127 protein-coding genes, 1 pseudogene and 1 riboswitch (2 of these 129 cut by a window edge) are annotated in these 114,532 nt (G+C 44.6%); of the genes and pseudogenes, 47 read left to right on the top strand and 81 right to left on the bottom strand.

Annotated features, from left to right (window positions below):
• Positions 1–252, top strand: the 3' portion of a protein-coding gene (locus OCV44_RS01920) for a DUF2061 domain-containing protein (RefSeq protein WP_139685417.1). 153 nt of this gene lie to the left of the window's left edge; only the last 252 of its 405 coding nucleotides appear in the window; its start codon lies beyond the left edge, outside the window; it ends in the stop codon at positions 250–252.
• Between the two features lie 48 nt (positions 253–300).
• Complete coding sequence (locus tag OCV44_RS01915) at positions 301–795, top strand: GNAT family N-acetyltransferase (protein ID WP_139685418.1); 495 nt, start codon at positions 301–303, stop codon at positions 793–795.
• A gap of 94 nt (positions 796–889) precedes the next feature.
• On the opposite strand, the gene OCV44_RS01910 is transcribed toward OCV44_RS01915, so the two are convergent.
• Together OCV44_RS01910 and rraB are read right to left on the bottom strand one after the other, a co-directional pair.
• Positions 890–1,687, bottom strand: a complete 798-nt coding sequence (locus tag OCV44_RS01910; RefSeq protein WP_139685419.1) for a glycosyl hydrolase 2 galactose-binding domain-containing protein — start codon at positions 1,685–1,687, stop codon at positions 890–892.
• 124 nt (positions 1,688–1,811) lie between these two features.
• On the bottom strand, positions 1,812–2,228 hold the full coding sequence (gene rraB / locus OCV44_RS01905) for a ribonuclease E inhibitor RraB (protein ID WP_004735324.1): 417 nt from the start codon (positions 2,226–2,228) through the stop codon (positions 1,812–1,814).
• 577 nt (positions 2,229–2,805) lie between these two features.
• Between rraB and arcA the strand changes: the two genes are divergently transcribed.
• The 5 genes from arcA to OCV44_RS01880 all read left to right on the top strand — a co-directional run bounded on the left by arcA (position 2,806) and on the right by OCV44_RS01880 (position 7,383).
• Positions 2,806–4,026 (top strand): arginine deiminase, encoded by a 1,221-nt coding sequence (gene arcA / locus OCV44_RS01900; protein ID WP_139685420.1) that lies wholly within the window; start codon positions 2,806–2,808, stop codon positions 4,024–4,026.
• A 156-nt stretch (positions 4,027–4,182) separates the two neighbouring features.
• Entirely contained in the window at positions 4,183–5,187 is a 1,005-nt protein-coding gene (locus tag OCV44_RS01895; protein ID WP_139685421.1) for an ornithine carbamoyltransferase, read from the top strand.
• A 266-nt stretch (positions 5,188–5,453) separates the two neighbouring features.
• Positions 5,454–6,383, top strand: coding sequence for an aspartate carbamoyltransferase (pyrB, locus tag OCV44_RS01890; protein WP_139685422.1), 930 nt, complete (start codon positions 5,454–5,456; stop codon positions 6,381–6,383).
• A 12-nt stretch (positions 6,384–6,395) separates the two neighbouring features.
• Positions 6,396–6,857, top strand: coding sequence for an aspartate carbamoyltransferase regulatory subunit (gene pyrI / locus OCV44_RS01885; protein ID WP_102438168.1), 462 nt, complete (start codon positions 6,396–6,398; stop codon positions 6,855–6,857).
• A gap of 136 nt (positions 6,858–6,993) precedes the next feature.
• Positions 6,994–7,383, top strand: coding sequence for a RidA family protein (locus OCV44_RS01880; protein WP_004735319.1), 390 nt, complete (start codon positions 6,994–6,996; stop codon positions 7,381–7,383).
• A 127-nt stretch (positions 7,384–7,510) separates the two neighbouring features.
• On the opposite strand, the gene OCV44_RS01875 is transcribed toward OCV44_RS01880, so the two are convergent.
• From OCV44_RS01875 to mlaF, 8 genes are all read right to left on the bottom strand, one after another.
• On the bottom strand, positions 7,511–8,236 hold the full coding sequence (locus OCV44_RS01875) for a 1-acylglycerol-3-phosphate O-acyltransferase (RefSeq protein ID WP_139685423.1): 726 nt from the start codon (positions 8,234–8,236) through the stop codon (positions 7,511–7,513).
• A gap of 150 nt (positions 8,237–8,386) precedes the next feature.
• On the bottom strand, positions 8,387–9,652 hold the full coding sequence (gene murA, locus OCV44_RS01870; RefSeq protein WP_139685424.1) for a UDP-N-acetylglucosamine 1-carboxyvinyltransferase: 1,266 nt from the start codon (positions 9,650–9,652) through the stop codon (positions 8,387–8,389).
• A gap of 8 nt (positions 9,653–9,660) precedes the next feature.
• Entirely contained in the window at positions 9,661–9,915 is a 255-nt protein-coding gene (gene ibaG, locus OCV44_RS01865; RefSeq protein WP_004738686.1) for a BolA family iron metabolism protein IbaG, read from the bottom strand.
• A gap of 13 nt (positions 9,916–9,928) precedes the next feature.
• Positions 9,929–10,237 (bottom strand): STAS domain-containing protein, encoded by a 309-nt coding sequence (locus OCV44_RS01860; protein ID WP_004735315.1) that lies wholly within the window; start codon positions 10,235–10,237, stop codon positions 9,929–9,931.
• The gene (locus OCV44_RS01855; RefSeq protein WP_211349766.1) at positions 10,237–10,914 is read right to left on the bottom strand and encodes an MlaC/ttg2D family ABC transporter substrate-binding protein; all 678 of its coding nucleotides are present in this window, start codon (positions 10,912–10,914) and stop codon (positions 10,237–10,239) included. The genes OCV44_RS01860 and OCV44_RS01855 overlap by 1 nt, the downstream gene beginning before the upstream one ends.
• 4 nt (positions 10,915–10,918) lie before the next feature.
• Positions 10,919–11,410 (bottom strand): outer membrane lipid asymmetry maintenance protein MlaD, encoded by a 492-nt coding sequence (gene mlaD, locus OCV44_RS01850; protein ID WP_009847732.1) that lies wholly within the window; start codon positions 11,408–11,410, stop codon positions 10,919–10,921.
• Positions 11,411–11,412: 2 nt separating this feature from the next.
• On the bottom strand, positions 11,413–12,192 hold the full coding sequence (mlaE, locus tag OCV44_RS01845) for a lipid asymmetry maintenance ABC transporter permease subunit MlaE (RefSeq protein WP_009847733.1): 780 nt from the start codon (positions 12,190–12,192) through the stop codon (positions 11,413–11,415).
• Positions 12,182–12,988, bottom strand: a complete 807-nt coding sequence (gene mlaF, locus OCV44_RS01840) for a phospholipid ABC transporter ATP-binding protein MlaF (protein ID WP_009847734.1) — start codon at positions 12,986–12,988, stop codon at positions 12,182–12,184. Before mlaF ends, mlaE begins: the two co-directional genes overlap by 11 nt.
• 264 nt (positions 12,989–13,252) lie before the next feature.
• On the opposite strand from mlaF, the gene OCV44_RS01835 reads away from it, so the two are divergent.
• The 9 genes and pseudogenes from OCV44_RS01835 (at position 13,253) to mgtE (ending at position 20,953) form a co-directional block, all read left to right on the top strand.
• Positions 13,253–14,218, top strand: coding sequence for a calcium/sodium antiporter (locus OCV44_RS01835; protein WP_009847735.1), 966 nt, complete (start codon positions 13,253–13,255; stop codon positions 14,216–14,218).
• A 34-nt stretch (positions 14,219–14,252) separates the two neighbouring features.
• Positions 14,253–15,224: an arabinose-5-phosphate isomerase KdsD gene (gene kdsD / locus OCV44_RS01830; RefSeq protein WP_139685425.1), complete on the top strand. Its 972-nt coding sequence runs from the start codon at positions 14,253–14,255 to the stop codon at positions 15,222–15,224.
• Positions 15,224–15,781, top strand: coding sequence for a 3-deoxy-manno-octulosonate-8-phosphatase KdsC (kdsC, locus tag OCV44_RS01825; protein ID WP_139685426.1), 558 nt, complete (start codon positions 15,224–15,226; stop codon positions 15,779–15,781). Before kdsD ends, kdsC begins: the two co-directional genes overlap by 1 nt.
• Positions 15,778–16,341 (top strand): LPS export ABC transporter periplasmic protein LptC, encoded by a 564-nt coding sequence (gene lptC / locus OCV44_RS01820; protein ID WP_139685427.1) that lies wholly within the window; start codon positions 15,778–15,780, stop codon positions 16,339–16,341. The genes kdsC and lptC overlap by 4 nt, the downstream gene beginning before the upstream one ends.
• Entirely contained in the window at positions 16,322–16,816 is a 495-nt protein-coding gene (lptA, locus tag OCV44_RS01815; RefSeq protein ID WP_139685428.1) for a lipopolysaccharide transport periplasmic protein LptA, read from the top strand. The genes lptC and lptA overlap by 20 nt, the downstream gene beginning before the upstream one ends.
• Positions 16,817–16,818: 2 nt before the next feature.
• Complete coding sequence (gene lptB / locus OCV44_RS01810; RefSeq protein ID WP_009847740.1) at positions 16,819–17,544, top strand: LPS export ABC transporter ATP-binding protein; 726 nt, start codon at positions 16,819–16,821, stop codon at positions 17,542–17,544.
• A 54-nt stretch (positions 17,545–17,598) separates the two neighbouring features.
• Entirely contained in the window at positions 17,599–19,059 is a 1,461-nt protein-coding gene (locus OCV44_RS01805) for an RNA polymerase factor sigma-54 (protein ID WP_086048679.1), read from the top strand.
• A gap of 76 nt (positions 19,060–19,135) precedes the next feature.
• A pseudogene (hpf, locus tag OCV44_RS01800) lies at positions 19,136–19,399 on the top strand (ribosome hibernation promoting factor); the annotation flags it as partial.
• 198 nt (positions 19,400–19,597) lie between these two features.
• Positions 19,598–20,953, top strand: a complete 1,356-nt coding sequence (gene mgtE / locus OCV44_RS01795; RefSeq protein WP_086048675.1) for a magnesium transporter — start codon at positions 19,598–19,600, stop codon at positions 20,951–20,953.
• Positions 20,954–21,088: 135 nt separating this feature from the next.
• On the opposite strand, the gene pmbA is transcribed toward mgtE, so the two are convergent.
• The gene (pmbA, locus tag OCV44_RS01790) at positions 21,089–22,432 is read right to left on the bottom strand and encodes a metalloprotease PmbA (protein WP_099165089.1); all 1,344 of its coding nucleotides are present in this window, start codon (positions 22,430–22,432) and stop codon (positions 21,089–21,091) included.
• Between the two features lie 118 nt (positions 22,433–22,550).
• Here pmbA and yjgA point away from each other — a divergent pair, with 118 nt between their 5' ends.
• Positions 22,551–23,075 (top strand): ribosome biogenesis factor YjgA, encoded by a 525-nt coding sequence (gene yjgA, locus OCV44_RS01785; RefSeq protein WP_009847748.1) that lies wholly within the window; start codon positions 22,551–22,553, stop codon positions 23,073–23,075.
• A 161-nt stretch (positions 23,076–23,236) separates the two neighbouring features.
• Here the strand turns inward: yjgA and thiQ are convergent, their stop codons facing one another.
• The 5 genes from thiQ to mpl form a co-directional block, all read right to left on the bottom strand.
• Entirely contained in the window at positions 23,237–23,941 is a 705-nt protein-coding gene (gene thiQ, locus OCV44_RS01780; protein ID WP_139685429.1) for a thiamine ABC transporter ATP-binding protein, read from the bottom strand.
• Positions 23,941–25,554, bottom strand: a complete 1,614-nt coding sequence (gene thiP, locus OCV44_RS01775) for a thiamine/thiamine pyrophosphate ABC transporter permease ThiP (RefSeq protein WP_170213737.1) — start codon at positions 25,552–25,554, stop codon at positions 23,941–23,943. Before thiP ends, thiQ begins: the two co-directional genes overlap by 1 nt.
• A 126-nt stretch (positions 25,555–25,680) precedes the next feature.
• Complete coding sequence (gene thiB / locus OCV44_RS01770; protein WP_139685430.1) at positions 25,681–26,673, bottom strand: thiamine ABC transporter substrate binding subunit; 993 nt, start codon at positions 26,671–26,673, stop codon at positions 25,681–25,683.
• 53 nt (positions 26,674–26,726) lie between these two features.
• Positions 26,727–26,846, bottom strand: a riboswitch (TPP riboswitch).
• 43 nt (positions 26,847–26,889) lie between these two features.
• The gene (locus OCV44_RS01765; protein WP_105057620.1) at positions 26,890–27,513 is read right to left on the bottom strand and encodes a flavin prenyltransferase UbiX; all 624 of its coding nucleotides are present in this window, start codon (positions 27,511–27,513) and stop codon (positions 26,890–26,892) included.
• A gap of 38 nt (positions 27,514–27,551) precedes the next feature.
• Positions 27,552–28,910 (bottom strand): UDP-N-acetylmuramate:L-alanyl-gamma-D-glutamyl-meso-diaminopimelate ligase, encoded by a 1,359-nt coding sequence (gene mpl, locus OCV44_RS01760; RefSeq protein WP_139685431.1) that lies wholly within the window; start codon positions 28,908–28,910, stop codon positions 27,552–27,554.
• Between the two features lie 269 nt (positions 28,911–29,179).
• Between mpl and fbp the strand changes: the two genes are divergently transcribed.
• Entirely contained in the window at positions 29,180–30,190 is a 1,011-nt protein-coding gene (gene fbp, locus OCV44_RS01755) for a class 1 fructose-bisphosphatase (RefSeq protein ID WP_139685432.1), read from the top strand.
• A 105-nt stretch (positions 30,191–30,295) separates the two neighbouring features.
• Here the strand turns inward: fbp and OCV44_RS01750 are convergent, their stop codons facing one another.
• The 3 genes from OCV44_RS01750 to tamA all read right to left on the bottom strand — a co-directional run bounded on the left by OCV44_RS01750 (position 30,296) and on the right by tamA (position 36,190).
• Positions 30,296–30,649 carry a gamma-glutamylcyclotransferase family protein gene (locus OCV44_RS01750; protein WP_139685433.1) on the bottom strand — a complete coding sequence of 118 codons (354 nt, stop codon included), beginning with the start codon at positions 30,647–30,649 and terminating at the stop codon, positions 30,296–30,298.
• 73 nt (positions 30,650–30,722) lie between these two features.
• Entirely contained in the window at positions 30,723–34,481 is a 3,759-nt protein-coding gene (gene tamB / locus OCV44_RS01745) for an autotransporter assembly complex protein TamB (RefSeq protein WP_139685434.1), read from the bottom strand.
• A complete protein-coding gene (gene tamA / locus OCV44_RS01740; RefSeq protein WP_139685435.1) occupies positions 34,478–36,190 on the bottom strand; it encodes an autotransporter assembly complex protein TamA in 1,713 nt (570 codons plus the stop codon). Before tamA ends, tamB begins: the two co-directional genes overlap by 4 nt.
• 211 nt (positions 36,191–36,401) lie before the next feature.
• Between tamA and msrA the strand changes: the two genes are divergently transcribed.
• Positions 36,402–37,031, top strand: a complete 630-nt coding sequence (msrA, locus tag OCV44_RS01735; protein WP_139685436.1) for a peptide-methionine (S)-S-oxide reductase MsrA — start codon at positions 36,402–36,404, stop codon at positions 37,029–37,031.
• A gap of 107 nt (positions 37,032–37,138) precedes the next feature.
• On the opposite strand, the gene OCV44_RS01730 is transcribed toward msrA, so the two are convergent.
• Positions 37,139–37,339: a DUF1107 family protein gene (locus OCV44_RS01730; protein WP_139685437.1), complete on the bottom strand. Its 201-nt coding sequence runs from the start codon at positions 37,337–37,339 to the stop codon at positions 37,139–37,141.
• A 251-nt stretch (positions 37,340–37,590) separates the two neighbouring features.
• Between OCV44_RS01730 and OCV44_RS01725 the strand changes: the two genes are divergently transcribed.
• The 7 genes from OCV44_RS01725 (at position 37,591) to OCV44_RS01695 (ending at position 43,419) form a co-directional block, all read left to right on the top strand.
• A complete protein-coding gene (locus tag OCV44_RS01725; RefSeq protein WP_139685438.1) occupies positions 37,591–38,142 on the top strand; it encodes a YtfJ family protein in 552 nt (183 codons plus the stop codon).
• A 90-nt stretch (positions 38,143–38,232) separates the two neighbouring features.
• Positions 38,233–38,523 (top strand): DUF2607 domain-containing protein, encoded by a 291-nt coding sequence (locus tag OCV44_RS01720; protein WP_012604884.1) that lies wholly within the window; start codon positions 38,233–38,235, stop codon positions 38,521–38,523.
• Positions 38,524–38,564: 41 nt separating this feature from the next.
• The gene (zrgA, locus tag OCV44_RS01715) at positions 38,565–39,341 is read left to right on the top strand and encodes a zinc uptake protein ZrgA (RefSeq protein WP_139685439.1); all 777 of its coding nucleotides are present in this window, start codon (positions 38,565–38,567) and stop codon (positions 39,339–39,341) included.
• 139 nt (positions 39,342–39,480) lie between these two features.
• Positions 39,481–40,197, top strand: coding sequence for an ABC transporter ATP-binding protein (locus OCV44_RS01710; RefSeq protein ID WP_004735279.1), 717 nt, complete (start codon positions 39,481–39,483; stop codon positions 40,195–40,197).
• On the top strand, positions 40,194–41,453 hold the full coding sequence (locus OCV44_RS01705; protein WP_139685440.1) for an ABC transporter permease: 1,260 nt from the start codon (positions 40,194–40,196) through the stop codon (positions 41,451–41,453). Before OCV44_RS01710 ends, OCV44_RS01705 begins: the two co-directional genes overlap by 4 nt.
• Before the next feature lie 14 nt (positions 41,454–41,467).
• Positions 41,468–41,983, top strand: a complete 516-nt coding sequence (locus OCV44_RS01700) for a DUF3299 domain-containing protein (RefSeq protein ID WP_139685441.1) — start codon at positions 41,468–41,470, stop codon at positions 41,981–41,983.
• Between the two features lie 527 nt (positions 41,984–42,510).
• Positions 42,511–43,419, top strand: a complete 909-nt coding sequence (locus tag OCV44_RS01695; protein WP_139685442.1) for a TIGR03899 family protein — start codon at positions 42,511–42,513, stop codon at positions 43,417–43,419.
• 158 nt (positions 43,420–43,577) lie between these two features.
• Here the strand turns inward: OCV44_RS01695 and cysC are convergent, their stop codons facing one another.
• From cysC to cysD, 4 genes are all read right to left on the bottom strand, one after another.
• The gene (gene cysC, locus OCV44_RS01690; protein WP_086048657.1) at positions 43,578–44,198 is read right to left on the bottom strand and encodes an adenylyl-sulfate kinase; all 621 of its coding nucleotides are present in this window, start codon (positions 44,196–44,198) and stop codon (positions 43,578–43,580) included.
• A 24-nt stretch (positions 44,199–44,222) separates the two neighbouring features.
• Entirely contained in the window at positions 44,223–45,947 is a 1,725-nt protein-coding gene (locus OCV44_RS01685) for an SLC13 family permease (RefSeq protein WP_054542377.1), read from the bottom strand.
• Between the two features lie 65 nt (positions 45,948–46,012).
• A complete protein-coding gene (gene cysN, locus OCV44_RS01680) occupies positions 46,013–47,443 on the bottom strand; it encodes a sulfate adenylyltransferase subunit CysN (protein ID WP_004735272.1) in 1,431 nt (476 codons plus the stop codon).
• A gap of 18 nt (positions 47,444–47,461) precedes the next feature.
• Positions 47,462–48,370, bottom strand: coding sequence for a sulfate adenylyltransferase subunit CysD (cysD, locus tag OCV44_RS01675; protein WP_004735271.1), 909 nt, complete (start codon positions 48,368–48,370; stop codon positions 47,462–47,464).
• 451 nt (positions 48,371–48,821) lie between these two features.
• Between cysD and OCV44_RS01670 the strand changes: the two genes are divergently transcribed.
• The 10 genes from OCV44_RS01670 (at position 48,822) to OCV44_RS01625 (ending at position 58,359) form a co-directional block, all read left to right on the top strand.
• Positions 48,822–50,798: a bifunctional 2',3'-cyclic-nucleotide 2'-phosphodiesterase/3'-nucleotidase gene (locus OCV44_RS01670; protein WP_139685443.1), complete on the top strand. Its 1,977-nt coding sequence runs from the start codon at positions 48,822–48,824 to the stop codon at positions 50,796–50,798.
• A 317-nt stretch (positions 50,799–51,115) separates the two neighbouring features.
• The gene (locus OCV44_RS01665) at positions 51,116–51,703 is read left to right on the top strand and encodes a DedA family protein (RefSeq protein ID WP_139685444.1); all 588 of its coding nucleotides are present in this window, start codon (positions 51,116–51,118) and stop codon (positions 51,701–51,703) included.
• Complete coding sequence (locus tag OCV44_RS01660) at positions 51,700–52,833, top strand: ATP-grasp domain-containing protein (protein WP_139685445.1); 1,134 nt, start codon at positions 51,700–51,702, stop codon at positions 52,831–52,833. The genes OCV44_RS01665 and OCV44_RS01660 overlap by 4 nt, the downstream gene beginning before the upstream one ends.
• Before the next feature lie 19 nt (positions 52,834–52,852).
• Entirely contained in the window at positions 52,853–53,395 is a 543-nt protein-coding gene (locus OCV44_RS01655) for a DinB family protein (protein ID WP_139685446.1), read from the top strand.
• Position 53,396: 1 nt separating this feature from the next.
• The gene (locus OCV44_RS01650) at positions 53,397–54,146 is read left to right on the top strand and encodes an NRDE family protein (protein WP_139685447.1); all 750 of its coding nucleotides are present in this window, start codon (positions 53,397–53,399) and stop codon (positions 54,144–54,146) included.
• A 12-nt stretch (positions 54,147–54,158) separates the two neighbouring features.
• Positions 54,159–54,596 (top strand): YHS domain-containing (seleno)protein, encoded by a 438-nt coding sequence (locus OCV44_RS01645; protein ID WP_086048650.1) that lies wholly within the window; start codon positions 54,159–54,161, stop codon positions 54,594–54,596.
• Positions 54,597–54,608: 12 nt separating this feature from the next.
• Complete coding sequence (locus tag OCV44_RS01640; RefSeq protein WP_139685448.1) at positions 54,609–56,363, top strand: lysophospholipid acyltransferase family protein; 1,755 nt, start codon at positions 54,609–54,611, stop codon at positions 56,361–56,363.
• 71 nt (positions 56,364–56,434) lie between these two features.
• A complete protein-coding gene (locus tag OCV44_RS01635; RefSeq protein WP_061039609.1) occupies positions 56,435–57,001 on the top strand; it encodes a Crp/Fnr family transcriptional regulator in 567 nt (188 codons plus the stop codon).
• A gap of 57 nt (positions 57,002–57,058) precedes the next feature.
• Positions 57,059–57,511 carry a GNAT family N-acetyltransferase gene (locus tag OCV44_RS01630; protein WP_139685449.1) on the top strand — a complete coding sequence of 151 codons (453 nt, stop codon included), beginning with the start codon at positions 57,059–57,061 and terminating at the stop codon, positions 57,509–57,511.
• Positions 57,511–58,359, top strand: coding sequence for a DMT family transporter (locus OCV44_RS01625; protein WP_139685450.1), 849 nt, complete (start codon positions 57,511–57,513; stop codon positions 58,357–58,359). The genes OCV44_RS01630 and OCV44_RS01625 overlap by 1 nt, the downstream gene beginning before the upstream one ends.
• A gap of 60 nt (positions 58,360–58,419) precedes the next feature.
• On the opposite strand, the gene OCV44_RS01620 is transcribed toward OCV44_RS01625, so the two are convergent.
• A complete protein-coding gene (locus OCV44_RS01620; RefSeq protein WP_139685451.1) occupies positions 58,420–58,998 on the bottom strand; it encodes a LysM-like peptidoglycan-binding domain-containing protein in 579 nt (192 codons plus the stop codon).
• A gap of 213 nt (positions 58,999–59,211) precedes the next feature.
• Here OCV44_RS01620 and OCV44_RS01615 point away from each other — a divergent pair, with 213 nt between their 5' ends.
• Both OCV44_RS01615 and OCV44_RS01610 read left to right on the top strand, forming a co-directional pair.
• Positions 59,212–59,832, top strand: coding sequence for an FKBP-type peptidyl-prolyl cis-trans isomerase (locus tag OCV44_RS01615; protein WP_017107729.1), 621 nt, complete (start codon positions 59,212–59,214; stop codon positions 59,830–59,832).
• Positions 59,833–59,966: 134 nt separating this feature from the next.
• Positions 59,967–60,461: a DUF2780 domain-containing protein gene (locus OCV44_RS01610; RefSeq protein ID WP_139685452.1), complete on the top strand. Its 495-nt coding sequence runs from the start codon at positions 59,967–59,969 to the stop codon at positions 60,459–60,461.
• A gap of 310 nt (positions 60,462–60,771) precedes the next feature.
• Here the strand turns inward: OCV44_RS01610 and rplQ are convergent, their stop codons facing one another.
• From rplQ to fkpA, 37 genes are all read right to left on the bottom strand, one after another.
• Positions 60,772–61,152, bottom strand: coding sequence for a 50S ribosomal protein L17 (rplQ, locus tag OCV44_RS01605; RefSeq protein ID WP_004729812.1), 381 nt, complete (start codon positions 61,150–61,152; stop codon positions 60,772–60,774).
• Between the two features lie 24 nt (positions 61,153–61,176).
• Complete coding sequence (locus OCV44_RS01600; RefSeq protein ID WP_004729813.1) at positions 61,177–62,169, bottom strand: DNA-directed RNA polymerase subunit alpha; 993 nt, start codon at positions 62,167–62,169, stop codon at positions 61,177–61,179.
• Between the two features lie 22 nt (positions 62,170–62,191).
• A complete protein-coding gene (rpsD, locus tag OCV44_RS01595) occupies positions 62,192–62,812 on the bottom strand; it encodes a 30S ribosomal protein S4 (RefSeq protein ID WP_004738777.1) in 621 nt (206 codons plus the stop codon).
• Between the two features lie 31 nt (positions 62,813–62,843).
• Positions 62,844–63,233, bottom strand: coding sequence for a 30S ribosomal protein S11 (gene rpsK / locus OCV44_RS01590; RefSeq protein ID WP_004738778.1), 390 nt, complete (start codon positions 63,231–63,233; stop codon positions 62,844–62,846).
• A 19-nt stretch (positions 63,234–63,252) separates the two neighbouring features.
• The gene (gene rpsM / locus OCV44_RS01585; protein WP_004738779.1) at positions 63,253–63,609 is read right to left on the bottom strand and encodes a 30S ribosomal protein S13; all 357 of its coding nucleotides are present in this window, start codon (positions 63,607–63,609) and stop codon (positions 63,253–63,255) included.
• Between the two features lie 149 nt (positions 63,610–63,758).
• Entirely contained in the window at positions 63,759–63,872 is a 114-nt protein-coding gene (rpmJ, locus tag OCV44_RS01580; RefSeq protein ID WP_000868186.1) for a 50S ribosomal protein L36, read from the bottom strand.
• Between the two features lie 41 nt (positions 63,873–63,913).
• On the bottom strand, positions 63,914–65,248 hold the full coding sequence (gene secY, locus OCV44_RS01575) for a preprotein translocase subunit SecY (protein WP_004736759.1): 1,335 nt from the start codon (positions 65,246–65,248) through the stop codon (positions 63,914–63,916).
• 20 nt (positions 65,249–65,268) lie between these two features.
• Positions 65,269–65,703, bottom strand: a complete 435-nt coding sequence (gene rplO / locus OCV44_RS01570; protein ID WP_004736758.1) for a 50S ribosomal protein L15 — start codon at positions 65,701–65,703, stop codon at positions 65,269–65,271.
• Between the two features lie 5 nt (positions 65,704–65,708).
• A complete protein-coding gene (gene rpmD, locus OCV44_RS01565) occupies positions 65,709–65,885 on the bottom strand; it encodes a 50S ribosomal protein L30 (protein ID WP_004736756.1) in 177 nt (58 codons plus the stop codon).
• Positions 65,886–65,892: 7 nt separating this feature from the next.
• Positions 65,893–66,393, bottom strand: a complete 501-nt coding sequence (gene rpsE / locus OCV44_RS01560; RefSeq protein WP_004736754.1) for a 30S ribosomal protein S5 — start codon at positions 66,391–66,393, stop codon at positions 65,893–65,895.
• A 14-nt stretch (positions 66,394–66,407) separates the two neighbouring features.
• Positions 66,408–66,761, bottom strand: coding sequence for a 50S ribosomal protein L18 (rplR, locus tag OCV44_RS01555; protein ID WP_009847783.1), 354 nt, complete (start codon positions 66,759–66,761; stop codon positions 66,408–66,410).
• Positions 66,762–66,770: 9 nt separating this feature from the next.
• The gene (gene rplF / locus OCV44_RS01550; RefSeq protein WP_139686122.1) at positions 66,771–67,304 is read right to left on the bottom strand and encodes a 50S ribosomal protein L6; all 534 of its coding nucleotides are present in this window, start codon (positions 67,302–67,304) and stop codon (positions 66,771–66,773) included.
• A 10-nt stretch (positions 67,305–67,314) separates the two neighbouring features.
• Entirely contained in the window at positions 67,315–67,707 is a 393-nt protein-coding gene (gene rpsH, locus OCV44_RS01545; RefSeq protein ID WP_009847785.1) for a 30S ribosomal protein S8, read from the bottom strand.
• A 29-nt stretch (positions 67,708–67,736) separates the two neighbouring features.
• Positions 67,737–68,042 (bottom strand): 30S ribosomal protein S14, encoded by a 306-nt coding sequence (rpsN, locus tag OCV44_RS01540; protein ID WP_004736747.1) that lies wholly within the window; start codon positions 68,040–68,042, stop codon positions 67,737–67,739.
• 16 nt (positions 68,043–68,058) lie between these two features.
• Positions 68,059–68,598 carry a 50S ribosomal protein L5 gene (rplE, locus tag OCV44_RS01535; protein WP_004736744.1) on the bottom strand — a complete coding sequence of 180 codons (540 nt, stop codon included), beginning with the start codon at positions 68,596–68,598 and terminating at the stop codon, positions 68,059–68,061.
• A 24-nt stretch (positions 68,599–68,622) separates the two neighbouring features.
• Positions 68,623–68,940, bottom strand: a complete 318-nt coding sequence (gene rplX / locus OCV44_RS01530; protein ID WP_004736742.1) for a 50S ribosomal protein L24 — start codon at positions 68,938–68,940, stop codon at positions 68,623–68,625.
• Between the two features lie 11 nt (positions 68,941–68,951).
• Entirely contained in the window at positions 68,952–69,323 is a 372-nt protein-coding gene (rplN, locus tag OCV44_RS01525; protein WP_004736740.1) for a 50S ribosomal protein L14, read from the bottom strand.
• Positions 69,324–69,485: 162 nt separating this feature from the next.
• Entirely contained in the window at positions 69,486–69,740 is a 255-nt protein-coding gene (gene rpsQ, locus OCV44_RS01520) for a 30S ribosomal protein S17 (RefSeq protein WP_004736739.1), read from the bottom strand.
• Positions 69,740–69,931 (bottom strand): 50S ribosomal protein L29, encoded by a 192-nt coding sequence (gene rpmC, locus OCV44_RS01515; protein WP_004736737.1) that lies wholly within the window; start codon positions 69,929–69,931, stop codon positions 69,740–69,742. The genes rpsQ and rpmC overlap by 1 nt, the downstream gene beginning before the upstream one ends.
• A complete protein-coding gene (gene rplP, locus OCV44_RS01510) occupies positions 69,931–70,341 on the bottom strand; it encodes a 50S ribosomal protein L16 (RefSeq protein ID WP_004736736.1) in 411 nt (136 codons plus the stop codon). The genes rpmC and rplP overlap by 1 nt, the downstream gene beginning before the upstream one ends.
• Before the next feature lie 11 nt (positions 70,342–70,352).
• Entirely contained in the window at positions 70,353–71,051 is a 699-nt protein-coding gene (rpsC, locus tag OCV44_RS01505) for a 30S ribosomal protein S3 (RefSeq protein WP_004736734.1), read from the bottom strand.
• Positions 71,052–71,069: 18 nt separating this feature from the next.
• Entirely contained in the window at positions 71,070–71,402 is a 333-nt protein-coding gene (rplV, locus tag OCV44_RS01500) for a 50S ribosomal protein L22 (RefSeq protein WP_004736732.1), read from the bottom strand.
• 10 nt (positions 71,403–71,412) lie between these two features.
• Complete coding sequence (rpsS, locus tag OCV44_RS01495) at positions 71,413–71,691, bottom strand: 30S ribosomal protein S19 (protein ID WP_004736729.1); 279 nt, start codon at positions 71,689–71,691, stop codon at positions 71,413–71,415.
• Between the two features lie 19 nt (positions 71,692–71,710).
• Positions 71,711–72,535, bottom strand: a complete 825-nt coding sequence (gene rplB / locus OCV44_RS01490) for a 50S ribosomal protein L2 (RefSeq protein WP_012604912.1) — start codon at positions 72,533–72,535, stop codon at positions 71,711–71,713.
• Positions 72,536–72,549: 14 nt separating this feature from the next.
• Entirely contained in the window at positions 72,550–72,852 is a 303-nt protein-coding gene (gene rplW, locus OCV44_RS01485; RefSeq protein WP_004736765.1) for a 50S ribosomal protein L23, read from the bottom strand.
• Positions 72,849–73,451, bottom strand: coding sequence for a 50S ribosomal protein L4 (rplD, locus tag OCV44_RS01480; protein ID WP_004736764.1), 603 nt, complete (start codon positions 73,449–73,451; stop codon positions 72,849–72,851). The genes rplW and rplD overlap by 4 nt, the downstream gene beginning before the upstream one ends.
• 16 nt (positions 73,452–73,467) lie before the next feature.
• Positions 73,468–74,097 (bottom strand): 50S ribosomal protein L3, encoded by a 630-nt coding sequence (gene rplC, locus OCV44_RS01475; protein ID WP_004736763.1) that lies wholly within the window; start codon positions 74,095–74,097, stop codon positions 73,468–73,470.
• 14 nt (positions 74,098–74,111) lie between these two features.
• Entirely contained in the window at positions 74,112–74,423 is a 312-nt protein-coding gene (gene rpsJ / locus OCV44_RS01470) for a 30S ribosomal protein S10 (RefSeq protein ID WP_004736761.1), read from the bottom strand.
• 487 nt (positions 74,424–74,910) lie between these two features.
• Complete coding sequence (gene tuf / locus OCV44_RS01465; RefSeq protein ID WP_012604914.1) at positions 74,911–76,095, bottom strand: elongation factor Tu; 1,185 nt, start codon at positions 76,093–76,095, stop codon at positions 74,911–74,913.
• A gap of 146 nt (positions 76,096–76,241) precedes the next feature.
• Positions 76,242–78,338, bottom strand: coding sequence for an elongation factor G (gene fusA / locus OCV44_RS01460; RefSeq protein WP_017104672.1), 2,097 nt, complete (start codon positions 78,336–78,338; stop codon positions 76,242–76,244).
• A 166-nt stretch (positions 78,339–78,504) separates the two neighbouring features.
• Positions 78,505–78,975: a 30S ribosomal protein S7 gene (gene rpsG, locus OCV44_RS01455; RefSeq protein ID WP_012604916.1), complete on the bottom strand. Its 471-nt coding sequence runs from the start codon at positions 78,973–78,975 to the stop codon at positions 78,505–78,507.
• Positions 78,976–79,078: 103 nt separating this feature from the next.
• Positions 79,079–79,453: a 30S ribosomal protein S12 gene (gene rpsL / locus OCV44_RS01450; protein ID WP_012604917.1), complete on the bottom strand. Its 375-nt coding sequence runs from the start codon at positions 79,451–79,453 to the stop codon at positions 79,079–79,081.
• A 181-nt stretch (positions 79,454–79,634) separates the two neighbouring features.
• Positions 79,635–79,910: a sulfurtransferase complex subunit TusB gene (tusB, locus tag OCV44_RS01445; RefSeq protein ID WP_139685175.1), complete on the bottom strand. Its 276-nt coding sequence runs from the start codon at positions 79,908–79,910 to the stop codon at positions 79,635–79,637.
• An 8-nt stretch (positions 79,911–79,918) separates the two neighbouring features.
• A complete protein-coding gene (tusC, locus tag OCV44_RS01440) occupies positions 79,919–80,275 on the bottom strand; it encodes a sulfurtransferase complex subunit TusC (protein ID WP_086048642.1) in 357 nt (118 codons plus the stop codon).
• Complete coding sequence (gene tusD, locus OCV44_RS01435; RefSeq protein WP_139685174.1) at positions 80,272–80,661, bottom strand: sulfurtransferase complex subunit TusD; 390 nt, start codon at positions 80,659–80,661, stop codon at positions 80,272–80,274. Before tusD ends, tusC begins: the two co-directional genes overlap by 4 nt.
• The gene (locus tag OCV44_RS01430) at positions 80,655–81,380 is read right to left on the bottom strand and encodes a helix-turn-helix transcriptional regulator (protein WP_012604921.1); all 726 of its coding nucleotides are present in this window, start codon (positions 81,378–81,380) and stop codon (positions 80,655–80,657) included. The genes tusD and OCV44_RS01430 overlap by 7 nt, the downstream gene beginning before the upstream one ends.
• A 204-nt stretch (positions 81,381–81,584) precedes the next feature.
• Complete coding sequence (gene fkpA / locus OCV44_RS01425; protein WP_009848932.1) at positions 81,585–82,361, bottom strand: FKBP-type peptidyl-prolyl cis-trans isomerase; 777 nt, start codon at positions 82,359–82,361, stop codon at positions 81,585–81,587.
• Between the two features lie 131 nt (positions 82,362–82,492).
• On the opposite strand from fkpA, the gene OCV44_RS01420 reads away from it, so the two are divergent.
• Together OCV44_RS01420 and OCV44_RS01415 are read left to right on the top strand one after the other, a co-directional pair.
• Positions 82,493–83,470, top strand: a complete 978-nt coding sequence (locus tag OCV44_RS01420) for a WD40 repeat domain-containing protein (protein WP_139685178.1) — start codon at positions 82,493–82,495, stop codon at positions 83,468–83,470.
• Positions 83,471–83,475: 5 nt separating this feature from the next.
• Positions 83,476–83,703 carry a SlyX family protein gene (locus OCV44_RS01415; protein WP_009848930.1) on the top strand — a complete coding sequence of 76 codons (228 nt, stop codon included), beginning with the start codon at positions 83,476–83,478 and terminating at the stop codon, positions 83,701–83,703.
• 182 nt (positions 83,704–83,885) lie between these two features.
• On the opposite strand, the gene OCV44_RS01410 is transcribed toward OCV44_RS01415, so the two are convergent.
• The 5 genes from OCV44_RS01410 to kefG form a co-directional block, all read right to left on the bottom strand.
• Positions 83,886–84,851 (bottom strand): isoaspartyl peptidase/L-asparaginase family protein, encoded by a 966-nt coding sequence (locus tag OCV44_RS01410; RefSeq protein ID WP_139685173.1) that lies wholly within the window; start codon positions 84,849–84,851, stop codon positions 83,886–83,888.
• Positions 84,852–85,087: 236 nt separating this feature from the next.
• Entirely contained in the window at positions 85,088–85,678 is a 591-nt protein-coding gene (gene slyD, locus OCV44_RS01405; RefSeq protein ID WP_009848928.1) for a peptidylprolyl isomerase, read from the bottom strand.
• A gap of 94 nt (positions 85,679–85,772) precedes the next feature.
• Complete coding sequence (locus OCV44_RS01400) at positions 85,773–85,973, bottom strand: YheV family putative zinc ribbon protein (RefSeq protein WP_086048637.1); 201 nt, start codon at positions 85,971–85,973, stop codon at positions 85,773–85,775.
• Between the two features lie 157 nt (positions 85,974–86,130).
• Positions 86,131–87,927, bottom strand: a complete 1,797-nt coding sequence (kefB, locus tag OCV44_RS01395) for a glutathione-regulated potassium-efflux system protein KefB (protein ID WP_086048636.1) — start codon at positions 87,925–87,927, stop codon at positions 86,131–86,133.
• Positions 87,914–88,498 (bottom strand): glutathione-regulated potassium-efflux system ancillary protein KefG, encoded by a 585-nt coding sequence (kefG, locus tag OCV44_RS01390; RefSeq protein WP_139685172.1) that lies wholly within the window; start codon positions 88,496–88,498, stop codon positions 87,914–87,916. Before kefG ends, kefB begins: the two co-directional genes overlap by 14 nt.
• A 174-nt stretch (positions 88,499–88,672) precedes the next feature.
• Between kefG and OCV44_RS01385 the strand changes: the two genes are divergently transcribed.
• From OCV44_RS01385 to crp, 6 genes are all read left to right on the top strand, one after another.
• Positions 88,673–90,595 (top strand): ABC transporter ATP-binding protein, encoded by a 1,923-nt coding sequence (locus OCV44_RS01385; protein WP_139685171.1) that lies wholly within the window; start codon positions 88,673–88,675, stop codon positions 90,593–90,595.
• On the top strand, positions 90,592–91,062 hold the full coding sequence (locus tag OCV44_RS01380; protein WP_086048633.1) for a TIGR02444 family protein: 471 nt from the start codon (positions 90,592–90,594) through the stop codon (positions 91,060–91,062). Before OCV44_RS01385 ends, OCV44_RS01380 begins: the two co-directional genes overlap by 4 nt.
• A gap of 271 nt (positions 91,063–91,333) precedes the next feature.
• Positions 91,334–92,341 carry a hydrolase gene (locus tag OCV44_RS01375; RefSeq protein WP_139685170.1) on the top strand — a complete coding sequence of 336 codons (1,008 nt, stop codon included), beginning with the start codon at positions 91,334–91,336 and terminating at the stop codon, positions 92,339–92,341.
• A 96-nt stretch (positions 92,342–92,437) separates the two neighbouring features.
• Entirely contained in the window at positions 92,438–92,650 is a 213-nt protein-coding gene (locus OCV44_RS01370; RefSeq protein WP_086048631.1) for a YheU family protein, read from the top strand.
• A 77-nt stretch (positions 92,651–92,727) separates the two neighbouring features.
• On the top strand, positions 92,728–93,597 hold the full coding sequence (locus tag OCV44_RS01365; RefSeq protein WP_004729650.1) for a phosphoribulokinase: 870 nt from the start codon (positions 92,728–92,730) through the stop codon (positions 93,595–93,597).
• A gap of 241 nt (positions 93,598–93,838) precedes the next feature.
• Positions 93,839–94,471, top strand: a complete 633-nt coding sequence (crp, locus tag OCV44_RS01360; protein ID WP_004729651.1) for a cAMP-activated global transcriptional regulator CRP — start codon at positions 93,839–93,841, stop codon at positions 94,469–94,471.
• A 177-nt stretch (positions 94,472–94,648) separates the two neighbouring features.
• Here the strand turns inward: crp and OCV44_RS01355 are convergent, their stop codons facing one another.
• The 5 genes from OCV44_RS01355 to OCV44_RS01335 all read right to left on the bottom strand — a co-directional run bounded on the left by OCV44_RS01355 (position 94,649) and on the right by OCV44_RS01335 (position 100,576).
• Positions 94,649–95,440, bottom strand: coding sequence for a DUF1338 domain-containing protein (locus tag OCV44_RS01355; protein ID WP_139685169.1), 792 nt, complete (start codon positions 95,438–95,440; stop codon positions 94,649–94,651).
• A 256-nt stretch (positions 95,441–95,696) separates the two neighbouring features.
• A complete protein-coding gene (gene astD / locus OCV44_RS01350) occupies positions 95,697–97,154 on the bottom strand; it encodes a succinylglutamate-semialdehyde dehydrogenase (RefSeq protein WP_139685168.1) in 1,458 nt (485 codons plus the stop codon).
• A gap of 39 nt (positions 97,155–97,193) precedes the next feature.
• Positions 97,194–98,213: an arginine N-succinyltransferase gene (astA, locus tag OCV44_RS01345; protein ID WP_139685167.1), complete on the bottom strand. Its 1,020-nt coding sequence runs from the start codon at positions 98,211–98,213 to the stop codon at positions 97,194–97,196.
• A gap of 107 nt (positions 98,214–98,320) precedes the next feature.
• The gene (locus OCV44_RS01340) at positions 98,321–99,532 is read right to left on the bottom strand and encodes an aspartate aminotransferase family protein (RefSeq protein ID WP_139685166.1); all 1,212 of its coding nucleotides are present in this window, start codon (positions 99,530–99,532) and stop codon (positions 98,321–98,323) included.
• A gap of 465 nt (positions 99,533–99,997) precedes the next feature.
• Positions 99,998–100,576 (bottom strand): aminodeoxychorismate/anthranilate synthase component II, encoded by a 579-nt coding sequence (locus tag OCV44_RS01335; protein WP_139685165.1) that lies wholly within the window; start codon positions 100,574–100,576, stop codon positions 99,998–100,000.
• Positions 100,577–100,927: 351 nt separating this feature from the next.
• On the opposite strand from OCV44_RS01335, the gene OCV44_RS01330 reads away from it, so the two are divergent.
• Complete coding sequence (locus OCV44_RS01330) at positions 100,928–103,411, top strand: bifunctional diguanylate cyclase/phosphodiesterase (protein WP_139685164.1); 2,484 nt, start codon at positions 100,928–100,930, stop codon at positions 103,409–103,411.
• 52 nt (positions 103,412–103,463) lie between these two features.
• Here the strand turns inward: OCV44_RS01330 and OCV44_RS01325 are convergent, their stop codons facing one another.
• From OCV44_RS01325 to OCV44_RS01285, 9 genes are all read right to left on the bottom strand, one after another.
• A complete protein-coding gene (locus OCV44_RS01325; protein ID WP_139685163.1) occupies positions 103,464–106,058 on the bottom strand; it encodes an ExeM/NucH family extracellular endonuclease in 2,595 nt (864 codons plus the stop codon).
• A gap of 385 nt (positions 106,059–106,443) precedes the next feature.
• Positions 106,444–107,460 (bottom strand): tryptophan--tRNA ligase, encoded by a 1,017-nt coding sequence (trpS, locus tag OCV44_RS01320; RefSeq protein ID WP_017103608.1) that lies wholly within the window; start codon positions 107,458–107,460, stop codon positions 106,444–106,446.
• A gap of 175 nt (positions 107,461–107,635) precedes the next feature.
• Entirely contained in the window at positions 107,636–108,322 is a 687-nt protein-coding gene (locus OCV44_RS01315) for a phosphoglycolate phosphatase (protein WP_139685162.1), read from the bottom strand.
• Positions 108,323–108,424: 102 nt separating this feature from the next.
• The gene (gene rpe / locus OCV44_RS01310; protein ID WP_010435263.1) at positions 108,425–109,099 is read right to left on the bottom strand and encodes a ribulose-phosphate 3-epimerase; all 675 of its coding nucleotides are present in this window, start codon (positions 109,097–109,099) and stop codon (positions 108,425–108,427) included.
• Positions 109,100–109,288: 189 nt separating this feature from the next.
• Positions 109,289–110,149 carry a Dam family site-specific DNA-(adenine-N6)-methyltransferase gene (locus tag OCV44_RS01305; RefSeq protein WP_139685161.1) on the bottom strand — a complete coding sequence of 287 codons (861 nt, stop codon included), beginning with the start codon at positions 110,147–110,149 and terminating at the stop codon, positions 109,289–109,291.
• A 69-nt stretch (positions 110,150–110,218) separates the two neighbouring features.
• Positions 110,219–111,736 carry an SPOR domain-containing protein gene (locus OCV44_RS01300; protein ID WP_139685160.1) on the bottom strand — a complete coding sequence of 506 codons (1,518 nt, stop codon included), beginning with the start codon at positions 111,734–111,736 and terminating at the stop codon, positions 110,219–110,221.
• A 79-nt stretch (positions 111,737–111,815) separates the two neighbouring features.
• Complete coding sequence (gene aroB / locus OCV44_RS01295; protein ID WP_012604944.1) at positions 111,816–112,904, bottom strand: 3-dehydroquinate synthase; 1,089 nt, start codon at positions 112,902–112,904, stop codon at positions 111,816–111,818.
• Between the two features lie 24 nt (positions 112,905–112,928).
• Positions 112,929–113,447, bottom strand: a complete 519-nt coding sequence (aroK, locus tag OCV44_RS01290) for a shikimate kinase AroK (RefSeq protein ID WP_009848907.1) — start codon at positions 113,445–113,447, stop codon at positions 112,929–112,931.
• Between the two features lie 176 nt (positions 113,448–113,623).
• Positions 113,624–114,532, bottom strand: the 3' portion of a protein-coding gene (locus tag OCV44_RS01285) for a type IV pilus secretin PilQ (protein WP_139685159.1). 810 nt of this gene lie beyond the right edge of the window; 909 of the gene's 1,719 nt are visible here — the last part of the coding sequence; its start codon lies beyond the right edge, outside the window; its stop codon occupies positions 113,624–113,626.

Here is a 114,532-nt window from a genome sequence, read left to right as displayed (position 1 = left end):
GCTCAAGTTCCAGCGCTCAAAGCTCGTCATTGGATGACTAAATTAAAAACAGCAAGCTTCGCGACTATACACTTTAGTGTTGCCTTTACCGTTGTCTACTTATTGACTGGAGATGCCTTCGTTGGTGGTGTGATGGCAACGTTAGAACCCGCTTTGAATACCGTGGCTTACTACTTCCATGAGAAGGTGTGGTTACGAAAAGCAGAAAGCCAAGCAGCACAACCACTGTTTTGTTTGCACCAACATGCTTAATCACAATATATTGGGTCACTGATGAGTAACCCATTTTATAGGCAGAACATGGAACAGATTGCTAACATCACCATTCGCTCAATTGAATTAGAAGATAATCCAAGCATTGCTAACGTAATTCGCCAAGTCTCTTATGAGAACGGGCTAACTGAAGATAAAGGTTATGGTGTGGCTGATCCCACCTTAGAAGACATGTTCAGTGTTTATAACAATGAAAGATCTCAATATTGGGTGATTGAACTTGATGGAAAGGTTGGTGGTGGTGGTGGATTTGCACCACTAGCAGGTATGCCAGAAGTCTGTGAACTGCAAAAGATGTACTTCTTGCCAGAAACCAGAGGCAAAGGCTTAGCGAAGAAGTTGGTTAATATGTCGATGGAGAAAGCTAAGGAACTGGGCTATCAACATATGTATCTAGAAACGACCGAATGCCTTAATGCCGCCGTTAAACTGTACGAAAAGTTGGGCTTTGAACACCTTGATTCGGCTTGGGGAGAAACAGGCCATGACGCTTGTGAGGTTGTCATGGCCAAAACGCTATAATGTGTTTTTCAAATAGGGTTAGCGTCGGCAGTTCATCAGATGACAAGCAAGTGAGCGAATTGATTCCTTACGTAACGGGCTAATTAAATAACCGCTAACTACGCAAAAAATTGCTGACGCAAGAAGTTGGGTTCAAGGCAACAAAAGAACTCTCTTCTTGCCCATCAAGTACCACTTCTAATTGATATAGATGCTTAGGGTTAGGATTCTCAATATCAAAAATGATCGGTGCCTCAACCTGGAATACGACGCCAGTATGTTCTGCTCGCACATCAATCGGCATCACGAGAGTCATACCATTAAACTTGATTGATGCCGATATTAACCCCGGCTTTAGCGTTTGATAGATAACATCAACTTTAAACTCACAGCCACCACCGTGATGCCAGATTTGCTCGGTGACGACTTGCTCAAGCTTGACGTTACGAACGAACTGAAGATATGGAGCTTGCCAGATTCCGATACGAGAATCTGATTTAGCGACGACCTGTGAAGAGATAGAGTCATCCATATCCTCTTCAAGCAACAGGCTTTCCTCTTCTTCAAGGAAAAGGATCTCAAAACGATTTCGACCAAGCTGCATATAAGGGCGGATGTCTTTACGATATTCGGCTTCGCTGCCATCACAGTCAAACACGGCAACGCCATTGAGTCGTACTTCGGCAAAGTAGTCAACGCCGGCCACAACTAACTCAACAAATGGGCACGCCAACATGGCATCATCCACTTCGATGTCATGCATTAAGTGCCACTCTTGCTCTGCGATTTCCTCTTCACTCAGGTTATCAGGGAGCTTAGAGCTTAACGGAGCAGGAAAGGTAATGTCATCTTGTGGGATTGAGAGATCCGTCAGTGGCGAAATTTGCCAAAGACCATCGAGAGGTAGCCGCATGTCATTCCTTGAGCTAGATCAATTTTGACCGCATTATAATGAATGAATGCATATAAAGACATTTATTTTTCTGAGGACAAAAAAATGCCAGCTCAAGGCTGGCATTTTTTAAAACTGGGAGATATTACTCTTCGTCTTCATCATCTTCGTCAGGGTAGATAGCATCTTCACCTTCGTAGTAAGTGCCCCAACCGTCGTAGATAATGTCAAACTTCTCTGCAAGATTTACAAGCTTTTCAACTTGCTCATCAATCGCTTCTGCGTTCAGAGTACACTGCATCGTTGCATCACAACAAAGTAGCTTGTTGCCATCTTCGTCTTCTGTCTCTTCAGCTTCAAGCACTTCAAAACCCATTTTGAATGCTTCAACAACGGCTTTCTCAAGTACTGCGAAATCTTCAGCGAATAGGTGATGCTCGATATCGTATAGAGCTTCAGGATCGCTACCATCTTCGATTAGTGCTTCAATGATGTCGCGAGTCTCTCCTTTTTGAAATTCAATTAATTCCGCTACTGATAGATATTCATCTTCGTGAGACATGTGTCTGCTCCAGAGTGTTGACTATGAAAAGATCAAATTTGATTGCCACGAAATATGGCACGGATCGCCTAGAAAAGCCACCTAGATCAGGCGCAGAAGAGTAAGTTTATCGCTAGATAACAGAAGGGATATCAATTAAAAAGTGAAATCAAAATCACAGAAACAAATTTTCAACATATTATTAACTATCGTGTGTTTTAGCATTTCATTTTTATTGTTACTTTTAGCCTTACTCCCTCAGAATTGAGTGGTTAGTCATATCAGATGCATACTGCCGATCACTTCATCGATGCATAAAATCTCACTTATAAATAAGTAACTGCATAAATTTTGAATGAAAAATCACGTTCACCAAGCAAAGTGGATTATCAAATCACTGAAATTAGAGCATAGATCCGCAAAAAGTTTGTTCCAGAACTCAGCATTTCGGTTGGATTTTAATATTAACAATCCCAAAAAACTCAGCATTTAAAACCAAAAATATCAAAATAACATAACCTTTACAAAAGTTTCAAAACTTGCATATTACGAACAAGCTTGTCATAAATATACACTGGATTAATAGTAAGGATGCAAAATGAGTAAGCTGTACGTTGGCTCCGAAGTCGGTCAATTAAGACGAGTTCTCCTAAATAGGCCTGAAAGGGCACTCACCCACCTCACCCCTTCTAACTGTCATGAGCTACTCTTTGATGATGTACTTGCAGTAGAAGCAGCAGGTGAAGAACACGATGCCTTTGCGACAACACTTCGTGACCAAGACGTTGAAGTGTTATTACTGCATGACCTACTGGTTGAGACACTCGCTGTAGCACAAGCTCGTGAGTGGCTGCTTAATACTCAAATCTCTGATTTCCGTTACGGCCCTACATTCGCGCGTGATTTAAGAGAGTACCTTGCTCAAATGGACAATGAGCACTTGGCGACGATCCTACTTGGTGGTTTAGCCTACTCTGAGCTTCCTATTAAATCTTCTTCAATGCTACCGAAGATGCACCGCCCACTTGATTTCGTTATTGAGCCGCTACCTAACCATCTATTTACCCGCGATACTTCTTGCTGGGTTTATGGAGGTGTCTCTCTTAACCCTATGATGATGCCTGCTCGTCAACGAGAAACGAATCACTTGCGAGCAATATATCGCTGGCACCCTGTATTCGCAGGACAAGATTTCATTAAGTACTTCGGTGATGAAGATCTTCATTACGACAACGCCAATATTGAAGGTGGAGATGTACTGGTTATCGGTAAAGGCGCTGTTCTTATCGGTATTTCAGAGCGTACCAAGCCACAAGGTGTCGAAAACCTAGCTGCGAGTTTATTCAAGTCCGGTCAAGCTAAAGAAGTGATTGCGATTGATTTACCGAAGCACCGCTCTTGTATGCACCTTGATACGGTCATGACGCACATGGATATCGACACATTCTCAGTCTATCCAGAGATCGTTCGCAAAGACTTGGACACCTGGCGCTTAACGCCGAAAGAAAATGGCGAAATGCGAGTAGAGAAAGCTGAAAACTACCTAACAGCGATTGAAGGCGCACTGGATCTCGATCAATTGAAGATCATCACAACTGGTGGTGATAACTACGAAGCTGAACGTGAACAGTGGAATGACGCTAACAACGTACTGACGGTGAAACCGGGTACGGTTATCGGTTATGAGCGTAATGTTTACACCAATGAGAAATACGACAAAGCAGGTATCGAAGTTCTGACGATTCCGGGCAATGAGCTGGGTCGTGGTCGCGGTGGCGCTCGTTGTATGAGCTGTCCTATCGAAAGAGATGATATCTAAGTCAAAGAGCTCCGTTAAACCGACACAATAACTTATTTAGGCCAGTATTCATTTACTGGCCTTTTTTATTAAATAAATAAAATAAATATTCACAAATATAGCATTTTTATGTTTAACTAAGTTCTTCATTGATTCTATATACGCAAGGAGCGAGAGATGGCCTTTAATCTTCGCAATCGTAACTTTCTAAAACTTCTCGACTTTACTCCTAAAGAGATTCAGTTTTTACTCGACCTGTCTGCCGATCTAAAAAAAGCAAAGTATGCAGGTACAGAGCAGAAGAAGCTCAATGGTAAAAACATCGCTTTGATCTTTGAAAAAGCATCAACTCGAACACGTTGTGCTTTTGAGGTAGCCGCCTTTGATCAAGGTGCTCAAGTTTCTTACTTAGGTCCTTCTGGCTCTCAGATTGGTCAGAAAGAATCAATGAAAGATACAGCGCGTGTATTAGGTCGTATGTACGATGGTATTGAATATCGTGGTTTTGGCCAGAGTATTGTCGAAGATCTTGGCGCTTATGCGGGTGTGCCGGTTTGGAATGGTCTAACCGATGAATTCCACCCAACTCAGATCTTGGCTGATTTCCTGACTATGATCGAACATGGTCGCGGTAAACATCTGCATCAAATCAGTTTTGCTTACCTAGGTGATGCACGTAACAACATGGGTAATTCTCTGCTAGTAGGTGCAGCAAAAATGGGCATGGATATTCGCCTTGTCGCGCCTAAAGCGTTCTGGCCAGAAGAGCAACTTGTCGAAGAGTGCCAAGCTATTGCACAAACTACAGGTGCAAAAATCACGCTAACTGAAGACGTTGCCGAAGGCGTGAAAGGCTGTGATTTCCTTTACACCGATGTTTGGGTTTCTATGGGTGAAGCGCCTGAAGCTTGGGACGAACGAGTAGCAGTAATGACGCCTTACCAAGTGAATATGGATGTCATAAAGCTCACTGGTAACCCTCAAGTGAAGTTTATGCACTGCTTACCTGCTTTCCACAACAATGAAACCGTGATCGGCCAGCAAGTTGCAGACAAGTATGGAATGAACGGCTTAGAAGTCACTGACGAAGTGTTTGAGTCTGACTACTCAATTGTATTTGATGAAGCAGAGAATCGCATGCATACCATCAAAGCAGTAATGGTTGCGACACTGGGCCGATAGCGAATACTGAAAGTAAACAAAAGCTTGATGTAATCGCTTGCGCTCACAAATTGAAAGCGTATAATTCTCGGCAATTTGTCTGAGAGTAGTGAAAATGACGCCAAGCAATGTTGTGATAAAACATAATAAAATTGTGAAAACACCAAATATTGCTCGCAAGCTAGCATGCTTGCCAGGCCGTCTATTCTGCTTTTCAGTACTTTTTTAAAGCCTCCCATTATGGGGGGCTTTTTTATGGCCAATACATTATTGTGGGGAAGAAGATCATGGCGAATACGCTCTATCAAAAGCACATCATCTCAATTCCAGAGCTTTCTCGTGAAGAGCTAGAATTAATTGTTCAAACGGCAGGTCAACTTAAAGCTGAACCAAACCCAGAACTCATCAAGAACAAAGTTGTTGCCAGCTGCTTCTTCGAACCTTCAACACGAACTCGTCTCTCTTTTGAAACGGCTATTCAGCGCATCGGTGGTGATGTGATTGGTTTCGATAGCGGTGGTAACACGTCACTGGCGAAGAAAGGCGAAACGCTAGCAGACTCAGTACAGGTTATCTCTTCATACGTTGATGCTTACGTAATGCGCCACCCTCAAGAAGGTGCTGCGCGTCTGGCTTCTGAGTTTTCTAACGGTGTACCGGTTATTAACGCAGGTGACGGCGCAAACCAACACCCAACACAAACGCTATTAGACCTATTCTCTATCGCTGAGACACAAGGCCGCCTAGACAACCTCAACGTTGCATTCGTTGGTGACCTTAAGTACGGCCGTACGGTTCACTCGCTGACTCAAGCACTAGCGAAGTTCGACAACATCTGTTTCTACTTCGTTGCTCCAGAAGCACTGGCGATGCCTGACTACATTTGTGAAGAACTGGATGAAGCGGGTATCAAGTACCAACTACTGACAGACATGGAAGATGTGATTCCTGAGCTGGATGTTCTGTACATGACTCGAGTTCAGAAAGAACGTTTTGATGAATCGGAATACGCGCACATCAAATCAGCGTACATCCTGACGGCTCCGATGTTGGACAATGCACGTGACAACCTTAAGGTTCTGCATCCTCTGCCTCGTGTTGACGAAATTACGATTGATGTTGATAAAACGCCTTACGCTTACTACTTCCAGCAAGCAGAGAACGGTGTTTATGCACGTGAAGCACTGCTAGCCCTTGTTCTTAACGAAACGCTGTAGAGGAGAGATATCATGTCTAAAGAGACTCAATTAAAAGTTGAAGCAATCAAGAACGGAACGGTTATCGACCATATCCCAGCCAACATCGGGATCAAGGTACTCAAACTGTTCGACATGCATAACTCTAATCAGCGAGTGACGATTGGCCTAAACCTACCTTCTTCTGCACTAGGTGGAAAAGACCTACTCAAGATTGAGAATGTATTTGTCACCGAGGAGCAAGCGAGTAAGTTAGCCCTTTACGCTCCTCACGCGACGGTTAACCAGATCGAAGATTACGAAGTGGTTAAGAAATTGGCACTAGAACTTCCTGAACAAATCAACGATGTGTTCGAGTGTCCAAACACCAACTGTATAACGCACAATGAACCCGTTGAAAGCAGCTTTAAGATCTTTGAGAAGAAAGAAGATATTCGATTGAAGTGTAAATACTGCGAAAAAGTCTTCTCTCGTGAGATCGTGACAGAAAGATAACGTCATACGGCAACACCGATCGAACGCAAAAACTATTCAATACCTCGCCTGTGCGGGGTATTTTGATCTTTACCTATCCAAAGTTTGAAGGCACACTGAAAATTGATTTTTATCCAATAACTGATGGAATAAACCAATGACTAAAGTACTTCACACAGAATCTGCTCCAGCTGCAATCGGCCCATACGTACAAGGCGTTGACCTTGGCAACATGGTACTGACTTCTGGTCAAATCCCAGTAAACCCAGCAACTGGTGAAGTATCTGCTGATATCGCAGAGCAAGCTCGCCAATCTCTAGACAACGTTCAAGCGGTTGTTGAAGCTTCTGGCCTGACTGTAAAAGACATCGTAAAGCTAACGGTATTCGTTAAAGACCTAAACGACTTCGGCACAGTAAACGAAGTTTACGGTAAGTTCTTTGATGAGCACGGCGTTGCAAACTACCCTGCACGTTCATGTGTTGAAGTAGCTCGTCTACCAAAAGATGTAGGTATCGAGATCGAAGCTATTGCGGTTCGCAAATAGGTTTTACTCTCTTGAGTAGACGGTTCTAGTAAACGAATAGACATAATTAAAGCTGAGCGTTTATCAGATACAAAAAAGGTTGCCCAATTGGCAACCTTTTTTATTGTTCATCATTTCGCTTAGATGATTACTTCTTATTAAGCTCAACCACTTCTTTGTCTAACTCTTCAAGCTTCGCAGCCATCTGCTCACGAGCTAGGTTAGCCAGTTGACGAACATTAGACTTATCGTAATCTTCAGTGTTGATTGGTGGCAGCATTTCAACAATCACATGACCATTGTTCCAACGGTTCAGCTTCACGCCACCTGTTGAGCTACACACGATAGGGATAATAGGTAAGCCAGCGCCAATCGCAGCATGGAACGCACCCGTTTTGAATGGCAACAAACCACGACCACGAGAGCGAGTCCCCTCAGGGAACATCCAAACTGAAACATCACTCTCTTTAAGGCTAGTAACCACTTGGTCGATCGTACCTACCGCTTTGCTGCGGTTAGCTCGGTCAATTAGGATGTTACCCGTCAACCAGTACAGCTGACCAAAAAGAGGCATCCACGCTAGGCTTTTCTTACCTACTGTCACAACTTTAGGTGTTACCGCTGATGAAATCGTGAATAGATCCCAGCTATTTTGGTGGTTTGCAACGTAAACGTGTTGGCCACGAGAGTAAGCATCTTCCGGGATACGAAGCTCTAACTTCATACCAAAGATTTTCGACATGCGACCGAAATAACGACCAAAGGTAAATACGTGTTTCGGGTTGCGTGGGCTTAGTAAACAGTAACCACACCCAAATACAAACATAAGAATCGCAAATGTCGCCACTGCGAAAATACGTAATATTGCTATCATTTTGTTCCTCACAACCGCCAAGTTGATTCATCTATTCGCACAAAATAGGCAACAGATTCACTGGCGGTAAATACAACTATAAAAAAGCCGAAACCAAGGTTCCGACTTTTATGTTTTCATCTTACTGATTCATGAATCTACTAACCTAAGTTAGTTCGACTCACTAAATCGTGTAATGTTTGCGCCTAAGGCTGACAATTTATCTTCAATCTTATCGTAGCCACGATCGATGTGATAAATACGGTCAACGATGGTTTCACCTTGAGCAATACAGCCAGCAATAACAAGACTCGCAGATGCACGAAGGTCTGTTGCCATTACTTGAGCACCGCTCAATTTATCCGTGTCACCACAGATAGCAGTGTTGCCTTCGATCTCGGCTTTTGCTCCCATTCGCTGTAATTCAGGAATGTGCATAAAACGGTTTTCAAAGATAGTCTCAGTGATAACACCACTGCCCTTCGCCATCATGTTAAGCAGAGTAAACTGTGCTTGCATGTCGGTAGGGAAGCCCGGGTGAGGTGCCGTTACGATTTTCACCGCTTTCAGCTCACGACCCGTCATATCAAGGCTGATCCAACCTTCGCCCGTATCAACCTTCGCACCCGCTTCTTCAAGCTTCGCTAAGGCAGCTTCAAGAAGATGAGCGCTGGTGTTGCGACAAACCACTTTACCGCCAGAAACCGCAGCAGCAACCAAGAAAGTACCGGTTTCAATACGGTCAGCAACTACAGAGTGTTGGCCACCACCAAGACGCTCAACGCCTTCGATAGTAATCGTATCTGTACCTGCGCCAGAAATTTTAGCACCTAGTTTGTTAAGGAAATCAGCCGTATCAACAATCTCAGGCTCGCGCGCTGAATTGTCCAGAACAGTCGTTCCTTCAGCGAGTGTTGCTGCACACATGATAGTAATGGTGGCGCCCACACTTACTTTATCCATCACGATGTGCGCGCCTTTCAAACGGCCATCAACACTTGCTTTCACATAACCATCTTCCAACTTAATGGTCGCACCTAGTTGCTCTAGGCCATGGATATGCAGATCAACAGGTCGAGCACCAATTGCACAACCGCCAGGAAGTGACACTTGGCCTTCACCAAAACGAGCGACTAAAGGACCTAAAGCCCAGATAGAAGCACGCATTGTTTTTACTAAATCGTAAGGTGCACAAAATTCATTAATTTCGCTGCCATCAACATGAACACTGCCGTTACGTGATACTTTTGCGCCTAAACGCTTAAGCAGTTCCATCGTAGTATCGATGTCACGTAGGTGAGGAACATTACTTACTTCCACAGGCTCTTCAGCAAGAATTGAAGCAAATAGGATTGGTAGGGCTGCATTTTTTGCGCCTGAGATCGTCACTTCGCCGCTTAGCGGCTTATCCGATCCAATAACTCGAAACTTTTCCATCATAAACCTTAAAGTGACATCAGTTTCTTATCACGTTCCCACTCTTCCGGCGTGAATGCCTTAATAGAAAGAGCATGGATATCATTGCGTTGAATGTATTCCATTAGTGGGCCGTAGATTAGTTGCTGCTTCTTAACTCGATTCATGCCGTCAAAACATGGATCAACCGCAACAACCTCGTAATGACTGCCTTCACCCTTCACGATAATTTCCTGAAGGTTCAGAGCCTCTGCTAATAATTCTTGTACTTTTGTGCTGTCCACAAATAGCTCCTGCCTAATTTTTTATGTGTTCTGCCATCATTGGCTGGATATTGCTCAATTGGAACAAGGTTCGTAATTGTTCTGGCACGAAACTGAGCATTATATGACAGTTTTGATTTTTTGCATGCTCTAATAAGTGAATTAACATCACCATTCCTGCTGAATCGACTCGATTTATATGGCTAAGGTCAATTTCAACGCTCGATTCCGTCGTTTGCCACTTTTCCAATATACGCCAGATTGCCGGAACACTGTCTCGGTCTATATCACCAAGAAGCTGATATTCTTTAGAGCTTAGCGCTTGCCATTGAGAATGGCTCATTATTTATTACTCTCAAAACGAATCGGTTGAGAAGCCAGTTTCTCAAGTTCGTCGGCTACTTGTAAGATACCTTCTTGACGAATCTTAGTGTTCCACTCAGACTTCTTACTTGATAGCAGGCTTATACCTTCGGCAACCATATCAAACGCCTTCCACTCACCTGACTTCTTATCTTTGCGCAGCTTAAACTCAAGGTTAATATTTGGTCGCGGCGTATCGATGATATCAACCTTAATACTGGTAATACGGCTATCTGCTTTAACTGTTGGTTCTGGACCAAATTTAATCGTCTGATCTGTATATTGAGTCAACACTTGAGCATAAGAAGAAACGAGGTATTTACGAAATGCATCGATAAATACGCGCACGTCTCCTCTATCAGCACCTTTCAAGTTCGGCCCTAACAACTTCAGCGCTGCATATTGAGCATTCACATAAGGCATCAACTCTTCTTCCACGATGACCTTCAGTAACTCAGGGTCTTGCTGGATATTCTCTTGCTCGTTCTTCAAACGAGCGAAAGCCTCTTCTGCAACTTGAGTCATCATCTGATAAGGCTGAGTTCGGTCAATCGGTTTTGCCGAAAAAGCTGGAGTCGACATCAGTAAAGCGACTGCTGCCAGAAACCATATTTTCAATAAGTAATTAGTCTTCATTAAATTATTCGTCTTTAACATGAGCCTACTCCTTAGCTTCGCTATTATCAGAGCCACCGACGCTATACAGCACTTGGCCAATCAAATCTTCTAATACTAATGCCGACTTGGTGTCTTCGATAGAATCACCATCAACCAACATCTCTTCATCTTCAAAGATGAAGCCTGGAACTAAGCTGATGTACTGCTCACCGATCAAGCCCGACGTTAAGATTTGAGCACTAGAGGTATCAGGAAATTGTGAGTACTTCGCATCAATAGACAGTTCAACCACAGGAAGGTAGCTCTCAGTATCAAGTTCAATACTTTGAACTCGACCAACAACGACGCCCCCCACCTTTACTGGTGAGCGAACCTTTAGGCTGCCAATATTGTCAAAGGTCGCTTTTAGGTTATAAGTATGGTTTGAACCTATACCTTTTACGTCAGCGACTTGAAAGATCATGATTAAGATTGCGCAAATTCCGGCAATAACAAAGGTGCCGACCCATAATTCTAATTTTCGAGTTTGTTGCATGATTAATTCCCAAACATCAATGCGGTAAGAACAAAATCTAGCCCTAATACCGCTAGAGAAGAGTGTACTACTGTGCGTGTGGTTGCCTGACTAATACCTTCGGATGTCGGTACTGCATCATAACCATTAAAAAGTGCGATCCAAGTTACGGTGATAGCGAAGACCATGCATTTGATCATACTGTTACCAATATCACGGCCAAGCTCAACGGAAGACTGCATCGCAGACCAGAAACTGCCGTGGTCAATACCTTTCCAATCCACACCGACTAACTGAGCCCCCCAAATCCCGACCGCCATAAAGATCATAGCGAGCAACGGCATAGAAATAAGGCCAGCCCAGAGACGAGGTGCAATAATGCGTTTAAGAGGATCAACGGCCATCATTTCAAGGCTAGAGATCTGTTCCGTTGCTTTCATTAAGCCGATCTCAGCCGTTAACGCTGAACCCGCGCGGCCGGCAAATAGTAGTGCAGTGACCACAGGGCCCAATTCACGTAATAGCGAGAGCGCGACCATTTGCCCAAGGTTACCCTCTGCGCCATAGTCGATTAATACGACATAGCCCTGCAGGCTGAGTACCATGCCAATAAACAAGCCCGAAACTAAAATGATAGCCAATGACTGAACGCCAACGCTATAAAATTGTTTAACTAATAGAGGGAAGTTTTTTAGTTTCGGGATGCCAAACAAAGCCCCAAATAGCATTAGGCTTGCTCGACCAAATGACTCACAGATCGCAAGTGCACGCTTACCGACACCCGCAATAGTTTTAGCAATCATATTCAAACAAATCCTTTTCTAAGCTATTTGCAGGAAACCTAAATGGCACAGGGCCATCCGATTCACCTTGCAAAAATTGCTGCACTCTTGGGTCGCTGTTGTTGTACAACTCATCAGGAGAACCTGCAGCAATAATTTTCCCATCAGCCATCAGATAAACCCAATCAGCAATGCTCATCACCTCAGGGACATCATGAGAAACGACAATAGAGGTTAAACCCAAAGCTTGATTGAGGTTACGAATCAACTCAACCAAAACCCCCATGGTGATTGGGTCTTGGCCAACAAAAGGCTCATCATACATAATAAGTTCTGGGTCCAACGCGATCGCACGGGCCAACGCCGCTCGTCTCGCCATACCACCAGACAACTCACTCGGCATTAATTGCGCCGCGCCTCGCAACCCTACCGCCTCAAGCTTAAGCAATACAATGGTACGAATGAATTTTTCGTTAAGTTCAGTGTGCTCTCGCAAAGGAAACGCCACATTATCAAAGACATTCAGATCCGTGAAAAGTGCCCCCGATTGGAAAAGCATGCTCATTTTCTTGCGTGCTTGATATAGCTTTCGACGTGGCAATGCAGGGATGTTGTCGCCATCAAACCAAATTTCACCTTCATCTGGTGGTAATTGTCCACCAATCAGACGTAATAAGGTTGTTTTACCGATCCCTGACGGCCCCATGATCGCGGTTATTTTTCCTTGAGGAACCTCTAAACTGATGTCATCAAAGATAATTCGTTCACCGCGTGAGAAGCTGAGATTCTTAACTTTCACAAGCTCAGTGTTCAACATACTTTTGTTGTTTCCTTGCTTTAAAAACGCCAATTATGGCTGCAATAATAATGAGTCTACTTTAGAATTAAAAGCGCTGTTCAATTAATTATTAAAAACAGAAAACAAAGGCAGGGATTTGAAAGCATTGAGAAATTCGTTCTTCCTCAACATTTCTTTACCACTAACTGGTAATTAATTTGTAGAGTGACTTCCCTTTTATCTAGCAACAAGTCAAAATTAGCGGTTAATTCTCCGTTTATTTTTTAATTTGTAGGAATCATCATGCTTGAAGCGATTGCGTTTCTTATTATCGGCCTAGGTTTTTTGGTGTGGAGCGCAGATAAGCTGGTCTACGGTGCCGCTGCTCTGGCTCGCAACTTCGGAATTTCACCACTAGTTATCGGTATGACAATCTTAGCAATGGGATCTTCAGCTCCTGAAATGATGGTTTCTGCGACAGCAGCCCTTGATGGTAAAACAGATACGGCGGTAGGTAACGTTTTAGGCTCGAATATCGCCAACATCGCACTCATCTTAGGTATTACAGCGCTTATCAAACCGCTATCAATTAGCTCAGGCGTGATTCGCCGTGAACTACCACTAATGATTGGTGTCACTCTATTGGCAGGCGCACTACTTTGGGATAACCACTTAGGTTTCTACGAAGGCGTGTTGTTGTTTGTTCTTTTCGCCGCCTTTTTGTTTGCCATGCTACAAATCAGCCGTAGCGAAAAAAAGAATGGTGATGCCTTTCTTGACGAACAAGAATCTGAAGTTCCTGAAGGAGTGAGCAACCCTAAAGCCGCAATGTGGGTGGTGGTTGGTCTGATTATTCTGCCTCTAGCTGCCAACATGTTGGTTGATAACGCGGTTGTTATCGCGAAGTTCTTTGGTATGAGTGACCTTGTGATTGGTTTAACCATTATTGCCGTTGGCACAAGTTTACCTGAACTTGCAGCATCACTAGCCGGTGTTATGAAAGGTGAAGATGATATGGCCGTGGGTAATATCATAGGCTCAAACGTATTCAACATCCTTGCTGTGATGGGTATCCCGGGCATCCTAAACCCTTCAATCTTGAGCGAGTTTGCAATGGGTCGAGACTTCTGGGTAATGCTAGGCGTATCGCTACTTCTTGTAATCATGGCACTAGGAAAATCTCGTAGCGTGAATCGTATCGAAGGCGGCGTGTTAATCGTGACGTTTGTGGCATATCAAAGTTACCTACTAATGAACATGTCGGCTTAATTGTTGATTTAACTTTCCGTACTTGGAGTATTTGATGTCTCAGCCATTTGATTATCGCAGCGTTGCAAAACAAGTTTTGGAAACCGAAGTTGCAGGTCTCACGCAGTTAGACCAATATTTTAATGATGATTTCTGCAAAGCTTGCGACCTTATCCTGAACAACAAGGGCAAAGTCGTTGTAATGGGCATGGGTAAATCAGGTCATATCGGCAATAAAATCGCAGCCACACTGGCAAGTACTGGTACATCAGCTTTCTTTGTACATCCAGGTGAAGCGGCACATGGTGATTTAGGTATGATTGAACCGGGCGATATTGTGATTGCAATATCCAACTCAGGTGAATCAGGAGAAATCCTCAGCCTATTTCCAGTATTAAAGCGTTTGAACATTAAGATTATCAGCATGACCGGTAAGCCAGCATCAAACATGGCGACCTTATCTGATCTTCATTTGCAAATTTCAGTACCAGAAGAAGCGTGTCCTCTAGGTTTAGCGCCAACAACCAGCACTACCGCTACTTTGGTGATGGGTGATGCATTAGCCGTTGCACTTTTACAGGCAAGAGGTTTTACCGCTCAAGATTTTGCACTGTCTCATCCAGGTGGCGCTTTAGGCCGTCAACTACTGTTGAAACTAGATGACATCATGCATACCGGCGATGCGCTCCCCGTTGTTGCTCCGGATGCACTAGTAAGAGATGCTCTACTAGAGATCTCACAAAAAGGCTTGGGCATGACGGCAATCGTTGGTGAAGATGGTCAAATGGCCGGCATTTTTACCGATGGTGATTTACGCCGTATTTTAGATAAACGTATTGATATTCATAACACGCAGATCGGCGACGTGATGACACTTAACCCGACGGTAGCAGAACCCAATATGCTCGCAGTTGAGGGCTTAAATTTGATGCAGGCTAAGAGCATCAATGGGCTGATGTTGTGTGATAATGGCAAATTAGTAGGCGCTTTAAATATGCATGACTTACTGAAAGCAGGAGTAATGTAATGTCACAGGCAATTGAAACCCTTTACGGCACAGTGGATTCACATGTATTTGCGATAGCAAAAGAGATCAAACTGCTGATTTGCGATGTCGATGGCGTATTCTCTGATGGCCGCATCTACATGGGTAACAACGGTGAAGAGCTAAAAACCTTCCATACGCGCGACGGTTACGGCATTAAATCGTTGATGAACGCGGGCGTTGAAATCGCAATCATCACTGGCCGTAAATCTCAAATTGTTGAGAATCGAATGACGGCTCTTGGTATTAAACTAATTTATCAAGGTCAGGATGATAAAATTAAGGCATATCAAGATATTTGCGATAAGCTTTCAGTTAATCCTGAAAACACAGGTTATATCGGAGACGATTTAATCGACTGGCCAGTAATGGAAAAAGTCGGCTTGAAGGTATGTGTGGCAGACGGCCACCCATTGCTTGCACAAAGAGCCAACTACGTAACCACCATTAATGGTGGTTACGGTGCTGTACGTGAAGTCTGTGACCTTATTTTGCAAGCAAGAAACGAACTCGACGTGCACAAAGGTTTAAGCATATGAGTTTTAATCGTATTATCTACTTAATACTCATCTTTATTGCCTCTTGGTCGGCTTATTACTTATACGACAAAGAGCAAACTTCGACGATACAAGTAGATCCAAACTTGGAACTGCCTGCGTTTAGTGGCAAGAATCTTGATAATATTAGCTACGGTGAAAGTGGTATTCGTAGCTATCGGGTTGAATCGACTCATCTAGAGCACTACTCCGTCGTTGGCGACACGCACTTTCAAGACCCTATTCTTTCAGTATTCCGCGAAGGGCATACGATAGAATGGCGAGTGACCGCTGATCGCGCAATTATGGATGAAAATCAAGTCATCACTTTTTATGACAATGTTGTGGCGAAGAACCTGTTGCCAGATGCTAGCTTCGATACAATGACCACAGATAAAATGGTTGTTGAACTGACTAGCCGAGATTTTTATTCAGACACTCCGGTCCATATGATCGGTACATTTTTTGAAAATGAGGGGCAAGCAATGAAAGGGAACTTCGGTACCAACAATGCGACTCTCTTTAATTCTGTTCAAGGTAGATATGAAACTCTTACACCTTAGTTTATTCGCTTTGACCCTTGCGGCGTCTAATGTCTATGCTCTATCTTCGGATAGCGAGCAGCCCGTCTATATAGACTCAGACAGTCAGCAATTGGATATGAAAAGCAATCAAGTAACCTTTCTTGGCGATGTAAACCTTAAACAAGGTAGCATCAATATCAATGCCGATAAGGTCATTGTTACACGTAATGCGGTCAACGGTGAAATTGAAGAAATCCAAGGTTTCGGAAAGCCAGCAACCTTTTCTCAACTTACTGACGATGGGAAGACTCTTTATGGTGAAGCTGACGATTTACATTACCAACTGATTGCCGACAAATTGATCATGACTAAGAATGCGATGCTATCTCAAGATGGCAGTATCATTCGCGGCTCTAAGATTACCTATCAGATCACCTCTCAAAAGTTAGTTGCTGACAGTGATAGTAGTGAGCGTGTATCAACGGTTTTACAACCAGCGGAAGTGAATAAGTAATCATGGCAGTCCTTACAGCAAAGAACCTAGCGAAAACCTACGGCAAACGTAAAGTTGTGACTGACGTAAGCTTGCAAGTAGAGTCAGGTCAAATCGTCGGGCTGCTTGGCCCAAACGGTGCGGGTAAAACCACCTCTTTCTACATGATAGTCGGTCTGGTTGCGCGTGATGAAGGTACTATCAGCATTGACGACAGAGACATCAGTATCTTGCCAATGCACAGTCGCTCTCGTCTTGGCATCGGTTACCTGCCGCAAGAAGCGTCGATTTTCCGCAAATTGTCTGTTGAAGACAACATCATGGCCGTTTTGCAAACGCGTGATGAGATGACTAACGCACAACGTCAAGATAAGCTAGAAGACCTTCTCGAAGAGTTCCACATCCAACATATTCGAGCGAGTAATGGTATGGCTTTGTCGGGTGGTGAGCGTCGCCGTGTAGAGATTGCTCGCGCACTAGCAGCAAACCCTCAGTTCATTCTTTTGGACGAACCTTTTGCCGGTGTTGACCCTATATCGGTTATCGATATCAAAAAAATCATTGTTCACTTACGCGATCGCGGCTTAGGCGTTTTGATTACCGACCACAACGTTCGTGAAACATTAGACGTGTGTGAAAAAGCTTACATCGTAAGTCAAGGGCACCTAATCGCTGAGGGAACTCCTGAAGATGTTCTCAATAACGAACAAGTTAAACAAGTTTATCTAGGCGAACAATTCCGTCTATGATTAGATAGAGAGTATCGAGAGTTCTTAGAATAATAACTAGGTAAGTCACACTGAATGAAACCCTCATTACAACTTAAGCTAGGCCAACAGTTAGCAATGACTCCTCAATTGCAACAAGCGATTCGTTTGTTGCAATTGTCTACTTTGGATTTGCAACAAGAGATTCAAGAAGCACTTGAATCGAACCCACTACTCGATGTCGAAGACGGCAATGAAGATACGCCTACATCGGAAGAAAAACCTAGCAGTGACGAGAAAGAAACAGTTGAAACCGCAGAGCCGGACTTACCTGATAGCTCCGAATTAATCGAAAAATCAGAGATTGGCAACGAACTAGAAATCGATACAACTTGGGAAGATGTTTACAGCGCAAACACAGGTAACACCGGCATTGCGATTGATGACGACATGCCCGTTTATCAAGGCGAAACCACACAAAGTCTATACGATTACCTGCTCTGGCAACTCGATTTAACACCATTCACTGAAACTGACCGCAGCATAGCTTTTGCGCTGATTGATGCTATCGATGACCGCGGTTACCTTACCGTATCTTGTGAAGACATCCTTGAGAACTTCGACAACGAAGATATCGAGCTTGATGAAATTGAAGCGGTTCGCAAACGGATTCAGCAGTTTGACCCCTTAGGTGTCGGTTCTGTGAACCTGCAAGATTGCTTGTTACTGCAATTGGCAACCTTCCCACAAGATACTCCTTGGCTTAACGAGGCTAAGTTAGTACTTACTAGCCATATCGACCAACTCGGTAACCGTGATTATAAATTAGTCATAAAAGAGACTAAACTGAAGGAAGCAGAACTACGTGAAGTTTTGCAATTAATCCAACAGTTGGATCCTCGTCCCGGGAGTAAGATCACACCGGATGAAACCGAGTATGTGGTTCCTGACGTATCCGTCTTCAAAGAACTTGGGAAATGGTTAGTCACCATCAATCCAGATAGCGTGCCTAAACTAAAAGTAAATCAACAATACGCGGCCCTTAGTAGCAAAGGCAGTAGTGCTGACAACCAGTTCATCCGCTCGAATTTGCAAGAAGCAAAATGGCTAATTAAAAGCCTAGAGAGCCGAAATGAAACGCTACTAAAAGTCGCTCGGTGTATTGTTGAACATCAACGCGGTTTCTTCGAACATGGCGCAGAAGCCATGAAGCCGATGGTACTGAATGATGTGGCTTTAGCTGTTGATATGCACGAATCCACGATCTCTCGCGTGACGACTCAAAAATTCATGCACACACCGCGTGGCATCTTCGAACTCAAATACTTTTTCTCAAGCCATGTCAGCACTGACAATGGCGGTGAATGTTCATCTACAGCAATTCGCGCACTCATTAAGAAGCTTGTCGCAGCGGAAAATACCGCAAAGCCTCTCAGTGATAGTAAGATTGCTGCTTTACTGGCTGACCAAGGAATTCAGGTAGCTAGACGTACCATAGCGAAGTACCGTGAATCTCTGGGTATTGCCCCATCGAGTCAGCGTAAACGCCTGCTATAGACTAATTTAATTAACTCTATATTTAGTTAGCTATTAATTTAGTTATAACCAGGCAACCAACTGAAAAGGAAAGTCTATGCAAATCAATATTCAAGGCCATCACGTTGATCTTACCGATTCAATGCAAGACTATGTTCACACCAAATTCGACAAACTTGAGCGCTTCTTTGATCATATCAATAGTGTTCAAGTTGTTTTAAAAGTTGAGAAAATCAATCAAATCGCAGAAGCTACCCTGCATATAAATCAAGGGGAAATTCATGCGACAGCAACAGATGAAAGCATGTATGCCGCGATTGATTCATTGGTTGATAAACTTGTTCGCCAACTCAACAAGCACTTGATGCTGTTTGCCACCTCATTGAAGACAAATTTGATGAGGGTGAGTAACGAAAACGCTTCGTTCACAACACCTAAGACTCAAACTTCGAACCAACCAGTATTAAATCTTAGTTCTAGCTAAGTTTATGATTTAAATAAGCCCCAGAATTAAGTTACTATTCCAAGTATTGTTAGAATAATGAAATAGGAGGAAAATATGGCAGAGCAATTAGAATTCGACCAAGCTCACCAAACCCTCCAAGAAGTCAGCGAAGCCCTAGAAAACGGCCGATTTGTTCACGTACGTCGACAACTTCAGGACATGGAACCTGAGGATATTGCACACCTTTTAGAAGCCTCCCCTCGCAAAAGTCGTGACGTACTCTGGCAACTCACCGATCCAGAAGACTACGGTGAAATTCTTGATGAACTAAACGAAGACGTCAAAGATGCGCTTGTGTCGAAAATGGCACCTGAAACTTTGGCAGAAGCAACTGAAGGCATGGAAACCGATGACGTCGCGTACGTACTTCGAAGCCTGCCCGACGATGTTTCTCGAGAAGTCCTTTCTCAAATGGACTCCGTCGATCGTGCATTAGTAGAAACAGCCCTTTCGTACCCTGAAGATTCAGCGGGTGCGATAATGAATACCGATGTAATCACGATTCGTGGCGATGTCGACGTTGACGTTGTATTGCGTTATTTGCGCATGCGTGGCGAACTTCCCGATGCAACCGATACTCTGTATGTTATTGACCAAGAAGAACGCCTTATCGGTAACCTCTCGCTCACCACACTGCTTACGACTCAGCCTGATGTGTCTGTTTCAGAAGTAATGGAAGATGCCGACGAAGCGATCGCGGTTGAAACTAGCGCCTCTGATATCGCTAGCCTATTCGAACGTCGTAATTGGGTTTCGGCTCCAGTGGTCGATAGTAATCAACATCTTGTCGGTCGTATCACGATCGATGACGTGGTTGATGTTATCCGTGAAGATGCCGAGCACTCAATGATGAGCATGGCGGGTATGGACGATGACGAAGATACCTTTGCACCCGTCGTAAAATCCGCCCGTCGTCGTAGTGTCTGGTTAGGCGCAAACGTTTTGGCAGCACTCGCAGCTGCGTCTGTATCTAACATGTTTGAGGCTACACTGAATGAGATGGCCGCGATTGCCGTTTTGATGACCATCGTACCGTCCATGGGCGGTGTTGCAGGTAACCAAACCGTTGCTCTAGTGATTCGTGGTTTAGCGCTTGGTCACATTGGTGACAGTAACAAACGCGAACTACTACTCAAAGAAGCCTCTATCGGCTTCCTTAATGGCATTCTATGGGCCGTTATCATTGGCGGTATAGTTGTAGCTTGGAAAGGTAATTGGATCTTAGGAGGCATCATCTCAGCGGCGATGATGACCAACTTGATTGTCGCGGGTATTGCAGGTGTAACCATCCCGGTAATGCTGAAGAAGATGAATATCGACCCAGCACTTGCGGGCGGTATGGCTCTGACCACAGTAACCGATGTTATTGGCCTATCGGTGTTCTTAGGCTTAGCAACCATTCTTATTTAAATCATACTTATCTAGTGTGAATAAACAGATAGCCTATTTTAAGATAGGACCCTGAATACAAAAAGGGAGCCATCGGCTCCCTTTTTCATACATCAGATTTGATCTTCAGATTTAAACTAAAGCAAATTGAGCTAATTACTCGCCCGCAACCTTCATTGATTCAAGCAAGATAGAACCCGTTTGAATTTGCGAACGTGTTTCTACGTCGTTACCAACCGCAACAATCTGAGTGAACATGTCTTTTAGGTTACCCGCGATCGTCACTTCAGATACTGGGTATTGGATCTCTCCATTCTCAACCCAGAAACCTGCTGCGCCACGAGAGTAATCACCGGTTACGGTATTCACACCTTGACCCATCACTTCAGTCACAAGGAAACCTGTGCCTAATTCTTTTAGCATTTGCTCAAAGTTTTGACCGGTAGATTTAACGAACCAGTTATGGATGCCACCAGCATGGCCTGTCGGTGTCATTTCCATCTTACGAGCAGCATAGCTAGTAAGAAGGTAAGTTGCTAACACACCATCCGTGATAATTTCACGATCTTGAGTGTAAACACCTTCGCTGTCGAACGGGCTTGAAGCCAAACCACGTAAGATATGTGGACGCTCAGAGATATTGAACCAATCTGGCAGGATTTTCTGACCTAGGTGATCCAGTAAGAACGAAGACTTACGGTAAAGGTTACCACCACTAATTGCCATCACAAGGTGGCCAATTAGACCTGTAGCGACGTCGTTAGCGAACATGATTGGGTATTGACCTGTTGGAAGCTTCTTCGCATCCAAACGGCTTACGGTCTTTTCTGCGGCTTCTTGACCAACACGCTCAGGCGTCCAAAGCTCATCACGGTGACGTGCAACGGTGTAGCTGTAGTCACGCTCCATTTCGCCATTGGCACCTTCACCGATCACACAACAGCTTGTGCTATGACGGCTTGATGCGAAACTGGCCAGCAGACCGTGGCTATTACCATAAACCTTAACGCCATAATGGCTGTCGTAGCTTGCGCCATCACTTTGTTTGATCTTGTCGCTGTAAGCGAGTGCTTGTCTTTCAGCAGCAATCGCAATCTCAGCGGCATAGTCTGGATTCGGCTCATCAGGGTGAAAAAGATCCAAATCAGGAATTTCTTTCACCATATATTCTTTAGGTGCTGGACCTGCAAACGGGTCTTCAGAAGTGTACTGAGCGATATCAAGCGCAGCCGCTACTGTTTGAGCAATGGCCTTCTCACTCAGATCTGATGTAGATGCGCTGCCTTTTTTCTGGCCGCGGTAAACAGTAATACCTAGAGCACCATCACTATTAAATTCAACGTTTTCCACTTCACACATACGTGTTGAAACACTTAAACCCGTTGACTTAGTAATAGCAACCTCAGCTGCGTCTGCACTCACTGATGCCATATCCAACGCTTTAGCTACTGCGGCTTCTAGCTCAACTCGTTGTTGGGCGACTTGCTGTTTTACATCCATATCTATTCTAATTTTTTAGGTCAATATTACGTAGGATAACAAGAATTTCGCTTTCTCCCCAAGATTCTTGCTAAAATAGGCAATATATTCGTTTGAGATAGTGACATAGGCAGAAAAGATGGCTCGCAAAAACCAAAAAGCCCCATGGGAACCAGAAGAAGAAATCATCTGGGTAAGTAAGACAGAAATGAAAACGGACATGGACGCCCTGCAAAAGCTGGGAGAAGAGCTTGTTGACCTAAAGCCTTCTGTATTAGACAAATTTCCGCTGTCTGAAGATTTGGCACAAGCGATTAAAGATGCACAACGCTTTAAAAATGAAGCGAAGCGCCGTCAACTTCAATACATTGGTAAAGTAATGCGCAGTGTCGATCCAGAGCCAATTCAAGCGGCTTTAGATAAGATTCGCAACAAACACTCTCAAGCAACAGTTGAACTACACAAACTAGAACAACTGCGTGATCGTGTGGTTGCAGAAGGCGATGCGGCCATTTCAGACGTTATGGAAATGTACCCTGAAGCAGACCGTCAACGTCTTCGTCAGCTCGCTCGTCAAGCTAACAAAGAGAAAGCGGCCAATAAACCGGCTAAGTCTTCTCGTGAGATCTTCCAAATCTTAAAAGAGCTAAAGCTAGGCGACTAATCTTCGCCGTCCTTTAGTCAAAAAGATAATAAAAGACCTAGCGCATGCTAGGTCTTTTTGTTTTTGAGGCACTTGATATCAAGAAGCAATCAATATCAATAAGCACTCAATATCAATAAGTACTCCAATATTAAGAAGTACTCACAGGAGTGAGAAAATCATCATTCACCCGCTTTAACAAACGAGCTTAATTCTTGCTGTGGATGATCAGCCGTCAGTGTCTCTATCGAGTCTGCAACCAACACCTTCCCTAGCGCTACAAAAACAAACTTATTTGCGATACTGCGTGCATCACCTAAGTGGTGAGTCACCATCAACACCGTAATGTTTCGCTCTGCGGCTAATCGCCTAACAAGGTTAAGCATTTCCTCACGAAGCAAAGGGTCAAGCGCAGAGAAAGGTTCATCAAGCAACCAAATATCATGAGGCTGAACAAAACAACGCGCTAACGCGACACGCTGACGTTGACCGCCCGATAAGTGCTCCGGCAATCTATCCAAATACTCCGCGACCCCAACTTGTGCAGCGGCCTGTTCGACTTCGTGCTTTTGGGTTACCGTAAGCTTTAACCCCGGATGCAAGCCTAAGCCAATATTTTCACGTACGGTGAGATGAGCAAACAGATTATGTTCTTGGAACAACATCGCTAACGGACGCTGATGTGCATCCTTGCCAATCAGTGATTGTCCTGCCACCGAAATCTCTCCCGATGTAGGCTCAATAAACCCAGCAACCAGTGCCAACAGCGTTGATTTCCCTGCGCCACTTGGCCCCATCAATGCAACAATGTCGCCCTGCTCTGCTTGAAAATCAAAACTAAACAACTCTTGGTGATAGTGGTACTCCACATCTTTCATCACTAACATCATCGGTCCCTTAACCCTTTAGTGTCGAGATTTGATCTTCGAGTAAATAAAAATTCAATAAAACTAAAACTGCCCACACTCAGCAACAGTAAACTCACAGAAACCACCGCAGCGGCCTCCATTTGATAGCTGCCTAACAATTGAAATAGGTACAAAGGCAGCGTTCTAAAATCTTGGCTACCAAACAAAGCAATCGCGCTTAAGTCACCCATAGCTAGCATAAAGCTAATCGAGAAGGCTTGTGCCATCGGTTTGCGCAGCGCTCTCCACTCCACCAGCCTAAAACGCGTGAAACCTGTCATTCCCAAACTTGCGCACACATACTGATACTGCTGAGACAAATGCAACATAGGTTGAGCCAAGGTTTTAATTACGTAAGGCAGCGCCATTAAACTGTTCACTGCAATCACGATAAAGAAAGCTAAGCTGAACACATCGGTGAATGAACGCAGTAATAAGAAGAGGCCCGTACTGATCACAAGCCCGGGAGTGACTAAGATAATGGTGCCAATCAGCTCGATTTTATCGGCTCGAAAATTCTTGTTCTGTAAACGCCATGCTCGACTAGTCAGCAGTATGGCGATACCAATACCAACAGCGATAACACTCGCTAAGGACGCCACTCGAACCGAGGTCATCAACGCCGCCCAAAACGGCTCACTGCTGAGTACAGTCAGTGCTTGCGAGTTAATACCATTGACAATAACCATAGCTAATGGCGGTAATACCAGCATTGAGACGATGATGATCCAAAAACTATCCCAAGCTTTTGACCACCAGCTGTCCTTAACCAAATATTTATCTTCTGACAGCTGACTGGCCGTCACGGAAATAGGCTTAGACAGGCGTTGAATACTCACTGCTAGCACACCACACAGCAGCATTTGCCATATCGCGAGTAAAGCGCCAGCCTGCAGGTCAAAGTCGAATTTAATTGCCTGATAAATAGCGAGTTCGATAGTGGTTGATTTTGGTCCACCGCCTAGTGCCATCACGGTAGCAAAGCTGGTAAAACACAGCATGAAGACTAAACCACACACATGTGGCAGTTGCTGTCTTAAGCGAGGCCATTCAACCCATCTGAATTTGTTCCAATGACTCATACCCAAATGAGCACACAACTTATGCTGCTCGGCAGGTACGGTATCTAAAGCTTGTAAAAGTAAACGGCTGGCATAAGGCAGGTTAAAGAAGACATGTGCGAGCAAAATACCATTCAACCCATAAATCGAGAATGGCAGTTTAATATCGAAGTTCGCCAGAAATTTAGCTAACCAACCACTGTTACCATAAATAGCTAGCAAACCAAATACGCCAACTAATACGGGTAAAACCAGGGTCGAAGCAAACAGTCTTAACAACAAGGCCCGTCCAAAAAATTGTCTGCGACACAGCGCATGAGCAATAGGTATAGCAAAGCCAACACTCAGTACCATTGAAAGTGTCGCTTGATAGAAACTGAATTTCGTTACATGCCAATAGTAAGGATCGGACCATACTTGGCTGATATCAAGAGAAGGGGCATTGCTTAGCAATGCCCCAACTGCTGAAACCACGAAGGCGGTAATGAGTATCGCAACCCAAACCCCGACCTTAGGTGTTTTCTTTATCATAAATTGATTTTTTACCGTAAATGGTTCACTCCAAACATAACAAATGAACCTTTAAATACAGAAAGCTCGTTTTTTAAAAGTACGTTAGAAAACTCATTTTCTTAATATAGTAAGTTAAATCGTAAGTTAAAAAGTAAGCGCACTCTGCCATTCACGAATCCAAGGCTTACGCTTCTCGGCGATCTCTTCTGGTGTAAAGCTTAGCGCTTTCTGAGGAACCGTAAGTTGCTCGAACCCTTTTGGTAGCTCAACATCGGTCACTGGGTACATCCAGTTGCCCGTTGGCATCGCTGATTGGAACTCGTCACTTAGGATAAATGCCATAAACTCATCAGCCAGTTTTTCGTTCTTGCTGCCTTTGACCTTAGCTGCCACTTCGACTTGAGTGTAATGACCTTCTTCAAAGCTTGCTGCTGCGTACTTAGAATCACTTTCTGCAATGATGTGGTAAGCAGGAGAAGTCGTGTAAGACAAGACTAAGTCCGACTCACCCTTTAAGAACATAGAGTAAGCTTCAGACCAACCTTTAGTCACAGTCACCGTTTTCTGAGCAAGCTTCTTCCATGCTGCAGTTGCTTCATCACCGTAAACCGACTTCATCCATAGCATCATGCCTTGGCCTGGTGTTGATGTACGTGGATCTTGATAGATAACCTTAAGATCGTCACGTTGCTCAACCAGTTCTTTCAGGCTCTTTGGCGGGTTTGCTAGCTTCTCTTTGTTATAGATAAACGCAAAGTAACCAAAATCATAAGGAACAAAGGTACTGTCGTTCCAACCGTTAGGAAGCGTCACAGATGATGTATCAACACTGTGCTCAGCCAATAAGCCCGTCGATTTCGCTTCAGCCATGAGATTATTATCTAGGCCTAAGATGATGTCAGCTTTGCTGTTGCCACCTTCAAGACGTAAGCGGTTTAGAATAGACACACCATCTTCTAACGCGACAAAATTCACATCACAACCACACTTTTCTTCGAATGCTTTTTCAACGGCAGGACGAGGGCCCCAATCCGCAGCAAAAGAGTCGTAAGTGTAAACCGTTAAGGTGTTGTCTGCTGCGAAGGCAGAAAAAGAGATGGCTGTAGTAACAGCAAGAGTTGTTAATGTTAATTTCACTGGACGCTCTCCATGGTCTGAGCGGCACAGGTTTGAGGGAGGAGAACGGTAGAGGTTGTTCCTAACTCAATTCCTACGCCAGCATTATCTGGTTCAGGTTTACGGGTCCCAAGCGTCTGCTTGATCTCAGCTCGCATTCATTATTTGAATGGTTCGCGCCCCGATGAGTGTTCAGGATTGTAATTTGATTTTTAACAATAAGCCATCAAGTTTGGATCAATTACGTTGATCGTAACCCCAACGTGGCACTAAACCTTGCTCGATACCAAGGTGATCGAGAATACGTGCCACCATAAAGTCGATCAGATCTTCAATCGACTTAGGTTGATGATAAAACCCCGGAGCTGCAGGCATAATCGTCACGCCCATGGTAGAAAGCTTATGCATATTTTCTAAATGGAGCGTGGAAAATGGCGTCTCACGAACCACTAACAACAGCTGGCCTCGTTCTTTCATAACCACGTCTGCTGCGCGCTCGATCAGATTATCTGATAGGCCATGAGCAATTGATGCCAAGCTTCCCGCAGAACATGGACACACCACCATCTGCTTCGGTGCTGCTGAACCAGAAGCAACCGGTGAGAACCAATCATCTTTGCCACACACCACTAGCTTTTCTGGGTCGCAACCTAAATGCTTAACCAAAGCTTGTTTCGCAGCATCTGGCCCAGCAGGTAACTTAAGTTCATGCTCGGTCGCCAACACCACTCGCGCTGCCGACGATATCAGCAAGTAGACCTGATAATCGGCGGCCAAAAGGCATTCAAGTAAACGCAGGCCATAAGGCGCACCGGATGCGCCAGTGAAAGCAAGAGTTATCGCTTTATCGTGTTTTGTCATGTTCTCAATTACTTCAAATTATAAGGTCGTAGATGGCGTTAGCCTTTGAGTGCCAATCCATCCAACAATTTTTGGTGAATGCCACCAAAGCCACCATTACTCATTACCAATATTTGGTCACCCGCTTGTGCCTCTGAGACAATTTTAGCAACGAATGCATCCATGTCATCACCCACATGTGCCGGCTGGTGACAAGCATCCGCGACATCTTGTACCGACCAATCAATGTTATCGGGTTGGAATAAGTAGGTAGAATCCGCCAGCTTCAACGAATCAGCCAAGGTTTCTTTGTGTACACCGCGCTTCATTGTGGCAGAACGAGGTTCTAAAACGGCAATGATTTTCTTCGTGTCGACCTTATTACGTAAACCGCCTAGCGTAAGTTCAATTGCCGTTGGGTGATGAGCAAAATCGTCATAAACAGAAACACCAGCTACCTCGCCTTTAAACTCCAAACGACGTTTAGTATTAATAAAGGTAGTCAACGATTCACAAGCGAGATCAGGTGTTACACCCACGTGTCGTGCTGCGGCAATCGCCATCAAAGCATTGTTTACGTTGTGGTCGCCCACTAAATCCCAGTTTACGGTTCCAACACATTCATTTTGGAAGTAAACCTCAAATTGAGAGCCATCTTTAACTCGCTTCTTAGCATCCCAATCGCCTTGCTCGCCACTCGATTCAGTTTCACTCCAGCAACCGCGATCTAGAACATCTTCAATAGCCGTATCTTGTTTAGGAGAAAAAATGCGGCCATTACCAGGCACAGTGCGCACTAAGTGGTGGAACTGACGCTTAATCGCCTCAAGATCATCGAAGATATCAGCATGATCGAACTCTAGGTTATTCATCACTAAGGTTCTTGGGTGGTAATGAACGAACTTAGACCGTTTGTCGAAAAAAGCACTGTCGTATTCGTCAGCCTCTACCACAAAGAACATGCTTTCACCAAGGCGAGCTGAAATACCAAAGTTACCCAATACCCCACCAACCAAAAAGCCCGGTGCATAGCCACAGTCTTCTAAGATCCAAGCCAGCATGCTCGATGTCGTTGTCTTGCCATGCGTTCCCGATACCGCCAGAACCCAACGGTCATGCAGTAAGAACTCTTGCAACCACTGCGGCCCTGAGGTGTATCTAAGATTGTTATCCAATACATACTCAACACACGGGTTGCCACGGCTCATCGCATTACCAATGACCACTAAGTCAGGTCTTGGTTCTAATTGGCTCGGGTCAAACCCTTCAATAATTTCAATTCCTTGAGATTCCAACAAGGTACTCATTGGTGGGTAAACATTCGCGTCACTACCGGTAACCTTGTGACCTAATTGACGAGCCAATACCGCAGCACCTCCCATGAAGGTGCCACAAATTCCTAAGATATGAATATGCATAAATTGCTTCCAAACGCTTGGCTAAATGAACCATGTCTAAATCAAACTACTGCACTCATTATCATTAAATGAAGATTAAAAGCGAGTAGCAATGCAAAACAAATTTAGTCGACATAGTAAGTGAGATCTGCGTCGCTTAGTTCATTACCATTAAAAAGATCTAACCTTTAGAATTTAACTAGGCGTCTAGGTGAATAAAGCCCGAATAAGAGGCGAATCCTATTGTGCTCAAATTCCCCCTAATATTGAGAGAAGTTTAAGGAAATAACATGTCTGAGATGCGCACCCTTGGTGAGTTCATTGTTGAGAAACAGAGTGACTTCCCCCATGCAAGCGGTGATCTTTCATCCCTTTTGTCATCAATTCGTCTTGCTGCGAAAATTGTTAACCGTGAAATCAACAAAGCAGGCCTTGTCGACATTACTGGCGCTGTTGGTACAGACAACGTTCAAGGTGAAGAGCAACAAAAGCTAGACCTTTACGCGAACGACAAATTTAAAGCGGCTCTAGAAGCTCGTGACCAAGTTTGTGGTGTTGCAAGTGAAGAAGAAGACGAAGCTGTCGCCTTCAATAAAGAGCTCAACAAAAACGCAAAATACGTCGTTCTGATGGACCCACTTGATGGTTCTTCAAACATCGATGTCAATGTTTCTGTTGGGACAATCTTCTCTATCTACCGTCGAGTATCGCCTGTTGGAACCCCACCAACACAAGAAGACTTCCTACAACCAGGACACAAACAAGTAGCCGCGGGTTACGTAATTTACGGCTCTTCAACTATGCTAGTTTACACAACCGGTGCCGGTGTAAATGGTTTCACCTACGACCCGTCTCTGGGAACCTTCTGCCTATCTCATGAAAACATGATGATCCCTGACGAAGGTCAGATTTATTCGATCAACGAAGGTAACTACATTCGCTTCCCTACGGGTGTTAAGAAGTACATCAAGTACTGCCAAGAAAATGAACCAAGCGACAATCGCCCTTACACATCACGTTACATCGGTTCTCTAGTATCAGATTTCCACCGTAATCTGTTGAAAGGCGGCATCTACTTGTACCCAAGCACACAAAGCCACCCACAAGGGAAACTGCGTTTGCTATACGAGTGCAACCCAATTGCCTTCATCATGGAACAAGCTGGCGGTATTGCCTCCGATGGCGCCCAACGCATCATGGATATAAAACCAACTGAGCTGCACCAACGTGTGCCTTTCTTTGTCGGTTCTAAGAACATGGTAAAAAAAGTAGAAGAGTTTCTTAAACTTAACAGAGACTAATCGTCTCGCTTATTTCTCAAATTAACGCCATTAAAAAAGCCAGCATCACTTGCTGGCTTTTTGTTCGACAACTCAGAATGTATAGATATTACGAATAGATAGATGTCACGGGTTGTCCCGCTTACACCAGTCACCCGAAAGTATTTCGTTATTAGCCGTTAGATCAAGCTGATACAAATATACCCATGCTAAACCAAATATCGTCTCTATTTGCTCGCGACGATACTCAACAGGAACATCCTCTAACCGATCGAGCGACGCTAAAACTTCGTCGTTAATGGCATAGACTTCGCCAACGACACTTTTCTTTCCAAGAATCATCGCTGGATAGGCACCTAAATCAAAAAGAGCGTACTCTTCAAGGGTTTCAAACCGACCTAAGTACTCGCATTGCTGCAAATAGTGGTGGTTCGATTGACCTTGTCTCAACGTTCCATATACAAAAACAAGATGTTGCATAAATACCCCATAATCCTTTCGATTTGCATACCGACCAATGGATGAAACCTCAGTAATTTGAATTCAAATTGATTTACTCAAATTCAAATTGATAGAGAAGGTCCACGGCACTATCCAGCCCTGATACAGCTTCCACATAGAGATCCTGCATCAAACGATAGCGAACGGTAAACTCACCTAACGAGTTAAAGATACCTACGCCATACTTCACTTGTAAACCAGGGAGAATGTAGCCGCTGACCGTAACCTGGGAATCATCCCCAGAGCCTGCGGTATCCAGTTGCAAGTCCTGTACGCCAAAAGCCTCGCCAATTTCGCCGACAACCTTACCGCTCTTAGCCAAACTTAAGCCAATTAAGGTCGTTGTCATTGAACCGTTCGACTCACCATCGATATCTTGACCACGTAAAATATAGGACAGCGCATTCGCTTGCGGCATTGCGGGGTCAGAGTAAATCTCTATGGTTGGCTCAGTAGCTGGGCCTGTCACACGAATACCAGCGGTCACATCATCTTGAGTATTGTCAGGGTTACGTATCGCATTGATCGCTACATATGGTTGATCCGGAGGCCCATTCATTAGAATCTTACCTTCTTTGATCAAGAGATCTTGTCCAAAGGATTGGTAAGTACCATCCACGATGTTTACCTCACCTGTGATAAAAGGACCTTGGTCTTTTTGAGCGACATTCAACTTACCGATTAATCCCCCTTCAAGGCCGAAGGCTGAAAGTTTAAAGTCATCACCAATGGAGATATTAATATTGGTCATCACATTAAATGGGATCGTACCTTCACTTTCAGGCTCAAGCTCTTTATTCAAGATAACTTGGTCAGAAGAGATGCCTACCGCTGAAGGGGGTAAGTCTTCCACAACGATTCGCCCCCAAGGTAATGCAATATCACCAGTGATTTTCGCAAGTTCTGGTGTGACATCAATGGTCATGTCAGGAACAACCTTCACTTTAACCATTGGCGGAATATCAACCATCAACTCATCGGCAAACACTCTGACGTTAGAGTGCCATGCTTTAAGATCTTGCCAATTCCCGGAACCTTCGATATCAAGGTGACCATCAGGCGTTTCAACATTCGCATCCAGTTTTGCACTATAACCATCAAAGTCGAGGTCGATACGACCATCTTTAATATCGACTGGCGTGACATCGCCTTTGACTTGAATACCATCAACAGAAAATTGACCAAAAACTTGAGGGTGCATCAAAGAGCCTTTTACCTTTAAGTCACTCTCCAGGTCGGCTTTCAATAGGCTGTATTCACCGAGGATCGGCTGTAAGAAATCGAGATGGAAGGTGGTCAGCTTAATGGCTGCATCGACCATTTTATCTTCCGCGAGAATATCAGGTAACGACACTGTGCCAGACAAGTCACCATTATCCGTAACATCCAGCTTAAAGTCGGCATCCAGTTTGTTGTCTTTCAGTTGTGCGCTCAATGCAACGCTTTCCCAACCTAATGTGATTGGTTCGTCAACTTGTTGAACAACTTGTCCTTTCGGCATATCAACGCTTATCGTAACTTCAGGCTCACCTTGCTCTGACCACTTAGCGTGAGCCGTCGCATTAACTAAGCCCTGTAATTGCGTTTCTTTAGGCATGAGAGCTTGGATCTGCTCAAAATCGAATTGGTTGATACCCAGTTTGGCCTCACCCGACTTTCCAACACGAACGTCTTCATCTAAGCACACACTCGAACTAGCTTGTATCCAACAGTGCGCTTGAACATCGGCTAACTGTTTGTCGACATCGGCTTTGATAGCGACAGGTTGATCTAATAACCAAGGGCCTTGTTGAGTGGTAATTTTGACTCTGTCTAACGAACCATCCCAAATGATGGAAGGTTTTTGTATCAACTCACCAGAGATGGCCAAACTTGCAGACACGAGATCGGATATCACATCGAGTGTCACCGTATGGAGCTTCTCACCACCATTCACGGTTAAATCAATGCTTTCCACGTTTTGTGCTTGGTAGGTTAAGTTCTTAGCTTTTAATACAAGGTCGGCTTGAGCCTCAGGTAATGGCAGAGGAACCACTGAGCCATTAAGCGATAATAATTCTAGTGTTGCTTCGTTATTCCAATCGACCTTATCAACATTAAGCGCGAAATCGATCTTTGGCTCTTTCGTTGGGCCACTAAGCTGGATGCTACCGATCACTCTGCCTTTCAACTCAGGAATACTTTTTGCGAGCTCAGGGAAGAAGATCTCAACGCCCATGTCCCATTGCTTATCAAGCTCACCCAGCGCCTTAATCGAGTTAACACCGTGAGCTAAACTCAAACCACTGGTTTTCAGTTTAGGTTCACCACTGGCGCTGCGATCTGACGCTGACAACTGCCCTTTGATATCCAGAGGGTATTCTCGTAGGATCCCCTCAATATCGAGCTTAGGCAGTTCAATCGCCCAACCACCCGCTTGTGTCAGTTCACCCGAAGTTACGATTCTTCCGCTAATGTTACCCTCGGCTTCTGGCCACTGCAGACCCGGTTGTATGTCTTTGAGCGTCACATCGGCTTGCCAATTAACGAGCTTCTTCCAGTTAGCTTTAACTACACCATTTAGTTCGCCACCCAAGGTATTCAGTTTCAAGCGTTCAAGTTCAATCTGTTCCGTGGTGCCTTTACCTTGTAGATCTATTGTTAAGGCAGGTATCTCCTTACCATCGGCTTCAGCTTTAAGCTGCACATTAAAACCATCTAATGAACCATCGGCTTTGAATTTCTCAATTGCAGCTTGGTAGTCACTTTTACCTGTCAAAGGCCATTGCGCTTTACCTCCCTCTAAAAGAAGGTCAAATGGCAGAGTCGGTTCTAAGGGTTGAATATCACCAGACAGTTGAGCCTCAATCAATTCAGAAAGCTGAGAATCTAAGTGCAGCTTAGCCACGCTGCCTTGTGCTTTCAGAGACAGTTTCTGACCAGCAAGATCGGTTTCTTTGACTCGCGCATTTACAGAAAGCTCTAGCGGATAGCCGCCCTTAAGCTCAACCTTCGTCGCTAAATTCGCACTAGCTTGGGGCATATCAAGCTCTAGAGTGGAAACATCTACCGTGTGCTTACCCGCATTAGCTTCAAGGCCAAGGTGATTCACAACAATTGGCGTTTCTTGTTCTAGAGTGAAACGGTTGAGATCAAAACGCTCCAACACAATCTGTAAAGGAATCCAAACTTCAGGCAACTCGATAGCAGTCTTAGTTGCAGTCTCTGGTTCGGCGATTTCTGCTTGCAGCTCTTCGGTAGACTCTGCAAGTTTAACCTTAAGATCATTAAATAAGGTTGGCGATACCGTCAGCGTTTCACCCTGCATACTCAAAGCCGTAGAGAACAGATTCCATTCAATTTCATGACCTAAGATATTCAGCTTGATATCAGATAAAGCGATTCGATTGATGACGATTGGTAGTGGTATTTTTACCGATGTTACGGGCGGAGTAGGTTCTGCCTCTTCTGTAGAAGTTGGTGGCAATTCAGTAAATGCAAAGTCCAGCCCTTGAATTGCTAAGCGGTCAACACATACTTTAGGGTCGAGCAGACAACGCGGATTGATCGCCAATACCAAATTTTCAACCTTGGTATCGATATGCAGACTATCATCTTTGAACTGGACATTATTAAGCGTAAAGCTTGGGAAAAGAGCGCCTTTAGTACTTTCCACTTTCAGTTGTGGCAATGCTTTTTCAGCGCCCCACAACACAGTGTTCAACCCCGAATTGGTGAACAAAACAAAACCTAGTAGGGCTATCAACAATAGCAAAATAGACGTCAATGAGATCGACGTCCATTTCAGGCACTTACCCACCACTTTGATCATAATTCTGGCCCTAAACTAAAGTGCAGTTGGAACTCATCACCTTTTTTCGCATCTAGACCCCAAGCAAAATCTAAACTCACAGGGCCGACGGGGGACGCCCAACGAATCCCGACACCAGTACCATGCTTCCACTCAGGCGTGTCATTGAATGCATCACCAATATCGTAGAAAGCCGCTCCCCACCAATTCCCAACTAAGCGATATTGGTATTCAAACGAACTGGTTGCAATAAACTTTGCCCCCGTTAGTGCACCGCTTTCATCGCGAGGAGAGATAGACTCATAGCCATAACCGCGGATGCTGTTATCACCACCAGCAAAGAATCTTAAAGACGGTGATAACTTATCAAATTCATCCGCAAAGTTTCCGCCGAATTGAAGACGGGTTAAACCTCGGTGGTTGTCACCAATGCTTCGAATCCATGCGGTTTGCCCTTGAAAACGTACGACTTGGGTTTCAGATAACAAGGTGTCATCAGCCGCTTCAAACATAATGGTTTGTTTATCGCCCCACATCGGCATTGAACCGCCTCGAGTTCGAGTACGTGAGAAAGAGACACCCGGCAACACAAACTGTGCCAAATCGTCTTGTAAACCTTGTTTATAGTTTTCGACTAGGTATCGAATGAATACCGTACGTTGCCAGCCATTATCCAGACGCCAATACCTTTCTAAGGCTAAGTTTGACTCCAAACTCTTGGTATCACGGTTATCCAGATTCTTCATACCATACTTAATTTGATAGTAGTCATTAAGTACGTCATCTAATGGGATTTTGTAAGCCGCCGTAATCGTCTGCTCAGGTTTTGAGATCGACAAACTACTATTGAAACTATGACCTTGGTCGTTAACCCAAGGTTTCTTCCATTTAAGGGTACCTTTCACACCCAAGTCTGTTGATACACCAATACCTGTCTCAATTTGGTTCCGCGCTTGCGGAGCAAGGCTAACCTTCATCGGGATTTCTCGGCCTTCACCTAATTGACTTAAATCTGGCTCAACAAAGACTGAAGAGAACCAATCCGTATTGGAAAGGTTTTGGTTGTACTCGCCGACTTTGGTAATTGAGTAAGGTTCGCCATCTTCAAATGGTTTGAGTGACTGTACCTTACCTTCTTCAATTTGACTGCCAGTAACCTGAGTGGAACCAAAGTGATAGCGAATACCACTGTTATAATGAAGGCGGACATAAGCGCGATTTAATTCAGGAGCGACTTCTAGCTTACTAAGATCATACGCACCATCAAAGTAACCTTTCGCTAATCCAAGGTTGCGGATCGATGATTTTAAAGAATCATAACTACCATGATTCAAAATCGAACCTTTAGACAGCTTGCTCTTAGCTATCAAGGCCAAAAAATCTGGGTCATCTTTGGCTTCACCAGTCAGAACAATATCTGAAGCATAAATAACAACAGGCTCACCCTGTTCAACCGTTACAGTCAATTCACTATCATCTTCAGAGTGAGTAAATGTAATACTAGGTTGGTAGTAGCCTAACGCATTCAGCGCTTCTTTTATCATCGACTCCAAGCGAGATTGGAATCTTAATGAAACCGAATACTCTTCTTCAGGAATTGCACTCAGATAAGCATCCACATTATCAGCAAGCGCGCCATCAAGCCCTTTAATTTCAAGGGAAACGTCTGCGAAAGCGAGCGTCGATGACAGTAGAGTGCCAATCAGAACTGGTAAAGTTTTTCTTATCATGTTTAATTGGTGAAGAAGTTATCAATACGTTAATAAGTGAAAAGAAATCATACCGCTAAAACGACATTGAGTCTGTAATAAATCCGGCAATAACACGGTCTAATGTAGAGACTTAATCAATATTAACCTGCCGTTAATATGAGCCTACCGTTAGTATAAACCTAGATCTAATGTAACTAACGCGGTAAACGTATGCGAAAAGGAATGTAACATGCTAAACAAACAACAACTGGTTTCCGCAGCAACCGCATTACCGGGAAATGCTGACCCAATTAGAATCACTGAGCGCCATTTCGTTAATCAAACTGACTTGCTCAATACTCCTACGGGTTCTCAACAAGAAGTCTTACTTGGTATGGGATGCTTCTGGGGAGCTGAGCGTTTGTTCTGGCAGTTGGACGGCGTTATTTCAACATCCGTTGGCTACGCTGGTGGATACACGATTAATCCCACTTATGAGCAGGTATGTAGCGGACAAACCGGCCATACCGAAGTGGTTCGTGTCATTTTTGATAGCGAACAAACGTCTTTAGATCGAATACTTGAGACCTTTTGGGAACGCCATGACCCAACTCAAGGTATGCGCCAAGGCAACGATTTAGGGACTCAATACCGTTCTGCTATATACACCTTCAACGAAGAACAACAGACTATCGCTGAGCACTCTAAACGTGAATACCAACGAGCAATGACTGAATCATTAGGCAACGAGATCACGACGGAAGTTCTACCTGCTGGAAAATATTTTTTCGCAGAAACCTACCACCAGCAATACCTAGCTAAAAATCCGAATGGTTATTGCGGGTTAGGTGGAACAGGTGTGTGCTTCCCTCCACAATAAACGGTGCTAGGCCGTAAACGAAAACGACATCCATTAAAAAAGGGCTTCCATTAAGAAGCCCTTTTTCATTGTTATCATTTCGAATGAGACAAATCGATAAGTGTCAGTTAGACCGGCAAAGCAGCAATGGTGCCGTTAACTTCTTTAAAAATAGTGAGCTTTTGTTTGTCTGAAACTTCAGGGAGAAGCACCTTGCCTTGGTCGAAGCTAAACTCTCCGATACCCTCAATAGCAAACTGGCCTTTGAACAGGACTTTAACGAAACGCGCCACCTGATGTGGACGGTAAGTAGAAAAATTTCTTAACATAATACAACCTCAATTCCATTTGAGTACTACAGTCATGTACCTGAACACCAACGTATTCAAAGCACATTCAATCGCTAATTCCTTTAGCAAACAGCAAGATAATCTATTGTTCATCTCGACATTGATGCATTATACCTTTTGGTAACAAGCCTGCAACTTATTTCTACATCGTACGATAAAAAGTTAAAGAGGCATTTTTCAAATTTCATATTATACTTCCAGAGCAAACCAATAAGCGGAACAAAAATATAATGAAAAACAAAACTCTACTGGCTTTTTTAGCCGCAGCCTCTCCACTCTTCGCCAATGCTCACAACTTATCTGTAGGTGAAACTCTGCCTGCTGTCGATGTTAGCAACTATGGTGAAATCGTACTAAACGACGGAAATACTGGATATCAAGCTTGGGCAACCAATGATCTTCTAGGTAAAGTTCGCGTCGTTCAAGCTATTGCTGGCCGTAGCAGCTCAAAAGAACTCAACGCACCACTAATGGCAGCCATTACAGCATCGAAATTCGCAGAAGACAGCTACCAAACCACCACAATCATCAACCAAGATGATGCGATTTGGGGAACTGGATCTTTTGTTAAATCGTCAGCAGAAAGTAGTAAAGAAGAATTTCCATGGTCTTCTATGGTGCTAGATGAAGACGGAACCGTAGCGTCATTATGGGCTTTAAAAGATGAGAGCTCAGCGATTATCGTTCAAGACAAGCAAGGTAAAATATTGTTTGTTAAAGAAGGGGCATTAAACGACTCAGAAGTCACTCAAGTCATTGAGTTGATTAAAGCGAGCCTTTAATAAGATATTCGCGTCTTTTTCGAGACCTGACCAAAGGATATTGTTATATTATAACAGTATCCTTTTTTAATTCTGTGGTTAATCATCCTGATGTGGAAAAACACACCTAATAATGTGAAACGTAAAACAGGCTTCTTGCTTGGGCTGATGCTCATGTTGAGCGTGTTAGCCGCGACACATATTGTGGATATCGACCCACATCATCACTCTTCACATCACTGTGAACTGTTTTCGATAAATCAGTTCATAACGGCGCATTCACTTCCACAGATCCCAGAGTTCCATTCGGAATTTACTGTCGCTATCACAGAGTCAGTCGTTTCGTTACAGCGCCTGTATTTCGCTTATTTAGCACGTTCACCTCCTGTAAAGATTTCTTAATTACCACTACTTTTTAATTAACCTTTATTCAGGAAAAAAACATGAAACCTACTATTCTAGCCGTTGTTATCGGTATGACTGTCTCTACTAATGTTCTAGCTAACGAAGAATTCCGCTCTCACGAAGCACACGTGCACGGTAAAGTTGAGGTGAACATCGCTCAAGATGGGCAAGAACTGCTTGTTGAAGTAACAGCTCCCGGCGCTGATGTGGTTGGCTTTGAACATGCTCCAGAAACTGCTGAGCAAAAGAAAGTATTTGAACAAGCGATTGCGCAATTAAACAAGCCAGATGAGCTATTTGGTTTCAAAAATGCAAGCTGTACTCTGAAGTTCAAGTCGGTGACGAACACCTTGGAAGGCGATCATGATGACCACGAAGGCCATGACCACGCAGAGCACGATCATGACGACCACAAAGGCCATGATCACACAGAACACGACCATAGTGACCACAAAGGCCATGATCACGCAGAACACGACCATGATGACCACAAAGGCCATGACCACGCAGAGCACGATCATGATGACCACAAAGGCCATGACCATGCTGAGCACGATCATGATGACCACGAAGGCCATGACCATGCAGAACACGATCATGACGACCACGAAGGCCATGACCACTCAGAAGGCGGCCACGGAGAGTTCACGGTTGAATACCACTACCAATGTTCTGACATTGAAAAACTGGATACCGTGAATACTCAGTGGTTCTCTAAGTTCAGCAACACAAAATCAATGACGGTGAACCTACTAACCGACACTGCTCAAATTCAAGAAGTGCTTAACGCAGATCGTATTAGTTTTCGATTCTAATTAGCATTAGATTGAATTAAACGTAGATAAGCAGCCAAGTAAGTATTCACTTACTTGGCTGTACAAATCGGTGTTCTCTGGGAATTTATTATTCTAATAACTGTCCAGTAGAGACACCGCTTTAATTATTGGAGCTAATATGTCTTTTGACAGTTCATCACTTGTGGTCAAACTCGAAAATATCAGCTTTCGTTGGAAGCCTGAATTGCCCCCAACGCTAGAGATCCCCTCACTGCATATCCAAGCCCAAGAGCACCTTTTCATCAAAGGGCCTAGTGGTTGCGGGAAATCAACATTGTTAGGGTTACTGACCGGAATCAACCAAGCTGAACAGGGCGAAGTATCTATCCTTGGCCAAGATCTCACACAGCTGACACCTCGCCAGAGAGACAAATTCAGAGCCGATCATATTGGTTATATATTCCAACAATTTAACCTGCTTCCTTACTTGTCAGTCATCGACAACGTGACGCTTCCTTGTCAGTTTTCTAAGATTCGAAAGCAGCAAGTCACTGAAAGTCAGAACAGCCTGCAAGCAACCGCTCAAGAGTTGTTGCTTAGGTTAAAGCTACCTCAAGCTCTCATGGACAAGCCCGTTACCGAGTTGAGTATTGGTCAACAACAACGTGTTGCTGCCGCTCGTGCTTTGATCGGCCAGCCGAAAATCATTATTGCCGACGAGCCAACCTCGGCTCTGGATCATGACAACCGAGAAGCCTTTATCGAACTGTTGCTAGAACAAGCAAATCAGGCGGGTTCTACCCTGATCTTTGTCAGTCACGATCCAACACTAGAAAAACTGTTCACTCGAACCATAGATTTAAAAACCGTTAACCAAGCTAAGGTTGTCGTATGAAAGTAATTACTCACTTAGCCTTAAAAAGCGTACTCAACCGTAAAGCCACCGCCATTCTGACCATTCTCACCGTGGCAGTGTCAGTGATTCTATTACTCGGTGTGGAACGTGTAAGAACCGAAGCTAAGAGCAGCTTTGCTAATACGATTTCAGGTACTGACCTTATCGTCGGTGGCCGCTCTGGTCAGGTAAACCTGCTGCTTTATTCCGTATTTAGAATCGGTAATGCGACCAACAACATCGACTGGAAAAGCTATGAAGAATTTAGCCAGCACAACGCTGTAAAGTGGGCGATCCCAATCTCATTGGGTGACTCACATAAAGGCTTCCGCGTAATGGGCACGAACCATAGCTACTTCGAGAATTATCGCTATGGAAGTAAGCAACCACTTACTTTTCAGCAAGGCAAAGAGTTCAATCAGCTATTTGATGTCGTGATTGGTGCCGATGTCGCGAAGAAGCTAGATTACAAAATCGGTGACCACATCATTCTTGCTCATGGCATCAGTGACGTAGCCTTCAGCCGCCACGATAACCTGCCCTTTACCATTGTGGGAATACTCGCACCAACCGGCACACCGGTAGATAAAACGGTGCATGTTTCGTTAGAGGCCATTGAAGCGATTCACGTTGGCTGGGAATCGGGTGCCAACCTAGGCCACACGCCGAATGCTGAAGCGCTAAAGCAACGTGACTTCCAACCTAAGCAGATTACCGCGATGATGGTTGGCCTTAAATCGAAGATCCAAACTTTTGCACTGCAAAGAGAAATCAACACCTACCGCCAAGAACCTTTGAGCGCCATTATGCCGGGTATTGCGCTTCACGAATTGTGGGGAATGATGGCCGTAGCAGAACAAGCACTACTGATTGTTTCAGGGTTTGTTGTAATCGCGGGATTATTGGGCATGCTCAGTAGCCTACTCACTAGTTTGCAAGAAAGACGCCGAGAGATGGCCATTCTTCGTGCTATGGGAGCAAGACCTCGTCATGTGTTTGGTTTACTTATCAGTGAAGCAAGTGCCCTGACCTTCCTTGGCATCACATTAGGTGTTGCCGTGTTGTTTGCGTTAATTGCAGTGGTTGCTCCTATTGTGCAACAAAGTTATGGTATCAACATATCGATATCCGCAATCACACCTCATGAGTGGAAACTGCTTATGTTGGTGCAAGTTGCCGGAATCATTATCGGCTTTATTCCCGCTTTCAGGGCTTACCGTCAGTCATTGTCTGATGGCATGACTATTCGAATCTAAAATAGGAACCTACGATGCAACGCAAATTCTTACTGATACTTGGGTTACTTATGTTCCCATTTATCAGCACAGCTCACGCTGACACCACTCAGACTGACGAATCGGTATTAACCCTCGATTGGATTGACTTGATTCCAGAGTCAGAGCGAGCACAACTCGACTCATTTGGCATGCCGATGGTTAACCACGACAGTATGGACAAACCTCAACAGTCGACACTTGGCGCTGTTCGTCCGGAGTTGAATGGCAGCACAGTTAAGATTCCTGGCTTTGTGATTCCGTTGGAAGGCGATGAGAATATGATCACTGAGTTTCTGCTAGTGCCATACTTTGGCGCATGTATCCACGTACCGCCGCCGCCGCCGAACCAAATCATCTATGTGAAGTTCCCTAAAGGTGCACCAATCCAGCAATTATGGGATGTGGTCTATTTAGTCGGTACGCTGAAAACGGAGTCAATAAGCCATGACTTGGCGCAAACGGGGTATCTTATTGAAGGTACTGCGATTGAAGAATACGATGACATGTAGTTATTAGAAGGGTGGCTCAAGGATGAGCTGCCGTCACTGAACAAGTAATATTATTCAATAACAGTTTAATAACTATGATTTTATTCTAAATTACACGATGTAATTAGATAAGTAAGCTAGCACAGCCACATAAGTAGCGAGTAATAACCCTATACTAAGCTGTTTCTTCAGCTTGTTATCATTGACTTGATTCATAGCTCCTCCTTGAGAATTACAACAAATTTAACATTTTATTATCATTAGCAAAAGTAAAATTTTGTTGAAACCTTCAACTCTGCACGCAAAATCTAGCCACCAATAAGATAAAGAGTTACATTTTAAACAGTTATACCAATCACAATAAGTAAGTGTTCAGAAATAGCGTAGGAAAAAGGCTTGAGAACAAGGCAGCTCTTTCCAATAAATAGTTTTGATAAGTAGTTATTCTACAATCAAAAATTCTAATGCTGTTATCGAGCGTTTTAACAAGCTAGGGTGAGCAATTATTGACTACGATTGGTATTGAGTCATCTCCTAACGGTACTCTTATGTCAGAAACCAAACAGCCAGTGATCATTGAGCATGCTAGCGATACACAGCCCAAGCATGAGAAAAAACCTCATATTGCCGACAGTGCAAGCAGAATGCTGCACATAGCACAAAGCTTCGGCCTCGATTCCTTACTTAGTCATAGTGCAAAACCAAGCGATAAAGGTGAGAGTACCCTTATCGAACGAGCACTATTACGAGAAAGAAAACGTAAAGAACTTCGTCAAAAGAATCTAGAACAGATTCTAAAGTTGGCGCACTCTTCATGTAAGGATGAAGCTGCTGGAGACCCTGATCAGGACTGGCTATACCGTTTCTTCGATATGGCACAAGAGATCCACAATACCTCGATGCAGAGGCTATGGGCTCAGGTACTAAAGAGAGAAGTGACCAACCCAGGCTCAACGTCAATGAAGGCGCTGAAGATCTTACAAGATATGACACCGAAAGAAGCACTCACTCTGCAAAGAGCGGCATCACTTGGCTGTAGCTTTGGTAGCGATAACAGCAGAAAGCTTTTACTCGGTTTTAAATCCCATGCTGGAATCTTCAGTTTTGGTAAAAGGGACACCACCAACACCATCAATCTTGGTGGACACAACCTGCCCTACTCTAGCTTGCTCCACTTGATTGAACTTGGGATTATTCTGGGCACAGAATTAGAATCTGGAGAGATTGATTTCGATCCAGCTCTGCACTTAACTTATCAAGGTAAGGGCATGTCACTGGCACCATTATCAAAAGGGGTGAAGCTGATTTACTACCGATTCAGCCCTACAGGCAATGAGCTTTGCAACTTACTTGGCAACAAGCCTAACACGCAGTATTACGACCAACTGATTGCGCTATTGAGCCAGAAATTCACGGTTCAGACAGAAGTGAAAAGCAGTGTGAATTACACCGTCTAGACAGTCGATACTGTAAAAAACAGACGGTGTACACAGTGAAGAGTCTTGATAAGGGTAAAGAGAATCTAGAGGATAGGTTTCTTGTCTCGGTAAACCAAAGCTGCACTATTTATCCGCCGAGAATAAGCAGGAGAGCAGCCTTAGTCGTACCAGCGATCTCAGTTGGCTAAAATATTACGTTTCTCTAAAGCATCAATACACAATTCGACCAGTTCATCGAGTGTCTTTTCGCCCGCCGGTAAGTCGATTTCTGGGTTGCGAGGCGCTTCATAAGCTGAACTAATACCTGTGAAGTTCGGGATTTCTCCCGCACGTGCTTTCTTATACAGACCTTTCGGGTCACGCTGCTCACAAACCTCGAGTGGCGTGTTCACAAACACCTCTAAAAACTCGCCTTCGGGCAGCAAATCTCGCACTAACTGTCTTTCAGCTTGATGTGGAGAAATAAAAGCAGACAACACGATCAAACCTGCATCCGCCATCAACTTAGCGAGCTCACCAATACGACGAATATTCTCTCGACGGTCTTGCTCAGAGAAGCCCAAGTCGCTACATAATCCATGACGGACATTGTCGCCATCCAATAAGTAAGTATGGTAACCAAGCTGTGCCAAGCGATTTTCTAATGCTCCAGCGACTGTCGACTTCCCAGAACCAGATAATCCCGTGAACCAGAGCACGGCTGGCTTTTGTGATTTCAGATTAGAGCGAAATGCTTTATCAATCGAGTGTTGATGCCACACAACATTCTCATCTTTTGGTTTGAGTATTGCGGTCATAATTAGTCCTTTAAATAAACAGCATTAAAATGGGAAAAAGTAAGGAATTAGGGTCAGCACCAAGCCCGAATAGACAATAGAGATTGGGATGCCGATACGTAGATAATCCGTGAGATGGTAATTACCTACGCTATAAACAAGTAAATTGGTTTGGTAGCCGTATGGCGAAATAAAGCTGGCACTGGCACCAAACAGAACCGCCATGATGAATGGCATAGGGTCAACGCCATAGCCGATAGCCATGCTATAGCCGATTGGGAACGAGAGTGCTGCGGCCGCATTATTGGTCACCAATTCTGTCAGAACCAAGGTCATAAAATAGGTCGCGACTAACGCACCGAACACACCCCAGCCATTAAAGGCTTCCATAAACATCAGCCCCATACGCTCAGACAGCCCAGATGAAATCATCAGTTGAGCAATAGAGAGTGCCGAACCAACGATCACCACAATATCAACAGGAAAACGGCGACGAAGCTCACCCAGTTGCACTACACCAAATGCCACCAGCAATAATAAAAATCCCGCGAGCCCTTTAATGATCGGGACTACATCGGCGAGCGATAACCCAATAACACTGGCAAAACCGAGCAACACGAACGTCGATTTATCGGCATCAAGCTTGGCACTCGAATCCAAGTCATTCATCAACACAAACTCTTTGTTGTGTTGCTGGCGCTGCTCTTCAAAGCGTTTGCCAGGAACCAAAATCAAGGTATCACCAGCGGTTAATGTGATATTCCCTAGCCCACCTTCAAGGCGTTCGTGACCACGACGAATAGCAACCACAACCGCATCGAAACGATCTCTAAACTGGCTGGTTTTGAGGGTTTTATTACAGAAGCTTGCCGAAGAACTCACTACTACTTCAACAAAACTCTGGCCATTTAGGTGATGCTGACCAAACAGGGTTAATCCTTGAATTTCTTGCAGTGTTGCAACGCTTTCGACATCGCCACAAAACAGCAGTCGGTCACGAGCTTGTAGTATAAAATCAGGGTCAATCGAAGCTGTAGTTTTACCGTCGCGAATCACTTCCGCTAAAAACAGTTTTCTCAGTGCTCGAAGGTTGTTCTCACTGACGCTGCGGCCAACTAACGGTGAGCCGGGCTCCACTCTTGCTTCTAAGAAGTAAGGTAGATCGTCCTGCGATCCATCATCGTAGCTTGGTAAGAAGTAACTCAGAGGGATAAGGATCAACACACCACCGACTAAGACAGCTAGACCGATCAAGGTTGGCGTGAAAAAGTTTAAGCTCGGTAGTCCTGCATCTTCAACAAAGCTATTGATGATCAAGTTGGTAGAGGTGCCGATCAATGTCAGTGTTCCACCTAAGATGGCAGCATATGACAAAGGAATAAGTAATTTAGATGGCGCATGTTGTTGATTACGTTTGATCGCCCCGATCAAAGAGACAACCACCGCGGTGTTATTGGTAAAAGAAGAAAGTAACGCTGTGGAAATACCCAACTTCGCAACTACTGTGCCTAGCCGGCCTTCAGAGATATTACGGCTAACCCAGCTGATTAAGCGAGTTTTCTCCAACGCACTTGATGCGAGGATCAGAAGAATTAAAGTCAGTAACGAGGAGTTAGTGAAATTATTGGCTAGGCTCGACAAGTCGATCATGCCAGCCATAAAAGCAATAAACGCCGCGCCAGCAAAGATAAAGCTTGGCTTAATACGGGTAACGAGCAGGCAAGTAATGATGCCGAGCAAAATCGCTAATACAAATCCTTGTTGCCACATATACCCGTCCTTTATGGCGGAAACGATCGGTTTCCGCCTGATTCAATAAGCTGGTACTTGGTCGTTTATGACTTCAGTAGTTGGCTTAGATCTTTGGCATCCCAATGAGGGAAGTGCTTGCGTACCAATGCGTTGAACTCAAGTTCAAATGCAGAGAAGTTGCCAACTTGCTGTTCAACAGAGTCCAAACGGTCTCGAATCAAACCCGCACCAACCGTCACGTTAGTTAATCGGTCGATAACGATGAAACCACCGGTATCAGCACTCTCACGGTATTTATCCAGCGCGACAGTCTCGTTCAGTGACCATTCACACAAGCCAATGCCATTCAGTGGCAACTCATCGACAGCGTGAGTCGACAGGTTGTTGATGTCATATTGGTGACGAACCGTTTCAACCTGACCGACGGTTTTCTTGCCTGCGATTTTGATGTCGTAAGCTTTGCCCGGTTGCAGTGGTTGTTCTGTCATCCACACGATGTCAGCCAATACATGGTTAGTAGATTCAATTTGTGCGTTTTCCAGCACAATCAAATCACCACGACTGATATCGATCTCATCTTCAAGAGTCAGCGTTACCGCCAAACCGGCTTGTGCTGATTCAAGTTCACCATCAAAGGTCACAATGCTTGCCACCTTCGAGGTTTTACCTGAAGGCAATGCCTTGATTTCATCACCGACGCTAACACGACCAGAAGCCACTGTGCCGGCAAAGCCACGAAAATCTAAGTTAGGACGATTGACATACTGCACAGGGAATCGGAATTCACCCGCAGAGCGTTTTTGGTCAATGTCTACGTTCTCTAGCACTTCTAATAGAGATGGGCCTTCGAACCATGCCAGCTCTTTACTTGGTGCAGCAACGTTGATGCCTTCAAGCGCCGAAACTGGCAGAATCTGAATGTTAGTTTCGCCTTCTAGGTTTTCAGCAAACTCTAGATACTGATCGCGAATCTCCTCAAAACGATCTTGCGAGTACTCGACGAGATCCATTTTGTTGACTGCGACGATGAAATGCTTCAAACCAAGCAGGTTAGAAATAAACGAGTGACGACGTGTTTGATCCAGAACGCCCTTACGAGCATCAATCAAGATCACAGCCAGATCACACGTTGAAGCGCCGGTTGCCATGTTACGCGTGTACTGCTCATGCCCTGGGGTATCAGCAATAATGAATTTACGCTTTTGAGTCGAGAAGTAGCGATAAGCCACATCGATCGTAATCCCTTGTTCACGCTCAGCCTGCAGACCATCAACAAGCAGTGCCAAGTCAGGCTTCTCACCTGTGGTACCCACTCGTTGGCTATCTGAGTGAACCGCCGCTAGCTGATCTTCATAAATCTGTTTTGTATCATGGAGTAAGCGGCCGATTAAGGTACTTTTACCATCATCTACCGAGCCACAAGTTAAAAATCTAAGCATAGATTTATGCTGATGCTGACTTAGATAACCTTCAATCCCTAGTTCAGCCAATTCGGCTTCTACTGCACTATTCATTTTTCTTTCCTTAGATTCTTAGAAATAACCTTGGCGCTTTTTCAGCTCCATAGAGCCCGACTGATCATGGTCAATCGCTCGACCTTGACGCTCACTAGACGTCGCCACCAGCATTTCTTCAATAATGCCTGTTAGCGTATTCGCCTCAGATTCAACCGCTCCGGTTAATGGGTAACAGCCTAAAGTACGAAAACGAACGCTTTTCTCTTCAATCACTTCACCTTCTTGCAGTTCCATACGGTCATCATCAACCATGATCAGCATGCCATCACGCTCAACCACAGGACGTTTATCTGAAAGGTAAAGTGGAACAATATCGATGCTCTCTAGGTAGATGTATTGCCAGATATCGAGCTCAGTCCAGTTAGATAGCGGGAAGACACGAATGCTTTCGCCCTTATTAACCTGGCCGTTGTAGGTATGCCAAAGCTCTGGACGCTGATTCTTTGGATCCCATGTATGGTTCTTATCGCGGAAAGAATAAACACGCTCTTTCGCTCGAGATTTTTCTTCATCACGACGTGCACCACCGAAAGCGGCATCGAACCCGTACTTGTTTAACGCCTGCTTAAGGCCCTGTGTTTTCATGATGTCCGTGTGCTTCGAAGAACCATGTACGAATGGGCTACAACCCATCTCAATACCTTCTGGGTTCTTATGTACTAAAAGGTCAAAGCCGTACTTTTTAGCCGTACGATCACGAAACTCAATCATCTCGCGGAATTTCCAATCCGTATCAACGTGCAATAGTGGGAATGGAATCTTGCCTGGATAAAACGCTTTGCGAGCTAAATGAAGCATCACAGAAGAATCTTTACCGATGGAGTACATCATCACTGGGTTATCGAACTCAGCCGCCACTTCACGGATAATATGAATACTTTCCGCTTCGAGCTGTTTTAGGTGGGTTAAACGTTCTTGGTCCATTTCAGTGCTTCCTTTAAGGCTCGCGTTACGAGCAATTCATTACTTAGTCTTGCCAAGCATGGGATTTAACTCATCCACTTGAGTGAATGGGAGTATTGGCACTAGAAGAAAACAGAAGCTTCGTTTTGAGCTATCCTTGCTATTCGTCTGCCTGATACGTCCTTGATATAAGCATTATGACGAGCCTCTCATATTACTGGAAATTCTAAAATTTCATTTTTTATTCGAAAAGCTGATAAGGGACTGAATTTATCGATAAGCAGGTGAAATGAATGGACTAATATTATCGATATAAATTGCGTATCGATTGAGCAGCTTTGGGAGGCGCCTTGCAGAACACCATAAAGGAATCGATCTAAGTCACGAATTAACATTCGTTGTAATCATTGTTTCATTCCATTTTGTTACATTACGCAACGAATTTTCTACTAATCCACTTTGGAGCTCCAAAATGAAAGTTGCAATGAAACCTTTGTCATTGGCTGTACTTGCGGGTCTTGGTCTGACTTTAGCAGGCTGTACAACAACACCAGATACCGATGAAGTGATTAAATTACGTGTCGTAGAAACGACGGATATCCATACCAACCTAATGGATTACGACTACTACAAAGACAAGCCATCGAAAAAAATCGGCTTAGCACGTACTGCAACTCTAGTAAAAGAAGCTCAAAGCGAAGTAACCAACAGCGTATTAGTTGATAACGGTGACTTGCTGCAAGGTAGCCCTATGGGTGACTACATGGCAGACAAAGGCATCGAAGCGGGCGAAGTTCACCCTGCATATAAAGCAATGAACCAACTAAATTACGACGCTGCAAACCTAGGTAACCATGAATTCAACTACGGTCTTGAGTTCCTAAAAGAGTCTATCAACGACGCTGATTTCCCATACATCAGTGCTAACGTTTACGACGCAGAAAACAAAGAACACTACTTCACGCCTTACATCATCAAGACACACACCTTTGAAGATACTGCTGGCGTAAAACATGAAGTAAAAGTGGGTTACATCGGTTTTGTTCCGCCACAAATCATGACGTGGGATAAGAAAAACCTTGAAGGCAAAGTGACCGCTCGCGATATCATTGAGACAGCTAACAAGTTAGTGCCTCAAATGAAAGCGGAAGGCGCTGAAGTAATCGTTGCTATCCCTCACTCAGGCGTATCAACTGACCCATACAAAAATGGCGAAGAAAACTCAACGTTCTACCTATCTGAAGTAGACGGCATTGATGCAATCGCATTCGGCCACTCTCACGCCGTGTTCCCAGGTAAAGGTTTTGATGACATTCAAGGCATCGACAACGAAACGGGCACAATGAATGGCGTTGCAGCAGTAATGCCTGGTCGTTGGGGTAGCCACGTTGGTGTCATGGATCTAACACTTGCACAAAAAGACGGTAAGTGGGAAGTCGTTAAAGGCCAATCAGAAGCACGCCCTATCTACGACAAAATCGAAAAGAAATCTCTCGCTGACGCTGATGCTGGTATCGTTAAAGCACTAGAAGCAGATCACATAGGTACACGTGATTTCGTTAACCAACCAATCGGTAAAGCAAGCGACGTGATGTACAGCTTCTTGGCACTTGTTCAAGACGATCCAACAGTACAGATTGTTAACCTTGCACAAAAAGATTACGTAGAGCGTTTCATTCAAGGTGACCCTGATCTAGCCGATATTCCTGTCCTTTCAGCAGCCGCTCCATTTAAAGCGGGTGGCCGTAAGAATGACCCAGCGAACTTTACTGAAGTAGAGTCTGGTCAACTAACGTTCCGTAACGCGGCTGACTTATACCTTTACCCGAACACGCTAGTTGCGATGAAGGTAACCGGTAAAGAAGTAAAAGAGTGGCTAGAGTGTACTACAGGTCAATTCCAACAAATCGACGTAAACAACACTGCACCTCAGCAGCTTATTGATTGGGATGGCTTCCGCACTTACAACTTTGATGTTATCGATGGCGTTGAGTACCAAATTGATGTTACACAGCCAGCAAAATACGATGGTAACTGTAAAGTTATTAACGAAGATTCTGAGCGTATCGTTGGTCTAACTTACCAAGGTAAGCCAATCGATATGAAGCAAGACTTCATTATCGCGACCAACAACTACCGTGCATACAGCAATAAGTTCCCTGGTACGGGTGAAGACTTCATCGCATTTGATGCACCAGATGAGAACCGTACTGTTCTAGCGAACTACATCTCTCGAGTGAGCAAAGAGCAAGGTCAAGTGAGCCCAACGGCTGATAACAACTGGTCATTTGCGCCAATCAAAACGGATAAAAAGTTAGATATCCGCTTTGAAACGTCTCCAAGCGAGAAAGCGGCAGAGTTCATCAAAGAGAAGGGTCAATACCCGATGAAACGTGTTGCGACTGACGATGTTGGTTTTGCTGTTTACCAAATTGACCTAACTAAATAGATTGCTTAAGTAATCGATAGTTAATGTTCTGAAAGGCTGAGTTTAACGACTCAGCCTTTTTCTTTTTCATATGGGATCCCCATATCCAACGCCCTGCTTTCAACGCCAAATACTCGATAGATCCACTTTAAAATCACCATATTTTTCGCTTTAAGATCGACTTAAACAACGTATTTCAAACCACGGATTGAATCAAGCTCGCACAAAAAATCCTCAATCATCTGTAAGTTTTTCTCAGCTCCTCCTGTCTATTTAATTTACTACACTCAATGAATGACCATTAAGTCATTCGTTAATAGGATAGATAAGGACATTTGATGGGCACCATCGAGAGCATTCAAGCATGGTTAAATTCAGGGGAGGAGTCGCTGTTATGGCTGATGCTTGGCATTATCGCGCTTTCTTACCTGCTTGAAGATCTGGCGATTGTTACCGCTGCCGGTTTAGCCACTCAAGGATTAATGCTTCCTCAATATGCGTTACTTGCCATTTTTATCGGCATTGCCACTGGTGATCTCGGTCTTTATTACCTAGGTAAATCAGGACGTTATTTCCGAGGCGTTCGTTACAAAGCTCTCACTAATAAGTACTTTCGTGCACTTCGCTTTAAATTACGTCAAAACGCGTTCAGCAGTCTGTTTATCATCCGCTTTATTCCCGGGCTTCGTACCGTCGGTTTTACCTTAAGTGGCTTTTTCGCCATCCCACTGCCTACTTTCTTGTTTGCCGTTATTAGTGCCACTGCGCTCTGGACTGGCATTGTCTTCTCTGCCATCTACTATTTAGGGACATCAGCGTGGCTGCAAGCCTCTGAATATCAATGGATCATCATCCCGTGTGCCATCGCTTTGCTGTTTATCGGTAATCGATTAATGAATAAAACCTACTCTAGAGGATTATCATGAGTTCACCGCAAGATATTCGCATCATTCCCGCACATCAAATTAATGCAGGCATGCCCCTGCTTGAAAAAGATACCGTGCGCAGTGTCTCTCCTTATGAGTTTCTTCCAACTTGGTTTTTCTACACGCCAGTGGTGATTCAAAGCCTGATACAAGGGTTACGACACTTTGACTGGGCGCTCCCGCTCATCGCCAATCCGAGCATCAAACTCAGTGGTATGGTCGGCGAATCAAAGCACGAGATATTGAGCCTTGCCGGATCTTCAAGTCAACGTTGGATCTCACCGTTCATTACCCTAACCAAAACGGATCTCAGCAGTAAGAAACAAGCTGAAGATGCACGCCGCGCACTCATACAATCCGATCTCGATTTCCCGATTGTGGCCAAACCGGATCTTGGCTGCCGAGGTGTTGGCGTCAAGCTGATCAACACACAAGATCAACTTGAGCAGTATGTTGAATCTTTCCCAAATAACGCTCGCTTTCTATTGCAAGAAAAGGCGCCTTATCAAGCCGAAGCGGGTGTTTTCTATGTTCGCTACCCAAATAAAAAGCAAGGCGAGATCATCTCGATCACACTCAAGTATGCGCCAATGGTGATGGGTGATGGCAAGTCGACACTCAAGCAGTTAATTGAAAATAGCCCGCGTGCAGGGCAGCTTAGTCACCTTTATCTACCGAGACATGAAGATAAATTGGATCAAGTGCTCGCAGAGGGCGAAGAGTTCCAACTCGCGTTCGCAGGTAGCCATAGCCGTGGCTGCATCTTCCGAGACGGCAATCAATACATCACTCAGGCTCTAACAGAGCGTTTAGACGAGATATTCGATGACTTCGATGGTTTTCATTTTGGCCGACTCGACGTCAAGTTTAAGGACATACACAGCCTAATGAACGGCGAGGATTTCACGATCCTTGAGGTCAATGGTGCGAGTAGCGAAGCCGGGCACATCTGGGATCGCAACACACCGCTGCGAGAGATATTTTCTACGCTACTTCTGCAATACCGCATTCTTTTTGATATTGGCGCTCAGCAAAAACAACGAGGCCATAAGACTCCCTCTTTCAAGAGCTTATTCGCTGCGTGGCAAGAAGAGCGACGTCTTGTTCAACAATATCCGACCACTGACTAACTTTGTACGAGGACCATGAATGAACCCCATAGCCCAACCGAGCGCCCTCACTTCTTTCTCTCCTAGTATCAAGGGAGCGGTAGAAATATTGAATCAGGGTTTAGAGTTTTTGTTAGCGATATCTGACAGCGACTATCTGACACGAGCAAAGCCGCACGTCACAAGTTCTATTGGTGAACATACTCGCCACACGCTCGATCTTTTTCACGCTTTGATTTTAAAAGAGAATGCGACCGTTGATTACAATACTCGTCGTCGTGGTCACCCCGTCGAATTCGACAGGTCGATTGCGTTGAAAGAGATCCATTACGTGATCAACTGGCTTGAACGATTAGACCGCAGAGATCTCGAAGCGCCTATCATGATCCAAACTGAAGTTTCAATGGATACAAAAGTATTCGCCAGCCTGCCTTCTACGCTAGAAAGAGAAGTTACCTTTGCTGCGCTGCACGCCAATCATCATTACGCGATGATCAAGGTGATCACAACCTTTCTTGATGTCGAAACATGCAACACCTTTGGTTATGCCCCAACCACCAGCAGCTATCTGAGGGAACAATAATATGTGCTCAGTCTCTTGGCTACTTGAGGAAAATGGTTATCAGGTCTTTTTTAATCGTGATGAACAAAAGACGCGAGCATTGGCGATGCCGCCTAAACAATATCGAGTCAAGGGTACCGATATCATCATGCCACTCGACCCTACTGGCGGCGGTAGTTGGATAAGCATTAATGAGTTCGGGCTTTCGTTATGCCTACTCAATAACTATCAAGGCACAGTACCAGCTGGTCCTTTGGTCAGCCGCGGTTTATTACTTAAAAAACTATCATCGAGTCGTAACATCAGTCAGCTCTCTGAAGCATTTCATAAGCTCGACTTGCACTCTTTTGCTCCATTTACCTTGCTGGCTTTCGCGCCGAACTTAACTCAACACCATGGTTTGGTTATCGCCTACATGTGGGATGGTATTCAACAAAAAATCGTCGACACTGATTCTCCGCTGTTCTCATCCGGTGTTGATTTAGAGCGAGTACAAGCCTATCGACAAGCAAAATACGATCAGCTTATGGCAACAGGTAAGAATCAACAAAACTTACTGATGTTTCACTCTCACCATCATAGTGAACAGCCTCATTTAGCGACCTGTATGCATCGTGAAGACGCACATACGGTGAGCTTTACACACTTACGCAATCTACACGGCAAAGCCTCGATGTTTTACGCACCCGGCTCGCCTTGTGAACCCATTAAGCCATGTCGGATAAATCAACAGCGCTTTACCTTCGATTTATCACCCGCAATCAATCTATAGATGGAGTCCATCATGAGAAAACTATTAACCATGGTCATGCTACTTGTTAGCCCGTATGTATTTGCCGCCGATGAAATCTACACCGGATTCTTTAGCAGCAAGGCACTCGATGGCTACGATACTGTCGCGTATTTCACTTCAGGCAACCCCGTCGAAGGCAGTAAAAAATTCAGCACCGAGTACAAGGGTGCGGACTGGTATTTCTCTTCTGAAAAGAATCTGACTTTATTTGTTAATAATCCTGAAAAATATGCCCCTCAATATGGTGGCTATTGCGCTTGGGCAGTATCAGCAAAAAGTGATTTTGCACCCGGAGACCCGAACCAATGGACGATTGTTGATAACAAGCTTTACCTCAACTACGACCAAGAGATTAAACAGCGTTGGGAGCAAGACCAAGCACAACATATTCAACAAGCCGATAAAGTTTGGCCGCAACTGATTAAATAAGGTAGCTTCATTATGATTGATAGTCCTTTTCGTTTACCACGTTACACACCTTTTGGTTTAGGTGAGTCTGTTGTCGAGTGGGCAACAGGGCTATCTAAGTTAGACCGACTCTATCAAGATCGACAAAACGAGTTATCTAGTTTCGAATTCATGAATTACACCCTATCGGCGCTCAATATCGATTACTCGGTTGTATCGGGAAGCACGGAAAACATCCCGGAAGAAGGACCGGTGGTGATTGTGGCGAACCACCCACTTGGCGCCATTGAAGGTGTGATCCTTGCCGATCTCGTAGGATCGGTCAGAAAGGATGTGAAGGTGTTAGCCAATGAGTTACTCAAGCGATTGCCTGAACTGGATGATCTTTTCATCGGAGTCGATGTCTTTAACAGTAAAGAATCGAAACGCACCAACGCCAAGGCTATTCGAGATGCCAATCGTCATTTGGCCGATGGAGGACTGTTGATTGTGTTCCCTGCGGGCGAAGTATCAAGTTACCGTAAAGGGGCAAAAACACTGACAGACATTGAATGGAGCAAATCGGTTGCCAAGTTCGTTAAACGTCACCAAGCCACCACGGTTCCTATCTTCATCAATGGCAAGAACAGTGAGCTTTTCTACCAAGCTGGCCGTGTTCACCCACTATTGAGAACGGCTTTACTTGGGCGTGAACTTCTTAATAAACGAGCGACTACCATCTCTATCTCTATTGGGTCTTCGATCCCGTATTCAGAGATTAAGTCGTTCGAACAAGAGATGGATATCGTCAACTACCTACGACTTAATACCTACCTAATGAGTCAACAAGATAGTCCGAACACACCAATCCACGCGCCCTCTTTTGACACTCAGGTTATTACGCCTATTCCATCAGAAGTACTCTCTATAGAAGTCGCATCACTGCCTCAAGAAATGAGATTACTTGAACAGGGCGATTTTGAGGTGTTTTGCACACCAAGCCAGTCGATCCCCAATTTAATGCGCGAGATTGGTCGAGTAAGAGAAGAAAGCTTTAGAGAGGTCGGCGAAGGCAGCGGGCTTGCCTGTGATTTAGATGAGTATGACCTTTACTACCATCAACTGTTTGTGTGGAACAAAGCTAAGGCTGAACTGGTCGGGGCGTACCGACTTGGTATGGTCGACAAGTTGCTCGCTGAGCACGGGCTTGATCAACTCTATTCCCGCAGTCTGTTTAACTACAATCAAGAATTCATCGATACCTTAGACAACAGCATTGAGCTTGGGCGTTCTGTGGTGAGCAAACCTTATCAAAAGAGCCTTAACTCACTGTTACTATTATGGAAAGGCATCGCAGCCTTTGTGTACCGTCACCCCCAATACACTCACCTATTCGGCCCAGTCAGTATCAGTAATGATTACAGCCACAATGCGCGCCTGTTGATCGCAACCACCTTGTCAATCCACCATTATGATGAGGAAAAGGCGAACCTGGTTTCTCCTTCGTCACCACTCAATACCAGTAATAATGTGTTCTGGCAGAATCACCTGCTATCGTCATTGGCGAGTGTCCCTCTGCTTTCTAAAGTGCTGGCTCGTATGGAGCAAGGGAAAGGCCTACCGGTGTTATTGCGCCAATACCTAGGGATGAACGGGAAACTGGTTTGCTTTAACGTCGACCCATCATTTAACGATGCTCTGGATGGCTTGATTGTGGTGAACCTTAAGAAAGTACCATTGAAAACTCTAGGTAAATACATGGGTAGAGAACTTGCTCAAGACTATCTAGAACAGCACGCTCGACACTGATTTAGCCTGCTCTGTACCTATACTCAAATAAGTGCGATGATTTCGACACTTATTTGGGTTAGGTTATTTTCATGCACACCTCTTTTATCGAACAACTACAAAGCTTCGACTTCTCTGAAAGTCAGATTGAATCTCTATTAGCCGTCGCGAAACCGCTTGAGCTACCAACCAGACACATCCTGATCAATCAAGGTGAAATGGCGAGTTCAATCTACTTTGTACTTGAGGGGTTGTGCCACGCTTGTTACCTCACTAATGACGGTAAGCAATACAGCAAAGAGTTCTACTGGGAACAAGATTGGATCATCGGCTTTGAGAGTCTGATAAAAAGCCAAGCGTCCCCTTACCTGTTAGAAACGCTCACACCAATTACTATGTTAGAACTGCCAATGAACGCGGTGATCGAGTGGCGCGCATCAAACAACCCTTTGTATTTAAAGTTGTTAGAAACTCAGCTAATGCATAAGGAAAACAAAGAACGCTTTATGCTGCTCTATACTCCAGAGCAACGCTATCAGCTTTTCTGCGAACACTACCCCGACCTTGAGCAGCGCTTGAACGACAATCAAATTGCCGCTTACCTAGGAATAACTGCGATCAGTCTGAGCAGAATTAAAGGTCGAATTAACAATAGTTAATGCCAACAATCATCACGCATAGTACATTCAGAGCATCGATAATCTCTGGATGTAAGCATGATCACTTGGCACTCAATTCCTTTCTCTGAACTTTCAACACAACAGCTTTATCAACTGCTTAAGTTACGAGTCGATGTATTTGTCGTTGAGCAGACTTGTCCTTATCCAGAGCTCGACGGTAAAGATACACTCGCAGGTGTTGAGCACTTACTTGGCTATGCTGATGAAGAGTTGGTAGCGTGTGCTCGCTTGTTACCCCCCGGCACCTCTTACGACAACACAAGCATCGGCCGAGTTGCAACCAAGCAATCTGCAAGAGGTGATGGCTTAGGTCATCAATTGATCAAAGAAGCGTTAACACGCTGTGAGACTCTTTGGCCGAGTAAGACCATCGATATTGGCGCGCAACAACACCTAGAAAACTTCTATGCGAGCCACGGCTTCAAGACCATTTCGGATATGTACCTCGAAGATGACATTCCTCATGTAGATATGAGATTAGATAAATAATGACGAATATCACTGCCGGTATTCTATTGTTGGTTGCAGGTAATTTGTTTGCCTCGTTTTCCGACGTAGCGGTAAAGCTGTTAAATGGCGAAGTACCGCCCTTACAGTATATTTTCTTCCGACAGTTGATATCTCTACTCATCATCACCCCTTTGTGGCTACAGCAGAAAAAAGAACAACGACGCTTACAGCAGGCCAAAGTCACTTTCATTCGAGGTCAGTTAATTCTAATTGGCAGTGGATGTATGGTGGTAGCAATCACTCACTTGTCTTTGGCAACCGCCAATGCAGTATTTTATGTCGCGCCTTTGTTGATGTTGCCGCTCTCTATGTTGCTATTGAAAGAGCAACCAGCACTCGGTAAGGTTATCGCCACCACTATCGGTTTTGTTGGCGCATTGATTGTCTTAAGGCCATCGCAATTTCATTGGGCTGCGCTGTTTGCTTTGGGGACAGCACTCACTCTCGCACTATTTAATGTACTCGTAAGAAAGCTTCCTAGTGAACAAACCGTCGTCACAACGCTCTGGTGGACAACCTTATTCTCTATTCCAGCAGCATTGATACTGTGCTTGTTATACTGGCAACCCGTGTCTGTCGAACACTTGGGATATATAGCCCTGAGTGCAACACTCATATTGAGCTACAACGGCCTTGCGGTCGCTGCATACCAAAAAGCATACTCTAGCCAAATTGCCTTAGCTGAGTATTCAGGATTGGTGTTTGTGGCGTTAATAGGTGCAATATGGTTCGACGAGATTCCAGATACACTAACCTTTATCGGAATTATACTGATCATCTTGCCGTTAGCGCCTTTCAAGCGACCAAAAAAAAGAGCTAACAGTTAGCTCTTTTCTATCGTCTATCTATGTCGACTAAAGCGTATAGCTCAAGGTTCTACGTTAGATCTATTTGCTGCGCCCAAAACCGCCGTCAGACAAACGGAAGAACATCACCGAAGTATCGCCTTTCTCAAGCTGAAGAATATCCAGTTTTCCGGTCTCAGCAAGTTTGAATCGAACTAGCTGACCTTTACGAATCTGACTAAGCGGCTTATCTACACCTTCAATACGAACCAATGCGTTAAGATCAGACAGCGGTAGATCATTATTTCGGAACACTTGAGTTAATGTATCCCCTTGCTTAACAAGGTACTCTTGCCAACTGCTCGGCTCTGAAGAATTGCTTTTAGCATTTTTCTGTTCGCTTAAGCCAACGGTGTTTATCTCAAGCTCAACGCGCGATGTTGTTGGGGCTACATCTAAGTTAGGTTCTGATGACGGCACAAAGAGTAAGATTAATACGATCGGAGAAAGCACCAACAATAGTCTTTGGTGTAATTTCGGTAATGCAACCCAAGTTTGTGCTGTTGAGGTTTTCATTTTCTTTATATCAATCGAACTTAACTTCTCTTTGACCAGATTCAGTCGCTCCTTAAGCTCTGCAAAGTGGTCTACTTTCTGTTTTTTCTTTTGACGACGATTCATGCCACTGCGTCCTATATATTGAATAACTACAGTATAAAAACCAAAGTACCAACAGTATAGATCTTTCCGCAACAACAGGGACTAAAGCAAGAAAATTGACATAGCTGTGATTTGGATACCCTAAAGCGTAAGTGATCCAAGGCTAGCCGTTTATTCAAGCTGCTAATACTGGTATTCTTACCCTTTTCGTACTGACAAAAAGAGTGACTTTTCATGTCTGAAGTAAAATTTGAAACTGTAGAGCAAAAAGCTAGCTACGGTATCGGTCTACAAATGGGCCAACAACTTGCTGGTTCTGGTCTTGAAGGCCTAAACGTTGACGCAATCGCTGCAGGTATCGCAACAGCTCTAGTTGGCGACATGCCAGCTATCGAAGTTGACGAAATCAACAACGCACTACAAGAGCTACACACTCGTGGTGAAGCTGCGCGTCAAGAACTAGCTAAAGCTGCAGCTGCTGACGGCGAAGCTTTCCTATCTGACAACGCTCTTCGTTCAGAAGTAACAGTTCTTGAGTCTGGTCTTCAGTACGAAGTACTAACTGAAGGTACTGGCGAAATCCCTACTGCAGACAAGCAAGTACGTGTTCACTACCACGGCGAACTAACTGACGGTACTGTTTTCGACAGCTCTGTATCTCGCGGTCAACCTGCTGAATTCCCAGTAACTGGCGTAATTCAAGGTTGGGTGCAAGCTCTACAAATGATGCCTGTTGGCTCTAAGTGGAAGCTATACATCCCTCAAGACCTAGCATACGGTGAGCGTGGCGCAGGTGCTGCAATCCCACCATTTGCTGCTCTAGTATTTGAAGTAGAACTTCTAGCTATTCTTTAATTTTTATAAAAACCTTTAGTAAAACAAAATACTATAGGCAAATAAAATTGAAATAATCCAACGGCGATGTCACTACATCGCCGTTTTTCGTTTATAGTGAATAGGTCGATTACTTTATTACTTAAGGAAGAATAATGAAGAAAATACTCATCACTGTACTCAGCAGCCTTGCTGTAGTCTCTTGCGCTAGCACTAGCGATTCTGAACAAACCGGTTCATCATTAGATACCAACTATTCTCAACTATCACAAACTGCACTGATGGCAGCTGTGAATATGTGGTCTCAGCAAAATGAAACAACGCCACTTGCTGATACAGTTGCTAATCAAGCCTCTGTAACAAGCGATCAAGCGATCGGTGGGATTGGTTCAATGTTAGCTCTCGCACAAAATTCACTTGGCACTACAGACAACAAAGAACTCGCAACGCTGATTCCTGGAATGTCGACGCTTGAGTCTACTGGCTTATCGTCTGTTCTAAGCTCGCAAGGTGCTGTAGAAAGTGCGTTTGCAGGGTTAGGTATGGATTCGTCAATGATCACAACATTCGCGCCAATCATTCTTCAAACACTTCAATCTCAAGGTGCAACCAGCGGACTGATGGATTCACTTACAGCTATTTGGCAGTAGGCCTTAGCGATTAGTTGATTAATTGAAGAATTTGGTAAGGGCACTTCGGTGCTCTTTTTTATGCGTGGGATAAAAGGGGGGTTGAGATACGAGATACGAGATACGAGATACGAGATACGAGATACGAGATACGAGATACGAGATACGAGATACGAGATACGAGATACGAGATATTTTTGAAAAATGGCGTAGATAAGACAAGCAAAAAATGCCAAATATCATGGTGCAATTTATATTATCTATTCCTTATTCTGCAGATACAAAAAAGCCGAGCTAATGCTCGGCTTTTGTATTAAGAATCTAGTATAGATTACTCAGCAGCTTCTTCAGCAGCTGGGCGGTCTACAAGCTCAATGTAAGCCATTGGAGCTTTATCACCAGTACGGAAACCACATTTAAGAATGCGAGTGTAACCACCTTGGCGAGCCGCGAAACGCGGGCCTAGTTCATTAAATAGTTTTGCCACAACTTCGTTATCACGAGTGCGAGCAAATGCAAGACGACGGTTAGCAACACTGTCTGTCTTAGCTAGGGTAATCAATGGCTCAATTACGCGACGTAGTTCTTTTGCTTTAGGCACGGTAGTTTTAATAACTTCGTGACGAACAAGAGAGCTAGCCATGTTGCTGAACATCGCTTTGCGATGACTGCTGTTGCGGTTGAGTTGACGACCACTTTTACGATGGCGCATGACCTAATCCTTCTAACTTTTCGATTAATCTTCAGCGATTGACGCTGGTGGCCAGTTTTCTAGACGCATGCCTAGAGAAAGACCACGTGAAGCAAGCACATCTTTAATCTCTGTAAGAGATTTCTTACCAAGGTTTGGCGTTTTAAGTAGCTCAACCTCAGTGCGCTGTACAAGATCACCGATGTAGTGAATCGCTTCTGCCTTCAAACAGTTAGCAGAGCGAACTGTTAGTTCAAGATCGTCTACAGGACGTAGTAGGATAGGATCGAATTCTGGCTTCTCTTCCTTCTCCTCAGGTACACGTACATCACGAAGATCTACGAACGCATCCAATTGTTCAGCTAAAATAGTAGCTGCACGACGGATTGCTTCCTCAGGTTCAAGAGTACCGTTCGTTTCCATATCGATAACAAGCTTGTCTAAGTCAGTACGTTGTTCTACACGTGCCGCTTCTACAGCATAGGCGATTTTATCGACCGGGCTGTAAGTAGCGTCAACAAGTAGACGACCGATTGGACGCTCATCTTCTTCAGTATGGATACGAGCTGAAGCTGGAACGTAACCACGACCACGTTCTACTTTGATACGCATAGCGATCTCAGCATTGTCATCCGTTAGGTGACAAATTACGTGCTCAGGGTTAGCGATCTCTACATCACCATCGTGGGTGATGTCACCTGCAACAACAGGGCCTGAGCCTGATTTGTTCAGTGTAATAAACACTTCATCTTTGCCTTCAGCAACGCGTACAGCTAAACCTTTAAGGTTTAGAAGGATTTCCAGGATATCTTCCTGAACGCCTTCTTTAGTGCTGTATTCGTGTAGCACACCTTCAATTTCAACTTCTGTTACGGCACAACCCGGCATAGAAGATAGAAGAATGCGGCGAAGAGCATTACCTAGAGTGTGGCCGAAACCGCGCTCTAATGGCTCAAGAGTTACTTTCGCGTGTGTCGTATTGATCTGTTCAATGTCAACAAGACGCGGCTTAAGAAATTCTGTTACAGAACCCTGCATTGTGTCCTCTCTTTTTTTAACCTTACTTAGAGTAAAGTTCGACGATCAAGTGTTCATTGATGTCAGCTGATAGGTCAGAACGCTCAGGCATACGCTTGAATGTACCTTCCATTTTGCCAGCATCTACTTCAATCCAAGTTGGCTTTTCACGTTGTTCAGCAACTTCTAGAGCCGCTTTAATACGAGATTGCTGTTTAGCTTTCTCGCGGATAGAAACAACGTCGTTTGCCGCTACTTTGAAAGAAGGAACGTTTACAACTTTACCGTTAACTAGAATAGACTTGTGGCTAACTAGTTGACGAGATTCAGCACGAGTAGCGCCAAAGCCCATACGGTAAACTACGTTATCAAGACGACCTTCAAGAAGCTGAAGCAGGTTTGCACCTGTGTTGCCTTTAAGACGTGCAGCTTCTTTGTAGTAGTTGCGGAATTGTTTTTCTAGAACGCCGTAAATACGACGAACTTTTTGCTTCTCACGAAGCTGAACGCCATACTCAGATAGACGACCGCGACGAGCGCCGTGTACACCTGGTGCGTTATCAATTTTACACTTGGTATCGATCGCACGGACACCAGACTTAAGGAATAAGTCAGTACCTTCGCGACGGCTAAGCTTCAGCTTAGGACCCAAATATCTTGCCATGATCTTTCTCCAATATTCCTAGAAACGAAACTTAAACGCGACGTTTCTTAGGTGGACGACAACCGTTATGAGGGATTGGTGTCGCATCAACAATGTTAGTGATACGGAAACCAGCAGCGTTCAGTGCACGAACAGTAGATTCGCGACCTGGACCTGGACCCTTAACCATAACTTCCAAGTTCTTTAGGCCATATTCTTTAGCCATTTCACCACAACGCTCAGCTGCAACTTGTGCTGCGAACGGAGTAGATTTACGAGAACCACGGAAACCTGAACCACCTGCTGTAGCCCATGCAAGAGCGTTGCCTTGACGGTCAGTGATAGTTACGATTGTGTTGTTGAAAGAAGCATGAATGTGCGCTACGCCATCAGCTACTTGCTTGCGTACGCGCTTACGCGCGCGAGTTGGTTGTTTTGCCATTGTACTCTACCTTATCCGACTATTTCTTGATCGGCTTGCGCGGACCCTTACGGGTACGAGCGTTGGTTTTAGTACGCTGTCCACGTAGTGGTAGACTGCGACGATGACGAAGACCGCGGTAACAGCCAAGGTCCATAAGACGCTTGATGTTCATCGATACTTCACGACGTAGATCACCTTCTACAGTGTATTTAGCTACACCATCACGCAGTTGATCGATCTGCTCTTCAGTTAGTTCACTGATCTTAGCATCTTCAGCAATACCCACTTCAGCTAGAATAGCTTGAGAGCGAGTTTTACCAATACCGTAGATTGCAGTAAGTGCAATTACAGAATGCTTATGATCAGGAATGTTAATGCCGGCTATACGGGCCATTATTCACTCCTAAGGGGGTTCATAAAAGAATTATCCGCAGCAAAGCCCGTGATGGATACGCTGCGGCATACTACTTCTTTTGCACGCAAAAGGTAGGCCGAGGAATATACTCGACTCTACCTAGTATTTCAAGTAAAAATTTCTGCTGATTAGCCTTGGCGTTGCTTATGCTTTGGCTCACTGCAAATCACGCGAACGACACCGTTACGCTTGATAACTTTACAGTTACGGCAGATTTTTTTAACGGAAGCACGAACTTTCATTGCTAAACTCCGTAAATGGAATCGAAATAATTACTACCGGATTAACGGCCGTAACCTTTCAGATTCGCTTTCTTTAACACAGAATCATACTGTTGTGACATCAGATGAGTCTGTACCTGTGCCATGAAATCCATGATAACTACCACTACGATTAGTAGTGATGTGCCGCCGAAGTAGAAACGAACGTTCCACGCGACCATCATGAATTCAGGAATCAGACATATAAAAGTAATGTATAGAGCGCCCGCAAGGGTTAGTCTAGTCATCACTTTATCGATATATTTCGCTGTCTGCTCACCTGGGCGGATACCGGGTACGAATGCACCAGACTTCTTCAAATTATCAGCTGTTTCACGCGGGTTAAACACCAACGCTGTATAGAAGAAACAGAAGAAGATTATAGCTGCTGCATAAAGCATTACATACAAAGGTTGACCTGGGCTAAGAGCTAATGACACGTCAGTTAACCAACCGAACGCGCTGCTTTCACCATTTTGACCAAACCATTGTGCTAATGTTCCTGGGAACAAAATAATACTCGATGCAAAAATCGCTGGAATAACACCTGCCATATTAATCTTAAGAGGCAAGTGAGAGCTTTGAGCTGCAAAAACTTTACGACCTTGTTGACGCTTCGCATAGTTAACGACGATACGACGTTGACCACGTTCCATGAAAACTACGAAGTAAATTACAGCAAAAGACAATACCGCGATAAACAACAGAAGAAGCACATGCAATTCACCTTGACGCGCTTGCTCGATTGTTTGACCGATTGCAGAAGGCAATCCAGCAACAATACCTGCAAAAATCAGAATGGAAATACCATTACCGATTCCTCGCTCAGTGATTTGTTCACCTAACCACATCAAAAACATGGTACCAGTTACTAAACTCACGGTAGCAATAAGCGTAAACATGGTTTGGTTGATAACAACCAGATTGTCGACCATGTTTGGTAAGCCTGTTGCGATACCAATAGCTTGGAATGTTGCAAGTACAAGCGTGCCGTAGCGTGTATATTGGCTTATCTTACGACGGCCTGCTTCACCCTCTTTTTTGAGTTCCGCTAACGCTGGATGAACTACAGTTAGCAATTGGACTACGATCGATGCCGAAATGTACGGCATGATACCCAATGCTAATATAGATGCACGCTCAAGAGCACCACCGGAGAACATGTTAAACATTTCTACGATGGTACCTTTTTGCTGATCGAACAAATCGGCAAGTACAGCTGCGTCAATACCAGGGATCGGCACAAAAGAGCCGGCTCGGAATACTAAAAGTGCACCAATTACGAATAATAAGCGCGACTTTAGTTCACTTAAGCCGCTCTGAGCACTACGAAAATCTTTTCCTGGTTTCTTAGCCATCTGTACCTCGTTCCTCGAGATTATTCCTCGATTTTACCGCCTGCAGCTTCGATTGCAGCTTTAGCGCCTTTAGTCACGCGTAGACCTTTAACAGTCACAGCTTTGCTTAGGTCACCAGAAAGAACGATCTTAACAAACTCGATGTTCTTAGTGATAACGTTAGCAGCTTTAAGGCTGTTAAGATCAACTACGTCACCTGTTACTTTCGCTAGCTCAGCTAGACGAACTTCAGCAGACACTAGGCTCTTACGAGAAGTGAAACCGAATTTAGGTAGACGTTGTTTTAGAGGCATTTGACCGCCTTCAAAACCTGGACGGACAGAGCCGCCAGAACGTGACTTTTGACCTTTGTGACCGCGGCCACCTGTTTTACCAAGGCCAGAACCGATACCACGACCTACACGCTTCTTAGAAGGTTTAGAGCCAGCAGCCGGTGATAGAGTATTCAAACGCATTCTGATTACTCCTCAATCTTAACCATGTAGTAAACCTTGTTGATCATACCGCGTACGCACGGAGTATCTTCAAGTTCTACTGTATGGTTGATGCGACGAAGACCTAGACCTTTAAGACACGCTTTGTGCTTAGGTAGGCGACCAATTGAGCTTTTAGTTTGAGTTACTTTAATAGTTGCCATCGTGTGCTTACTCCGAAATAGATTCAACAGTTAGACCACGTTTAGCAGCAACCATTTCTGGTGACTTAACGTCTACTAGAGCACCAATCGTTGCGCGAACAACGTTGATAGGGTTCGTTGAACCGTATGCTTTAGAAAGAACGTTATGTACGCCTGCAACTTCAAGTACGGCACGCATTGCACCACCGGCAATAACACCTGTACCTTCAGCAGCTGGCTGCATGTAAACTTTAGAGCCCGAATGACGACCTTTCACCGGGTGGTGAAGAGTGCCTTCGTTAAGCGCAACAGTAACCATGTTACGACGCGCTTTTTCCATTGCTTTTTGAATCGCAGCAGGTACTTCACGAGCTTTGCCGTAACCGAAACCTACGCGACCATTACCGTCACCAACTACTGTTAGTGCAGTGAAGCTCATGATTCGACCACCTTTAACCGTCTTAGATACACGGTTAACAGCGATCAGCTTTTCTTGCAAATCATTAGCTTGTTGTTGTTCTTTAGCCATCTTCCAACCCTACCTTAGAATTTCAGACCAGCTTCGCGAGCAGATTCTGCTAGCGCCGCTACTCGACCGTGGTATTGGAAACCAGAACGGTCAAATGCAACTGAAGCTACGCCTTTTTCAAGAGCGCGCTCAGCAACAGCTTTACCAACTGCTTTAGCTGCATCGACGTTACCAGTGTTCTTAACTTGCTCACGGATCGCTTTTTCTACAGTAGAAGCAGCTGCGATAACCTCAGAGCCGTTTGCCGAGATAACTTGAGCGTAAACATGGCGAGGAGTACGATGTACTACCAAGCGAGTTGCACCAAGTTCTGCAATCTTACGACGTGCACGTGTAGCACGACGGATGCGAGATGCTTTCTTATCCATAGTGATACCTTACTTCTTCTTAGCTTCTTTAGTACGCACATTTTCATCTGCGTAACGAACACCTTTGCCTTTGTAAGGCTCAGGAGCACGGTAAGAACGAATGTCAGCCGCAACTTGACCTACTACTTGCTTATCGCAACCAGTAATGATGATCTCAGTTTGGCTAGGGCACTCAGCTTTAATACCTTCAGGTAGAGCGTGCTCTACTGGGTGAGAAAAACCAAGAGTTAGACCTACAGAGTTGCCTTTCATAGCAGCACGGTAACCAACACCCTTAAGAGTAAGCTTCTTAGTGAAGCCCACTGTAACACCCACAACCATGTTATTAACTAGAGCGCGAGCTGTACCAGCTTGTGCCCATGCGTTAGTAACACCTTCTTTCGGTCCGAAAGTTAGGTTGTTTTCTTCCTGTGCAATAACTACGGCGCTGTTAAGAACGCGAGTAAGCTCACCTTTGCTACCTTTTACAGTAACTTCTTGGCCGTTTAGTTTCACCTCTACGCCAGCTGGAATAGCGACAGGTGCTTTAGCAACACGAGACATAATCTACTCCTTAAGCTACGTAACAGATGATTTCACCGCCAAGACCTGCTTTACGAGCAGCACGGTCAGACATCAGACCCTTGGAAGTAGAAACAACTGCAATACCAAGACCACCCATCACTGTAGGTAAAGAGTCTTTATTTTTATAAACTCTTAAACCAGGACGTGATACGCGCTTGATTTGCTCGATTACAGGTTTAGCTTGGAAGTACTTAAGAGTAACTTCTAGCTCAGGTTTTGCTTCGCTGTCAACAGCGAAGTCTACGATGTAACCTTCAGCTTTAAGTAATGCAGCAATTGCAACTTTAAGCTTTGAAGAAGGCATTTTTACAGCAACTTTATTTGCTGCCTGACCGTTACGAACGCGGGTCAGCATATCCGAAATCGGATCTTGCATGCTCATAAGATTTACTCCAAATGATTAAGTGGCAATTACCAGCTAGCCTTACGAAGACCCGGAATCTCGCCTTTCATGCAAGCTTCGCGAACCTTAATACGGCTTAGACCGAATTTACGTAGGTAACCGTGTGGACGACCAGTTTGGTTGCAACGGTTGCGCTGACGTGATGCACTTGAATCACGTGGAAGAGATTGCAGTTTAAGAACCGCATTCCAACGATCTTCTTCAGATGCGTTTACATCGCTAATGATAACTTTTAGCGCAGAACGCTTTTCAGCGAACTTAACTACTAGTTTTGCACGTTTAGCTTCACGTGCTTTCATTGATTGTTTAGCCATAACAGTAACCCTACCCTTACTTACGGAATGGGAAGTTAAAGGCAGCCAGCAGAGCTCGGCCTTCCTCATCGGATCCCGCAGATGTCGTGATAGTAATATCAAGACCGCGGACACGATCGACTTTATCGTAGTCGATTTCCGGAAAGATGATTTGCTCGCGAACGCCCATGCTGTAGTTACCGCGTCCGTCAAAAGACTTAGCGCTAACACCACGGAAATCACGTACACGTGGAAGTGCGATAGAGATTAAACGCTCTAAAAATTCCCACATGCGCTCACCACGCAAGGTTACTTTACAACCAATTGGGTAGCCTTCACGAATTTTGAAACCAGCTACAGATTTACGCGCTTTCGTGATAAGTGGCTTCTGACCAGAGATCGTTGCCATATCAGATGCTGCGTTTTCTAGCAGTTTCTTATCGTTGATTGCTTCACCAACGCCCATGTTTAGGGTGATTTTCTCAATCCTAGGGACTTGCATGACGCTTGTGTAGCTGAACTCTTTGGTAAGCTCAGCGACTACAGACGACTTGTAGTAATCATGCAGTTTCGCCATAGTAGAACTCCAAATTACTTCTAATTAGTTAGAAACAGTTTCGCCGTTAGATTTGAAGAAACGAACTTTCTTGCCATCTTCGATACGGAAACCGATACGGTCTGCTTTACCAGTAGCCGCGTTAAAGACTGCAACGTTAGAAGCATCAATAGCTGCTTCTTGTTCAACGATGCCACCTTGTTGACCTAGAGCCGGAACCGGCTTTTGGTGTTTTTTAACAAGATTGATGCCTTCAACAACAACTTTACCAGTTGTCAGAACCTTAGTTACTTTACCTTTCTTGCCTTTATCTTTACCAGCAAGAATGATTACTTCGTCATTACGACGGATTTTAGCTGCCATGTTGCCGCTCCTTACAGAACTTCAGGTGCAAGTGATACAATCTTCATGAATTTCGCGTTACGAAGTTCACGAGTCACAGGACCAAAGATACGTGTGCCGACTGGTTGCTCAGTAGTGTCATTTAACAATACACAAGCATTACTGTCGAAGCGAATGACAGAACCGTCTGGGCGACGAACGCCTTTACGGGTGCGCACTACTACCGCCTTCAGAACATCACCTTTCTTTACTTTACCGCGAGGAATCGCTTCCTTCACTGTAACCTTGATGACGTCACCGATATGTGCATAACGGCGGTGAGAGCCACCCAGAACCTTAATACACATTACCTTGCGCGCGCCAGAGTTATCTGCTGCGTCAAGTGTACTTTGCATCTGGATCATTGTTAGTGCTCCGCTAAATATTAAAACTAGACCCTCTCGGGTCGGGCTGCCTCTTTAAAAGGGACGCGAATTGTACCACCCTTTTTTTAAATTGGGTAGACAAAAAACAAGCGGCTCCAAAAAATTATTTGGAGCCGCTTATAAGTTATAGAATTACAAAGATTAAATCTTCGCTTTTTCTAGAACTTTAACCAATGTCCAAGACTTAGTCTTAGACAAAGGACGACACTCAGCGATTTCAACTTTGTCGCCTAGGCCACAAGTGTTGTCTTCGTCGTGTGCGTGTACTTTAGTCGTGCGTTTGATGAACTTACCGTAAATTGGGTGTTTTACAGTACGTTCAATAGCAACAACGATAGACTTGTCCATCTTGTCACTTACTACACGGCCTTGCTGGATGCGGTTAGTTTCGCTCATTATGCGCCTGCCTTTTCAGTCAAAACAGTTTTCACACGTGCGATGTCACGGCGTACAGCTTTTAGAGTATGAGTTTGCTGTAGTTGACCAGTTGCAGCTTGCATGCGCAAGTTAAACTGTTCACGTAGCAAATTCAATAGCTCAGCGTTAAGCTCTTCAACGTTCTTTTCGCGTAGATCTTGTGCTTTCATCACATCACCTGCTTAGTTACAAAAGTAGTTTTAACAGGCAGTTTACGCGCCGCTAGGCGGAACGCTTCACGTGCCAACTCTTCAGGTACGCCATTCATCTCGTACATAACTTTGCCTGGTTGGATTTGAGCAACCCAGTACGCAACTGAACCTTTACCTTTACCTTGACGAACTTCAAGAGGCTTTTCAGTAATAGGTTTGTCTGGAAAAACACGGATCCAGATTTGACCTTGACGCTTAATGTGACGTGTCATAGCACGACGTGCCGCTTCGATTTGACGTGCAGTCAGGCGACCACGGCCAACAGCTTTAAGACCGAATTCGCCGAAGCTTACTTCAGTACCTTTAGCTAGACCACGGTTACGACCAGTCATAACCTTGCGGAACTTAGTACGTTTTGGTTGTAGCATCGTTCGACTCCTTACTTACGGCCTTTACGCTGCTTCTTAGGCTTATCGCCTTTTGGCTCTACTGCGTTAGCAGCTGGCATACCGCCTAGAATCTCACCTTTGAAGATCCAAACTTTAATGCCGATCACACCGTATTGAGTGTGAGCCGAAGAAGTTGCGTAATCAATGTCTGCACGTAGAGTGTGTAGAGGCACACGGCCTTCACGGTACCACTCTGAACGTGCGATTTCAGCACCGCCAAGACGGCCGCCTACTTGTACTTTGATGCCTTTAGCGCCTAGACGCATAGCATTTTGTACCGCACGCTTCATTGCACGACGGAACATAACACGACGCTCTAGTTGAGACGCGATGCTATCAGCTACAAGCTGACCATCTAGCTCAGGCTTACGTACTTCAGCGATGTTAATTTGCGCTGGTACACCTGCGATTTTAGCTACAGCTGCGCGTAGCTTCTCTACGTCTTCACCTTTCTTACCGATAACAACGCCAGGACGAGCTGTGTGAATAGTCACACGGATGCTCTTAGCTGGACGCTCGATAACGATACGAGATAATGATGCTTTTTGTAGTTCCTTGGTAAGGAACTGACGTACCTTGAAGTCGCCGTCTAGGTTGTCAGCGAATTCGTTGGTATTAGCAAACCATGTAGCATTCCAAGGCTTGACGATGCCAAGACGAATACCATTAGGATGTACTTTCTGACCCATTGCTTACTCTCCTAGTCTTTAGCGATCTGCTACAACAATAGTGATGTGGCTTGAACGCTTCAAGATACGATCCGCACGACCTTTAGCACGAGGCATAATACGCTTCATGATAGGGCCCTCATCTACGAAGATTTTAGCGACATTTAGATCGTCGATATCTGCACCTTCGTTATGTTCCGCGTTAGCGATAGCTGACTCAAGAACTTTCTTAACTAAAACAGCAGCTTTTTTGTTGCTGAAAGTTAGAATTTCTAGAGCCTGGTCTACCGACTTACCGCGAATTTGGTCTGCAACTAAGCGAGCTTTCTGTGGAGAAATACGAGCAAAGTTATGTTTAGCTAAAGCTTCCATCATCTACTCCTTATTTCTTCTTAGCTTTCTTATCTGCAGCATGACCGCGATAAGTACGAGTTGGTGCAAATTCGCCTAGTTTGTGACCGATCATTTCTTCGGTAACGAAAACTGGGACGTGCTGACGACCATTATGGACAGCGATGGTCAAACCAATCATTGTTGGGATGATCATTGAGCGACGGGACCAAGTCTTAATAGGCTTTTTGTCTCCGCTTTCCACCGCTTTCTCTACCTTCTTCAGCAAGTGTAGGTCAATAAAAGGACCTTTCTTGAGAGAACGTGGCATGGCGATTCCTCTTTATAAATTATTTAGTGCGACGACGTACGATGTACTTGTCAGTGCGCTTATTCTTACGAGTCTTGAAGCCCTTAGTAGGAACGCCCCAAGGAGATACTGGGTGACGACCACCAGATGTGCGGCCTTCACCACCACCATGTGGGTGATCCACCGGGTTCATTACTACACCACGTACGGTTGGACGTACGCCGCGCCAGCGTGAAGCACCAGCTTTACCAAGTTCACGTAGCATATGCTCAGAGTTACCAACTTCACCGATCGTTGCACGACCTTCAGAAAGAACTTTGCGCATTTCACCAGAACGTAGACGGATAGTTACGTATGCACCATCGCGAGCGATGATTTGAGCATAAGCACCAGCCGAACGAGCTAGTTGTGCACCTTTACCAGGTTTAAGTTCAACACAGTGTACAGTAGAACCTACTGGGATGTTGCGCATCGGCAGAGTGTTACCTGCTTTGATTGCAGCATCTACGCCAGATTGAATCTGGTCGCCTGCGTTAACACCTTTAGGTGCAATGATGTAACGACGCTCACCGTCTGCGTACAGAACTAGAGCGATGTTAGCACTACGGTTTGGATCGTATTCTAGACGCTCAACTTTCGCTGGGATGCCATCTTTAGTACGTTTGAAGTCAACCAGACGGTAATGGTGTTTATGACCACCACCGATGTGACGTACTGTAATACGACCGTTGTTGTTACGACCACCGTTCTTAGAGTTTTTCTCTAGAAGTGGTGCGTATGGCTTACCCTTGTGCAGGTCAGCGTTAACAACTTTAACGACGTGACGACGACCAGGGGAAGTCGGCTTACATTTAACAATAGCCATTTTTACTACTCCTGTTATTCCGCGCCGCCAACGAAGTCAAGATCTTGACCTTCTTTCAAAGTAACGTAGGCTTTCTTAACGTCTGAACGACGGCCTTCACGCATACCTTGACGTTTGGTCTTACCCTTTAATACAAGAGTATTTACAGACTTAACTTCAACTTCAAATAGCTTTTCTACAGCTGCTTTGATCTCTTTCTTAGTTGCATCTTTAGCTACTTTGAAAACGATAGTGTTCGCTTTCTCAGCTGCCATAGTTGCTTTTTCAGAGATGTGCGGAGCACGTAGAACTTTTAAGATACGCTCTTCAGTGATCATGCTAGCATCTCCTCAACTTGCTTAACTGCGTCAGCAGTCATCAGAACCTTGTCGAAAGCGATTAGTGATACTGGATCAACACCAGCAACATCACGTGCATCTACTTTGTATAGGTTACGAGCAGCTAAGAATAGATTTTCATCTACTTCGCCAGTCACAATCAGAACGTCATTTAGCTCAAGCTCTTTAAGCTTAGCTACAAGTTCTTTTGTTTTTGGTGCTTCTACAGAGAAGTTATCAACAACGATTAGACGCTCTTGACGAATCAACTCAGAAAGAATGCTTTTCATAGCACCGCGGTACATTTTCTTGTTAACTTTTTGGCTGTGATCTTGTGGTTTCGCAGCAAAAGTAACACCACCTGTACGCCAGATTGGGCTACGAATTGTACCAGCACGTGCACGGCCAGTACCTTTTTGGCGCCATGGCTTAGCACCGCCGCCTGATACTTCAGAACGAGTCTTTTGAGCACGAGTACCTTGACGAGCACCTGCTGCATATGCAACAACTACTTGGTGTACTAGAGCTTCGTTAAAGTCACGTCCGAAAGTAGTCTCGGAAACAGTTAGTGCATCAGCACCTTTAACCATCAATTCCATTACTTACTCCTAGACGTTATGCTTTAACAGCAGGTTTTACGATCACGTTACCGCCTGTTGAGCCTGGTACTGCACCTTTAATAAGGAGTAGATTGCGCTCAGCGTCAACACGTACGATCTCTAGGTTTTGAGTCGTTACACGCTCAGCACCCATGTGACCTGCCATTTTCTTGCCTTTAAACACGCGGCCTGGAGTTTGACATTGGCCAATTGAACCCGGTGCGCGGTGAGACAAAGAGTTACCGTGAGTCATATCTTGAGTAGAGAAGTTCCAACGCTTGATAGCGCCTTGGAAGCCTTTACCTTTAGATGTACCAGTAACGTCTACTTTTTTAATTTCGTTGAAAAGTTCTACGTTTAGCTCAGCGCCAACTTCAAACTCTTCGCCGTTTTCTAAACGGAATTCCCAAAGACCGCGACCTGCTTCAACACCCGCTTTCGCGAAGTGACCAGCTTCAGGTTTAGTTACACGGTTAGCTTTCTTAGCACCAGTAGTTACTTGGATTGCTGCGTAGCCGTCTGTCTCAAGAGTTTTAACTTGAGAAATACGGTTCGCTTCAACCTCAACAACAGTTACTGGGATAGAAACGCCTTCTTCAGTAAATACGCGGGTCATACCCACTTTACGTCCGACTAGACCAATCATTATTCTTATCTCCCTTAACCTAGGCTGATTTGAACATCAACGCCAGCTGCAAGATCAAGACGCATTAGAGCATCAACAGTTTTATCTGTTGGCTCAACGATGTCGATCAAACGCTTGTGAGTACGAATTTCGTACTGATCACGTGCATCTTTGTTGACGTGTGGAGAGGTAAGAACAGTGAAACGCTCTTTACGAGTAGGAAGTGGAATAGGACCACGAACCTGTGCGCCAGTACGTTTTGCTGTTTCAACGATTTCCGCAGTTGAAGCATCGATTAGCTTGTAATCAAACGCTTTAAGGCGGATACGAATACGTTGGTTCTGCATGAGACAGAGCTCCAATTATTAAAAATTACACAAACAATATCGCCACTCAAGCTCGAAAGAACGAGAGAATGCCGATTGATTTATGTGAAACCGTAGCATCCAAAATTAGGACGCATTGTCAGTTAACTTTTGAAGTAAACACAAGGCTTACTATTTTTATTAACCGCGAACATAAGCTGAGTATACATTACTAGGTAAGACCTACTCCTCAGTGCTCATTGGTTCACAAACCGGCGTTAACCAGTGCGATGCATTATACAGATCACGTTTTAGTATGCAAGTGGTGTTGGAAGAATAATCGGAATATATTTGTGAAAAGGTTTCGAGGACAAGCTGCGTAACAAAAGTAGAGTAACAAGGGATGGGAGTGCGAAAGGAAAGCAAAAATAAAAATGGTGGGAAAGTGGAATAAAATAAAAGGGAAGCCGAAGCTTCCCTTTTCTTATGCAGTTCTTCTAATGAAGAGTGTGCAAAAATCTAAATGCTATTAAGCGAAGATTTTAGCTACAACACCAGCACCAACTGTACGGCCACCTTCGCGGATTGCGAAACGTAGACCTTCGTCCATTGCGATTGGAGCGATTAGCTCAACAGTCATTTGAACGTTGTCACCTGGCATTACCATTTCTACGCCTTCTGGTAGAGTGATATCGCCTGTTACGTCAGTTGTACGGAAGTAGAACTGTGGACGGTAACCCTTGAAGAAAGGAGTGTGACGGCCGCCTTCGTCTTTAGAAAGTACGTATACTTCAGACTCAAACTTAGTGTGTGGGTTGATTGAACCTTTAGCAGAAAGTACTTGGCCACGTTCAACGTCATCACGCTTAGTACCACGTAGAAGTGCACCAACGTTCTCACCTGCACGACCTTCGTCAAGCAGTTTACGGAACATTTCAACACCAGTACAAGTAGTAAGAGTAGTCTCTTTGATACCAACGATTTCTACTTCGTCACCTACACGTAGGATACCGCGCTCGATACGACCAGTAACTACAGTACCACGACCTTGGATTGAGAATACATCTTCAATAGGAAGTAGGAACGGTAGATCAACAGCACGCTCTGGAAGTGGAATGTAAGAATCTAGTGCTTCTGCAAGCTCAACGATCTTGTCTTCCCACTGCTTTTCGCCGTTTAGAGCGCCAAGTGCAGAACCTTGAATTACTGGAAGGTCGTCTCCTGGGTACTCGTACTCAGAAAGAAGTTCACGAACTTCCATTTCTACTAGCTCAAGTAGCTCTTCGTCATCAACCATGTCACATTTGTTCATGAATACGATGATGTAAGGGATACCAACTTGACGACCAAGTAGGATGTGCTCACGAGTTTGTGGCATAGGGCCATCTGTAGCAGCAACAACTAGGATACCGCCGTCCATTTGAGCAGCACCAGTGATCATGTTTTTAACATAATCGGCGTGTCCAGGACAGTCTACGTGTGCGTAGTGACGTTCAGGAGTATCGTACTCAACGTGAGAAGTTGCGATTGTGATACCGCGCTCGCGCTCTTCTGGAGCGTTATCGATAGATGCGAAATCTTTAGCAACACCGCCGTACACTTTTGCAAGTGTAGTACAGATAGCAGCAGTTAGAGTTGTTTTACCGTGGTCAACGTGGCCGATAGTACCAACGTTTACGTGCGGTTTCGTACGTTCAAATTTTTCTTTAGACACAATCGTGTTCCTTCCTAGTTATGATTCGCCACGTTCATTATTGAGCGAGACGCGCCAGAAATTGCTATTTTATGCGCCAACTCTCGTTAGCGCAATATTTGGACGCATTGTTCTTTCAAAAAATGAAAAAAATGCATCCCTTTTGTTTAACCACGCTCTGCAATGATTGCATTAGCAACATTTTTTGGCACTTCAGCGTACTCACTAAACTCCATAGAGTAAGAAGCACGACCTTGTGTCGCAGAACGCAAATCAGTTGCGTAACCGAACATGACAGACAACGGAACTTGTGCACGAATTATCTTCAGGCCAGCTGTCCCCTCGTCCATACCTTCGATGATGCCGCGACGACGGTTAATATCGCCAACAACGTCACCCATCCAGTCTTCTGGAGTAGTTACTTCAACTTTCATCATAGGCTCAAGCAAAACTGGTTGCGCTTCTAGTGCACCCGTTCTGAAAGCCATAGAGGCAGCGATTGTAAACGCCATCTCACTTGAATCTACTTCATGGTAAGAACCATCATATAGTGTAGCCTTGATATCCAAAACTGGATAGCCCGCTAATACACCATTGTTCATTTGCTCTTCAACGCCTTTAGCGACAGAGGTAATGAACTCTTTTGGCACGATACCATTGGCAATTTCATCTACGAAGACAAAGCCTTCACCGGCTTCTGATGGTTCCAGTTTCAGCCACACGTGACCGTACTGTCCTTTACCACCATGTTCGCGGATAAATTTACCTTCAGCTTTCGCTGTACCACGAATGGTTTCACGATAAGCAACTTGCGGATTACCAACGTTGCAGTTCACGCTGAATTCACGTTTCATGCGGTCAACGATGATATCTAAGTGCAGTTCACCCATACCAGAGATTAGTGTCTGGCCAGTTTCGTCATCCGTTTCAACACGGAACGATGGATCTTCTGCCGCTAGCTTACCTAACGCGATAGTCATTTTATCTTGATCAGCTTGCGAGCGAGGCTCTACAACGATCTGAATAACTGGATCTGGGAATTCCATACGTTCAAGAACAATTTTATGGTTCTGGTCACATAGAGTTTCACCAGTAGTAACATCTTTCAGGCCGATAATGGCTGCGATGTCACCTGCTCGTACTTCTTTTACTTCTTCACGTTTGTTTGAGTGCATTTGAACAATACGCCCCAAACGTTCACGTTGTTTCTTCACAGAGTTGTAAGCTGTTTTACCGCTTTCAACAACACCAGAGTAAACACGGATGAAAGTTAAAGTACCAACAAATGGGTCTGTTGCAATTTTAAATGCTAGCGCTGAGAACGGTTCTTTGTCGTCCGCGTGACGCTCAATTTCATTCTCGTCATCATCGATACCCTTAATTGCAGGTACATCGACTGGAGAAGGAAGGAAATCAACAACTGCATCTAGAACAGCTTGTACACCTTTGTTTTTGAATGCACTGCCACAAGTAGCAAGTACGATTTCATTATTAAGGGTACGTGTACGAAGACCTTGTTTGATTTCAGCTTCTGTTAGTTCACCTTCTTCAAGGTACTTATCCATCAGCTCTTCATTTGCTTCTGCAGCAGCTTCAACAAGTTCTGTTCGATATTCTTCAGCCATTTCTTGCATGTCTGCAGGAATATCTTCGTACGTGAAAGTCATGCCTTGGTCAGCTTCGTTCCAGTTAATTGCCTTCATCTTGATAAGATCGACAACGCCTTGGAAGTTTTCTTCAGCACCAATGTTCAGTTGAATTGGAACAGGAGTTGCGCCTAGGCGATCCTTGATCTGTTCAACTACACGCAAGAAGTCTGCGCCTGTACGGTCCATTTTATTAACGAAAACCATACGTGGAACTTGGTACTTATCAGCTTGACGCCATACAGTCTCTGACTGAGGTTCAACACCAGATGAGCCACAGAACACAACAACAGCACCATCAAGTACACGCAAAGAACGTTCTACTTCGATAGTGAAGTCAACGTGTCCCGGAGTGTCGATGATATTAATACGGTGGTCAGAGTACTGAGCTTCCATACCACGCCAAAACGTAGTCGTCGCTGCTGAAGTGATCGTAATACCGCGCTCTTGCTCTTGCTCCATCCAATCCATGGTTGCTGCACCATCGTGAACTTCGCCGATTTTGTGAGAAAGACCGGTATAGAACAGAATACGTTCACTTGTGGTTGTTTTACCTGCATCTACGTGAGCAACGATACCGATATTACGGTATTGCTCAATAGGAGTTTTACGAGCCACGGTTGAATCCTCTTATTAGAGACTTAGGGACTATTGCTATGTCTAGATTATGCGTAAAAAGCGATACTTCGCTAAAAAGTGCTTGCCCTAGAAATAGCAATAGTTCCTAGCATAAGCATAGGAACTAAAGAAGTGCCGCAAGGAACCTTGCAGCACTAAAAAGGTATTACCAGCGGTAATGTGCGAACGCTTTGTTTGCGTCAGCCATACGGTGAACGTCTTCACGTTTCTTAACCGAAGTACCTTTGTTCTCAGACGCGTCTAGCATTTCAGCAGCTAGGCGTTGAGCCATAGATTTTTCACCACGCTTACGCGCAGCTTCAACTACCCAACGCATAGCAAGAGCGTTACGGCGAACCGGACGAACTTCTACAGGTACTTGGTAAGTTGAACCACCCACACGGCGAGATTTAACTTCTACCGCTGGACGAACATTTTCAAGAGCTTCTTCAAATACAGCTAAGTGATCTTTACCAGATTTCTCAGCCATAACTTCTAGTGCAGTGTAAACAATCTTCTCTGCAGTAGATTTTTTTCCGTCAACCATAAGGATGTTAACGAATTTTGCCAGCAGTTCAGATTTGAACTTAGGATCTGGAAGGATCTTACGCTGGCCTATAACGCGACGACGTGGCATGGAATTTCTCCGTTGTCTTCTTCAGGTTTTTTCCAAAACTTTTCAGAATAATAAATAAATAGTGTTTGGCCTTACTTAACGCTTTCTTTTAAAAAAAGACGCATTAAGACTTAGGACGTTTCACACCATACTTAGAACGACCTTTCTTACGGTCGTTAACGCCTGCACAGTCAAGTGCACCGCGAACAGTGTGGTAACGCACACCTGGTAAATCTTTAACACGACCACCACGGATAAGAACAACACTGTGTTCTTGAAGGTTATGACCTTCGCCGCCGATGTATGAAGTAACTTCAAAGCCGTTAGTTAGACGAACACGACATACTTTACGTAGTGCTGAGTTCGGTTTTTTTGGAGTAGTAGTATATACGCGAGTACATACACCACGTTTTTGTGGGCACGCTTCTAGTGCAGGCACGTTGCTTTTAACAACCTGCTTTACACGAGGAGTACGTACCAACTGGTTAATAGTTGCCATTAACTAGCTCCTGATTTACTTGAAAGTAAGCTTGATGAAAAATCTAGCCCTATTACACATAGTGTAAATAGGGACGCAAAATTCTATTCAGCAGTGGGATGTGTGTCAAGAAATATACAGATCTTTTTTAGCCGTCTAGAGCTCAGGATGGTCTTTTTTTAACCACACTGATAAAATACAGCTACCAAGTGACTGATTTATCGTTCAAAACAGTCAGTTTTACGAATCCATCGAAGTCCACTTGATCCAGAGTGCTTGAAGCAAGTTGTTGTAAACCTCGGCTATAAAGATCTGTTTTTAATACCGACACATGTTCAACGGTTGAGATTTGATTGAATAACTCATGATTTGGAAGGCAAACATACACCGCATCTTCAACCAAAAGGATATGATCCTTTTGTTGTGAGTACGTCAATGCAAGCTTGAGTTTGTCTACTGATTTTACAATATGAAGCATAACGTTCCCTAGAAAGTCAGTATTTTTTGGCTCTGAGCTAACTTCTGCGTCAACTCATTCATTTCTAGCGCAGTCACATCGATCAGTAGGTTATCGGTCGAGAGACCAAACTGATTGAGGCTATGTTGGCACACGTAAACCTGCTCGATGTCGTAGAGGTCCATAAGCTTGAATGCAGAAATATAGTCACGTGATAGGGATTCATCAGGCTGTTGCGCCTTGAGAAGCTGTGTAACGCCATCACCGACAAAGAATACGCTAATGTCTTCACTGTAAGCTGAAGCCGCTAACAATGCGTCTAGCCCTTCCCTACCCGCAGCCGTTGTATGAGGGAAGCTGTTAAATATAAAGGCCAATTTACTCAAAACTGCACAACCCTATCTTGTGTTAATAGCGCTTCAGATAAACTCCCTAAGCCGGCCTGAGTGAATCCAGACGCTAGATTAGATGCGCTTAACTGATGTTGCGCCGCTTCTTCAGTGCTGATCACTCCACGCCTTAGCGCCGCAGCCACACACGTTTCAAGGCTAACATTGTGCTCGTCCGCCAGTTTTTGCCAAGCGGCAGCCAAATCAAATTCATCGTTAGCAGGTACAGTAATGCCAGAGCCATTGCTGACGCCGTCTTGATAGAAGAACACACTGTGAAGTTTGTGGCCCTGTTTCAATAGAGCCACGGCAAACTGATAAGCACTTCTTGCGGATTGTGAGCCGTAAACGGGCCCATTGACTAAGAGTGTATAGCTTAACAACCCTCTTCATCCTCTGTTTTACGTTGGCGGATGTACAAGTACACTGTGTGCTTAGAGATATTCAATCGCTCAGCAACACGGTTAATCGCGTCTTTGATGTCGAAAATACCTTTGTCGTATAGCTCCATCACGATTTGGCGATTTTTGGTGTTGTTCGATACAGATTTGTCTGCATTGATTTCTTCAATCGTGCGTTCAACCGTTTGGTCGACAAGTTCTTCAACATCACTAGCAAAGTTAACAGATGACGCAGCTTCGTCCGCGTCTTGCGTAGGCATGAAAGATTGCAGCACTTGTGAGAATGGCGCATCTAAGTTCACGTTAATACACAGTAAGCCAATCACTCGGTCTTCACCATTGCGGATAGCAACCGTGATCGACTTCATTAGTACCCCGCCTTTAGCGCGAGTAAAATATGAACGAGAGAAGTTACGCTTAGAACCTTCAATATCTTTCAACATCTTCAATGCAAGATCGGTGATTGGCGAACCAACCTGACGACCTGTATTTTCACCATTGGCAATTTTAATCGCCGAAGTATTGAGGTCTTCTAAAGAGTGTAAAACGATTTCACAAAACGGACCGATCAGACTCGCAATACCATCAACTACGGCCTCATAAGATCTTAAGATAATTTTATCGTGTTCACTGAATGGCATGACATGGACTGATTCCATTTCGAGTAACATGTCCGCATTGACTGTTTCTGTAGTAGTCACTTATTCCTTACCTTCGTGTGAAAAATCAACAAATTTATGTAAGTTTATCAGAAAATTTTAATTGCACACCTAGCTAACATTGCAACTAGTGATTTAGAACAAGTTTAAAAATCAAATACTCATATTCAAGTCATAAAAAAAGCCTAACTTAAAGTTAGGCTTTTTATTCAATCAACGTATTTAGTACGAGGTTGTGAACTGATATTACTGTGCAGGAGCTGCTTCAGCGTTATCGATGTTTAGTAGCTCTACTTCGAATACTAGCGTCGAGTTAGCTGGGATAGTCGGTGTATCTTGCTCACCGTATGCTAGCTCTGGCGGGATAACGAACTTGTACTTAGAACCCACTTGCATCAGTTGTACGCCTTCCGTCCAGCCTGGGATAACGCGGTTTAGAGGGAATGTTGCAGGTTCGCCACGGTCGTAAGAGCTATCGAACTGAGTACCGTCTGTTAGCGTACCTTTGTAGTGTACCTGAACCGTATCAGTGTCTTTTGGAGATGCGCCTTCGCCAGCCGTCATTACTTGGTAAAGTAGACCAGATTCAGTTTGCTTCACACCTTCAGTTTTAGCGAACTCAGCGCGGAAGTCATCACCCGCTTTCTTCACTTCTGCAGACTTTTCTGCCGCTTGTGCTTGCATCGTTTCAGCAACACGCTTGTCTAGAGCTTCAAGAGCTGCACGAGTCTCTTCTTCGTTAAGTGCCGTCTTCTCTGCGAATACGTCTTCGATACCTTGAAGAACCATCGCTTTGTCTAGGTTAATACCTAGCTCGCTTGGCTTATCAATGCTTGTGCTTAAGTAATTAGCGAAAGATACACCGATTGCGTATGCCGCTTTGTCATCTTCTGTTTTAAAGTTTACTGCTGCAACTTTAACTTCTTCTACCTGTGGAGCTTCTGCCTTTGGTTCTTCTTTCTGACAACCAACTGCTAGCATAACCGTTGCGGCAAGCAGTGATACTTTTAAAACTGATTTCATTGAATTCTCCAATTAATGGCCAAGCCATTGGTTATTGTGCACAAATCTAATGATTAGATTGGTGTGAATACGTTAGTTATAACAATATACTAGTCATATGTCTTTCGACACAAACCGGATTATTGGATGTGATGCGAATATTTTTCCACTCATTGCTATGTACGATTGTCATCACCTTGTTAAATGGCTGCTTTTTCTTCCAAGATGATGACCAACGCTGGGAAATTGAACCCAACGGCGCCACCAGCTTTGCCCTAAGTAGAGATGGACGCTTCGCGCTGCTCTACTCGCAGCAAAAACAGCTGCTCCTTTGGGATCTTGCCCAGAACAAAGAACTGGCTCAGCTTGGCCCACAAGATCAATCCGAAAATCAAGTATCGCGTATTCGCATCTCTGACAATGGTCGCTTTGCCATTACCGCCAGTCAGATGAATTTCGCCGTTTGGGACTTATCTTGGACACAAGCTGAAGGGCTATGGTCGATTTCCGATGGCTTAATTCGCGATGTTGATATCTCTAGCAATGGTGAAAAAGTACTGCTGGGCCTATCTAATGGCAAAGCTATCTATGTGGACTTAGTCACCGGACGCCGTCTGGAGTTCCTCGCTCACCGAGAAAAAGTAAATTCCGTCTCTCTCTCTTCGAATGGGCGCTACGCATTATCGGGAGGTAACGACTACAAAGCTTACCTTTGGGATACCGAATCAGGCTTGGTAATACGCACCTTTGAACACGAACAAAGAGTCGTTCGAGTTGCGCTACAACGGGATGGAGAATTGGCTTTTACCTCCGATGGCGGCAATCAAGCGATGATCTGGGATCTAGAAACGGGTGAACCTCAAGCGCAATTGCAGAGCTGGTCTCGACAGCTGATATTCTCCAGTGCTCGCTTTTCTGACGACGGCAGTATGTTGGTGACGGGTACGCCATCAAGCCAAGTGAGCGTGTGGAATACTCAAGATGGAAAACGAATTTCTCGCCACGATGCTGAGCCACTAAAAGATGCTCGCCCTCCTCGTGCTGTAGTGTATGATGCAGCCTTTGATGATAAGAACCGTGTGATATCGGGCACCTCAGCGGGCATTGCCCAAGCTTGGAATGTGGATTAAGAACGATGACAGAAAAGCGAGTTGAACAACTAGAAAGCCGCGTAAATGACCTAGAGTGTCAGCTAGCTTTCCAAGAACAGACCATTGAAGAACTCAATGAAGCGCTTAGCCAGCAACAAATGTTGATCACGAGAATGCAAGACCAGATGAAGTTCGTGGTGGGCAAAGTGAAAAATATGGATGGCTCTAACTTAGCAGACGCATCAGAAGAGACGCCACCTCCACACTATTAAGTGCGGTTTAAAGGTAACGAATTAATTCTAGCGACGCATATCGTTAGTCTCTCGTCGTCGATGTGTAAACACATTTTAGGACGGGGCATAGAAAACTAAAAGGGCGACAGATGCTTATCTGTCGCCCTTTTGTTTGTTTAGTCTGCGCTAATTCAACTAAAGCCAGTTAAGCCAATACAAACTTAGTCATCGGCATAAATTTTCACTTCCACGCAGCCATTAGTATCAACACTCGCACGGTACATTCCTGAACTGTTCATACCGAAGTGGATATCACCTTGACCATCAATAGCAATCAAGCCACCTTCTCCGCCCATGGTTTTCAATTCACCTTGAATGATCGTCTCACAAGCCGTGTGCACATCTTCTTTGAGATAACGCATTCGTGCTGCTACATCACTGGCAACCATTTTACGTAGAAAGAACTCGCCCATTCCTGTCGTTGAGACGGCCACGTTGCCATTTTCAGCAACAGTGCCTGCACCAATAATAGGAGAATCACCTACACGGCCGTATTTCTTATTGGTTACGCCACCTGTGCTGGTTGCTGCCGCTAAGTTTCCGGCTTGGTCTAATGCGACCGCACCAACCGTGCCGTATTTCTTGTCGTCTGGGTATTTATCAGCTTGCTCTTCATCATATTTTGCTTCCGACAAAGCAAAGATACCTTTCTCTTTCATCGACTGAAGTTGGTCATAACGACGCTCAGTAAAGAAGTAATCTTGCTCGGTAAAGGTGTAGTCGTGGTCAAACGCAAACTTCTCTGCACCTTCACCAATCAGCAGCACATGGTCGCTTTTAAGCATCACATCACGCGCAAGCTCTATCGGGTTTTTAATATGACGGACACCGGCAATAGCACCCGCATCCATTTCGCGACCGTGCATCACAGAAGCATCCATCTCAACAAATTCATCATGAGTTAAAACAGAGCCTTTACCGGCATTAAAATGCGGGCTGTCTTCCATCACCTTGACTGACGCAACCACTGCATCCAGCGCATCGCCACCCGATTGCAAAACTTGATAGCCAGCCAAAACCGATTTTTCCAAAGCCTCGGTAATACCCGTTTTTAATTCATCGCTCATTTGCTCTCGTAAGATGGTTCCTGCACCACCATGAATGGCAATTGAAAAAGGCTGTGACATGCGAACTCCCCACTGACGTCGTCTTATAATGTTGTGCTATCAATACCACATCCATGGTTTGATGTCTGATAGCGAAAACCAAACTTTTTACGAATGCTTAGATTTGCGGATGCTTAGATTTACGGATACTAAGTTCGCTAGATTAAAAGTCAGCTCAAAAAGCGAGACTCCTTAAACGAAAAAAACCTCCACAAGGGAGGCTTTCAATATTCTTAAACTAAACCGTTAGTTCGGTATTAGTGAGAACCACAGCTACCGCCGCCGCAGCAGCCGTCTTTTTTCTCTTCAGCGTGGTCATGGCCTTCGCCACCACAGCAACCACCTTCGTGATCATGATCGTGGTCGTGACCGCCACAGCCGCCTTCTTGGTGTACGTGACCGTGTTGAACTTCTTCTTCAGTCGCTTCACGAACCGCTACAACTTCAACGTCAAACGTTAGAGTTTGGCCAGCTAGCATGTGGTTACCGTCAACAACAACTTCGTCGCCATCTACTTCAGTCACTTCAACTGGGATTGGACCTTGGTCAGTATCCGCTAGGAAACGCATGCCAACTTCGATTTGCTCAACACCTTGGAATACGTCTGCAGGAACACGTTGAACTAAGTCATCGTTGTGCTCGCCGTAAGCGTCTTCTGGAGTAACCGTTGCTGAGAACTTGTCGCCAGCTACTTTGCCTTCAAGCTCTTTTTCAAGACCTGTAATTAGGTTGTTGTGACCGTGAAGGTAATCTAGTGGAGCTTCTGCAGTTGATTGGTCAACTACTACGCCATCTTCAAGTTTCACTTGATATGCAACACTAACTACTACGTTCTTTTCAATTTTCATGAGAGCTCCAAGGAGGTTTGGACTAAGCTCGAACAGTTGAGCTTAGGAAAAATTCTGTACCGGGATATTATGGGGATCAATTAACGAAACTCAATCATTCTGGCTTAAAAATACCGATCATTTCTTGATTCGCGTGTTCAGATTTCTCTACAGTTTTCGGTTTACGCTGCTCAGTGAAGTCACAATCGACGCATTCCACCAGCTCGATATTATTTTCAACCCACCAGCGGAGTGTGTCTTGAGTCTTGCAGCTTGGGCAGCTCGCCCCTGCGATAAAGCGTTTTTTCTGTTTCACGTTGATATCCTTTACTACTCTGGATTCGCAGTTCTTCCGCTCTAGCTCGATTAAAGGCAAAGCAGAGACCACGTTTATTATTAGATTAGTTATCTAGACTGTTATTTCTATGCTCAAGCTATATTTCTATAGTTCAAGCATTAGTTATCACTTCCAGCTACTGCCAATAGTTACGAGATTGGTGATCGTTTTCCATCTCGTGTCCAAAAATCTCTTCGAGTTCTTTACGAGCCTCTTTCGCTCGTTGGGCCAACTCAGCATCTTCATTATGCTGAGGAAGTAACTCTTTCAGCATACCATTATCCAATTTCCTAAAGTGTGCTTCTGCTCGCTTCGCTTTATATGGGTGCATTCCAAGTTCGGTCAATGTTTGACGGCCTAAATCTAATGCCCCAAGGAAGGTTTCACGAGAGTAGTTACTCACACCGTGGTTAAGTAATTGATACGCTTCAACACGGCTTCGAGCTCGCGCTAAGATCTTTAAGCGTGGAAAGTGCTGCTTACACAAATCGACGGTTTTCATAATTTCATCAGGAGAGTCAGTACACAACACGATGGCTTCCGCCTTGTCTGCACCGGCTGCCCGCAACAGTTCTAGGTGAGTGGAATCTCCGTAAAACACTTTGTAGCCGAATTTTCTTAGGATATGGATTTGGCTGGCATCACTTTCAAGGACGGTAATACGAATCTTGTTGGCATACATCAAGCGACCAATGATCTGACCGAAACGACCAAAGCCTGCAATGATCACTCGAGGGCTACGATCAACCACATCCGAAGACATCGCGCTTTCACTGATTTGATTAAGCTGACGCGCAAAGAATCGGTCTTGCAGCTTAAGCATCAATGGCGTGGTCACCATAGACAGGCTCACAACAACCAGTAAGAACGACACTTGGTCGCCGCTTAAGATGCCTTGTGCACTCGCAGCGGTAAAAATTACAAAGGCAAACTCACCACCTTGGCTGAGAATCATCGCCATACGACTGCGCGCTTTAGCTTGAGTGCCAAAGATACGAGCCAGCGCATACAGCACTAATCCTTTCAATACGACCAGAGACGACACCGCAATCAGTATTGCGAATGGGCTTTCTGCTAGTAAACCTAAATTCACCGCCATACCAACCGAAATAAAGAACAAGCCAAGCAGTAACCCTTTGAATGGGTCAATCGCGATTTCAAGCTCGTGTCGATATTCACTTTCAGCCAGAAGTACGCCCGCCAAGAAAGTACCTAATGCCATCGACAAACCAATCTGCTGCATGATGACAGCAATACCAATCACCAATAACAGCGCTGCTACCGTGAACAACTCACGCACACCGCTCATGACTACGTAGCGGAACAGCGGTCTCAACAAGAAATGACCACCAACAAGCAAGCCTATCACACCGCCTAGCATCCATAACATGTCCGCCCAACTGCCACCGGTATTACCCGCAAGCAGAGGCAACATCGCTAGCATCGGGATGACTGCAATATCTTGGAAAAGTAATACCGCAAAACCTGACTGTCCTGCTTCTTTGCCACCAAGTTCTCGCTCTTCAATAACACGCAACGCAATAGCGGTCGAAGACAAAGCTAAACCCATGCCGATGACTAAGCTAGTTTGCCAAGTTAAACCAAACATGCACGCGATAGCGGTAATAATCAGGGTGGTGATCAGTACTTGCGCGCCACCGAGTCCGAGAATGGGGGCTCGCATCTGCCACAGTTTTTTCGGGTTAAGTTCGAGACCAATCAAGAAGAGTAGCAGTACCACCCCGAATTCGGAGAAGTGTAGAATCGCCTCGACATCACTGATTAAACCAAGCCCCCACGGGCCAATCGCCACGCCAGCTAATAGATAGCCGAGTACTGAACCTAATCCCGCGCGCTGTGCGATAGGAACCGCAACCACAGCAGCGGCTAAAAATATAACGCTACTTTGTAGAAAATCGTTAGTCAGAGCCATCATCTGCTCCTATATCTTGTAGCGGGTCTCGCAACCAATTTCGATACGCTTCTGCATGTTGGTAACGCGTCATATCGGTGACATTTCGTGCCCAATGTAAAACCAAAGGTGACATCCAGTGCATCTGGCACAAAGCAGCGGTTAGCTCAAAGGGTTGCAAAATCTCTTGTAATGGATATTTATTATAGCCTGCAGCACCAAACGCCTCTTCTTTACCACCTGTTGTAATAACGCTACGCCAGTGTTTACCTTTAAGCGCACTTTGCTCGCCAAACGCAAAACCTTTGCCTAGCACGCGATCAAACCACTCTTTCAACAACGAAGGACAGGAATACATAAACAAAGGGTGTTGGAACACGATCACATCATATTCAAGCAGCAATGCATGCTCGTAAGGCACATCAATAAAGAAGTCAGGATAGATGGCGTAGAGATCGTGGACTTTGACATTCCCAAGCGACTCTATCTTTTTAACCATGATCTGGTTAGCGATAGAGGTTTGCGGCTCTGGGTGCGCATAGATGACCAGCACCTTTGGCACGGGGTTGTCTGTCGAGGGAGTATTACTCATTCCTTTGAAACATTCCTTTGAAGGCTAAACGGTGGCAAGGCCACAAGAATTTAAGCAAAAGTTACTAATATGTTATTGGCATAATAACGCAAATTGCATTGTGATCGACTTTTATCTGGTTTCAGCCTACTATGCAGGCGTCTGTTCACCTCTAATTTCTATGCTATTTCAATTATGATTACTTTCTCTGATATTCAATTGCTACGCGGCGGTAAGCCACTCCTCGACCAAGCGTCTGCCACTTTTCAGCCTGGCGACAAGATCGGTTTGGTTGGCAAAAATGGCTGTGGTAAATCTACGCTGTTCGCCCTAATTAAGGACGAGCTGTCTATTGATGCGGGCTCATTCAGTAAACCAGCCCATTGGGAAATGGCTTGGGTTGCTCAAGAAACACCAGCATTAGAAAGAACAGCCATTGAATACGTAATTGATGGCGACCGCGAATACCGTGGCCTTGAAGATCAACTAGAGAAAGCTGAACAAGCCGACAACGGTACATTGGTAGCAGAGATCCACGGCAAGATTGAAACCATTGGTGGTTACAGCATCAAAGCACGTGCCGCCGAGTTATTGGATGGCCTAGGATTTCGCCAAGAACAAATGACATGGAACCTAACCCAGTTCTCGGGTGGTTGGCGTATGCGTTTGAACCTAGCGCAAGCCCTACTGTGTCGCAGTGATCTACTGCTACTCGATGAACCTACCAACCACTTGGATTTAGACGCAGTAATGTGGCTAGAACGTTGGTTACAAAACTACCCAGGAACGCTAGTGCTTATCTCGCACGATAGGGACTTCTTAGATCCTATCGTCAACCGCATCGTGCACGTTGAAAATCAACAGCTCAATGAGTATACGGGTAACTACTCATCGTTCGAAACCCAACGAGCGCAAAAGCTAATTCTGCAACAAGCGATGTACCAAAAGCAGCAGAAACAGATGTCTCACATGCAGAGCTACATTGACCGTTTCCGTTATAAAGCCTCAAAGGCTCGCCAAGCGCAAAGCCGTATTAAAGCGCTGGAGAAAATGGAACAAGTGCTGCCCGCTCAGTTTGATAACCCATTCAGCTTTGAGTTTAGAGAACCAGACGCGCTGCCGAACCCAATCATGATGATGGATGAAGTATCAGCGGGCTACGATGACAACCTGATTCTAGAAAAGATTCGCTTGAATCTAGTACCGGGCAGTCGTATCGGCCTACTGGGTCGAAACGGTGCAGGTAAATCAACGCTGATTAAACTGCTTTCAGGCGAACTGAAACAGCAAGGTGGAGAGCTGAGCTATTCGCAAGGCGTTAAGATGGGTTACTTCGCTCAGCACCAATTAGAGACGCTGCACCCAGAAGAAACACCGCTGCAACACATGATGCAGATTGCCCCTAAACACACAGAGCAACAACTGCGTGACTACTTAGGTAGCTTTGGCTTCCAAGGTGAAAAAGCCCTCGACAAGGTTGCACCATTCTCTGGTGGTGAAAAAGCACGTTTGGTATTAGCGCTACTGGTATGGCAAAAACCAAACCTGTTGCTACTCGATGAACCAACTAACCACTTGGATCTCGACATGCGTCAGGCGCTGACGTTTGCGTTGCAGACGTTTGAAGGAGCGATGGTTATCGTATCGCACGACCGTTACCTACTTCGTGCCACTACTGATGATTTATACCTTGTACACGACCGTCAAGTTGCACCGTTTGATGGTGATCTAAGCGATTACTACAAGTGGCTAACCGAACAACAGAAAGTTGAGCGCAAAGAAGCACAAGCATTGGCACCAGCAAAAGACGGCGCCAACAGTGCAGCAGCGAAAAAAGAGCAAAAACGTAAAGAAGCCGAGTTCCGTAAACTGACGGCACCACTGCGTAAAAAGCTAACTCAATTTGAAAAGCAAATGGATAAGCTGACGCTATCTCTCGAAGAAGCTGAGCAAGAATTATCCGACACTTCACTGTATGAAGCTGAAAATAAGGCTAAACTGAATAAAGTACTCGCTCTACAAGCGAGCAGTAAGTCACAGCTAGAAGAAGTTGAAATGGATTGGATGTCCACTCAAGAAGAGCTTGAGCAGATGGAACTGGATATGGATAGCTTATGAGCCCAGAGCACGCCCCAATATCACTAACACTGGAACGACTATGGCAATTTAGCCTTCAGTATTACAGTGTGCGCGGTGTTAAGGATGCGTGCTTAGCTTTGCAAAACCAATTCCATGGCAACGTCAATCTACTGCTGCTTCTCAAATGGCTTGATGAGCAGCAACTCTCTTTTGCTGAGGAAGAGTGGCACAAGGTTCAACAATGCTTAAGTCGCTCTGAAACCTTGCTCCATAGTTATCGGGAGCTGCGCAAACACCTCAAAGCACACGTTGTCGATTCTCTCTACCGTGAAGCACTCCAATTTGAGCTGCAGCTTGAAAAGCAACAACAGTCCGACCTCGTCGATTGCATTAAGTCTCTTCAACTTACTGCGAACCAACAATCACCGCTCGCTTTACAGTACTGTCGTTTATTAGGGGCGGAAAATCTCTACGCCGCTTTTTCTGAACCAGCACCACAGCCCTAACGCATTCCCTTTTCCTTTTATTCAATCAAGCTCCAAGCTTACTTGGGACTATCGCTCTTCGTGCTCACGCGATGGTGACTCGGATTATTAGCAAGATATAGAGCTTAACCTCTATAATATTCAACCAGTTACCCATAACCTGTTTTGTAACCCATATAAGTGAAACTCTTGCGCTTATGACGAGAATCAACCAAGCTCAAATAAAAACGTGGGCCTTTCACTACAAGCTCAACACTTTATCAAAGCCCATAAAAGAAGCATGGACTGTTTTATGACAATATTTACCGCAGCGGCCGGTCTCTCTAATCCGCACTTACAAACCTTAGTGCCACGGTTTATTAGAAAGCAGGCGCTGTTTGCCCCTCACTGGCAAACCTTAGAAACTCCCGACGGCGATTTCCTAGACCTTGCATGGAGTGAATCGCCTGATGGTGACAACTCGACTAATGACAATCCAAGCTCTGACAAACTAAGTAACAAGCCGATATTCGTTCTATTCCACGGATTAGAAGGGAGCTTTGAGAGCCCTTACGCCAACGGGCTGATGAATGCCTTTGCTAAAGATGGTTGGCTATCAGTGATGATGCACTTTAGAGGTTGCAGCGGAAAACCAAATCGCTTGGCTCGTGCATACCATTCAGGTGAAGTCGAAGATGCGCGCTTTTTCCTAAGGCATCTGCACGCGCAGTTTCCCAACAATCCTAAGGTTGCGGTTGGCATATCTTTAGGTGGAAACATGCTGGCGAACTATTTGGCTGAGTACGCGGACGATCCTCTACTTTCGGCGGCAACGATAGTTTCTGCACCTTTTGACTTAGCGTGTTGTTCTAGTCGCATTGAGCAGGGCTTTTCCAAGCTCTATAAAAAGTACCTGCTCAATTCTTTGAAATCGAATGCGTTGAAGAAACATAAGCTACTGCAAGAGAAGATTGGCATCTCTGCGGAAAGCATCAGGAAGATCGACAAGCTGTACGAGTTTGATGAACGAATCACTGCGCCTCTGCACGGGTTCAAGAATGCACAAGACTATTACGCGCAATGCTCAGCATTGCCTAAATTGAATCGGATTAAGCTTCCCACACAAATCATTCATGCCAAGGACGATCCTTTCATGACTGATGATGTGATTCCAAAGTTCGTTCTGCCCGATAATATCGATTATCGACTGTTCCAGAAAGGCGGCCATGTCGGGTTCATTACGGGTAGCACACTCAAGCCTAGATTTTGGTTAGAAGAAGCATTACCCGCCTACTATGAAAGTATCCAAGATTCGGCATAATGACCGAGCCTTATTAAATAGAAGTGAAAATATTACTAAGCTCATTCATTTCTACATCAATAAACCTATCCATGAACATAAAAGAGAGAAGTATTTATGATCATCCCATGGCAAGACATTGCGCCAGAGACACTGGAAAACCTCATTAAAGAATTCGTGCTGCGTGAAGGTACAGACTACGGTGACATAGAAGTTTCACTGCAAAACAAAATTGACCAAGTGAAACATCAATTAGCCTCAGGAGAAGTGAGTATCGTGTTTTCTGAGCTGCATGAAACCGTTGATATTCAAGTCACAAAACGCTTCTAGGCTGCGCTCATAAAGGAGCCGTGTTATAGTGGTAAACGATTGCTAACAAGTAAGTTACTCAAAAGACAAGGGTTGTCATGTCCGCTAAACATCCAATTATTGCGGTGACGGGTTCATCTGGAGCCGGCACCACCACTACCTCAGAAGCCTTCCGAAAAATGTTCAATATGATGGACGTAAAGGCTGCTTGGGTTGAAGGAGACAGCTTCCATCGCTTCACTCGCCCAGAGATGGACGTCGAGATCCGTAAGGCGCGCGAGCAAGGTAAGCACATCAGCTACTTTGGCCCACAAGCTAACGATTTTGGTGCATTAGAAGAGTTCTTCCGTCAATACGGTAATGAAGGTACGGGCAAAGTCCGCAGCTACCTACACACCTTTGATGAAGCCGTGCCTTATAATCAAATGCCCGGCACCTTCACACCATGGCAAGAGATCCCTGAAAATTCCGATGTGATGTTTTACGAAGGCCTACACGGCGGTGTGGTAGATGGGGACATCAATGTTTCTCAACACGTCGATTTGCTTATCGGCATGGTGCCTATCGTAAACCTAGAATGGATCCAAAAATTCGTTCGTGACACACGCGATCGTGGTCATTCTCGCGAAGCAGTAATGGACTCAATTGTTCGCTCGATGGATGATTACCTTAACTACATTACTCCTCAGTTTTCGCGTACTCACATCAACTTTCAGCGTGTTCCAACGGTAGACACATCAAACCCTCTCAATGCTAAAGGGATCCCAAGTTTAGATGAAAGCTTCGTTGTTATACGCTTACGCGGCATCAAAAACGTCGATTTCCCTTATCTTCTGGCTATGATTGATGGCTCATTTATGTCGCGCCACAACACGCTTGTAGTACCTGGCGGCAAGATGAGTTTTGCTATGGAGCTCATTGTAAGGCCTATCCTGCAACAACTTATAGAAACCGGGAAAATAGGCTAACAAAACAACATTCTGGTTGATTACTTTTCATACCGTGATCATGTGCACAATTTTGCGTAAAAAATCGTAGCTTGGTCACGATTAAAATCAAGAAATAGTACCTGAAAAAGGATACTATTCTTAAACGAAACACAAGATAGCTTGCAGCACTCAACGAGTGCTCTTATCCTAGCTAGGTCAATTCAGGCTTAGCTAAAATATGGAAAGCGGCAAGCATACCCTGCAGAGGAAGTAAGATATTATGGTTCTAGGTAAACCCCAAACCGATCCAACATTAGAGTGGTTCCTTTCACACTGTCATATTCATAAGTACCCTTCAAAAAGTACTTTGATTCATGCTGGTGAAAAGGCAGAAACCTTGTACTACATCGTTAAAGGTTCTGTGGCAGTTCTTATCAAAGACGAAGAAGGTAAGGAAATGATTCTTTCTTACCTAAACCAAGGCGACTTCATCGGTGAGCTTGGCTTGTTCGAAGAAGACCAAGAGCGTACTGCATGGGTTCGTGCAAAATCTCCTTGTGAAGTAGCTGAGATTTCTTTCAAGAAATTCCGTCAACTTATCCAAGTGAACCCAGATATCCTAATGCGCCTTTCAGCGCAAATGGCAAACCGTCTACAAGTAACTAGCCAAAAGGTTGGTGACTTAGCGTTCCTTGACGTAACAGGTCGTATCGCTCAAACGCTACTAAACCTAGCGAAACAGCCAGATGCAATGACTCACCCTGACGGCATGCAAATCAAGATCACTCGTCAAGAGATTGGCCAGATCGTTGGTTGTTCTCGTGAGACAGTTGGTCGTATCTTGAAGATGCTAGAAGAGCAGAACCTAATTTCTGCACACGGTAAGACTATCGTGGTATACGGCACTCGTTAATCTCGATTAACTGAGCCAAAAATTTGAAAGCCACCAAATGCGAATTTGGTGGCTTTTTTGTTTTCTAAAGATCTACAAAGAAAATACGAATGAAACACCTACAGCTTCCAAGCGAAAATACTCTCAAAGCGAAGCCTATCTGAATCTCTAGATCAAAGCCCGTACTCGTATCTTCCTTTAACCGTTAGTGCTTTCGAAGATCTTATCCGCCGATGCGGCCACAAAACCTGTATAAAGCTCACCGTTGGCCATCGCATAACGCTTAGCGAACTCATAGAAGCCTCCAGGAATCATCTCATTGCCTTCAACAAATGAAACTGGGACTTTGTCTGCCATTGTAGATGATTGCTCTAATAAGACCTCTGGAGAGCCTTTAACTTGACCACCAGATGCATTGATAGTGAAACCTGAATCTCTCAAATAGTCATTCACAGTCTGTACTTCATCGAACTCATTGAGCTGGTTCACACTCACCGTAAAGTGATTTGCACCGTAACCATGAGCCGCTAGCCAAGACGCGTATTCACTCTCTTTTGCTAGAACTTGGAAATCCGCAAAGCTCAGGTCCCAAAGGCGACCACCAAACAAGAACTCATGACCTTGAAGCTTGCTTGCGTCGACTTGCTCAACCAACTTAGCCACGATCTGTTGCAAGTCACTTGAACACTCTTCGACCTTCAACTCACTAATGAACACTTTCGGTTGGTTTGGGTCTGGGTGCTCGTAATGCTTAGCCACTAGCTTCTTGCTCTCAAATAAGTAATCGCCACACGCCTTGTAACCTAACTCAAGGAAAGGTTTAGCCAATGTTTCAATACCTAGCGGTGCAACATTGAAAGTACGCAGTGCAATGTGATCATTAATCAGAGCTTCGTCTTCTTTCAGCAAGTGATGCACTTTCTCAGCCGATGGGCAAAGCCTGTGAATGTAATCATCCCATAGTGATTTAAAGAGTAGATCGGGCGTCATGGTGACTCCTTGTCAGAGGTTCTAGCAAGCTAGTAATTTGGATTAGAGAGGGAGAGGCTGGACACAGAGTCAGCAGCCATCAGCCTGTGACATACTTTTTTATTATTTTCTTCCGCCCTATCTAGGTGTCGGACGTGATAGAAAAAGGAAGCGATAACACCACTTCCTTATTACACAATTAACCAATGAATCTGTTATTCATGAACCTAGAGCTCATAAGCTTGTGATTCATCAAGTTATAGCTTAAAAGCAAAAACTACAGCTCAATACCTGGGCTAAACGTAGCTGGCAGTTGAGTTTCACCACCTTCCATTGACGCCATTGGGTAAGCACAGTAGTCAGCCGCATAGTAAGCACTTGGGCGTAGGTTGCCTGAAGCACCCGGGCCACCGAATGGTGCATCACCACTTGCGCCTGTTAGTTGGCGGTTACGGTTAACAATGCCCGCACGGATATGGTCAACGAAGTATTCCCATTCAGAATCATCTGTTGAAACTAAGCCAGCAGACAAACCAAAACGAGTGTCGTTAGCTAACTCAACCGCTTGCTCTAGCGATTGGTAACGAATCACTTGTAGCAATGGACCGAAGTACTCTTCATCTGGCAGTTCAGCAATATTCGTTGCATCGATAATGCCCGGAGAAACAAACGCCGCTTCACCCGCTTTTGCTTCAACTAGGCTAACACCACCTAGCGATTGCAAATTAGCTTGCGCGTCCAGAATGAACTTAGCTGCCGCTTCAGAGATTTGTGGCCCCATGAAGGGTGCTGGTTCAGCGAAAGGCTGATCGACACGAATCTTTTGCGTAGCTGCGACCAGTTTATCTAGCAGCATATCGCCCTTTTCACCAACAGGCACATACAGGCGACGTGCACATGTACAACGTTGACCTGCACTGATGAACGCCGATTGGATAATGGTATAAACCGTCGCGTCAGCATCACCAAATTGATCACTGATCACCATAGGGTTGTTGCCACCCATCTCTAGCGCCAGCATCTTGCCCGGTTGACCTGCGAATTGACGGTGAAGGATATGACCAGTATTAGCACTACCCGTAAATAGCACGCCATCAAGACCTTTAGCATCGGCTAGTGCGATACCTGTCTCTTTGGCGCCTTGTACTAGGTTAATCACGCCAGCAGGAAGGCCTGCTTCTTGCCATAGTTTCATCGCAAATTCACCCGTCCAAGGCGTCTGCTCTGACGGCTTAAAGACCACGGTATTTCCCGATAGCAGTGCAGGAACAATATGACCGTTAGGTAGGTGACCTGGGAAGTTGTAAGGACCAAATACCGCCATTACGCCTAATGGACGATGACGCAGTACGATTTGGTTGCCTGCGGCTTCACGTGAAGCTTCACCCGTACGTTCGTGGTAAGCACGGATTGAGATAGCGATCTTACCCGCCATCGCACCCGCTTCAGTGCGAGTTTCCCAAATCGGTTTGCCCGTCTCTTTTGCAATAATCTGTGCAATTTCTTCGCTGTTCTCTTTTACCTTCTCAGCAAAATTCAACACGATCGCTTCACGCTCTGCAAAGCTCAGTTTTTTCCAAACTAAGAAGGCTTCACGAGCCGATGCCACTGCAGATTCAACCTGCGCGGGCGTTGCACTATCGCCTTGCCACACCACTTCATTGTTGTATGGGCTTACTGATGTCATGGCGTCGCCTTGACCTGCCACCCACTGTCCTGCTATCCACTGAGTCATACTTCTATCCTTAAAATCTTCGACAGATAATCGCCGCTCTTATTGAGCCAACATGCGAACGAATTCGCCTTCTTTTACTTCAAGAGCGCTTGCTACTTCAGATGATAAAATCACTGTGTCGCTTGCTTGGTCATACGCGCCTTTCGCGGCTACTGCGCGGAAGTTCTCAAACGAGGTATTACCAATTAGGAAGTCTTTAGAGCTTGAATGCTCTGCAATTGTCACTTGAGCTCGAATTGCATGACGCACTGATTCGATATTTCTTAGGTCACACTCAACCGTTGGGCCCCCATCAAAGATGTCGACATAACCACGATTGGTGAAACCTTCACGCTCCAGCAACTTAAGTGCAGGGCGCGTATTGTCATGAACCTCTCCAATTACTGCCTGAGCTTCTTTGCTCAGTAGGTTCACATAGATAGGTAGCTTCGGCATTAAGTCAGCAATGAAGCCTTTCTTACCAATACCCGTTAGGTAATCGGCGAGCGTAAAATCAATCGAGAAGAAATGATCTTGCAGCCATTGCCAGAAAGGAGAATTACCTTCTGCATCGGATACGCCACGCATCTCAGCAAAAATGGTTTTTGAGAAACGCTCTGGGTGCTCTGCCATGATCAAGAAGCGACACTTAGACATCAAACGACCATTCAATCCACCACGGAAAGCTGGACGCAAGAACAGTGTGCAGATCTCACTGCATCCGGTGTAGTTATTACCGAAAGTCAGCAGCTTAACGACGTTATTAACGCCAAGCTTTTGCGATGAGTGAACCACTTTGCTGATGTGGTAAGAGTAAAACGGAACATCCCAGCCAATTGAGGCTTCGATGCCCGTCGTGCCTGCGACTTCTCCCGTTTCAGTGTCGAAGCCAACCATTAGGTAGCCTTCATCACCAGGTTCACTCACATCTTGTTTAGCAAAGCTGTATTCAGAATGAGTAATACGGTTGGTTAACAGTTCTTCGTTAACCGGAAGAGATGTGAATCCGTGACCAGATTCAACCGCGCAGGTATGCAAAGCATCGTAATCAGATAATTTTATTGGGCGAACAACTAGCATCAATATTCCCTCCAGATGCAAAACAGGCCCAAAACGAGAATCTTGGGCCTTTAGCAGTACGTCATGGGATCGCTCTAATGGCGATCATTCCTATGACGCCGCTCAGGCTAAACTAGCGTAGCGATTGCTTTGTCTAGTTTTGATAAACCTTCTTCAATTTCTTGTGTAGTGATAACCAGTGATGGTGTGAAACGAACCACGTTTGCACCCGCAACCAGTACCATCAAGCCTTGTTCGCCTGCTGCTACTAATACATCACGAGCACGACCTTGCCATGCATCATTAAGCGCAGCGCCTAGCAATAGGCCTTTACCACGAACTTCACTGAATATTTGGTATTTGTCGTTAATCTTAGCTAAACCATCACGGAATAGTGCTTCGCGTTCTTTCACGCCAGCCAACGTTTCAGGTTGGCTTACTACGTCAACAACCGCTTCAGCAACGGCACACGCCAGTGGGTTACCACCGTAAGTAGAACCGTGCGTACCCACTTTTAGGTGTGTCGCAAGTTCAGACGTTGTTAGCATTGCGCCGATAGGGAAACCACCACCTAGAGATTTTGCTGTGCTCAAGATGTCTGGTGTTACGCCTAGACCTTGATAAGCATAGAAATTACCAGTACGGCCATTACCTGTTTGCACTTCATCGAAGATAAGCAGCGCATTGTGTTTGTCACACAGTTCACGAACCGTGTTCACGAACTCAGATGTTGGAGAGATGATACCGCCCTCGCCTTGCAGAGGTTCCATCATGATTGCACATGTGCGATCTGAGATGTGTGCTTCTAGCGCTGCAATATCGTTGTAAGGCAGGTGAGTAACATCGCCCGGTTTAGGACCGAAGCCATCAGAGTAAGCTTCTTGACCACCGACCGTTACGGTAAAGAAAGTACGACCGTGGAAACCTTGTTTGAATGCAATGATTTCAGATTTCTCAGGACCGTGAACATCTGCTGCCCAACGACGAGCTAGCTTCAATGCGGCTTCGTTCGCTTCAGCACCAGAGTTAGCAAAGAATACTTTCTCTGCAAAACATACGTCTGTTAGCTTCTTCGCTAGACGCAATGCAGGTTCATTGGTCATTACATTACTTAAATGCCAAATCTTGTTTGCTTGCTCAGTAACTGCGTTAACCATTGCTGGGTGACAGTGACCCAAACAGCTCACAGCGATACCACCAGCAAAGTCGATATACTCTCGGCCTTGTTGGTCCCAAACGCGTGCGCCTTCCCCTTTTACCGGGATCATTTCCATTGGGTTATAACAAGGCACCATCACCTCATTAAACAGACTACGTTCTACTTTTTTTTCCACTGTCATCGTACATTCCTTTTCGATACCGCAAGCTTCGCAAATAAGCGTACTGGTTCATAAGTGAGACAAAGATATTTTCTCTCGCCATAATCCCGCTGCAGCATTATATTTACATTTAATTAACGTTTTCAATAGTAGATTATTCTTTAGCCATCCCTAACAACCAGCTAAACGTCACTATCCATGACTATTTATGCATCAATTAATCTGTTTTATGAAGCTTTTTTTACCTAAACGCATCACAGGCAACAGCAAAGCCTTACTGGCATTGCGGTATATTGAGGTCGAGACGAAATAAGGCGAATAATTTTGCATAGGCTAAAAACTTAGCCTGAAGAGAGAGAAATGTTATAAAAAGTGATCAGCGTCAGAGGAGTATGAGACGCGGCGCGCCCGAATTTAAACGCTTAACGAATGGACTAACAGGTTTGACTGGCTTATTTAGATGGAGAAAGGGTCGAATTTAAACACTCAACGCGCTAAGAAGTTAGCGAGAAGCTGGTGTCCTTGCTCTGTTTTAATCGATTCAGGGTGAAATTGGACGGCATCAATCGGCAAGGTTTTGTGTTGATACCCCATAATCTCATCCATACTGCCATCTTCAAATTCCGTCCAAGACGTCAGTTCAAAGCAGTCAGGTAGCGTGCCATTTTTCACCACTAGGGAATGGTAACGTGTCACAGTTAGAGGGTTATTAAGCCCTTGAAAAACGCTCTTACCATTGTGGCGTATTGGAGAGGTTTTACCGTGCATCACTTGTCTGGCTCTCACCACTTCACCACCAAAGACTTGAGCAATGGCTTGATGACCAAGACACACACCTAAGATCGGCAGCTTACCTACGAAGTGTTCAATCACCTGTAGCGAAATGCCCGCATCATCGGGCGTACAAGGACCCGGCGAGATAACAAGATGGCTAGGATTTAGTGCTTCAATACCCGTAATATCAATCTCATCGTTGCGTACAACTTTTACAGTTACCCCTAACTCACAGAAATACTGATACAAGTTATAGGTAAAAGAGTCGTAGTTATCGATGATAAGTAACATGGGTCGAAATCGTTTGCTAAATACTAAATAATTGGAAGATATAGGGGCGGTATTGTGCAATATAAAGCAAGAAAGGCAAGTGAAAATGACAAAAAGAAAATCAGCTTTCGCTGCCCTGATGACTTTACACTACAAATACATAAACGTTACTGGCAATGAAGCCAGAGTTATTTACTTTGTCTTCTCAATACAACAGATGCCTCCCATCCACGTCAAAGCTCCCATCAAAACAAAAACCACACAAAGTTACATGTTATTTATGATACAGTTCTTTTTTTGTAACAAACAACAACTCAATAAATAATTGTTTGAGTTATCATTAGTGTGAATTTACTGACCTTTAATAGAAAAATGAAAGAGAACAAGCTCGTCTACCTAATTCGTTACATACCGACTATAACTGTGGTTCTATTTTCGATTATCGTCTTTTCGTTATCGGTCAATGATAGTTATCGACGAACCAATCAAGAAATCACTCACATAGAGTCTGATATTGTTGAAGAAAAAAAAGCCTATTTAAAATCTCAAGTCAACTATGTAAATAAGCAACTCAACTATTTAGAAGAAACAACAATAACTACGCTACGCGACAGTATAAAAACTCATACTCTCCGCATTCACTCCATACTAAATCAACTGTATACAGACAACCCGCAATTAAGTGAACAAGAGTTTACAACCTTGGTTCGATCGAGTTTGAAAAGCTACAGATTCAATGACGGTCGTGGTTACCCTTTTATTTATCACCATGATGGAACTGTTATTTTTCACCCTGTTTTTCCTAGCATGCAAGGAACCTCTAAATGGGAGTTTCAAGATGCTAAAGGACACTTTGTTGCTCAGGAATTAACGAAAAAAGCGATTAAAGAAAAAGAAGGCTTTCATAAATGGTGGTTTCTAAAACCGAATTCATTCGTAAAACAGTATGAAAAAATCGGCTATATCGTTAATTTCCCGCCATATAACTGGTACATAGGTACGAGTGACTTTACTACAGATGTCCAGGCAGACATTCAAAGTGACGTGCTCGAATGGTTAAGTCAGCTTCAAATTGGTCAACAGAGTAACTTCTACGTTATCGACACTAAAGGCGATGTGCTGGCTCATACCACCCCTAGCTTTATTGGCACTAATACCCATAACATTAAAAACATACAATTCCGCACTCAAGCCGTCGCGCTGTTAGAACAATCGGATGTCTATGTTAGACACTTAGCTGCCAACAATTATTCGCAAGAAAATCTTAGTTATGTCGTCAAAAATAGTACTTGGGGCTGGACGATAGGCGCGAGCTTTAGTGTCACTGCATTAGAAAGACTTGTTGCTAAAAAAAATGCCGAGTTGATTGAAAAAAGAAATGATGAGCTAAATCGCTTAGCACTCATGTATAGCATAGTCGTTCTATTAGTCGGACTACTCTCATATTATGTAAGCACTCTAGTTTCTCGTCGCTTTGAATCTTATCAAGCTGAAATTCAATCTGACTTTGAAAAGCTCAATACTGCCAACAGCACGCTAAATCACTTTGCTAATCATGACCAACTGACTGGGCTTTTTAATCGACACTTTTTTGAAATCTATATGGAGAAAGAGCTAGCCAAAACTCAATCAGATGACGATAAATTTCTTGTCTGTTTTATTGATGTAGATAACTTTAAAAACATCAACGACTACTACGGACACAGTGTTGGGGACGAACTCTTAATACAGATATCTCAAACGCTTAAAAAAGTATGCCCTAATTTTTCAGAAGTGTTCCGGTTCGGAGGTGATGAATTTATTGTTACTTTCCCTGCTCTAAACAGCCTAAAACAGGCAGAAAGCGTCATGAAACTATTTCATGATGAACTTGCGACCAAGTATCAATGTTTTGAGCATGAATTTGATATCAGTTTTAGCTTAGGTGCCGCCGTGTATCCCGATCACGGGCGCACTGTCGATGAGTTACTCGCAAGCTCTGATATTATGCTCCATTCTGTGAAATCAGAAGGCAAAGCAAACTGTGCTATTTTCTCATCAAAAACCTCTGCGAAAAATCAACGTAAGTTTCTGATTGAAGACAATTTACTGACCGCTATAGAAAGAAAAGAAATTTATTTAGATTATCAGCCTCAGTATTGCTTACAGTCTGGAAGGTTATGGGGAATAGAAGCGCTAGCTCGATGGAAAAGCCCAACATTGGGTAACGTTTACCCTGATGAATTTATCTCCGTAGCTGAAGTCAGTGGTCATATACGCGCATTAGGTTGGTATTTTATTGAATTAGCCTACCAACAGTATTCAGAACTCGACTTTCCAGACGATGCGCCTATATTACTGGCACTGAACTTATCACCAGTTCAAATTAGTGAAACAAACTTTGCTGAAAATATCATAAAAATAACAGAGCGCTACGGTATAAACCCATCCCATATATGCCTAGAAGCCACCGAAGGCATCATGCTAAAAAATCCGGAAGAGGTAGCAAAAGTTGCGTATCAACTTCGTAGTAAAGGGTATCACTTGGCCTTAGATGATTTTGGTACTGGGTACTCTTCGTTGAAGTATTTGTCATTACTTCCTATTCATGAAATTAAAATAGATCGTAGCTTTATTTGGCAACTTTCAGAATCGAATACCGCTCATGAACTATTAAAAAGCATTGTCGCAATTGGGCGGTCTACAGGAACAAGAACCGTCGCTGAAGGTGTCGAAACCATTGAACAACTAGAATATGTTAAACAATATGGATGTGACATTGTTCAAGGGTACTTGTTTTCAAAACCAGTCCCACTGGAAAAAGCGGTACAAATTCGCCAATACGACCTTGAAAAAATGGAATCCATAAGTAACTAAAATATAAACCGCTACCTATAGGTAGCGGTTTATTATGACTCGAAAAGCCTTATTACTTACGACGACGCCACATCGCTAAACCAAACAGTGACATCAGCGCACCGAAACCAAACGAACCACCGACTTTAAGCTCAAGAACCGCCGGATCGTGATCCGATGAACGGAAGTGGTCCTGGTACTTAGGTAGGTCACCTTTGAACTCTTCGTTGTAGTCAAGCAGCTTAGACTCGCCACCATTGATATGCCAGTCAGTTGCATCCACCACCATGTCTTTTAGGCTGTCGCTGATCAACAGATGATCCAGTGCGCCCACTTCGTCATTGTATGAGTAGCTCCAGCTGTCTGGATGCTTTTGAGCCACAGCATTGATGTAACCGTAGTTCTTCGTAATCACCGCACCGCTATCACCAAACTGTTCAGCACCATCAATGTAAGTATTACGCGCCGCTTTGATTTGCTTACCGTATTTCTCTTCCGAGTAATCGGTTAGCACCAGCATTGGGTCTTCCATGCCGTACGAGTTCATATCCCCCAGAATCACTTTATGGCCTTTAATGCCGTCTAGTGCTTCACCCAGTGCAACTGCTGCAGCCACACGGAAGTTCTCACATGAACCTTGCTTGTCAGCATCAACACCACCTTGGCCGCCCTGTTCAACAGGCGCTGCATCTTCCCAACACTTAGAACCTTTCGATTTAAAGTGGTTAATCGCAACGGTGATTTTCTCTTTGGTGCCTTTAACTTTAAAGGTTGGCGCCAATGAGTTGCGTTGGTAGTTTTTACCGTCTTCAATCACCTTACCAGCATCGTCTAACACTTCTGGCGCCTGTTGGCTTGGCATCGCGATAACACGACTGTCTTTAAGCTTAACCACTTTCTTACGGTAGATAACACCCGTTGTGATTACGTCAGTACCAATCGAGTCCATCTCGTCGGTTACGCCATCTTCGTTCGAATCGACAGCGACAAACGTATAACGATCTTTCTTACGCTCAATGCGGTCATTCAACTGATTCACAAGCTGCTGAATGGCAGAACCTTCACCAAAGCCGTTGTTCTCAATTTCCATCAAACCAATGATGTCAGCGTCTAGACGAAGAATCGCGTTCACAATCTTCTCTTGCTGCATTTCAAACTCAGTGATGGTGTTTGCGCCACGGTTGTTGCCGTGCTGATTCGCATCACCGCCAAATGGAGAGTTGAAGTAATTCAGTACATTGAAAGTCGCGATACGTAGATCACCTTCATCCATGTCTGGTTTGTCGGTACGCGGATCGTTACGAACGAAGTTTTCAGCCGAGATCTGGTTAGTCGCAATTAAACGGTACTCACCGTAGCTGTAGGTCAGTACGCCTTCTAGACCAACAATGGTGTCATCGATACGGATGTAGTCTTCTGTTGAACCATCTTGATCAATATCGGTACGGCCAAAATCCGGATAGAAAGGAACCTGTCCGTCAGCGGCTTTTTGATCGGTTTCAACGAAAAGACGACGGTCTGCGTTGCTTGCCGTTTGTTGTTTCGCATCTTCAGAACCTGCTGCGAAAAGCTGGTTCGGCTGCATGTTAATGCGCTCATGTGCCAGTACCATGTTGTTACGACGACCTGCGTAATCATAACCAAAGGTACGAGTCACACGCATATCAAGCGCTTCGGTTGTTTTCACCAACATGCCTTCATGGCGTTCAAGTGTTGCAGCGAAGCTCTCGTCACTGCCTAAGGCTTCAATCGCCGTCGCTTCAGGTGCTTGTTGTTCGCCCTGTTTTAGCCATTGGTTGTTTTCAACTTTAAGCTGAGTATGGCTGTAGTATTCTTGAACCTTACCTTTCACACACACTACGTCTCCCGCAGCCAGTTCTGAGCTCGATTGGTTGGTGTGAATAAATAGGCCTTCAGAAGTGCTTGAATTGAAGTCATCATCAAGTGCTTGCAGGTAGAAACCTTTGGTTATGCCTGTAGTCACCGCACTCACAACACCTTTGACGAAATACTCATTGTCAGTGATGTATGGGTAGCCATCAATGAACGGCGATGTTGCGCCCTCACCTTGGATCTCTTGAATAGTCGTGAATACAGGAGCAGAGCCATCTTGTGTACAAGCAAACGCGTCAGGTAACTCAACATTGTCTAGTGAACCTAATCCTTCAATGTTGTCCTTTGGTAGCGATACCCAATGTGAAGCATCAAACGTCGCAGAAGGTGTTTGTTTAGCACGAACCAAAGTAACATCTTTACCCCAGTCCACATCGCCCATCAAACCGACAACATCGTGCACCGAACCATCTGAATTCAAGATAGCCAGCGGATCGTCACCATTGTGATTAGCAATCGACGCGTTAAGAATATCAGCTGCCGCTTTAATTTCGTCACTTGCGCTGGTGTGCGCAACCACAAGTACTTCACCGGGCGCTAAAACGTGGCCATCCAAAGGTAAAGTGGCACCCCATGATCCGTTGCCGTTCGCTGACTTAGCCAGTGAATAACCATCTAAATTCATGCTGCTATCGCCGTTATTGGCAATCTCAACCGCTTTGTTGTAGCTGCCGCCTTCCACATATTGTGAAATAAACAAATCAGCGTGTGCGCTTGTGGTTAACAAGCTACCAATTGCCACTGCTAGCAATGAAGGTTTATGTAAAAGAGTCATCCGTTTCACCTAAGTTCATCGATTTATAGTCACTGCCATCTATGGGCAGTCATGTATTTTGTGGTAACTATCAGGTTTATTTATGAAAGGAATAAGTCAGTTGGCAAGAAAATGAGGAACTTATCACTTTGGAATCATCAATTGTTTGGCACGTTTTATATTTCCAACATATATAGAAATGAGAGTGACTTTATAAAACTTGGGGATGCCAAATAAGATCACCTGCACAGCATTAGTATGATGAATATGTTAGCTAGATAATGCTTAAATTATCAATTCAAACAAGAGATTTACTGGGAAGGTAAATGGAGCTGGCAATAAAAAGCCCAAAGTAAACAGAGTCTACTTTGGGCTGAAATGTTTAAACGAGTCGTTTTAGTTAACCCTATGGGCGAGTAACAAAACCTACTGCTTCGTATGCTTTTTTCAGTGTTACTGCAGCACGCTCAGACGCTTTTTCAGCACCCGCTTTCATTACTGCGTCCATGTAAGCACGGTCAGCACGGATACGGTGGTATTCAGATTGAATCGGCTCGAGCATTTCAACTAATGCTGCGCCTACGTCTTTCTTGAATGGACCGTACATCTCAACGCCTTGATATTGCGCTTCGATCTCTTCAAACGTTTTACCCGTCGCCGCAGAGTAAAGACCCATTAGGTTAGAGATACCTGCTTTGTTTTCCCAATCGTGAGCAATACGTGGTGGTGTTTCTGCGTCAGTCTGCGCTTTGTTGATCTTCTTGATGATCGACTTAGGCTCTTCTAGCAGAGTAATTACGTTCTTACGGTTGTCATCCGACTTAGACATCTTCTTAGTCGCATCTTGCAGGCTCATTACACGTGCATTCACTGTTGGAATGTAAGGTTCTGGCACTTGGAAGATTGGCGTTTCAGGGCCGTAGATGTTGTTAAAGCGATTTGCGATATCACGCGCTAGCTCTAGGTGTTGTTTCTGGTCGCTACCTACTGGCACTTGGTGAGCACCGTAAAGCAGGATATCTGCAGCCATCAACACTGGGTAGTCGTATAGGCCTACGTTTACGTCATTTGAGTGACGTGCAGACTTATCTTTAAACTGAGTCATACGGCTCAGTTCACCCATTTGTGTGTAACAGTTAAGAAGCCAACCAAGTTGAGCATGCTCTGGTACGTGTGACTGAACAAATAGCGTGCTCTTCTTTGGATCAACACCGACAGCAAGACAGATTGCTAATGCGTCTAGAGTCGCTTCATGCAGTGCTTTCGGATCTTGGCGAACCGTAATTGCGTGAAGGTCTACAACACAGTATTGGCAATCGTAATCATCTTGCATCTGTTGCCATTGACGTAGAGCACCCAAGTAGTTACCGATACTTAGTTCACCAGATGGTTGAACACCACTCAATACGATGGGCTTGCTCATGGTTTTAATTCCTTTGCTTGTTCGCTAAGCTCGTTAACTTAGTTTCTTAACGTAGTATCTGAAAAACTTAGCTTCTTAACTTTAAAATAGAAAGCCGCACAGCTCTTCTGTACGGCTCATCCAGTGTACTCATTGATAAGTATTTTGCTAGTAGGTTAGCTAACTTTTGTCCGCTTTATGCTGAAACTAGAACGACATCGAGTAATTGCGCAATATTGTCTGCGACATAGTCAGGGTTTGATACTGAAATCGGCTCACCGTGGTTGTAGCCGTAAGTCAGACCAAACGAATGACAGCCGGCATTCTTAGCCGCTTTGATGTCGTTACTTGAATCGCCAACCATCAGCATCTCTTCAGCCTTCACATTGTGTTTTTCTAGCAGCCAGTTCAGCGCGACAGGGTTCGGCTTCTTCTCAGGGAAAGAGTCGCCACCCAACACATCAACAAAGTACTTATCAATACCGTGTTGCGCCAGAACGTCTGGTACGAACTTCGAAGGCTTGTTGGTCACAAGCGCCATGGTGAAACCCGCTTTGTGTAGTTCAGCCAGCGTCTCTTTTACTGATGGGTAAAGGTGGCTCAGCTTGTGGCCGCCCAGTTCGTAGAAATCATCAAACAAGATACGCGCTTTCTTTAGCAATTCAGGCTCTAGGCTTGGATCAACCGTCAGGTTGCGGCTCAGTGAACGTCCGATAAGCACGTCAGCACCATTACCCACGTAGTCGCGAACTTGTTCTTCGCTTACTGAAGAAAAACCCAGTTCCTGACAAGCTTGGTCAGCGGCGACAGCCAAATCAGGCACGCTATCTAACAAGGTTCCATCCAAATCAAAGGCAATCAGTTTTATTGAGCTTAATGACATCTTACTTTCCTATTTATTATGTTCGCCTTATGAGTTGAGCTCTAAGACGTAAAAAAGGGGCCAATTAGCCCCTTAATATTCAATCTATCTGTAGTTTTACGATTATGCGTTTACTTTTGCAAGCTCTGCACGCATCTCATCAATCACTTCTTTGTAATCTGGTTGATTGAAGATAGCTGAACCTGCAACAAACATATCTGCGCCCGCTTCTGCGATTTCACGGATATTATCTACCTTCACGCCGCCATCAATCTCAAGGCGGATATCACGGCCTGATTCATCAATAAGTTTACGAACAGCGCGTAGCTTATCAAGAGTGTGAGGAATGAAAGATTGACCGCCAAAGCCAGGGTTCACAGACATCAGTAGAATCATATCTACTTTATCTAAGATGTAATCAAGGCAAGAAAGTGGCGTTGCCGGGTTTAGAACGACACCGGCTTTACAGCCATGTTCTTTGATTAGCTGTAGAGTGCGATCGATATGCTCTGATGCTTCAACGTGGAAGGTAATCATTGATGCGCCAGCTTTAGCAAATTCAGGAACGATGCTGTCTACAGGCTTAACCATTAGGTGAACATCAATAGGAGCAGTAATACCGTAGTCGCGCAGTGCTTTACAGATCGGAGCGCCAAAAGTTAGGTTAGGTACGTAGTGGTTATCCATCACATCGAAGTGCACAACGTCGGCGCCAGCTGCGAGTACTTTTTCTACGTCTTCACCAAGACGAGCAAAATCTGCAGACAAAATAGATGGAGCGATTAGAAAATCTTTCATACCAAACCTCTTAAGAGTGAGTAAAATGCGGGCGTCACTGCCTTGCTACGTCTCATACTCAAATACAAGCACAAGCACACAAGACTATTTAGGCCGCAATTCTACCTAAGCACCTAAGCAGATCCTAGCAGTTCGAAAGATTAGTTTGAGAAAGTACCCGTTGGTCACTCAATTTAATGAGTTCGAGGATTATGCTGACGACGACAATTCCGCTGACGCGTGTTGCTGGTTTTTCTCTTTATGAAAAAGTGCCAGTAGCTCATCAACTTTATTACGGCCTGCGCCATTACGGCTAATGGTGCGCTTCACCTTGACCACGTTCAATTCTGCACCATGATATAAGCGACGAGTTAACGTCGTGTCGTGGTTTGAAATCAAAACAGGAATACCGCGTTCCATCGCTGCTTTTTCAGCAACATCCGCCAGTGCAGCTTGGTCATCTAAGCTAAAGCCATTACCTGCGTAAGAGGTAAAGTTAGCCGTGTTCGACAGTGGTGCGTATGGAGGATCGCAGTAAACCACACAGCCTTTGCGCGCGCGGCTAAAGGTTTCATGGTATCCCTCACAGACGAAGGTGGCTTTTTTCGCTTTCTCAGCAAAAAACTCTAGCTCAGCTTCAGGGAAATAAGGTTTTTTATATGAACCAAACGGAACGTTAAAGCCGCCCTTCTTGTTATAACGACATAAACCATTGAAGCCAAATCGGTTCATGTACAAGAAAGCTAACGAGCGATACATAACGTTATCTGTACCATTGAACTCAGCGCGCACATCTAAGAACACTTCTCTACGGTTATTCTCCGGACAGAACCAGCGCTTCGCTTCAGTGATATAGGTTTCAGGATCGGTTTTAAGTAGATTGTATAGGTTGATAAGATCGGGATTAATATCTGCAAGCAGGTACTGTTCAAAATCAGTATTCAGAAATACTGATCCGGCACCGACAAACGGTTCTACCAATTTACGAGCAGGTGGCAGGTGACGTTGGATGTCTTCAACTAGGCCATATTTACCACCAGCCCATTTTAGAAAGGCACGCTGCTTTTTCATTTACTGCTCTATCTATCAACTCAAAAATAAGGTTGCGGAATGTAACATATTTTGAGGCTAAGCTCAGGGTTATTTCGCACGTTCTATCTCTCGATGCACTTGATTCATCGATTTTGCCCAAGGTTCCAACTGTTGAAGTGGTTTTGATAACGCACTTGCCGCATCTCGCGCCACTTGAATCGTTGGGTAATCTTGATAAGTGATAATAAACCACTTGGTGTCGTTACGAAGTGTTGGGTAAATACGAACCTTATTCTCAAGCTCATACTCTTCAATGAAAGATTGTACATCTTCCAATGATGTCATCGCACTCAACTGCAGGGTATAAGCGCGCGGCGAGATAGCTTGCAGCTCTTCACGTGCAAATGAGAATGTGATTTTTTTTGTTGGAGGTGCTGATTGTGTTAGCTCTGAACCTTCATTCGTTGCCGGCAATGACTCAGGCTCTACAACATCAGGCTGCGGTTTAACGACTGCATCCGTATTTTCTTCAACTACAGCTTCAATTGCACTGGTATCAGCACTCTCAGGTTTATCATCAAGCAAAGCATCGACCACATCAGAGGTGATGACAACACGTTGCTGATCTTGTTCTACTTGGCCAACACTGGCTGTCTCTTCAACCACAACAGGTGGTAGAGAAGAGCTGTCATCGTCAGCACCTTGATAACTCATATCAACTTCAGCTTCAGAATCGACATTTCCGTCGGTTGAGGCTTGCTCAGTTGCATTGTCCACTTCCAACGTGGGAATAACTGTCTGTTCAATAGGAGCGATAATAGATTGTGCTTTATCATCAGGCGTAGGTTGATTAAACATCCACCAATAACCGCCACCAATAGCCACTAACAGCAAGGCCACCACAATCGCAATATTGACGGGAGAACCAATAATAGAACGAATAATAATCCTTTTTTCCACTTTTAATTCTCCTAAAGCCATTAGTTCACCAGGTAGAGGCTGCGCTTTCTTAAATGCAGTTCGCACCCGAAATTCTGACTCATCATCGACATATCGAATCACCAGTGACTCAAAGAAATGTTCAGCTTCTGGTTGCGAAAGATCATCGATCTCAAGAGCGATAGGTTTGTGCGGCTGACCGTAACTAAGTCGTGTTAATAGCGTGTCTAGGTGACCAGTTTGCGAGAACAGAACGATATTGATCGTCCATTGAGGATTTGATTGAGATTCAAGTACCAACATCCATAATTCTGATACCAGTAGCTCAGACAGTCGGTGGGCGTCATCAATAACAATAAGCACATTACACGACTCTCCATCCAGCAGCCTAGCAAGGCTATCAGATAAAGAATCATGTTGATTAAAGAGTGGATCAGAAACAATCTGACTAAGAATAAGTGCGCGGCGTTGTTGATCGTCTTGGCTTGGGTGACAAAGCAGTAAACACTGATTCTTTTCTGTCGACCATGCTTCAAGATAACGCTGGGCTAACCAAGATCGGCCAGAACCCGTTTTACCAGCAACATTTACAAAGTTTGAACCAAAGTTAGTTAAAAGCTGTAAACGCTCTAGCAACTCAACTTGAGACTCTAACTCCAATACTCTTAAATCATGAGCCAAACTCATTGGGGATCCCTACTGATAAGTTCGATCTGTAAAGCGCTACAATTGCCTAGAGTTTAGCTAGGCAACCTCACAACCGAATTTAAAGAGTACGGCAGAAATCAATCGCTTGTTTAATGATGTCTTGAGGTACATCAGCAACCACTTCAGCAGTACCAATACTTGTTGGTAATACCAGACGCAACTGACCAGACAGCACTTTTTTATCGCGCATCATGTGCTTCATAAAGTCTTCAAAAGACATGCTTTCTGGCGTATGGATTGGTAGTTTCGCATTCTTGAGTATAGAAATAATTCGCTCAAGTTGCTGCTGAGAAATCAGTCCCTGTAATTGAGCAGTTTTTGCTGCCATTACAGTGCCTGACGACACAGCTTCACCATGTAGCCAATTACCATAGCCTAGTTCTGCTTCAATCGCATGACCAAATGTATGACCTAGGTTCAATAACGCTCTGATTCCTGACTCTTTTTCATCGATAGCAACCACTTCAGCCTTAATTGCACAACAACGAGCAATCGCGGTAATCAGTGCGTCTTCATCAAGTTGATACAGTTTCTCTAGATTCTGTTCCAACCAGCCAAAAAAGGCTTCATCGTAAATGATGCCGTATTTGATCACCTCAGCCATGCCCGCTGCAAACTCACGCTCTGGAAGCGTTGATAGGCAGTTAGTATCGATGATGACAGATTTTGGTTGGTAAAAAGCGCCGATCATATTCTTGCCAAGGGGATGGTTCACTGCAGTTTTACCACCTACAGAGGAGTCCACTTGAGAAAGAAGGGTCGTCGGGATTTGAATGAAATCAATACCGCGTTGATAACAAGAAGCAGCAAAACCAACCAAATCACCGATAACACCACCACCCAAAGCAATCACCACCACATCGCGGCTGTAATTTCCTTCAAGCATGTAGCTCATCACTGAATTGAACGTTTCAAGGTTTTTGTACTGTTCACCGTCTGGCAACTCGAGAAGAGATGTCTGACAGCCGACTTGATCCAATAGCGATAAAATTTTATCAGCATAAAGAGGCGCTACTGTCACATTACTGATAACAACAACTTTCTGCTTACCTGATAAAAAAGAAAGGTACGCCGGGTCTTCAAATAACCCGGCGCCAATAGAGATAGGGTAGCTACGCTCAGCTAGATTGACCGTAATCCGTTCCATGGGTTTGCTCTCCGAAAAATGAACTTAACGTTCTTCTAGCATTTTTACGATCTGGTTGGCTACCACTTTTGCACTTTGGTCATCAGTACGAACTGTGTAGTCCGCCACTTCTTCGTATAGTGCGTTGCGAGATACAGCTAGATCTTCTAGCACATCACGCGGGTTGTCTGTTTGAAGTAGAGGGCGTTTCTTGTCGCGGTTAGTGCGAGCAAGTTGCTTTTCAATTGTTGTCTCTAGGTATACAACAATGCCTCGTGCAGATAGACGGTTACGGTTTTCTTTGCTCAGCACTGAACCACCACCTGTCGCAAGAACAATACCTTGTTCTTCTGTCAGATCGTTGATTACAGATTCTTCGCGCTTACGGAAACCATCTTCGCCCTCAACATCAAAAACCCATGCGATGTCTGCGCCAGTGCGCTCTTCGATCACAGTGTCAGAGTCTAGAAACTCCATATGAAGTTGGGAAGCTAGGTGTCTACCAATTGTACTTTTGCCGGCGCCCATTGGGCCAACAAGAAAAATATTGCGTTTCTCAGCCATGTTTTTAGCAGTAATTTACAACGTTAATTCAATGACATCGCCACAAGGTAGGTCAGTACAAGTACTGAAATTAAAAGGCCCGTGGCACCGATTCCTCACAGATAATTCGTGATAAGACCCGAAATTATCAAGGTTAGGTGCCACTAATGCAACTTTATTTTTAATCTAATTGCTCATTACTGAATCACAACTTTAGGTGTGACAAAAATAAGTAGTTCACTTTTGCCTACATTTTCATAGCTACGACGGAACAATGCGCCAAGAACAGGAAGGTCTCCTAACAGTGGAACTTTATCAACTTGACTGCTCACACTGTGTTGAAAAATACCACCTAACACAACCGTTTCGCCATTATTAACAAGCACTTGCGTACCAATCCTTTGCGTATCAATAGCGACAGCTTCACCTGTGCCTGTTTTCACAACTTGCCCCGGCCTATCTTGAGTAACACTCAAATCCAATACCAAGCGATTGTCGGGGGTGATCTGCGGAGTCACCTTGAGACTCAGTACCGCTTTCTTAAATGCGACCGAAGTAGCACCACTTGAAGAGGACTCTAAATAAGGGATTTCAGTACCTTGCTCAATATAAGCGGGTTTTTTATTGGTGGTGATTAAGCGTGGACTAGAAATAATCTCTGCTTTCGACTCTTGTTGCAGTGCTGACAATTCAAGATCGAGCAAGGTATCAGAACCCAGCTTGGCCACCTGAAACGCAATACTCGACGCGCTCGGGGAAGTCGCTCCTAGATTAACGTTGAGGAAATCGTCAATCGCACTATTCCCACCATTATCGTCATACGGCGTAATTTGCGATGGATGGTTGCCCTCTATCGAGCCGCCAACTTTGAAGCTTCCGTTGGTTGAGGAAACGCCCCAACGCACTCCTAGTTCATCAAGGTTACCCTCACTGACGGTCACTATCCGTGCTTCTATCTGTACTTGCTTTACAGGGATATCCAAGGACTCAATGATGCCTCGTATCACTGCTGTATTTTCTTCCAACTCACGGATCAATAGAGAGTTAGTTCGCTCATCAATAGTGATAGAGCCTCGCTCGGACAACATACTTACCGCACCTTCACC

The sequence above is a fragment of the Vibrio tasmaniensis genome (assembly GCF_024347635.1).
GTDB lineage: Bacteria > Pseudomonadota > Gammaproteobacteria > Enterobacterales > Vibrionaceae > Vibrio > Vibrio tasmaniensis.
This window is presented reverse-complemented; position numbering and strand designations above follow the sequence as displayed.

Coding starts and splice junctions, on each gene's coding strand:
- OCV44_RS01915 (WP_139685418.1), top strand. CDS start 301: ATGGAACAGATTGCTAACATCACCATTCGCTCAATTGAATTAGAAGAT.
- OCV44_RS01910 (WP_139685419.1), bottom strand. CDS start 1,687: ATGCGGCTACCTCTCGATGGTCTTTGGCAAATTTCGCCACTGACGGAT.
- rraB (WP_004735324.1), bottom strand. CDS start 2,228: ATGTCTCACGAAGATGAATATCTATCAGTAGCGGAATTAATTGAATTT.
- arcA (WP_139685420.1), top strand. CDS start 2,806: ATGAGTAAGCTGTACGTTGGCTCCGAAGTCGGTCAATTAAGACGAGTT.
- OCV44_RS01895 (WP_139685421.1), top strand. CDS start 4,183: ATGGCCTTTAATCTTCGCAATCGTAACTTTCTAAAACTTCTCGACTTT.
- pyrB (WP_139685422.1), top strand. CDS start 5,454: ATGGCGAATACGCTCTATCAAAAGCACATCATCTCAATTCCAGAGCTT.
- pyrI (WP_102438168.1), top strand. CDS start 6,396: ATGTCTAAAGAGACTCAATTAAAAGTTGAAGCAATCAAGAACGGAACG.
- OCV44_RS01880 (WP_004735319.1), top strand. CDS start 6,994: ATGACTAAAGTACTTCACACAGAATCTGCTCCAGCTGCAATCGGCCCA.
- OCV44_RS01875 (WP_139685423.1), bottom strand. CDS start 8,236: ATGATAGCAATATTACGTATTTTCGCAGTGGCGACATTTGCGATTCTT.
- murA (WP_139685424.1), bottom strand. CDS start 9,652: ATGGAAAAGTTTCGAGTTATTGGATCGGATAAGCCGCTAAGCGGCGAA.
- OCV44_RS01860 (WP_004735315.1), bottom strand. CDS start 10,237: ATGAGCCATTCTCAATGGCAAGCGCTAAGCTCTAAAGAATATCAGCTT.
- OCV44_RS01855 (WP_211349766.1), bottom strand. CDS start 10,914: ATGTTAAAGACGAATAATTTAATGAAGACTAATTACTTATTGAAAATA.
- mlaD (WP_009847732.1), bottom strand. CDS start 11,410: ATGCAACAAACTCGAAAATTAGAATTATGGGTCGGCACCTTTGTTATT.
- mlaE (WP_009847733.1), bottom strand. CDS start 12,192: ATGATTGCTAAAACTATTGCGGGTGTCGGTAAGCGTGCACTTGCGATC.
- mlaF (WP_009847734.1), bottom strand. CDS start 12,988: ATGTTGAACACTGAGCTTGTGAAAGTTAAGAATCTCAGCTTCTCACGC.
- OCV44_RS01835 (WP_009847735.1), top strand. CDS start 13,253: ATGCTTGAAGCGATTGCGTTTCTTATTATCGGCCTAGGTTTTTTGGTG.
- kdsD (WP_139685425.1), top strand. CDS start 14,253: ATGTCTCAGCCATTTGATTATCGCAGCGTTGCAAAACAAGTTTTGGAA.
- kdsC (WP_139685426.1), top strand. CDS start 15,224: ATGTCACAGGCAATTGAAACCCTTTACGGCACAGTGGATTCACATGTA.
- lptC (WP_139685427.1), top strand. CDS start 15,778: ATGAGTTTTAATCGTATTATCTACTTAATACTCATCTTTATTGCCTCT.
- lptA (WP_139685428.1), top strand. CDS start 16,322: ATGAAACTCTTACACCTTAGTTTATTCGCTTTGACCCTTGCGGCGTCT.
- lptB (WP_009847740.1), top strand. CDS start 16,819: ATGGCAGTCCTTACAGCAAAGAACCTAGCGAAAACCTACGGCAAACGT.
- OCV44_RS01805 (WP_086048679.1), top strand. CDS start 17,599: ATGAAACCCTCATTACAACTTAAGCTAGGCCAACAGTTAGCAATGACT.
- mgtE (WP_086048675.1), top strand. CDS start 19,598: ATGGCAGAGCAATTAGAATTCGACCAAGCTCACCAAACCCTCCAAGAA.
- pmbA (WP_099165089.1), bottom strand. CDS start 22,432: ATGGATGTAAAACAGCAAGTCGCCCAACAACGAGTTGAGCTAGAAGCC.
- yjgA (WP_009847748.1), top strand. CDS start 22,551: ATGGCTCGCAAAAACCAAAAAGCCCCATGGGAACCAGAAGAAGAAATC.
- thiQ (WP_139685429.1), bottom strand. CDS start 23,941: ATGTTAGTGATGAAAGATGTGGAGTACCACTATCACCAAGAGTTGTTT.
- thiP (WP_170213737.1), bottom strand. CDS start 25,554: ATGATAAAGAAAACACCTAAGGTCGGGGTTTGGGTTGCGATACTCATT.
- OCV44_RS01765 (WP_105057620.1), bottom strand. CDS start 27,513: ATGACAAAACACGATAAAGCGATAACTCTTGCTTTCACTGGCGCATCC.
- mpl (WP_139685431.1), bottom strand. CDS start 28,910: ATGCATATTCATATCTTAGGAATTTGTGGCACCTTCATGGGAGGTGCT.
- fbp (WP_139685432.1), top strand. CDS start 29,180: ATGTCTGAGATGCGCACCCTTGGTGAGTTCATTGTTGAGAAACAGAGT.
- OCV44_RS01750 (WP_139685433.1), bottom strand. CDS start 30,649: ATGCAACATCTTGTTTTTGTATATGGAACGTTGAGACAAGGTCAATCG.
- tamB (WP_139685434.1), bottom strand. CDS start 34,481: ATGATCAAAGTGGTGGGTAAGTGCCTGAAATGGACGTCGATCTCATTG.
- tamA (WP_139685435.1), bottom strand. CDS start 36,190: ATGATAAGAAAAACTTTACCAGTTCTGATTGGCACTCTACTGTCATCG.
- msrA (WP_139685436.1), top strand. CDS start 36,402: ATGCTAAACAAACAACAACTGGTTTCCGCAGCAACCGCATTACCGGGA.
- OCV44_RS01730 (WP_139685437.1), bottom strand. CDS start 37,339: ATGTTAAGAAATTTTTCTACTTACCGTCCACATCAGGTGGCGCGTTTC.
- OCV44_RS01725 (WP_139685438.1), top strand. CDS start 37,591: ATGAAAAACAAAACTCTACTGGCTTTTTTAGCCGCAGCCTCTCCACTC.
- OCV44_RS01720 (WP_012604884.1), top strand. CDS start 38,233: ATGTGGAAAAACACACCTAATAATGTGAAACGTAAAACAGGCTTCTTG.
- zrgA (WP_139685439.1), top strand. CDS start 38,565: ATGAAACCTACTATTCTAGCCGTTGTTATCGGTATGACTGTCTCTACT.
- OCV44_RS01710 (WP_004735279.1), top strand. CDS start 39,481: ATGTCTTTTGACAGTTCATCACTTGTGGTCAAACTCGAAAATATCAGC.
- OCV44_RS01705 (WP_139685440.1), top strand. CDS start 40,194: ATGAAAGTAATTACTCACTTAGCCTTAAAAAGCGTACTCAACCGTAAA.
- OCV44_RS01700 (WP_139685441.1), top strand. CDS start 41,468: ATGCAACGCAAATTCTTACTGATACTTGGGTTACTTATGTTCCCATTT.
- OCV44_RS01695 (WP_139685442.1), top strand. CDS start 42,511: ATGTCAGAAACCAAACAGCCAGTGATCATTGAGCATGCTAGCGATACA.
- cysC (WP_086048657.1), bottom strand. CDS start 44,198: ATGACCGCAATACTCAAACCAAAAGATGAGAATGTTGTGTGGCATCAA.
- OCV44_RS01685 (WP_054542377.1), bottom strand. CDS start 45,947: ATGTGGCAACAAGGATTTGTATTAGCGATTTTGCTCGGCATCATTACT.
- cysN (WP_004735272.1), bottom strand. CDS start 47,443: ATGAATAGTGCAGTAGAAGCCGAATTGGCTGAACTAGGGATTGAAGGT.
- cysD (WP_004735271.1), bottom strand. CDS start 48,370: ATGGACCAAGAACGTTTAACCCACCTAAAACAGCTCGAAGCGGAAAGT.
- OCV44_RS01670 (WP_139685443.1), top strand. CDS start 48,822: ATGAAAGTTGCAATGAAACCTTTGTCATTGGCTGTACTTGCGGGTCTT.
- OCV44_RS01665 (WP_139685444.1), top strand. CDS start 51,116: ATGGGCACCATCGAGAGCATTCAAGCATGGTTAAATTCAGGGGAGGAG.
- OCV44_RS01660 (WP_139685445.1), top strand. CDS start 51,700: ATGAGTTCACCGCAAGATATTCGCATCATTCCCGCACATCAAATTAAT.
- OCV44_RS01655 (WP_139685446.1), top strand. CDS start 52,853: ATGAACCCCATAGCCCAACCGAGCGCCCTCACTTCTTTCTCTCCTAGT.
- OCV44_RS01650 (WP_139685447.1), top strand. CDS start 53,397: ATGTGCTCAGTCTCTTGGCTACTTGAGGAAAATGGTTATCAGGTCTTT.
- OCV44_RS01645 (WP_086048650.1), top strand. CDS start 54,159: ATGAGAAAACTATTAACCATGGTCATGCTACTTGTTAGCCCGTATGTA.
- OCV44_RS01640 (WP_139685448.1), top strand. CDS start 54,609: ATGATTGATAGTCCTTTTCGTTTACCACGTTACACACCTTTTGGTTTA.
- OCV44_RS01635 (WP_061039609.1), top strand. CDS start 56,435: ATGCACACCTCTTTTATCGAACAACTACAAAGCTTCGACTTCTCTGAA.
- OCV44_RS01630 (WP_139685449.1), top strand. CDS start 57,059: ATGATCACTTGGCACTCAATTCCTTTCTCTGAACTTTCAACACAACAG.
- OCV44_RS01625 (WP_139685450.1), top strand. CDS start 57,511: ATGACGAATATCACTGCCGGTATTCTATTGTTGGTTGCAGGTAATTTG.
- OCV44_RS01620 (WP_139685451.1), bottom strand. CDS start 58,998: ATGAATCGTCGTCAAAAGAAAAAACAGAAAGTAGACCACTTTGCAGAG.
- OCV44_RS01615 (WP_017107729.1), top strand. CDS start 59,212: ATGTCTGAAGTAAAATTTGAAACTGTAGAGCAAAAAGCTAGCTACGGT.
- OCV44_RS01610 (WP_139685452.1), top strand. CDS start 59,967: ATGAAGAAAATACTCATCACTGTACTCAGCAGCCTTGCTGTAGTCTCT.
- rplQ (WP_004729812.1), bottom strand. CDS start 61,152: ATGCGCCATCGTAAAAGTGGTCGTCAACTCAACCGCAACAGCAGTCAT.
- OCV44_RS01600 (WP_004729813.1), bottom strand. CDS start 62,169: ATGCAGGGTTCTGTAACAGAATTTCTTAAGCCGCGTCTTGTTGACATT.
- rpsD (WP_004738777.1), bottom strand. CDS start 62,812: ATGGCAAGATATTTGGGTCCTAAGCTGAAGCTTAGCCGTCGCGAAGGT.
- rpsK (WP_004738778.1), bottom strand. CDS start 63,233: ATGGCAAAACAACCAACTCGCGCGCGTAAGCGCGTACGCAAGCAAGTA.
- rpsM (WP_004738779.1), bottom strand. CDS start 63,609: ATGGCCCGTATAGCCGGCATTAACATTCCTGATCATAAGCATTCTGTA.
- rpmJ (WP_000868186.1), bottom strand. CDS start 63,872: ATGAAAGTTCGTGCTTCCGTTAAAAAAATCTGCCGTAACTGTAAAGTT.
- secY (WP_004736759.1), bottom strand. CDS start 65,248: ATGGCTAAGAAACCAGGAAAAGATTTTCGTAGTGCTCAGAGCGGCTTA.
- rplO (WP_004736758.1), bottom strand. CDS start 65,703: ATGCGTTTGAATACTCTATCACCGGCTGCTGGCTCTAAACCTTCTAAG.
- rpmD (WP_004736756.1), bottom strand. CDS start 65,885: ATGGCAACTATTAAAGTAACTCAAACTAAAAGCTCAATTGGTCGCCTA.
- rpsE (WP_004736754.1), bottom strand. CDS start 66,393: ATGGCTAAAGAACAACAACAAGCTAATGATTTGCAAGAAAAGCTGATC.
- rplR (WP_009847783.1), bottom strand. CDS start 66,761: ATGGATAAGAAAGCATCTCGCATCCGTCGTGCTACACGTGCACGTCGT.
- rplF (WP_139686122.1), bottom strand. CDS start 67,304: ATGTCTCGTGTTGCTAAAGCACCTGTCGCTATTCCAGCTGGCGTAGAG.
- rpsH (WP_009847785.1), bottom strand. CDS start 67,707: ATGAGCATGCAAGATCCGATTTCGGATATGCTGACCCGCGTTCGTAAC.
- rpsN (WP_004736747.1), bottom strand. CDS start 68,042: ATGGCTAAACAATCAATGAAAGCACGTGAAGCTAAACGTGCAAAACTA.
- rplE (WP_004736744.1), bottom strand. CDS start 68,598: ATGGCGAAACTGCATGATTACTACAAGTCGTCTGTAGTCGCTGAGCTT.
- rplX (WP_004736742.1), bottom strand. CDS start 68,940: ATGGCAGCTAAAATCCGTCGTAATGACGAAGTAATCATTCTTGCTGGT.
- rplN (WP_004736740.1), bottom strand. CDS start 69,323: ATGATCCAGATGCAAAGTACACTTGACGCAGCAGATAACTCTGGCGCG.
- rpsQ (WP_004736739.1), bottom strand. CDS start 69,740: ATGAGCGAAACTAACCGCATCCAGCAAGGCCGTGTAGTAAGTGACAAG.
- rpmC (WP_004736737.1), bottom strand. CDS start 69,931: ATGAAAGCACAAGATCTACGCGAAAAGAACGTTGAAGAGCTTAACGCT.
- rplP (WP_004736736.1), bottom strand. CDS start 70,341: ATGCTACAACCAAAACGTACTAAGTTCCGCAAGGTTATGACTGGTCGT.
- rpsC (WP_004736734.1), bottom strand. CDS start 71,051: ATGGGTCAGAAAGTACATCCTAATGGTATTCGTCTTGGCATCGTCAAG.
- rplV (WP_004736732.1), bottom strand. CDS start 71,402: ATGGAAGCTTTAGCTAAACATAACTTTGCTCGTATTTCTCCACAGAAA.
- rpsS (WP_004736729.1), bottom strand. CDS start 71,691: ATGCCACGTTCTCTCAAGAAAGGTCCTTTTATTGACCTACACTTGCTG.
- rplB (WP_012604912.1), bottom strand. CDS start 72,535: ATGGCTATTGTTAAATGTAAGCCGACTTCCCCTGGTCGTCGTCACGTC.
- rplW (WP_004736765.1), bottom strand. CDS start 72,852: ATGATCACTGAAGAGCGTATCTTAAAAGTTCTACGTGCTCCGCACATC.
- rplD (WP_004736764.1), bottom strand. CDS start 73,451: ATGGAATTGATGGTTAAAGGTGCTGATGCACTAACTGTTTCCGAGACT.
- rplC (WP_004736763.1), bottom strand. CDS start 74,097: ATGATTGGTCTAGTCGGACGTAAAGTGGGTATGACCCGCGTATTTACT.
- rpsJ (WP_004736761.1), bottom strand. CDS start 74,423: ATGCAGAACCAACGTATTCGTATCCGCCTTAAAGCGTTTGATTACAAG.
- rpsG (WP_012604916.1), bottom strand. CDS start 78,975: ATGCCACGTCGTCGCGTTATAGGCCAGCGTAAGATCCTTCCAGATCCT.
- rpsL (WP_012604917.1), bottom strand. CDS start 79,453: ATGGCAACTATTAACCAGTTGGTACGTACTCCTCGTGTAAAGCAGGTT.
- tusB (WP_139685175.1), bottom strand. CDS start 79,910: ATGCTTCATATTGTAAAATCAGTAGACAAACTCAAGCTTGCATTGACG.
- fkpA (WP_009848932.1), bottom strand. CDS start 82,361: ATGAAATCAGTTTTAAAAGTATCACTGCTTGCCGCAACGGTTATGCTA.
- OCV44_RS01420 (WP_139685178.1), top strand. CDS start 82,493: ATGCGAATATTTTTCCACTCATTGCTATGTACGATTGTCATCACCTTG.
- OCV44_RS01415 (WP_009848930.1), top strand. CDS start 83,476: ATGACAGAAAAGCGAGTTGAACAACTAGAAAGCCGCGTAAATGACCTA.
- OCV44_RS01410 (WP_139685173.1), bottom strand. CDS start 84,851: ATGTCACAGCCTTTTTCAATTGCCATTCATGGTGGTGCAGGAACCATC.
- slyD (WP_009848928.1), bottom strand. CDS start 85,678: ATGAAAATTGAAAAGAACGTAGTAGTTAGTGTTGCATATCAAGTGAAA.
- kefB (WP_086048636.1), bottom strand. CDS start 87,927: ATGGCTCTGACTAACGATTTTCTACAAAGTAGCGTTATATTTTTAGCC.
- kefG (WP_139685172.1), bottom strand. CDS start 88,498: ATGAGTAATACTCCCTCGACAGACAACCCCGTGCCAAAGGTGCTGGTC.
- OCV44_RS01385 (WP_139685171.1), top strand. CDS start 88,673: ATGATTACTTTCTCTGATATTCAATTGCTACGCGGCGGTAAGCCACTC.
- OCV44_RS01380 (WP_086048633.1), top strand. CDS start 90,592: ATGAGCCCAGAGCACGCCCCAATATCACTAACACTGGAACGACTATGG.
- OCV44_RS01375 (WP_139685170.1), top strand. CDS start 91,334: ATGACAATATTTACCGCAGCGGCCGGTCTCTCTAATCCGCACTTACAA.
- OCV44_RS01370 (WP_086048631.1), top strand. CDS start 92,438: ATGATCATCCCATGGCAAGACATTGCGCCAGAGACACTGGAAAACCTC.
- OCV44_RS01365 (WP_004729650.1), top strand. CDS start 92,728: ATGTCCGCTAAACATCCAATTATTGCGGTGACGGGTTCATCTGGAGCC.
- crp (WP_004729651.1), top strand. CDS start 93,839: ATGGTTCTAGGTAAACCCCAAACCGATCCAACATTAGAGTGGTTCCTT.
- OCV44_RS01355 (WP_139685169.1), bottom strand. CDS start 95,440: ATGACGCCCGATCTACTCTTTAAATCACTATGGGATGATTACATTCAC.
- astD (WP_139685168.1), bottom strand. CDS start 97,154: ATGACTCAGTGGATAGCAGGACAGTGGGTGGCAGGTCAAGGCGACGCC.
- astA (WP_139685167.1), bottom strand. CDS start 98,213: ATGCTAGTTGTTCGCCCAATAAAATTATCTGATTACGATGCTTTGCAT.
- OCV44_RS01340 (WP_139685166.1), bottom strand. CDS start 99,532: ATGACAGTGGAAAAAAAAGTAGAACGTAGTCTGTTTAATGAGGTGATG.
- OCV44_RS01335 (WP_139685165.1), bottom strand. CDS start 100,576: ATGTTACTTATCATCGATAACTACGACTCTTTTACCTATAACTTGTAT.
- OCV44_RS01330 (WP_139685164.1), top strand. CDS start 100,928: ATGAAAGAGAACAAGCTCGTCTACCTAATTCGTTACATACCGACTATA.
- OCV44_RS01325 (WP_139685163.1), bottom strand. CDS start 106,058: ATGACTCTTTTACATAAACCTTCATTGCTAGCAGTGGCAATTGGTAGC.
- trpS (WP_017103608.1), bottom strand. CDS start 107,460: ATGAGCAAGCCCATCGTATTGAGTGGTGTTCAACCATCTGGTGAACTA.
- OCV44_RS01315 (WP_139685162.1), bottom strand. CDS start 108,322: ATGTCATTAAGCTCAATAAAACTGATTGCCTTTGATTTGGATGGAACC.
- rpe (WP_010435263.1), bottom strand. CDS start 109,099: ATGAAAGATTTTCTAATCGCTCCATCTATTTTGTCTGCAGATTTTGCT.
- OCV44_RS01305 (WP_139685161.1), bottom strand. CDS start 110,149: ATGAAAAAGCAGCGTGCCTTTCTAAAATGGGCTGGTGGTAAATATGGC.
- OCV44_RS01300 (WP_139685160.1), bottom strand. CDS start 111,736: ATGAGTTTGGCTCATGATTTAAGAGTATTGGAGTTAGAGTCTCAAGTT.
- aroB (WP_012604944.1), bottom strand. CDS start 112,904: ATGGAACGGATTACGGTCAATCTAGCTGAGCGTAGCTACCCTATCTCT.
- aroK (WP_009848907.1), bottom strand. CDS start 113,447: ATGGCTGAGAAACGCAATATTTTTCTTGTTGGCCCAATGGGCGCCGGC.